Raw genomic sequence first — 106805 nt, 5'->3', positions numbered from 1 at the left:
TCCCGGGGAGTACCCCCAACGGAATCACAATCATTAAGTGGGTCGGTGCTATCCGTATTTACCTCGGTATCGTTATCAATTCCATCGCCATCACAATCAGCAGTTCCCCATGCGGCTGAAGGTGTAACACTCTGGTTCGCTAATACGAAGTCACATTGATCATCAGGGTCGGTACCATCGGTGGCTTCTTGGGCATTGGTCACCCCATCGCCATCACAGTCGGAGGTTCCCAGGGGAGTACCCCCAACGGAATCACAATCATTAAGTGGGTCTGTTCCATCGGTATTTACCTCGGTATCGTTATCAATTCCATCGCCATCACAATCTGCAGTACCCCATGCGGCGGAAGGTGTAACGCTCTGGTTCGCCAGAACGAAATCACATTGGTCATTCTCATCGGTACCATCTATAATTTCCTGGGAATCGAGTACCCCATCTCCGTCTGTATCTATATCGGAACTACAAGAACTTGGAGCTGTTGTTACATTGCTGTTGGTGAATGTACAAGATGAATCGTCAGAAAAGTTTGCGGTTAATTCTATAGCTCCACCATCGGCGGGAAGCTGCACATTCGAAAACGTATGGGAAGTGGCAGAGCCCAGTGCACCAACAGGAATCGAAGCAGCGCCATCACCTGAGAGTAGTAATAGTCCTTCACCGTCAGGGTTTACATAGTTAACTGTAATATCAGCTGTAAAGAAATCATCGCTGGTATCGGCCGAGGTACCATTATCGTTACACGCTGAGATGTTTGCAGCCGTGATTGAGGTTATGCTACATTCTTGAATTCCAAAAAGTTGATCTATAAAAACAGCTGAATCCAATGCAGAATCTCCGGTATCAGCAATGGCGATTTTGAAGCGATAGGTGCCAGTATCAGATAATCCAGTTATTGTACTAGTAAAGGCCTGGGTAATACCATTGTATTCTGTTGTTACTGAAAAAGCTCCAGAGTTAGTGTTGCAAGCTGCAGCATTTGGATCATGTCCATTATTTATATACTGTGCCCCTTGGGTCAAATCAGTTGTGGTCCCATCTTGATTACAACCTAAAAAACCTGCATTCACGGTGTTAACAGCAACTGGATTGGATGTTCCAGGAACCGTAGCAATATTTTCAGTTCCCGTAATTCCCGGTCCTGAAACAAAAAAGCCAAATATGTCATTGAACACGGATCCTACATAATCAGGATATTCTTCCGATCCAAATTGGTAGATAATACTGACGCCTGAGTAAGTAGGGTCTAAATCAACATCGAATGAGAATACAACAACATCGTTATTGGCGGTAGCATTAATTGCTACAATATCAGCATCATTATAAGTTCCTGTTGTTGCATCAGTACTTGCTTGTGTACCATTGTTGTTAGGAAAGGCATTAGTGCCGTTCGCCCCAAATGCTTGGGTAACACTACCAGTAGTTAAAACTACGCCAGTATCAATTTGAAAATTAGCTCCTGCCAACCCATTAGAGAAAATACCAACCTGTGTATTACGATCACCATTTTCTAAGGTAGGATTGCTTAGGGTCAAACCAACACTTTCCAACTCGGTTAAAAGATCAGCATTAGCTGAACCACCAGCAAAAGTAGCTTGCCCAATTGCAGTTAATGGCAGTAAAAAAAGTAGTAGTAAATACAATTGACCACAGACCGTGAAACGTATTTTTTTTGTCGTAATAATTTGTTTGAAAGTAGTTAACGGTTGGGGTAGCATTGGTTATTTGTGTTATCTATACTTTAAATTTAGCACCTTTATTGGCTCAATCACAAATATTTGTAAAAAATATACCACTCGGAATAACTATGTTGTCAACAGCTTGAATAGTGTGGTATTTCAAGGTTTTTACACGATTTAAATGCTTGAAACCATTAATCCTCCAAAAGCGATGCGACTTCTTTTAGAAATGGGGGTTGATTGAAAATTAGGAATTTTTCTGAAAGTAAGGTGTATAAAGGGTACAAAAAATCCCACAAAATATGGCAAAACGCCAATTTTCTGGGATAATATTGAAAAGGGTAGACTTTAAAAGTCTCCTAAAGAATTCCGAGGAAATCCAGAAGAATACAAACTGGGATTGCAATTAATATTGCCACTAGTGCAAAAATCATCAATCGTAAAAATCCTTCTAAAAAATTGGTTCCAGCAGATGCCATAATTGTTTGATTTTGAACTACAATGTAATTAATTTTTAGGAGTAAACTCCCTATTTCTTTCAATAAAATCGACAATTGGCCCTTATCACGGTTGAGCTGTAGAATATGACTATTCCTTTCCCCTCAATTTTTTAGCAAGTTCCTCTAATGAGACTCCTTTTGTTTCTGGCATCAGAAAAATCACAAAAAGAAGTTGTAAAACCATCATTGCGGCAAAAAATAAGAATATGGGATAAGGGTTTTCACTAAACATGGCCAAGAAAATGGGTGCAAGCAATGTGATTAAAGCAGCAAATACCCAATGCGTACCAGTGCCCCATGATTGACCGTAAGCTCTAACTTTATTTGGAAATATTTCTGATATAAATACCCATATGACCGCACCTTGCCCAATAGCATGTGATGCAATGAACAGGAGAATAAAAATTAGTAAAAGTGTAGAATTCGAATCGCTATAAAAACACCACCCGACCATAGCCAAACTAATGATGTATCCAATAGAACCTAGATACATCAATTGTTTTCTGCCCAAGCGGTCAATTAAGGCAATTCCGACAAAAGTGAAAATCAAGTTAATTACCCCGATTGAAATGGAACTAAAAAGGGATTCACTAGTTGCCAATCCAGCCTGTTCGAGAATACGGGGGGCATAATATAAAATAAAGTTGATACCTGAAAGCTGATTAAAAAAGGCCAGTAAAAATGCCAAGAGCAAAGATTTGTTGTATTTGCCAGAGAAAAGTTTCTCTTTTTCTGAACTAGCCATTTGTTTTAGTCCAGTTTTTATTTCTTCTAGCTTTTTTGAAATTTCATTTTTTGTCCATCCCAATAAACCAAAGGCCTCTGTTATGGTCTCATCATCTTTTTCTTTGAGTAGCAACCATCTTGGGCTGTTCGGTATTCTCAAAACCAGGATACTGTAAACCAAAGCTGGTATGCCTTCAACTCCCAACATATAGCGCCAAGCAACATCATCTTCAAATAATGTTCCTATCAAATAGTTCGATATAAATGCTATAAGAATCCCGAAAACGATATTGAACTGATACATAGCAGTAAGCCTTCCCCTATTCGAAGACGAAGAAATCTCAGAAATATAAACTGGGGCTGCTACAGAGGAAGCACCTACCCCAAGCCCTCCAATAAACCTAAAAAAAGAGAAAAGATAAGGGTCTGTTGCAAGGCCCGAACCTATAGCAGAAACGAAGTACAATACACCAATCCAAAAAAGTGTTTTTTTTCTCCCAAGTTTATCACATGGAATGCCTCCAAAAATAGATCCAAATACCGTACCCCAAAGGGCCATGCTCATGATGAAAAAACCATGAAAAGTTGGACTTGTATTCCATAATCGCTGAATTGGCAAATCAGCCCCACTGATTACTATGGTGTCAAAGCCAAATAAAAAACCGGCCAGGGCGGCAGTAAGAGATATTCCAAGGATTTTTTTGTCCATTATTGGTTGGTTTAGGGACTAAATCTACTCAATTTGGAAGAATGTAATTGATATGTGCAAGAATTGTTTTTGTAGCACCCCGGTTCTGTTGAACAAATTCCGAATTGATAGTCCCTTTATTAAGCCTAAGTGCATCGTTTGTTAAAAACTCGTCCAATAAAATTTTAAGGTCTTCTTTATTTCGAATAGGAAACAAACCACCCTTTTTGACTAACATCTCCGCTTCGGCAAATCCAGTGTAATTGGGCCCAATAATTACGGGTATCCCAAATACTGCTGGTTCTAAGGTATTATGCAAACCCGTTTTGAAACCTCCTCCTACATAGGCAATGTCTGCATAGCTATAAATTTTAGTCAATAAACCGATATTATCAATAATAAGCACATCAAAATTCGAAAAATCCTCATTTTTCCTATTCGAATAAAGAGCTGTCTTCTTGGTAATGGATGCCATTAATTTTGAGATATTTTCGGCTTTAATGGTATGGGGTGCAATTATGAATTTTCCGGAATCAGAACTATTTATGTATTCAAGCAATATAGCCTCATCTTCTACCCAAGAACTGCCAGCTACTATACATTTTTGATTGCCTTTAAATCGTTCTATATGTTCAAGATGGTTATCACCTTCCAAAATTTCCACCACCCTGTCAAATCTGGTATCACCTGATACTTCTGTATTTCTATATCCTATGGTCTCCAGTAACATCTTTGATTCTTCATTTTGAACGAAGATTTTCGAAAATCGTCTTAAACTATTACGGAGAAAGATTCCATAGATCTTGAAATAAATCTGATTTTGTTTAAATATCGCCGAAATAAGCAATGTTGGAATCTTTTGTTTTTCCAGTTCATTCAAAAAATTCGGCCAAATCTCATACTTAACGAAAATGGCAAGTTCTGGACATGTAATGGCCAAAAACCTTTTGGCATTTTGTACAGTATCTAACGGTAGATATGAAATAACGTCTGCCACCTTAGAATCTTTTTTTACTTCATAGCCAGATGGGGAAAAGAAGGTCAATAAAATCTTATGTGAGGGATAATACCTTTTTACTGTCTCTAAGACTGGTAGGCCTTGCTCAAATTCACCTAAAGATGCGGCATGAAGCCAGATTGTTCTATCACTATGTTGAAAATTTTCAGTTAAGAAATCGAAAACTAGTTTTCTACCAGTGACAAACAGTTTCAGTTTTGAATTTATTGGGGCCAATACTTTAAGAACCATGCCCGTAATTGAGATAAAAAACGAATAAATGGTATTCAATTATTTTCCTTTTGGCGAAAGTACGTTTCTTTGGTCAAAGGCAATAAGACAGGTCTTTTTTCTTACTTTTGCGCTCTAAATTTAGTCCATGCGAAAAATTCAAATGGTTGATCTTCAAGGCCAGTTTGAAGGGATAAAAGAGCAAGTAAATGCTTCATTTGATTCAGTTTTAGAGTCCGCGGCATTCATTAATGGTCCGGAGGTGAAGGAATTTCAAAAAGAACTTGAAAATTATCTGGGTGCAAAGCACGTTATTCCTTGCGCAAATGGTACTGATGCATTGCAAATATGTATGATGGGCCTTGGTCTAAAACCGGGAGACGAGGTTATCACGGCTGATTTCACTTTTGCAGCTACAGTTGAAGTGATAGCCTTATTAGGTCTTACTCCAGTTTTGGTGGATGTCGATGAGGAAACTTTTAATATTGATATCGCAGCCTTGGAAAAAGCAATAACTCCTAAAACCAAAGCAATAGTTCCCGTGCATTTATTTGGTCAATGTGCCAACATGGAAAGAATTTTAGATGTCGCGGAGCGAAACAACCTTTTCATTATTGAAGATAATGCCCAAGCCATCGGAGCTAATTATACCTTCAAAAACGGACAAAAGAAAAAGGCCGGTAATATTGGGCACGTAGCCGCTACTTCTTTTTTTCCATCAAAAAATTTAGGTTGCTATGGTGATGGTGGTGCTATTTTTACGAATGATGATGAACTTGCTCATGTAATTCGCGGAATGGTCAATCATGGTATGTACGAAAGGTATCATCATGATGTGGTTGGAGTTAATTCCAGATTAGATTCACTTCAGGCAGCAGTGCTTCGTGCTAAACTTCCGAAGTTAGACGAATACAATGCTAAAAGGCGCAGCTCGGCAAAAAAATATAACGAACGACTGGCCGGGCAAGAAAATATAATATTACCCAAAACAAACAACGGTTGTGAAGGAATTTGCAATAGTTGTGATTGTCATGTTTTTCACCAATATACATTGCGCATAACCAATGGAAAAAGAGATGCTTTGGTCAAGCATTTGAATGAAAACAATGTTCCTTGTGGGGTTTATTATCCTATTCCGTTGCATCGGCAAAAAGCCTACAAGGATGAAAGATATGACGAAGCTGATTTCCCAATTACCAATCAACTTGTTCAAGAGGTAATATCCCTGCCAATGCATACTGAGCTGGAAGATGAACAGATTGATTTTATAACCGAACTAGTTCTAAATTTTTTAAAATAAGTAGATGGGTAGAAAAATACTTGTTACCGGAGGCTTGGGTTTTATCGGCTCGCATACAGTTGTTGAACTGCAGAATGAGGGGTTTGAAGCTGTAATTATTGATAATCTTTCTAATGCTGATGAAAAGGTTGTCGATGGTATTGTCGCCATAACAGGTAAGCGGCCAATTTTCGAAAAATTTGATCTTCGAGAGAAACGACTGGTCCAAGAATTTTTCAAGAAATATTCAGATATCGAGGGTGTTATTCATTTTGCTGCTTCCAAAGCTGTTGGTGAAAGTGTTGAAGAGCCTTTGATGTATTATGAAAATAACTTAGGTGTTCTGACATACATTCTGCAAGAATTGAAGAATAGAGAAAAATCCAATTTTATTTTTAGTTCTTCTTGCACCGTGTATGGGCAGGCTGACAAGATGCCAATAACCGAAGATGCTCCGGTCAAACCTGCAGAATCACCCTATGGTAATTCCAAACAAATCGGTGAGGAAATAATAAGGGATACATGTAAAGTAACATCACATTTGTCGGCCATAGCATTACGGTATTTCAATCCTATTGGTGCACATCCAAGTGCTGAAATAGGAGAATTACCAATTGGCATACCACAAAATTTGGTGCCTTTTATTACTCAAACAGGAGTCGGCCTAAGAGATGAACTTTTGGTGTTCGGGGATGATTATCCCACTCCAGACGGAACCTGTATTCGAGATTATATACATGTAGTCGACCTGGCCAAAGCACATGTTGCCGCAATGAAAAGATTACTTGAAAGCAGAAATGATTCAAATTTTGAGGTTTTTAACTTAGGGACAGGGACCGGAAGTTCTGTTCTCGAAGTTATTCAGAGTTTTGAACGAGTATCGGGCGAAAAGTTAAATTATAGAATTGCCCCGCGTCGGGAAGGTGATATTGTTCAGGCCTACGCTGATACTCGAAAGGCAAACGATGTTCTGGGTTGGGTGGCAAAATCTTCTCTGGACGAGGCCATGAAATCTGCCTGGGACTGGGAAAGGAAAATAAGAAGCTATCAAGTTTCTGTTTAGCAATATTTACAAAAAGAGGGGGCGAATGCTCCTTTTTTATTTTCATTACATTTAGAAGACTGAAACCAACCTTTTTAAAAAAATGAAAGCACTCTTTACCGCTGTTTTATTCGTTAGTTCATTTACCCTTTTTGCTCAAGATATTTATTTGCATTGTGGGGCTATTCTGGATATTGAATCTGGCCGCTTGAACAATGAAAAAACAATAATTGTTTCAGGTTCGATAATTAAATCTGTACAAAATGGCTTTGTTGAACCATCAGATAACGCTACTGTCGTTGATTTAAAAGATAAAACGCTTTTACCTGGTTTTATTGATATGCATGTTCATATTGAAGGTGAATCCAGTCCAACACGTTATTTGGATAGATTTACAAAAAACCCAGCTGACGTTGCTTTGCAAGCAACAGTATATGCCAAACGAACCCTAATGGCAGGTTTTACTACAGTTAGGGATTTAGGAGGTTCAGGAGTGAACATTGCATTGCGAAACGCAATAAATAAAGGTGTTGTTGACGGTCCTAGAATTTTTACCGCAGGAAAAGCAATTGGGACCACAGGAGGCCATGCTGATCCAACTAATGGTGTCCGCAATGATTTAATGGGTGATCCTGGACCAAAAGAAGGTGTAGTGAATTCACCTGAAGATGCAAAAAAAGCTGTTCGTCAACGTTACAAAAATGGAGCAGATTGTATTAAAATAACCGCTACTGGTGGGGTTATGAGTGTCGCTAAAAATGGTCAAAATCCTCAGTTTACTGAAGAAGAGCTGAGGGGTATAGTAGCTACAGCCAAGGATTATGGCATGTTGACTGCAGCTCATGCCCACGGTGACGAAGGAATGCGGAGAGCGATTAAAGCAGGAATCAAAACCATCGAACACGGTACATTGATGGAAGAACCGACCATGGACCTAATGATACAACATGATACCTATTTAGTTCCTACTATTTCAGCAGGAAAGGCCGCTGCCGCTATGGCCGACATACCTGGGTTTCTTCCCCCTGTTGTTGCAAAAAAGGCCAAAGAGATTGGTCCTGTAAGCCAGCGAACGTTCAAAAAAGCCTACGAAAAAGGGGTTCCAATTGCATTTGGAACTGATGCTGGGGTATCAAAGCATGGAGAAAATGGTAAAGAATTTCGATTTATGAATGAGGCAGGAATGCCAATTATTGATGCTTTACGGTCAGCAACATTAACTAACGCCATGTTGTTGGGTATGGAAAACGAGTTGGGGCAATTAAAGAAAGGTTTTATTGCTGATATTGTTGCTGTTGAAACAAATCCCCTAAATAATGTAGCAACACTTGAAAATGTCGTTTTCGTTATGAAAGAGGGAAAGGTTTACAAGAATCCTTAACGACTTCTTAATTCTTTGTTGCAGTACTATAACAACTATTTTGGGTTGTTGATTTATTGTACTTTTGACTAAAGTTTCTGAAGTACTATCCATATGGATAAATTTTCTTTTTTAAATGCGGCTCATACCTCATTCTTTTCTGAGCTCTACAACAAATATTTAAGCAATCCTGATAGCGTTGAGCCCAGTTGGCGCGCTTTTTTTCAAGGTTTTGATTTTGGAATTGAAAGCCAATTGGATGAATTGGATATTCAACCAGCACAGGCTAATAGTGGTAATGCAATTACAGCTAGGGTTAATGGACAAGAGGTGGAATTGCCGAAATCTTTGCAAAAAGAATTTCAGGTTGTACGCTTGATTGATGGTTACCGATCCAGAGGTCACTTGTTTACTAAAACGAACCCCGTTCGAGAACGTAGAAAGTATGAGCCTACACTGGAAATTGAGAATTTTGGTTTAGAACCTACTGATTTAGAAACGGTTTTTGATGCCGGTAGTATTATAGGAATAGGTCCAAGTTCTCTTAAAAAAATAATTGACCACCTTCAAAGTATTTATTGTGATTCCATTGGGGTGGAGTATATGTATATACGAACACCTGAACGCATTCAGTGGATTCAGGATTGGTTGAATGTCAATGACAACCATCCTAGTTTTTCCAAAGATGAAAAGAAAAACATTCTTCGAAAATTAAATGAAGCGGTCTCTTTTGAAAGTTTTTTGCATACGAAATATGTAGGTCAAAAACGATTTTCGTTGGAAGGTGGTGAATCATTAATTCCAGCATTGGATGTTATCATAGAAAAGGCAGCTGATACAGGGGTAAAGCAGTTTGTAATGGGAATGGCCCACAGGGGCCGACTCAATGTGTTGACAAATATTTTTGGAAAAAGTCCAAAAGATATTTTTAGTGAATTTGACGGCAAGGACTATGAAGAAACCATTTTTGATGGTGATGTGAAATACCATTTAGGATGGACTTCAATGCGAGAAACGGATTCTGGCAAGATGATGAATATGAATATCGCTCCTAATCCATCGCATCTTGAAACAGTGAATTCCATTGTTGAAGGCATTGCAAGAGCAAAACAGGATAGCTCTCATCAAGAAAACACTTCTGAAGTTTTACCAATATTAGTTCATGGTGATGCTGCTTTTGCTGGCCAAGGCGTCGTTTATGAAACAATTCAAATGGCACGTTTGGATGGTTACACTACTGCCGGAACAATTCATATAGTAGTGAATAATCAAATTGGTTTTACAACCAACTATTTAGATGCACGTTCCTCAACTTACTGCTCCGATGTAGGCAAGGTGACACTTTCTCCGGTGCTCCACATAAACGCAGATGATGCTGAAGCAGTGGTCCATGCCGCTACATTTGCTTTGGAATATCGAATGCGTTTTAAGCGCGATGTCTTTTTGGATTTATTGGGTTATCGTAAATACGGTCACAATGAAGGTGATGAACCTAAATTCACCCAACCTTTGTTATACAAAGCGATATCAAAACATAAGAACCCAAGGGATATTTATGCCGAGCGTCTTTTGGCTGAGGGAGTCATCGATGAGAATTATGTTTCAGAGCTCGAAGCGAGATATAAAAAAGAACTGGAAGAAGACTTGTTGGATTCCAGAAAAGTTGAGAAAACACGGATAACTCCATTCATGCAAGACGAGTGGGAAGGTCTAAAAAGGGTGACTGAGGAAGAAATGCTCAAACCAATCGAAACCAAATATCCTATAAAGAAGTTGGATGAGTTGGCCGATAGTATTTCTAAACTGCCTGAGGGGAAGAAATTCTTAAGGAAGATAGAACGGTTGATTGGTGCGAGAAATAAGATGTATTTCGAAAACAACCAATTAGATTGGGGTATGGGTGAATTGCTGGCCTACGCCTCATTACTTGAAGAAGGATTTAATATCAGGATCACAGGCCAAGACGTTGAACGAGGAACATTTTCCCATCGACATGCAGTTATAAAAACAGAAATGCACGAGGAGGAAATCATCCTTCACAATCAATTGGGTAAAAACCAAAATGGACAATTTGATATCTACAATTCGCTTTTATCAGAATATGCAGTAATGGGTTTTGACTATGGTTATGCCATGGCCAATCCAAAGACCCTATGTATTTGGGAAGCTCAATTCGGAGATTTTAGTAATGGTGCTCAAATTGTAATTGATCAGTATTTGTCAGCGGCCGAAGACAAGTGGAAACTCCAAAATGGATTGGTGTTGTTCTTGCCACACGGTTATGAAGGACAAGGAGCCGAACACTCTTCGGCAAGAATGGAACGTTACCTGCAGCTTTGCGCCAAAGACAACATGTATGTTGCCGATGTTACCACCCCGGCTAACTTATTCCATTTGTTACGAAGACAAATGAAGGCGAATTTTAGAAAACCTCTTGTGGTGTTTACGCCAAAAAGTTTACTAAGGCACCCTAAGGTGGTTTCCACCAAAGAAGAATTAGCAGAGGGAGGCTTTCAAGAAGTCATTGACGACAATGATGCAAAAGTGGCCAAAATAAAATCCTTGGTTTTTTGTACTGGTAAATTCTATTACGACCTTTTAGCTAAAAAAGACGAACTAGGAAAGGAGGATGTTGCTCTAGTGCGCCTTGAGCAATTGTTTCCCCTTCCAACAGAACAGATGAGGTCAGTTATTAAGAAATACAAAAATGTTGACGAAATCGTTTGGGCACAAGAAGAACCAAGAAACATGGGAGCATGGGGCCATCTTTTAATGCATTTAGATGAGGCCAAGTCATTTAGGGTAGCTTCAAGACGTTTTTATGGTGCACCGGCGGCTGGTAGTTCAGTTCGATCACAACGCAGACATGCAGAAGTCATCGATTACGTATTTGATAAGGAGAAGGACAATTTTGTGAGGAGGTAATATGCATCGATTTTTACCATTGTTTTTACTGATGTACTTTATTGGGTTTTCTCAAGATGAGAATCCTTCATATGCTGGTAGGGCTCTGGATTTTTTACAAGCTTATAACAACTCGAACTATAAGTCGATTTTTGACATGTTTGATGTGAATATGAAAAGAGCTTTGCCGTATGAAGAGACAATTGATTTCTTTAGTCAAACAGTAAAAAGGCCAATGGGCGAAATTGAGGATATGCAGTTTTTAGAAATTAAAAATGGCGGCCATATTTATAGAACACGATTTAATAAAGCGGTTACTGATATATTTTTCAACCTCAATGCGGCGAATCAAATAAGCGGGCTCTATATATATCCTCCAAAACCATTCGATGTACCACGAATTGAAAGAAATAGTACATTGATGCAACTCCCTTTTAATAATGAATGGTTTGTTTTTTGGGGTGGAACAACTGAAGAAGATAATTATCATGTCGCCTATGAAAATCAAAAATTTGCTTTTGATTTGGTAAGGGTTGTAAATGGTAAAACATTTAGTGGTGATGCTGAGAGAAATGAAAATTATTTTGCTTTCGGACAGGAAATCGTAGCACCCTGTAAGGCACAAGTAGTTGAAATAATAGATGGCGTTAAAGACAATGTGCCAGGAGTAGTGAATAGTTTTGACTTGACTGGCAATACCGTGGTTTTAAGAACTGATGATGATGAGTTTTTGGTTTTGGCCCACTTAAAGGAGAACTCGATTGTTGTAGAAGAAGGACAAGAAGTTAATGCAGGTGAAGTTTTGGCCCAATGTGGTAATTCTGGAAATTCGTCAGAACCACACCTTCATTTAAGTTTGCAGAATACCCAAGATATGGCCAATGCCATTGGTGGTAAATTGTATTTTGACAGTATTTTGGTCAATGGTGAAACCCACAGGGATTATTTGCCAAAAAAAGGAGAGTATATTAGTAATTCGAATTAAACGAGTACACAAAAGTTTGATTTTATGGTTTTAGAAATGAAAGTCCCTTCACCGGGTGAATCAATAACTGAAGTAGAAATAGCGGAATGGTTAGTCGAAGATGGCGATTATGTTGAGAAAGATCAGGCCATTGCAGAAGTTGATTCAGACAAAGCTACCTTAGAACTCCCAGCTGAGGAGAGCGGAACAATTACCTTGAAAGCCGAGGTAGGCGATGCTGTAGAGGTGGGCCAAGTTGTTTGTTTGATTGATACCAGTGCAGAAAAACCATCTGGCTCTGCAAAATCAGAATCTAAACCCGAACCCAAAAAAGAAGAACCTGCCAAAAAAGAGGAGGCCAAAAAAGAGGAGAAGGTTAAAGAAACCTATGCTTCTGGAACACCTTCACCGGCAGCTAAAAAAATATTGGATGAAAAGGGGATTGCCCCTGGTTCGGTAAATGGAACGGGTAGGGATGGTAGAATAACAAAGGAGGATGCTCTTGAAGCCAAAGCTTCAATGGGTTCTCCAACAGGTGGCAGTAGGGGTGAAAGTCGTTCAAAACTATCTATGCTGCGCAGAAAGGTGGCAGAACGCTTGGTTTCAGCTAAAAATGAAACAGCCATGTTGACTACCTTCAATGAAGTTGACATGTCTCCAATATTTGAATTGCGTAAACAATACAAGGAAGAATTCAAAGAAAAACATGGTGTTGGCTTAGGTTTTATGTCGTTCTTCACCCTGGCCTGTGTGCGGGCTTTGAAAATGTATCCAGCGGTAAATTCAATGATTGATGGTAAAGAGATGATTTCCTATGACTTCTGTGATATAAGTATTGCAGTTTCTGGTCCTAAAGGTTTAATGGTTCCTGTTATAAGAAACGCTGAAAATTTGACTTTTAGGGGAGTGGAATCCGAAGTGAAGCGATTGGCAATTCGGGCAAGAGATGGTCAGATTACCGTAGATGAAATGACCGGGGGCACCTTTACTATTTCGAATGGTGGGGTATTCGGGTCGATGTTGTCGACACCCATCATTAATCCACCCCAAAGTGCAATTTTAGGAATGCACAATATAGTTGAAAGACCGATTGTTAGAGATGGGGCTATAGCGATAGCTCCGGTTATGTATGTTGCCCTTTCCTATGACCATAGAATTATCGATGGGAAGGAATCTGTAGGCTTCTTAGTAGCAGTTAAAGAAGCCTTGGAAAATCCAACAGAACTATTGATGGATAATGACATAAAAAAGGCACTGGAAATGTAATTACATTTCTTTCTGAAAGTAAAAAAGGCCCCATTTTGGGGCCTTTTTATTTGCATACCTTATTTCTAGTTACATCCCATATCAAGTAGTGACTGTTCGTCTGCATTTGGGAAACAACTGGTGCCTAAAGGCGTGAATGCTGGAACATACCTTGAGAGGTTGGGGTCATACAACGAATTTTCAATAAACATAGTTAATTGTGATATTTCTTCATCTGTAAGACCCAAGGCCTGAAATTGGTCCGAAAGTCTTTCAGTTGGTACCAGATTATTTTCTGCAATTGCATTATTCTTATATGCAATGACTTCCCGCACAGTTGAAAAGCTCCCACCATGCCCTAAAAATTGCACATCCTTTAAATTGTAAAGCGTTGGTGTTTTGAATTTGTAATCATCATTTGAATCATTTGTGAATCCACCCCTACCTTTTGCCGTTCCCGCATCAACTTGTCCAATAACATCGTTTCCTGAAAGGTCGTTCATTCCGAGGGCATGAAATTCCATGCCATTAAGACCTGGACCAGAGTGACACTTCATACATTTAGCCTTTCCGAAGAACAATTGTGCGCCCTTGAGTTCATCATCTGACATTAGACCGGTTTCGCCCTTCAGAAATTTTTGAAATGGAGCTTCATTCGATAGTACCGTTCGCTCAAAGGCTGCAATAGCAAGACCAGCATTTTCCAATGAATATCGCTGGTCTATATCTATATCTGGATATGCTGCATCAAAAAGGGCTTTGTAGGCACCGTTGTCAATATTTTCAGGACTAACATTTAACCTGTGTACTCCCATACCGGCTATGGCCTGAATTTCCAATCCTTGAAAGCCAAGATTATTTCTTGCTTTTGGGGTGCCTTCCGTCCAACTAGCTTCTGTTCCTGCATTTGTACCGGTCGCTCCAAACTGACCGTTCCATAGCATTACATCTTGATAGGCAGTATTCAAAATCGTGGGTGAACGAATAGGCTGAACATCAATGGAATCAATCGGATAAAGTGAATTTGCAATACGCAATTCTCCAAACGTGCCGAACCCCCATCCACCTTCACCAATACCTTGTTTCATTCCACTTTGAAATCCTGCTTTCGCATGATGACAGCTGGCACACGAATAGGTTTTTAACCCTTCAGTTACCTTTGCGGCCACACCTAGTTCTGTTTCATGAAAAAGGAATTTACCCAAGGCAACTTTTTCAGCAGTTATAGGATTTCTTAGATCATTGGGTATTTGGGAATAAGCATCGCTTTCAGGTAAAATTAATCTATCTAAGGAACCTAAAAGCTCAGTGAGTTCTTCTCGAACCTCGTTTTCAAGATTCGAATCTTCGACCAATTGAAAATCAAAATCTGGTTCACAGCTTAAGAAAGGGAGTAAGGCCAATATATAAAGAGCAAGCCTTTTTGCTTGTTGGAACATGGGGTGTAGGATTTTTGTTAAAACGTAAAAATCCTTTAGAGATTATTTTTGGGGCGAACCTTGCGCCTAGGAACTAATATTTTCGATGAATTACCTCTTTTTTAAAAAAACACGCTTCTTTTTGTAATCAATAATTGCCTTACCTTTTTTTAATATATCAGCACCGACAATACCATCAACAGGATTGGATTGGTGACTTATCAATGCTTGATTCACATGAACCAAATCAAATAGAACCAATTTCCGCTTTTTACTTTTCCACCCACCAATATTGATTGAGTTATTTTTTGCAATTTTTGTTTCCATTTCCGTCGCTCCCGCACCAGCAGCCTTAATTTCTGTATGTTCAGAGGTAAGTTTAAAGTATTCATGTTTGTCAATTCCAACGCAAGTGTTCGAAGCTCCAGTATCTAAAATGAAGGTGCCTTTTATGCCGTTAATTTTGGCATCAATTTCAAAGTGATTGGTTTTTGTGAGTGTTAGTGGAATTGAAATATAGTCTTTGGATAAAAGGAATTTCTTTAGGGAAGACATGAAGAAAATTTTTTAAAGATAAACCTATTTTTGCAGCATGGTTTTAACTGACACCCATACTCATTTGTACAGTGAATCCTTTGATGATGATCAGGATTCCATGATGCAACGGGCCCTTGAAATTGGGGTTGAGCGATTCTTTGTTCCAGCAATAGATTCCACCTACGCCAAACGCATGTATGATTTGGAAAAAAAATATCCAAAAAACGTTTTTCTCATGATGGGGCTTCATCCGACACATGTAAATGAAACCTATTTGGAAGAATTGGCTTTTGTAGAGGAACAATTCAGTAAGCGCAGTTTTTACGCGGTTGGTGAAATTGGTATTGATTTGTATTGGGATAAGTCCTTCTTGAAACAACAACAAGAAGCTTTTATCAGGCAGATAAGGCTAGCCAAGAAAAAGAAATTGCCAATTGTAATTCATTGTCGAGAAGCCTTTGATGAAATTTTTGAGATTTTAGAACAAGAAAAAGATGATAATCTTTTTGGAATCTTCCACTGCTTTACGGGAAATTTAACCCAGGCCAATCGTGCAATCGACTTAAATATGAGGCTGGGGATAGGTGGTGTTGTAACATTTAAGAATGGCAAAATCGATAAATTTTTAAATCAAGTGCCTATTAGTCACGTTGTATTGGAAACGGATTCACCATATTTAGCCCCAACACCATTTAGGGGTAAGCGGAATGAAAGTTTTTATTTAAAGACAATTTTGGAAAAAGTCAGTAGTCTCTACGGGCTCAATGAAAATGAAGTCGCAAGAATAACAACGGAAAATTCAATTGAGGTATTTGGTATTTGAATATGGAACGATCAACCAAGATTTTATTGATTTATACCGGGGGTACCATAGGTATGGTAAAAGATTATGAAACGGGAGCATTAACGGCTTTTAATTTTGATACCCTACTTAGTAATATTCCAGAACTGGTCCAGCTAGATTGCGAAATTGAAAGTGTTTCTTTCAATGTACCTATTGACTCTTCAAATATGAACCCGGGCTATTGGGTGAAAATTGCGGACTTTATTGGAGATAATTATGAGACACATGATGGTTTCGTTGTGTTGCATGGTAGTGATACCATGAGTTATTCTGCTTCTGCCCTTAGTTTTATGCTGGAGGGCCTTAGGAAACCTGTAATTTTCACAGGTTCGCAATTACCTATTGGAGATTTGAGAACTGATGCGAAGGAAAACTTAATTACTGCAATTCAATTGGCTGCATTAAGAGAAATGGAGGAACCAGCTATTCAAGAAGTGGGCTTGTATTTTGAATACAAATTATATCGGGGTAATAGAACCACAAAAGTAAATGCAGAACATTTTGAAGCATTCAATTCGCCCAATTATCCTGAGCTGGTAAATTCTGGTGTACACCTGAATATCAATCTTCCGTATTTGCGAAAGGTGAAAAACACAAAAAGAACCTTAAAAATCCACAAAAATTTAGATAGGAATGTTGGGATTTTGAAGATATTCCCGGGGATTGATAAGACTTTTGTAGAATCTATCTTGAAAATAGATGGATTAAAAGCCTTGGTTTTAGAAACTTTTGGGGCTGGTAATGCCACTACTGAAAATTGGTTTGTAGAGGCGCTGTCGAATGCAATTAACAAAGGGTTGCATGTTATCAATGTAACACAGTGTATCGGCGGAGGTGTAGTTATGGGTCATTATGAGACCAGTAAGGAGTTACAACGTATCGGAGTGATTAATGGAAAGGAGATTACCACTGAGGCGGCAATTACGAAAGCGATGTACTTATTGGGTCAACAAGTAGGCCATATGGCCTTTAAGACCATCTTTGAAACTTCATTGAGGGGTGAAATGTCTTAAAATTAACGCCCATTGTTTTAACAAATCCCTTTTTTTTTGTTTATTGGCAAGCCTAACTATTTTAAGTAATAGAGAGGTGGCCGAGTGGTCGAAGGCGCACGCCTGGAAAGTGTGTATACACCAAAAGTGTATCGAGGGTTCGAATCCCTTCCTCTCTGCAACTTGTAGAATTTTTAAATATTTATATCTTTAGCATTATTAACTAACTAATTTTAAGTTTGAACACAATGAGAAAAGTATCCTTAACTCTGGCCACTGCCGGAATGTTTATTTTAGGTACAGCCAACGCCGCTGCAATGTTTCAAGAAGAAGCGGAAGCCAGCAAAGGTTTCACCCAAATATTGAAAGAACAGTTCATACAAGGTGGGCCGGTTTTCATGGGTATCGTATTGTTATGTTTGATTTTGGGCTTGGCAGTTGCCATCGAAAGAATCATTTATCTGAACATGTCAACTACTAACACAGCAAAACTTAAGCAGCAAGTAGAAGACGCCTTGGCCTCTGGCGGTGTTGAAGCTGCGAAAGAGGTTTGCAGAAACACCAAAGGGCCTGTTGCTTCTATTTTCTACCAAGGTTTAGATCGTGCAGGAGAAGGTTTGGAATCTGCAGAAAAAGCTGTTGTATCTTATGGTGGCGTACAAATGGGACAGTTAGAGAAAAACGTTTCTTGGTTGTCGCTGTTTATCGCTATTGCACCGATGCTTGGTTTCATGGGTACGGTAATTGGTATGATTGCTGCATTCCAGAAAATTGCTGCGGTAGGTAACTTAAGTGCCTCGTTAATTGCAGGTGATATTCAGGTAGCACTTTTGACTACGGTATTCGGTCTTATTACAGCGATTATTCTTCAAATTTTCTATAACTACATCATTGCTAAAATCGATAGTATTGTGAACGACATGGAAGACTCTTCAATCTCTTTGATTGATATGTTGGCCGCTCACAAAAAGTAATTCTAAACGTAATCTTTAAACTATCGTATTATGCAAAAAATATTAAAAATAGTACTTGTCGTAATTGGCGTGATTGCTGCGATTATGTGCTTCTTTATGATGCCTAGTCCGGATGATCCAAACGCGGCCAACAGCACAGGAATAAACGTTATGTTTTTATTAATGTGGATTCTACTCATTTTTGCTGCTGTTACTGCATTGTTCTTTGGGCTTAAGAAAATGTTGACCACTCCAGGTGGTCTAAAGAAAGCGCTCTTTGCACTTGGAGGTTTGGTAGTTATGTTCATTATTGGATATGCCCTTTCAAGTGGTGAGGAAGCGGATGCCGTTGTAAACACTTTTGCAGGCAAAGACATTCAGCCAGAAGCTTCAACTGTAAAAACCATTGGAATGCTATTGAATGTATTCTTTATAATGGTGGTCCTTGCAGTAGTACTAATGGTATTACCTGGTGTGAAGAAAATTTTTGGACGTTAAAAACTCATAATATGCCTAGAAGAAAAGGAGCACCAGAAGTAAATGCGGGATCCATGGCAGACATTGCCTTTCTTCTCCTCATCTTCTTTTTGGTAACCACTACCATTGAGACTGATGCCGGACTGGATAGAATGTTGCCTCCAATGGAGCCGCCAGAAGAGGATGTAGTTATTAAGCAGAAAAACATCTTCACAGTTAACATTAACCGTAGTGGGCAATTGTTAGTAGAGGAGGAGTTGATGGATATCAAAAACCTGCGTGAAGCTGCTATGGGATTTTTAGACAACGGCGGAGCCGCTTCAGGAAGTCCGGACTATTGTAGTTATTGCCAAGGAAAGAGAGATGCCAATTCTTCTGACAATCCTGGCAAGGCAATTATTTCGCTAAAGAACGATCGTGAAACTAAGTACAGTACTTACATTACAGTTCAAAATGAATTGGTGGGTGCCTACAATGATCTACGAAATAGGGAAGCGCAACGTCTATACGGAAGGGATTTCACAGAAATGGAGGGATTATATTTAAATCCTGAAACGCCTTCTTCTGTCCGTGACGATTTGAAGGACAAGGTGAAGAGGATACAGGATTTATTTCCACAAAAACTATCAGAGGCTGAAACCTCAAGAAACTAAATATTAAAAAGAATGGCAAAGTTTGCAAAAAAGAAAGACGGAGATTTACCTGCTGTTTCCACCGCATCACTTCCGGATATTGTGTTCATGCTTCTGTTCTTTTTTATGACAGTTACCACAATGAAGGATAGTTCGCTATTGGTGCAGAATACATTGCCTAATGCGAGTGAAATCAAGAAGTTGGAGAAGAAGGATAGGGTTATTTACATTTATGTAGGTAAACCAACCCAAGAATATCAAAGTGTTTATGGTTCTGAGCCAAAGATTCAGTTAAACGATAAGTTTGCTGATGTTGGTGAAGTTGGATCTTATATCTTGGCTGAAAGAGCTAAAAAGCCACAAGAACTTCAGAACGTTTTGACAACTTCTCTTAAAGTTGATAAGGAGGCCAATATGGGTCTAATATCAGACATTAAGCAAGAACTTCGTAAAGTGAATGCCCTGAAGGTGAATTATACCACCTATGATGGTGATGCATTCAATAATTTGAATTAGGATACTTTTCGATATATTCGATAAAACCCTGAACATCTTGTTCAGGGTTTCTTTTTTTGGGAACATTGGTTTCCAACTATTCTTGGGTAGGTTTACTCATTGAAACCACCTGTTAACTCTTTCCTAGTTTATTCTCTCTTATTATTTAGTGTACTTGTTTCTTGTAAATCAAAGTTTATGAGAAGCAGAAGAGACTCACAAGAAGTAAATGCCGGCTCAATGGCAGACATTGCATTTTTACTTTTAATTTTCTTTTTGGTCACGGCATCTATTGAAACCGAAAAGGGTTTGAATAGACTGTTGCCAAATAAAAATCCTGTTCCACTAATTGAAATCCATCAACGAAATCTCTTTGAGATAAGTTTAAACCTAGAAGATGAACTTTTGGTTGAAGGAGAGTTGGTCTCCTTAAATGACCTTAGAAATTCAGTAAAGGATTTTATTGATAATGGAGGTATTCAACTAGGTAATATTGCGGCATGTTCTTATTGTTTGGGTGCACGTAGCACAGAATCTTCTGATAATCCAGATAAAGCTATAATTGCGATCAATACCAATAGAAAAACAAGCTACGCTGCTTATGTAGCTGTACAAAACGAAGTGGTTGGCGCCTATAATGAATTAAGGGATAGAGAGGCTTTAAAAAAGTTTGGTATACGTTACACCACAATGTTGGAATCTTATGATTCTGATAAGATGAAAGTTCAGGAAAGAAATCAATTAAAGGAGAAAATAGAACTGCTAAGGAATATGTACCCACAAAAAATAGTTGAAACTCAAATAACCAATCAAAATAAATAAGTATGGGAAATTTTAGAAATCGGAATAGGAACAATCCTGCTATTTCAACTGCTTCTCTGCCCGATATTGTCTTTATGCTATTGTTCTTTTTCATGACCGTCACAACAATAAAGAATGAAGAGTTATTGGTGGAGAATTCTTTGCCAATGGCAAATGAAACCGAAAAACTGAGCAAAAAAGATAGGGTTATTGAGATTTTTGTTGGCAAAGTAAAGAATAGTAAAGTTGATTATTTTCAGATTCAAATGGGAACGCAGATAGTTAATATTGATGAATTGAATCATGCAGCATTAATCGCTCTATCTGAAATTCCAGAAGAATTACATAAAGTGGCAATTGTATCATTGAAGGCAGATAAAAAAGTGAATATGGGCTTAATCAACGACATTAAGGAACAACTTCGCGAAATAAACCTCTTGAAAATAAATTATACCGTAGTTGATGGGAATGTTTTTTAGTATTTTGGATTGATGAAAAAGTCCGTCCTAGCTTTTTTTTGTTTTGTTTCTTTTTTCTCGTTTGCCCAGGATTTTGATGAAGACGAAACGTATATTGATACCAATTACTTAGAAGACCAGTTCTATGCTGGTTTGGCTTATAACGGCATTTTGAATAGGCCAGACGGAGTGATTCAGCGTAATCTTTCGTATAACCTGCAACTTGGCTTTATTAAGGATATTCCCGTTAATGAAAAAAGAAATTTTGGTTTTGCCCTTGGTGTAGGTTACGCTACAAATTCATATTATACCAACATTCAAGCGACCTCAAACGAAAACGGAATAACCTATGATATACCCACCGTTTCATTTGACAGAAGTAAACTGGGAACCCATGCCATTGAATTCCCAATTGAGATTCGCTGGCGAACTTCCAACGCCATTGATTATAAGTTCTGGCGAATCTACGCGGGTGGTAAAATCAATTATAATTTTGCAAGAACCTCAAAGTTTGTAAATGAAAATGGTTCCGATTCATTTACAAATGATGACATAAGGCAATGGAATTATGGTCTAATGCTAAATTTTGGATACAATACATTTAATATTCACCTATACTATGAGTTAAACCCAATTCTCAAAGATGGGGTATCTTTTAATTCACAAGAAAATAATATGAATGTATTTCGAGTTGGATTGATTTTCTACATTCTATAGCCAGAACTGTACCAATAAAAGTTGCGAAAACAAACCAATCAAAAAGCCTACAAGAAGTTCTCCTTTAGTGTGCGCCTTCATGAATAGGCGGGAAGAGGTTACCAATCCAGTGGCAAGTGTAAATAAGCTTAAAGCTATCGTTATATTGATTTCGAAATTGATACTAAGTGCAATTAAGAAGAAAAGAAGGCTACCCATACCTAAAAGATGAATACTTGCTTTCACCTTAAAATAAATTAATAACAGTGTTGCTAAGGAAGCTAGGATAAGCCCTAAAAAATAAAAATATAGCTCAGGAGCCTGATATTGTGGAATAATTTTAAAAAGCACTGTAAAGTATAAAATCAAACTTAGTAGTAATGGAAATTTTCTTTCTTGAAGCGTTGGGGCAAAAATGGTACTTATTAGTTTGAGATTTCTTAGAATAAAGTAAAAAAGAATTGGAACGATAACCGTCAATATAAAAATTGGAAGTAGATAACTGAGTTCACTCTCTTCCTGAAAATCCCTTGGAGCAGTCAGAAAATAGGCTAGGGTTCCACCAAAAGGAATAAACAATGGGTGGAAAATATAGGAGAATAGTCTGATTAAATGTTGCATCAGATTTCCTTTCTGAGCCTTGCAACAGGTATACCCAATTGTTCCCTATATTTCGCAACTGTCCTCCTTGCAATCGGATACCCTTTTTCCTTTAGCATTTTAGCCAATTTGTCGTCTGTAAGTGGCTTTTTCTTTAGCTCGTCACGAATCAGGGTCTCCAGTATTTTCTTGATCTCGCGAGTTGAAACATCTTCACCCTGTTCATTCTTCATTGACTCAGAAAAGAACTCTTTTATCAGTTTAGTCCCGTAAGGAGTGTCAACATATTTACTATTTGCAACTCTCGAAACTGTTGAAACGTCCATTTCGATTTTGTCAGCAATATCTTTAAGTATCATTGGTTTAAGCTTGCGCTCATCACCGGTTAAAAAATATTCCTGTTGATGGTTCATGATGGTACTCATTGTAACAAATAGCGTTTGTTGACGCTGTTTAATTGCATCAATGAACCATTTTGCAGCATCTAGTTTCTGCTTAATGAAGAGTACAGTATCTTTTTGTTGTTTTGACTTTTCTTTGGCCTCTTTGTATCCCTTAAGCATGTTGCTGTAGTCTTTGGATACATGTAATTCTGGGGCGTTACGTCCGTTCAGGGTCAAATCCAATTCACCATCAACGATTTTTATTGAAAAATCAGGCACAACATGTTCCACAATTCTGTTATTCCCTGAATAGGAACCTCCTGGTTTTGGATTCAATTTTTCAATTTCAGAAATGGCCTCTTTAAGCTCTTCCTCCGAAACATCGAACTTTTGAATGAGCTTTTTGTAATGCTTCTTGCTGAATTGTTCGAATGACTTTTCGAGAATTTCAATGGCCAATTCTACTTCGGGTGAAGAATTTTTACGTCTTAATTGTAGTACCAAACATTCTTCCAAAGAGCGTGCTGCAACACCCGGTGGGTCCAATTCTTGGACCGTCTTCAAGACCTTTTCTACAACACTTTCTTCGGTATAAATATTTTGAGTAAAGGCCAAGTCATCGGTAATATCACTTAATGGCCTTCTGATATAACCACTTTCGTCAACACTGCCCACCAAAAATTCGGCTATACCCCATTCTTCATCATCCAAATAAACGGTGGTTAATTGATTCAATAGGTATTGATTGAACGAAATACCCGCGGCGTAAGGAACACTCTTTTCTTCATCATCGGAAGAATAATTATTTGCATGGGTACGATAATCAGGAATCTCATCATCACTCAAATAATCATCAATATTGATATCTTCTGTACTTATCGACTCATTATCAACACTATCATCAAATGCATCGTCCCCATATTCATCGTTGAATTCATCGGATTTATCCTTTCCGCTTTCCAAGGCAGGGTTTTCTTCGAGCTCTTGTTTCAATCGCTGTTCAAATGCCTGAGTTGGCAATTGAATTAACTTCATCAACTGTATTTGCTGAGGAGATAGCTTTTGTGAAAGTTTAAACTGAAGGTGTTGCTTTAACATGGCAACTTAAAGTTAAGTAATTCGACTAAAAGGAAGCATTTTGTGGTGTTCTTGGAAATGGAATTACATCTCTAATATTTCCCATACCCGTAACAAATAAGACCAAACGTTCGAAACCAAGACCAAATCCGCTATGAACGGCAGTACCAAATTTTCGTAATTCTAGATACCACCAAAGCTCCTCTTCCTCAATACCCAGATCAGCCATTTTTTGTTGTAGTACCTCAAGTCTTTCTTCTCTTTGGGAACCACCTACAATTTCGCCAATACCAGGAAAAAGGACATCCATGGCCCTTACGGTCTTTCCATCCTCATTTAATCGCATATAAAATGCCTTTATTTTTGCTGGATAATCAAAAAGAATAACTGGGCATTTAAAGTGTTTTTCAACTAAAAACCGTTCATGTTCGCTTTGTAGATCGGCCCCCCATTCATCAATAGGATATTCAAACTTTTTCTTTTTATTGGGTTTACTGTTTCTAAGAATGTCAATGGCTTCCGTATAGGTTACCCTTTTGAAGTTATTATCCACAACAAATCTCAGTTTTTCAATAAGTGCCATTTCACTACGCTCGGCTTGGGGCTTTGTTTTCTCTTCGTCTAACAGACGTTTTTCTAAGAACTTTAAATCATCCTTACAATGCTCTAATACATAGCGTAAGACGGATTTAATGAAATCTTCGGCCAAATCCATATTCATGCTCAAATCATAGAAAGCCATCTCTGGCTCTATCATCCAAAATTCAGCTAAGTGCCTTGAGGTATTTGAATTTTCAGCCCTAAAGGTTGGTCCAAAAGTGTAAACTTTTCCCAATCCCATGGCATAGGCCTCAGCTTCTAACTGACCCGAAACGGTTAAGTTGGTTTCTTTTCCGAAGAAATCTTCTTTATAGTTTACACGACCCTCTTCTGTCAGCGGTGGATTTTTTTCATCCAAAGTGGTTACCCTGAACATTTCTCCAGCACCTTCGGCATCAGACCCAGTAATTATAGGGGCATGAAAGTAATAAAAGCCGTTTCTCTGAAAATAATCATGAACTGCAAAAGCTAGTGCGGAACGTAAGCGCATTATCGCAGAGAAGGTATTGGTGCGAACACGAAGATGTGCCTTCTCACGCAAAAATTCAAGGGAATGCTTTTTAGGCTGAATCGGATAACTTTCAGGGTCAGCTGCTCCGTGAACATAAATCTCCTCAACCACAATTTCAACGTCTTGACCCTTACCTTGACTTTCAATCAACTTGCCTTTGATATTAAGGGCAGCACCTGTGTTAATGGCCTTGATGGTTTTTTCATCAAAATTCTCAAAATCAACTACACATTGAATGTTATTGATGGTAGAACCATCATTCAAAGCAATAAATCTGTTGCTTCGAAATGTTTTAACCCATCCGTTTACTTCAACATCCTGTGATTTTGGTTCAGTAACCAAAAGCTGTTGTATTGAAATTTGCGCCATTTTTGCCGATTAATTTTTAAAGATTCAAAGATAGTTTTTTGATGTGGTAGGAAAAGCTAAAATCAACTAAAAACTAATTGTTTTCAACGGTTTCGTCCTGTACCGGAAGTACATCAATTTGTGGTTTTTTAAGTGTCTTTTTGTTGGCGATATTTCTTTCCAATGATAATAGCAACGAAGGAAGTAGGATTAAGTTGGAAAGCATTGCAAATAAAAGTGTTGCTGAAACCAATCCTCCTAAAGCTTGGGTGCCACCAAAACTTGAAATGATAAATACCGAAAATCCAAAAAATAGCACTATGGAAGTGTAGAACATACTCACACCGGTCTCACGCAAAGCATTGTAAACTGACTTTTTAATTTGCCATCGATTTGCAACAAGCTCCTGTCTATATTTCGCTAAAAAATGAATGGTATCATCTACCGATATACCAAAAGCTATACTGAAAACCAATATTGTAGATGGTTTTATTGGAACACCAAGATAACCCATTAAACCTGCGGTTATAACCAAGGGTAATAAGTTTGGTACAAGGGATATGGCAATCATTTTAAATGACCTGAAAAGGTAAGCCATGAACAATGAAATCAACCCAATTGCCAAAGCCAATGAAAGTAAAAGATTATTGACCAAATATTTAGTCCCTTTAAGAAATAGCAGAGCTTTTCCGGTCATGTAGACATTATACCTTTCGCTCGGAAAAATTTTATTTATGGATTTTAACAAATCCCTTTCCAACTCTTCCATACGAGTGGTTTTAACATCTCGCATGAAGGTACTTATCCGGGCAATTTGACCAGTTGTATCAACAAAACTCTCCAATAGATTACCATTGCCAGCAGAATTTTTAGCTACATCCATAATGAATGTATTTTCCTGTGAAGTGGGCAATTGATAGTACTTTGGAATTCCGTTGTAAAAAGCTTGCTTTGAGTATTTAACCAAATTAACTACGGAAACAGGCTTCGATAATTCTGGTGTTTCTTCAATTTCCTGCCCAAGCTGGTCCATTCGCCTTAGAGTGGCAGGTTTTAAGATTCCATTTTTGCGTTTGGTATCAACAACGATTTCAACTGGCATAATACCACCAAACTCCTTTTCGAAGAAACGGATATCTTCAAAAAACTTCGCGTTTTTCGGTAGGTCTTCAATTCGGCTGCCTGTAATTTCAATTTGATATATTCCAATAATACTTAAGACAAGAGTTGCAATTGAAACAATGTAAACCGCGATTCGATGATCTCGTACCATACGCTCCATCCAATTCACAAAAAAATCAATCCATTTTTTGTTCAAGTGTTTTAGATGCTTGTCTTTTGGCAGCGGCATAAAGCTATAGATAATAGGAATAATCATCAGAGACAGGACGAAAATACAGAGGATGTTAATGGAGGCTACTACACCAAATTCCCTTAACAAATCACTATCAAGAATCATAAACGTGGCAAAACCAGACGCAGTGGTTACGTTGGTCATCAAGGTAGCGTTTCCAATTTTTGAAATAACCCGCTGGAGGGAAAGCGCTTGATTCCCATGTTTTTTCACTTCTTGCTGGTATTTATTGATAAGGAAAATACAGTTTGGAATACCGATAACAATTATCAACGGGGGGATAAGTGCTGTTAGAATGGTAATCTCAAATTGAAATAGGCCAAGAAAACCAAAGGCCCACATGACTCCAATTATTACAACACACATTGAAATAAATGTGGCCCTAAAGCTTCTAAAAAAGAAGAAAAATATAATTGAAGTAACCAGTAAGGCAGCTAGAATGAAGTTACCAATCTCATCAATGATAATTTTTGAATTCCACGTGCGTATGTAAGGCATTCCGGAAACACGAACATCAAGATTTGTTTCTTCCTCAAAGTTTTTGACCAGACTTTCAAGGTCATTTAAGATGAACTCATTACGAACCGGTAGATTCAATAAATCACGGTCCATGTACATTACTGTGCGTAGTGCACCTGTTTTTGTATTGAAGAGCAAATTCTCATAGAAAGGCAATTCTTTGAACAAATGCCCCTTGAGTGAGTCTAATTGGGCTTGATTTTCCAATTGTTCAGGAAATAGGTCTTCAAGTACGAATTCTTGCTGTTCTTGATCCTTTACTAACTCTTGCAAGTTATCGGCAGAGACTACGAAATCAACTTCAGGAATTGCTTCCAGCTGTTTACTTAGTTTATTCCAACGGTTGAAATTTTCTGTTGAAAAAAGGGAGGAGTCTTGCACGGCCAGAACAATGGCATTGTCTTCTTGGCCAAACAATTCCACAAAGGAATCATAGTCGACTATTGAGGGATGGTCATCGGGCAATACACTCATTTCGGTATTGGAAAACCTCATGTATTTCCATTGTGTACCCATAAAAACCGTAATCCCTGCAATAAGAAGCAATATTAGGATACGATTTCTAAGTATCACTCTGGCGGTAAAAGTCCAAAATCCCTGAAGAAACTCTTTGAGCATGCCCTTTTAAATTGGCTGCAAAGGTAGAAAACGAAAATAGGTTTAACTAGTGGTTGAGGAATAGATCTATACCTTCATTATTTCTGCTTCTTTCAGCTCAAGAATAGCATCCACTTTTTTACTGTATGCGTCTGTTAGCTCTTGAACATCAACCTCAGCATTAGAGAGAAGGTCTTCAGAAATTTCAAGCTTTTTAAGTTCTTTATTAGCTTCCTGTCTTGCATTTCTGACACTTACTTTGGCATCTTCAGCCTCAGCTTTTGCTTGTTTTACCAAATCACGTCTTCGCTCTTCAGTAAGTGGCGGCACATTGATAATGACACTTTCTCCATTGTTCATGGGGTTAAACCCGAGATTGGCATTCATTATAGCTTTCTCAATTTCAGGTATCATGGTCTTTTCCCAGGGCTGAACAGAAATTGTTCTTGCATCTGGGGTATTTATATTCGCCACTTGCGAAAGTGGTGTTTGTGAGCCATAGTACTCGACCATAACCGAGGCCAACATAGCAGGACTTGCCTTACCGGCCCTAATTTTCACCAATGCCTTTTCTAAGTGCCCCATAGCACTATCCATACCTTCTTTGGTGGTATCAAGTATAAATGTAATCTCTTCGTTCATCGTTTAAACTTTTAAATAACCTAGCAAAGAGTTTGCCAATTTAAAGATTTACTACTGTTCCAATATTTTCGCCTGAGACAACTTTCAAAAGGTTGCCCTGTTTGTTCATATCAAAAACAACAATGGGCAATTCGTTTTCTTGGCTTAAGGTAAATGCTGTGGTATCCATAACTTTCAGCCCTTTACTAAGCACTTCACTGAAGGAAAGGTTATCAAACTTAGTTGCGGTTTTATCTTTTTCTGGATCAGCTGTATAAATGCCATCAACACGTGTTCCTTTAAGAATGACATCCGCGTCAATCTCAATTGCCCTTAGAACTGCCGCAGAATCCGTTGTAAAATAAGGGTTGCCGGTTCCTCCTCCAAAAATAACCACCCTTCCTTTCTCTAAATGGCGCATCGCACGCCTACGAATAAAAGGTTCGGCAACTTCATTAATTTTAATTGCGGACTGGACTCTAGTTTGCACTCCAACCCCTTCAAGTGCACTTTGTAAAGCGAGTGCATTGATTACCGTTGCCAACATACCCATATGGTCGCCCTGTACGCGATCCATACCTTGGCCAACACCTTTCATTCCTCTAAATATGTTTCCCCCACCAATCACGATGGCTACTTCAACACGCTTTTTAACAACATCTTTAATTTCTTCAGCGTATTCACTAATACGTTTGGGGTCAATGCCGTATTGCTGTTCGCCCATTAGGGCTTCTCCACTAAGTTTCAGGAGAATTCTTTTGTACTTCATTGTCGATTTTTGGAATCGGCCCTAAAATTAATCAAAATAATTGACCACTTATTTTCCCTTTCAGAAGAAAAAATTAATAATTTCTGTAACCATTCTTAAATAATACAGTATACCCTTTCAACTAAGCAATCAAAAAAGTGAATTCGTTAGCGGACAACGCATTAATGTTAAAGGTTAAATCAGGAGAGACCGATAAGCTAGGACTGCTTTATGAACGGCACAAAGGCAAACTATTTGGTTTTTTCTACAATTTAAACGGCAATAGCGAATTGAGTGAAGATTTGGTTCAAAATGTGTTCATACGCATGATGAAGTACAAGCATACCTATAGTGGAGAAGGTTCTTTTATGGCTTGGATGTTTACAACAGCTAGAAATGTTAACCATGATTACTTTAAAAAACATAAAAATGAATTAAAGGAAAATGAGCTTTCCAGTTACGAGTATCGAATTAAAAATGATGAGGATATGGAAAGGGATATTACCCGTAAAGAACAAATGAACCAACTTAAAACAGCAATGAACAAGCTTGACGCTGAAAAGAGGGAAGTTCTGGTTTTGAGCAAATTAAAAGAAATGAAGTTCAATCAAATTGGAGAAGTGTTAGGTTGCTCTGAAGGAGCCGCCAAGGTCAAGGCACATAGAGCTTTGAAAGAACTACGCACAATTTTTATGGAACTTGAAATGAGATAAGACATGAAAAGAGAAGATTTTGAAATTTGGGCCATTGATTACCTAAGGGGTGATTTATCTAAAGAGCAGGAGATCGAATTCAATGATTTTTTGAAGAAGAACGAAAGCTTTAAGGTTGAATTTGATGAATTGTTGACTTCATGGGATATGCTCAATATGGTTTCGATTCCGGAACCATCTGAAAATATGGACGCTAAATTCTACGAGCAATTGTATTTGCAGGAAAATAGTGCAACCGCAACTTCCAGTGAAAAGAATTGGTTTCAAGAAATATTCACTTGGTTTAGACCACAATACGCATTCGGATTAATATTGTTGATTTTAGGATTGGTCGGCGGTTATTTTTTGAGACCTGACACCCAACAGTCTACAGTTCAGACCGCGGTTGTCGAAGATGGAAGTGAAGTTCGTGAAAAATTGGTTTTAACACTATTGGAACAACCTTCTGCTAACAAAAGACTCCAAGGTGTACATGAGGTAACCAAAATGGATAAAACAACGGAAGCCGTAACCAAAGCACTTTTTACCACACTTAATAGAGATTCAAATGTTAATGTTAGGTTGGCTGCGGTTGAGTCTCTTTCAAAATATGTAGAAAACCCTGAAGTAAGGATGGGGCTTATACAGTCGATTAGTAATCAAGATTCTCCCATTGTACAAATTGCACTTGCAGATTTAATGGTGGCCTTGCAAGAAAAGGAATCCATAAAGTCAATGGAAGAATTATTGGATAAACCTGATATAGATACCACAGTAAGTAAAAAATTAAAGGAATCAATCAATCAAATCATTTAATAATTCATTAATCTAAAAACGAACAGTTATGAAAACTTTTAAATCTGTTTTACTGGTACTTACAATTTCTTTAGGAGCTCTGTTACAGGGACAGGAATTTAAGGAAACAATTAAAAAAGAACTTCAATTTTCTTCAAATGGAGAAAATAACATTCTTAATGTTCAAAACGTCAATGGAGGTATAGAAGTGGAAGGCTATAATGGTAACACCATACTGGTTGAGGTTAGGAAGACCATTAAGGCTAAACGCCAAGAGTATGTTGATGAAGGCAGACAGGAAATTGGTATTTCGGTGGAAAATCAGGGTGACCAAATCTATGTTTATTTGGATTCACCGTGGACCTACTTTGATTCAGAAAAAGGTAGATTTTCCCATAGAGAGCAATACAATAATAATGACCGACCTAAATATAGATATCATTTGGATTTTACTATACGGGTTCCCTTTAATACCGGATTAAGTCTAGGAACAATGAATGACGGAGATATTTTGGTAAAAGACGTTCAAGGTTCTTTAATGAACGTGAATAATTTGAATGGGGGTATTGACCTTGAGAATATTGCTGGTACGACTGATGTAAATGCCTTGAATAGGGATATTAATATTACCTATCAATCAAATCCGACAGAAGATTGTTATTACAATTCCTTGAATGGTGATATCACTGTGGTATTTAAAGATAATTTGAATGCTGATGTTTCATTTAAAAGTATGAACGGTGATTTATATACGAATTATGATACCGTGACCTTAAAGCCCGAGGTCGTTCAAAAAGAGATTAAAGGAAAAAAAGGTATTAAATATAAGATTGACTCCAAGGAATCTTTTCGGATTGGAAATGGAGGGATAAAACTTGATTTTAATTTGTTGAACGGAGATGCTCTCGTAAAAAAATAACCAATGAAAAAGATATTTCAACTTTCAATATGTTTGATTCTGGCGATAAGTTTGCCAAGCTCAATTTTCGCACAAACTGATGAGAAACTGATAATACCACTTAGTAATCCAAATGAACCGGGTTTTCTAATGATAAAATTGCTATACGGTTCAATAACAGTAAATGCACATTCTGATAAAGATGTTGTTGTAGAAACTAGAAGTAAATCAAAATCTTCAAGGAGCACAACCAAAGATGGTCTGAAAAAAATAGGGTCTTCTGGTAGTGGGTTCTCTATTGAAGAATACAATAACAAAGTTTCGATAAAGGCTGGTGCAAGCAACAAGAAAATGGACTTTATAATTTATGTACCAAAGAATTTCTCACTTAAACTGGGCGCAGTTAACAATGGTAATATCGAAGTTAATGGGGTTCATGGCGATATGGAAATCAGTAATACCAACGGGGCAATAACGCTCAACAATATTGGTGGTTCTGTGATTGCAGATGCTTTAAATAGAAATATAGTGGTGAGCTTTGACGCGGTTGACGGTAACGCTCCAATGGCCTTTACAAGTTTGAATGGAAATTTAGACGTTACTTTTCCTTCAAGTGTAAAAGCAGATATAAAGGCAAGAACAGAGAATGGTAACGTATACACCGATTTTGAGATGAGTCAAAGGTTGACGTCAAGCGTAAAGGAAAATAAAAATTCAAATGGCGTGTATAAGGTAAATGTTGATAAATGGATTTTAGGTCAAATCAATGCTGGTGGTCCTGAAATGTTGTTTAAGACATTAAATGGTAATGTTTACATCAGAAAGAAATAATTCAATCAAACCATATTTAAATAAAAAAGCCTTAGAATAGAAATCTAAGGCTTTTTATTTTGTATTAGAGGTAATTTAACCTAGGGCTACTCTTTGAAAACCAGTAACCTCTAGAGCAGCTTCAACCGATTTGACATAATCAGCCACGCTTTGTTTGCTGTCTTTAATGAAAGCCTGGTTCACCAAAGTATTGTCTTTGAAGAAACGCTTTAATTTTCCTTTTGCAATATTGTCAAGCATAGCTTCTGGTTTGCCTTCTTGACGTAATTGATCTTTTGCAATTTCAATTTCCTTATCAATGATTGATTGATCAACCCCTTCTTCATTCAATGCAACAGGATTCATTGCAGCAGCCTGCATGGCTACATCCTTAGCAGCTTCGGCAGCACCATCAACAGCAGCTGAAAGCCCAACCAAGGTTGCAATTTTATTACCTGCGTGAATGTATGAACCCACGAAAGGCGCACTCAAAGTTTCAAAACTTCCTATTTCAATCTTTTCACCAATAACACCAGTCTGTTCGGTAAGCTTTTCAGCAACAGTCATTCCATTGAAATCTGCTGTAAGAAAAGAATCCTTGCTGTCATGAACTAGTGCCAATTGGGCCAAATCATTTGCCAATTGAACAAAACTTTCATTTTTTGCAACGAAGTCGGTTTCGCAGTTCAATGAAATCACAACCCCTTGATTGCGATCGTCATTGACTTTTGCAATTGCCGCACCTTCAGAAGAATCGCGGTCAGCTCTTTTGGCAGCAACTTTTTGTCCTTTTTTACGAAGGATTTCAATTGCCTTATCGAAATCACCGTCGGCTTCAACAAGGGCCTTTTTACAGTCCATCATTCCAGCACCAGTGGTCTTTCTTAATTTATTTACGTCTGCGGCGGTAATATTTGCCATTTTGTATTTGAATTAAAATTTATGAAAAGTAAAACGCGAAGTGCGTATTCTATATTGGTTTATTCTATTCTTCTGAATCTTCTACACCACCCTTAACACTATCTTGCCACTCCTTAAGTTCATCCCATTTTCCTTCAGCGGCCATCGTAGCTTGTTTGCCCCAAGATGTTGGATCTAGATGAGCTAATCTTGGGCTTGCTTCGGTCAAAATGGTTTTTACATTTTCAGCATCTGCTTTTGCTAAATCTGCGTAGGTGCTAATGTTAGCGGCTACCAATGCTTCTGCTGCTTTAGGACCGATACCTTCAACTTTTGTTAAATCATCAGGGTTTGAAGTGGTCTTTTTTGCTTTTGGAGCTTCTTTTGTCTTAGGCGTTGGAGCTTCTTCCTCCTCCTTTTCGAGAGCATCTGCTTTCTTAGCTACTGCTTCTTTCGCTGCTTTCTTTTCTTCTTTTTTGTCTTCTTTTGCAGCTTCTTTTTCGCTTTGACCTTTTTCAGCTTTTCGCTCTGCCAAGCCTTCACCAATGGCAGCAGTTACTTGTTCCATGATAATTTCGATGGATTTACCTGCGTCATCATTTGAAGGTATGATAAAATCAATCGGTCTTGGATCAGAGTTGGTGTCAACCATCGCGAAAATTGGGATGTTCAACTTTAATGCTTCTTTTACCGCAATATGCTCTCTCATTGTATCAACAATAAAGATTGCACCAGGTAAACGAGTCATATCAGCAATGGAACCTAAGTTTTTCTCCAATTTGGCCCGTAGACGATTAACTTGAAGCTTTTCTTTCTTTGAAAGCGTGTCAAAAGTTCCATCTTTCTTCATTCTATCGATAGCGGTCATTTTCTTAACTGCTTTTCTGATAGTAACAAAGTTGGTCAACATACCACCAGGCCACCTTTCAGTAATGTATGGCATATTTACTTTTGAAACTTTATCAGCTACAATGTCCTTTGCTTGTTTCTTAGTTGCTACAAATAGAATTTTTCTGCCTGAAGCAGCAATTTTTTTCAGTGCTTCGTTGGCTTCTTCTAGCTTAGCAACGGTTTTGTAAAGGTTGATAACATGAATTCCATTACGCTCCATATAGATGTATGGGGCCATGTTCGGATTCCATTTTCGGGTTAGGTGTCCAAAGTGTACACCTGCGTCTAATAAGTCTTTGACTTCTGTTTTGTTTGCCATTTTTCGTTTTAGTTTACGTTCCGTTGAGATAGCAATGGTTTGGTGGTCATCTATTGAATTGCCCTAACCATTTAGATGCTAAACTAATTTTCAAAAAAGTCGATTGCCTTCTTTCTTGAAACAACGACAACTTTATTAATATTTGCCAAAAATCCACAAGGAATAATTGGGCTTTCAATGAACTTTTTCAGGCAATACCTGAATTGAAATATAAAAGGGAATCCTGACAATCGGTGCCAGGATTCGAAATTCTTAACGCTTAGAGAACTGGAATTTCTTCCTTGCTTTCTTCTGACCGAACTTCTTACGTTCTACCATACGAGGGTCGCGAGTTAATAAACCTTCTGGTTTCAACACTTCGCGATTTTCTTCGTTGATATGGCACATTGCGCGTGATAGAGCCAAACGAACAGCTTCTGCTTGTCCGGTTATTCCACCTCCGTAAACATTGACTTTTACATCATATGCGTCAACATTTTCAGTTAGCGCAAATGGTTGTTTTACTTTGTACTGTAATGGAGCAGTAGTAAAGTAATCTTCCAATTTTCTTTTGTTCACGGTAATTTCTCCTTTACCTGGTGAAAGATATACTCGGGCAACCGCAGTCTTTCTTCTTCCTATTTTATGAACTACTTCCATTTATTTGAAGTCGTTTAAGTTAATGGTTCTAGGCTTTTGGGCTTCTTGACCATGCTCAGAACCGGCGTATACTTTCAAATTTCTAAAAAGGTCAGCACCAAGTTTATTCTTAGGTAGCATTCCCTTTACTGATTTTTCAATTATTCGCTCTGGATGTTTTTCCAATAAGTCGAGGGCAGACGTAATACGTTGTCCACCTGGGTAACCTGTGTAACGTTGGTACTCCTTATCATTCCACTTATTACCACTCAAGTTTACCTTTTCTGCGTTTATCACTACAACATTATCACCACAATCAACATGAGGTGTAAAACTTGGTTTGTGTTTTCCACGTAAAAGTTTGGCCACTTTTGATGCCAAGCGCCCTAAAGTTTGGCCTTCAGCGTCAACCAATAACCACTCTTTGTTAGCAGTTGCCTTATTGGCTGAAATCGTTTTATAACTTAATGTATCCACGTCAAAATAATTATTGAAACTACCGTTCTCGTCAAACGGGCTGCAAATGTACACTAATTACATTGAAATGCAAATGGTTGCAAGCCATAAATTTTCACTTTTTGCAAAGCACCGTTTATGTTAACATATTTTAGTTAAAGACATGTTAAAAAACAGCTTCAAAATTACAATCCTGTAACTAATTCAAAAAACGGAAGTCTTTACGCCAGACTCATCAATCAACTATCAATCAAAAAACGAACAGTCATGCCTAAACAACTTTCCATTTTGGCTATTGCCCTACTTTCCATTTTTTCATCACGGGCGCAAGATTTAACTGAAACCAATCCAAACAAGGAAGAAAAAAAATCGGAATTAGAAGTTGTTCCAAAAAAGATTTATGTAACCAATACTATAGGTGATAACGATTACCCGGTTATCGACGGAATTTTAGACGACCCTGCCTGGAATCTAGTTGAGTGGGGTGGTGATTATATTGAAAACCAACCAGACGAAAATACACCTCCTTCCTATCAAACAAAATTTAAGATTCTGTATGATGAAAAAAATTTATACATCGGTGTACGTTGTTATGATGCAGAGCCCGATAAAATCGTTAGAAGGTTGTCTCGCCGAGATGGTTTTGATGGAGATTGGGTAGAGTTCAACATTGACAGTTATCATGATAAGCGCACTGCATTTTCATTTACGGTAACGGCCGCTGGGGTAAAAGGGGATGAATTTATATCTGAAAATGGAAATAATTGGGATGGTAGCTGGAATCCGATTTGGTATACAAAATCACATGTTGATGAAGAAGGTTGGACCGCTGAGCTGAGAATTCCCCTAAGTCAGCTGAAATTTGGAGATGCCGAAGAACAAGTTTGGGGTTTACAATCCACTCGCAGATTTTTTAGGGAAGAAGAACGATCCTTATGGCAACGTAAACCAGTTGACCAACCAGGCTGGGTCAGTGAGTTTGGTGAATTGCATGGTCTCAAGAATATCGAGCCTCAAAAACAGTTAGAGATTCAACCATACACCGTGGCCAGTGGTGAAACTTATGAAGCCGAAGATGGAAATCCTTTTCGAGATGGTAATGAAACCGATATTAATTTCGGGTTGGATGCTAAAATTGGTATAACCAATGATTTGACCCTCGATTTGACAGTCAATCCTGATTTTGGTCAGGTTGAGGCAGACCCTTCTGCCATAGCTTTAGATGGTTTTCAAATTTTCTTTCGTGAGCAACGACCATTTTTTGTTGAGAATAAAAACATTTTTGACTTTAGGGTATCGAGGTCTGAAGCGGGAAATACTTTTGGTTCTGATAATGTCTTTTATTCAAGAAGAATCGGTCGTAATCCACAGGGATTTCCATCTACTAATACAGGAGAGTTTGTAGACCAGCCAGATAATACACCGATTATCGGTGCTGCGAAGTTTAGTGGAAAAACTAAAGATGGTTGGGCAATAGGAGTTTTAGAAAGTGTTACCGCACGTAGATTTGCAGATATTACCGATGGACAGGGAAATAACAGACGAGAACAGGTTGAACCTTTGACCAATTATTTTGTAGGAAGACTTCAAAAAGATTTTAATGAAAGAAATTCCTATATCGGCGGTATGTTTACTGCAGTAAATCGAGATGCCTTGACTGATAATCTCAGTTTTTTACACCGTTCAGCCTATACCGGAGGGTTTGATTTTAAACATCAATGGAACAATCGAGATTGGTATGTTGGGGGCAATATTAACTGGAGCCATGTTGAAGGTAGTACTGATGCAATTCAAAGAACACAAGAATCGATTACACATCTTTTTCAAAGGGAAGGGGCAGATTATTTAGAGGTAGATCCTGAAAGGACCTCGTTGACCGGAACTGGTGGAAATGTTCAAATTGGGAAAGTCGGTGATGGTCATTTCAGATTCGAATCAGGCGGAACATGGCGTTCTCCTGAATTGGAATTGAACGATATCGGATTTCAGCGCCAGTCAGACGATATACGTCATTACACTTGGGTTGGCTACCGTACCTTAAAACCTGACAGCACCTTTAGACGACTAGGTATAAATTATAACCATTGGACTGCATGGGATTTTGGTGGGAATCATAATTACCTTCAATTCAACACGAACAGCTGGCAGAATTGGAAGAACAACTGGTTTACCAACTTTGGGTTCAACTATGCACCTATTCAGTATTCCAATTTTGCACTGCGAGGTGGACCACGTCTAAGAAACTCGCCTTGGATGAGTTTTTGGAATGGGATTAATACGGATAATAGAAAGAAAATACGCTTCAATGTTTTTCATAATGGGAGAAAGGCCGTTGACAATTCTTTTAGGTCATATTACATAGAAGCGGGCTTTACCTATCAACCTTTTAATGAACTTCGGGTTTCAATGTACCCTTCTTACAATACGAATAACGATAAATTACAATTTGTCAATAACCTTGAGGCGAATGGTAATCCAGTTTATCTAAATGGAGAAATTGACCAGCGAACCCTTAGCATGTCAATTCGTGTAAATTATACCATAAATCCAAACCTTACGGTACAGTATTGGGGCCAACCTTTTATATCAAGGGGTAGATATTCCAATTTTAAAAGTGTGACCGATCCATTGGCGAAAAGATTTGAAGATCGGTTTATGCAATATGAAGGTGCTCAGATTAATCTTGTTGATGGCTCCTATGCTGTCGATGAAAATACCGATGGCAATGTCGATTTTACTTTTGGTAATCCTGATTTTAACTTCGTTCAATTTCGCTCTAATTTGGTCATCCGTTGGGAGTATATTCCAGGTTCTGAAATATTTTTAGTTTGGTCTCAAGATGTATCCCAATCAGCTGATCCAACTGCTGGGCTATTAACTAGCCTAAACGACAATATCTTTGGACAGACGCCCCAAAATATTTTTCTTTTAAAGGCTACTTATCGCTTTGTCTTTTAGATGTTGAAAGATTCGCTTACTTTTTTCGTTATATATTTTGAATCAAAATTTGAAATATGAAAAAGATAGGTTGCCTAATTTGTTTGTCTTTACTGTTTTTTGCGTGCTCTACCGACGGGGATGAGAATGAAAATACGGTTTCGGGAATTGTTGGTTCTTGGACGGCAATATCATTAAATGGTGCAGTAGGATTTGATTTGAATGGTGATGGGACATCTTCAAACAACGTTCTTGAAGAACTACCATGTTTTGAATCGTCAATTAATTTTAATGAAGATGGAACTTACAGTGCAACGACTTCCGATATTGCATTTAGCGGAACTGGACTAACAGATATTATGGCAGATTGTGACGGAACTACTGATGAGAATGGAATATATTCATTTAGCGGAACTTCCTTAACGATAGACCCAGATGATGATGAACCGTCTACTGTTGACGTAGTATTGGTAGGTGATACCCTAACGATTAATGAAGTGGATGACGAGTTTGGTCCTGTTACCTTGGTATTGCAACGAAATTAGGGCATAATTTTTTTCATTGCCGTAATTAAAGCCTCGTTGGCTTCTTGATTACCAATAGTAATGCGAACTTTTCCTGGTGCTCCAAATTGAGTTACAGGTCTGACCATAACACCATGTTCCATCAAATTGTTGGTGAATTCCATCTCAGGCAAGGGAGGCTCGATAATAAAGAAATTGGCTTGACTTGGCCAAAACCTTATTCCAAGTTCGATAAACGAATCAGCTAAGTATCTTCGCCCTTCCTTGACGGTTTTGACGGTTTCTTCAATAAAATTTTCATCATTTAATGCCCCAATTGCAGCTTCCAAAGAGGGTAATGGCATTAAAAAAGGTTTATGGATCAGCCTAAGGTAATTCGCGATAGTTTTTGTAGTATAACCATAGCCTATTCTGAGTCCGGCTAAACCATAGGTTTTAGAGAAACTATTCAATCCCAAAATACTATAGCCTTGTTTGACATAGGGCAAAGCCGTTATATAATCTTCGGCATCTGCGAAATGACGATAAACTTCGTCGAAAACAATAAGTATATTTTTTGGGACCCGAGCTAAGAAAGATTCCAATTTGGCTTTTGGAATGTAAGTGCCAGTTGGGTTGTTTGGATTGGTCAAAAAAATAACTTTGGTTTTTTCATTTATGGCTTGCAAGATACCTTCAACATCTAAATCATAGTTCGGTTCCAAAAGGGGAACATCTATTTGCTTTGCACCGTACCATCTAGAAAAAACAGCGTATGGTAAAAAGCAAGGGTTGGAAAAAATAACCTCATCCCCTTCAGAAACAAATGCTCTAAGTAACATATCAATAACCTCCGAGCCGCTATTGGCGGTTATAAACTGGTCAATATCCAATTCGCTATTAAAATCCTTGACCAATGCTTCCCTTAGTCGAATATCTGTTTGATCAGGATAAATATCTATTTGTGATAAGGCGGTTTTTGCTGCTTCAACTGCTTTCGGAGAAGCCCCTATTGGATTTTCGTTTGAAGATAATTTGTAGATTTTCCTAGCCGTTGATGGAATGTTCTTTCCACCCTTGTAGACTTCCTTTGGTTCAAGATGTGCCTTGAAAATACTTTCGATACCTTTTTCCATGATTAAATCGTTTCGGCATACATGAGCAGTGCCATAGCTTCTTTTGAATTGCCGGATTCTAAAAGTTGCTTTGCTTTTTCATGCAATTTCGATTTGGAGCTAATTGGGTATTGTTTAGCAACAATTTCAATTTCCGTTGCTGTTGAAAGTTCTTCCAGATTTCCTAATCTACCTAAATTATTACCGGTTAAAATTGCGCTTTCTCGAATTCCTTGAGGTAATGCATCAACTCCGATACCTTTGCTACGAAGGGGTTTTGGTATTTCAAAAAGGGCATCGCCGTTTGCTTTTATATACCAGCTTCCACCCATTCTTCCTACTAAATCCAATTTTTCTGTATCGAGCGAGCCATTTGTTACATAGGTTTCATTCAAGTGTATCCGTTTTACCTCGACTATGATTAAATTGCCCGCACCAGGGGTTTCGGCCAATTCAATGATTTCTCTAACAGTACATTCAAATGAAACGGGGGCTTCACCAACTCTTGGGGGTTTTACCAAATCACTCGCAACCTCTGTCAGTCCTGATTTTTCGAATTCATTGACCCCTTTAGCATAGGCCGTACTCGATAGGGACATTTGCTCTACAATCTGGTGATTCACAACATTGATAACAACTTCGGGTACTTCTCTGATATTCAAGTGTGTATGTTTCAATGAGCCATCTCGACCACTTCTTGAAGGTGAAAAAATCATCACAGGAGGTGCAGAACTAAAGACATTAAAAAAACTGTATGGACTTAAATTCACGTTGCCATTAGTATCTACTGTGCTTGCAAAGCAGATAGGACGAGGAGCTACTGCAGTCAATAATATACTATGCAGCTCGGGTTGTGAAATTGAGTTTGGGTCAATGGTTTTTGTCATTTTGCAGGTAGAATTTTAGCAGCAACTTCACCAAAACCAACTCGTTTTCCATCTTTTTCGGCATAACCGCGCATGGTTACGGTATCGCCATCTAAAATGAACTTACGTTCAGTCCCGTCTTTCATTTTTAAGGGTTTGGTACCCATCCAAGCCAGTTCCAACATTGAACCGTATGATTTTTCATCTTTACCAGAGATGGTTCCTGATCCATATAAATCGCCAACCTTGATATTGCAGCCATTGACTGTATGGTGGGCCAACTGCTGAGCCATATTCCAATACATGTATTTGAAATTGGAATGGCAAACAGTTTGTTCTTCGTTTCCTTCTGGAGTAATCCCAACTTCTAAACTGATATCGTAATTTTTGTTTCCTTCATATTTTAAATAAGGAAGTACTTCAGGATTTTGCTTTGGACCAGCTACTTTAAAAGGTTCCAATGCTTCTATGGTGACAATCCATGGCGAAATGTGTGATGCAAAGTTTTTTGCCAAGAAAGGTCCTAGCGGTACATATTCCCACTTTTGAATATCACGAGCTGACCAGTCATTGAACAACACCAGTCCGAAAATGTAATCTTCGGCATCTGCTGTAGTAACCGAATCACCCAAGTTGGTGTTTTTTCCGGTGATAAAGCCCATCTCCAATTCAAAGTCTACACGTTGGGATGGACCAAAAACGGGTTGTTTTGAATCAATCGGAATGGTCTGTCCCTTCGGTCTATGAATCGGTTCTCCACTCACGACAATTGAACTTGCGCGACCATGGTAACCTACAGGAATATGCTTCCAGTTGGGGAGCAGGGCATTTTCCGGGTCACGAAACATCTTTCCTACATTGGTGGCATGCTCAATGCTTGAATAGAAATCTGTATAGTCACCTACGGAGACCGGCATATGCATTTGTGCATCAGATTGCTTGACAAATAATTCGGGTTTGTTTGCCAAAATAGAAGTATCATCCTTTAGCCAGCTTTGAATATCTGAACGGACTTTTGAGGTAACTGATTTCCCCAAAGCAATAAAAGCGTTTAAGAACTCCTGATTCAGTACTGATGAATCAAAATCGAAAACGTTAAGTTTATGCACTTCTGCCAAGTCTAATATATGCTCGCCTATGGCAACGCCCGCACGTTTACTTCGGTTTTTGGTAGAGAATATCCCGAATGGAATATTGTGTATTGAAAAATCTGAGTTTTCAGGTATGTGTATTATCATTTAATTTTTTTTGTCATTCCTGCGAAAGCAGGAATCTTTTGAATAATTGATGTGGATTCCCATTTTTATGGGAATGACAAATTGATGTTTTTGCTTTTTATTCCACCCAAGACTTATAGTATTCCCCATCGTCAATTTTCAGGGCATTTTCTGTTACTTGCAATGGTTTGAAGGTATCAATCATCACAGCAAGCTCTTCGGTTCCTTTTTTACCGATACTCGCTTCATAGGTGCCTGGGTGCGGTCCGTGTGGAATACCAGCTGGATGTAATGAAATATAACCTGGACCAATACCGGTTCTACTCATGAAATCTCCATCTACATAATACAACACCTCGTCAGAATCGATATTGGAATGATTGTATGGTGCCGGTATTGCCTTTGGATGGTAATCGTACAATCTTGGGCAGAACGAGCACACAACAAATGCGCTGGTCTCAAAAGTTTGATGAACAGGTGGTGGTTGGTGCACACGACCCGTAATGGGTTCAAAATTATGAATGGAAAAACCATAGGGGTAATTATAGCCGTCCCAACCAACTACATCAAAAGGGTGCGTAGCATACACCAAACTGTGCAGCATGCCCTGTTTTTTGATTTTCATCACAAATTCCCCCTTTTCGTCGTGCGCTTTTAAGTTTTGGGGCAGCTTATAATCCCGCTCACAATATGGCGAGTGCTCCAATAACTGTCCAAACCAGTTTCGATAACGTTTGGGCGTATAAATAGGATGAAAAGACTCTACATATAAAATTCGGTTGTCCTCAGTATCAAATTCAATTTGATAGATCATCCCTCGCGGAATAATCAAATAATCTCCATACTCAAATGGGATATCCCCTAAAAACGTTTTTAATGTTCCAGTGCCTCTATGAATGAATAGCATTTCATCTGCATCTGAATTTTTATAGAAATAACCAGTCATTGATTTTTTAGGTGCCGCCAGACCAACATGTACATCGCTATTCACCAATAACGGTTCACGGGCATCTAAAAAGTCGTCTTTGGGTTGCACATCAAAGCCAATCAATTTTCGAGAAAGAATGTTTTTCGCAACCGCAATTTTTGGGGTTAAATCCAACGGTTCCCCAATTGATTTAATTTGCGTTGGACGATGAATATGGTATAGCAAAGATGACATTCCGTCAAATCCAATTGTGCCAAATAGTTGTTCATAATAGAGCGAACCATCAGGTTTTTCGAATTGGGTGTGCCTTTTTCGTGGAATCTTTCCGAGTTTATGATATATCGGCATGATTTATTTTTTAGTGCAATGTTCCTCTAAGTTCTTGTTCGCGCTCGATGGCCTCGAATAGTGCCTTAAAGTTACCTTTTCCGAAAGACTGTGCCCCCTTTCGCTGAATGATTTCAAAAAACATTGTTGGTCGCGGTTCTACTGGGCGGGTGAAAATTTGTAATAAATATCCCTCGTCATCCCGATCAACGAGAATACCTAGTTCTTTCAAAGGAGCGATGTCTTCATCAATCTGACCTACACGGTCGGTCACGGCTTCGTAATAAGTATCAGGAACACGTAAGAACTCAACACCACGACTTCTTAAATCGCGTACCGTTTTGATAATATCATTGGTTGCTACAGCAACGTGTTGCACGCCCTCGCCTTCATAAAAATCCAAGTATTCTTCAACTTGAGATTTTTTCTTCCCTTCAGCAGGTTCATTAATCGGAAATTTGATACGACCATTTCCGTTGCTCATCACCTTGCTCATTAAGGCCGTGTATTCCGTTGAAATATCCTCATCATCAAATGACAGAATATTTTTAAAGCCCATTACATTTTCATAGAATTCTACCCAATGGTTCATTCGGTCCCAACCAACATTACCGACCATATGGTCAACATATTTTAAGCCGGTTGGAGCAGGGTTGTAATCAGGTGTTTCCCATTTTTTAAAACCAGGTAAAAAAGTACCGTTGTAATCCTTGCGTTCAACAAAAATGTGAACTGTTTCGCCGTAGGTATAGATACCGGCACGAACTACTTGACCATGCTCATCTTTTTCAACTTTAGGATCCATGTAAGATTTTGCACCTCTGGCAACGGCAGTTTCATAAGCATATCTAGCGTCTTCTACCCAAAGTGCCACAACCTTAATTCCGTCACCATGTGTGTCGATATGTTTTCCAATTTCAGTACCGCTACGTAAAGGCGATGTCAAAATCAAACGAATCTTATCTTGAATAACAACATAACTTTCACGGTCTTTTAAACCTGTTTCCAAGCCTGCATAAGCAAATGATTGAAAACCAAAGGCGGTCTTGTAGAAATGGGCAGCCTGTTTTGAATTGCCGACATACAGCTCCACATAGTCTGTACCATTTATGGGCATGAAATCTTTAACTTCTTTTTCTTGGGGTAAAGTTGATGTCACCATGGAAATATATTTTGATTATCTTAAAATTGTTGTTGATGCAACAAAAATAGTTATTTTTGGAACACGAAAACATTTTAGAAATAAAATTTTAGGTAAAAATTGCTGAATCAAATTGACGAAATACAGGGAATAGGGTTGCACCTAGATTTGGTGTTACGTAAAATTCAAGAAGCTTACCTGCGAACATTTGAAGAATTAGGTGTGGATATGACCATTGAACAATGGGTAATTCTACATCAAGTTTATGAGATGGGTGAAGATGCTTCGCAGCGAGAAATAGTTCAGTCCAATTTTAGGAATCGCGCTACAATTTCGAGGGTTATCGGGGGATTGGAGCGAAAAGGTTGGTTGCAAAAAACTCGATTCGAAGGGGATCAAAAGCGCTTTAAAATAGAACTCACTAAAGAGGGTCACCAGCTTATTGAGACTGTTTTGCCAGAAGCTAAAAGACTACGAAAAAATGCCATAAAAAACTTGGATGCCAACGAATTTGAGAACTTTTTAAGGGTATTGGAACAAATAGGGGAGAATTATTCTTGACCTGAATATTCGACTACTTCACTCCTTTCGAATCCTAATCTATGTGCAATGGCTTCAATTTCATGATTCCCAGTATCCTTTAGAGGTGCTTCATATATTTTCCAACCGTTGATTGAATCGTTTTTCATACGATATCCTATTGATGCTCCTTTAGTGTCACATGAAATTTCAAGTTGACCACTCACGATTTGAAATTTCGGTATTGCTGTTATCGGTTGTACCCCGCCCGGCCAAAATTCGGCGATAAGGTCCTGTTCGTTTAGCAGCCCTTGGTCATTTATTGCGATTACCCAATCTTCACATGCTTTCCGCATTTTAAGTAATCTTTCACTGAAAGCCTCATCTCCCGCCAGATTTTTCAGTTCGAATGGGTCAGCATTTAAATCGTAGAGTTCCTCTTTTGGTTTTGGATTTTTGAACCATAGCGCTTGTGCCGCCGTGAGTTTATTCTCTTTTTTCAAACGCAGTAATTCTTGCATTATGGGCATGTTCTTTCTATAAGCCACATCTGCATATACTGGTTTATCAAGCTCGTAATTCTTGATGTACTTAAATTGTTTATCCCGAACGGAACGAATCTTATCTGAGAATTCATCAAATCGGTCTGCAGCTCCAAATACAAATTCAGGTTCTGTTTTCCGCATATACTCACCTAAGAATGCTTTGCCCTGTATGTGACTTGGGGGATTAATTCCTGCTAATGAAAGTGTTGTGGGCGCCAAATCAATAAAACTGATAAGTCGTGAATCTCGTTCGCCAGAAAATTGTTTATCAGGAAATCGAATAATCATGGGAACCTTTACTCCGCCTTCATAAAGCAATCTCTTTTGTCGTGGTAATGGTCCGCCATGATCGGTATACCAAACAACAATGGTACTGTCTAGAAGTCCATCTTCTTTCAGTCCTGCCAAAATAGAGCCTACTTTTTCATCCATTTCAAGAATGTTCGAGTACATTCTTCTTACATCCTTTTGACCTACTTTGGTATTCGGCAAATATGGTGGAACAGGGACTTCCGCGTCATCTTCAACCCATAGGGAATCCAGGGCTTTTGCCCATATTTGGGATTCATGGGTCACCCCAATATTGAAAACGGAGAAAAAAGGTTTGTTTGGAGGTCGATTTCTCCAATGTCCGTTTCCACTACTTTCATCCCAAGCCGTCATCGTTTTTATAAACTGATAATCTTCCTTGGCATTATTGGTACAATAGTATCCTTCTTGGCGAAGATATTCTGTGAACATTCGAACATCACTTGGGGGCACTGCTTCATAAGGAATGTTTTCCTCTGGAAGGGATTTATATCCTTTTATGATGTGTTTTGGTAAATTTTCGTGCATCCATGGGCCAGTACGCATGTGACTCGCTCCAATACTATTGGCATACATTCCTGTAATAATTGAAGCCCTAGCAGGTGAGCAAACGGGGTGTGGGCTAAAGAAATTATCGTAGCAAACACCTTCTTTTGCGAGCCAATTGAGGTGAGGGGTCACTATAGTACTGTCTCCGAAAGATGGAATAGTAGGACTCATATCTTCCGCTACTATCCAAAGAATATTGGGTTTAAAACTTAGAGTTGGGTTAGGTGCAAGGGTTAAATCTTTGTCAGAAACCTCCGCTTTTTTTTCGTCGCAACCAAAAACTAATAAAAGGAATAATACCCCAAGAACTAAATGCCTCACACCTGAATTTTAACTTATACTAAAATAAGAAACAGATTGTAGTAATTTATTTTGAGCTTGCTTAAAATGGTGACCATAATTGGCTGATTAGAAATTATTTATCCAAAAGAAGTCTTAAAATCACCTTTTCGGGGTAAAATACCATAGAAATTGGATAATTCTATCGATGTTGGCATTTTAAAACCATCGGAATTTTGCATCGTATTTTAAATACGGTGTTATGAAAAAACAGACATTTTATCCCACTATTTGGTCACCAATGCCATTTAACTTCGGTTTTTTAGCTCAGGGTGACATAAACGGTAGACGTATCAAAGAAGTGATACTAAATAACCAGATGGTAGCAGAACTTGGGGTTTCTGAAATGGAATTGAATATTAACAGATTTGCCGCATTTGATATTCATGGCAATGAACATCATATTTTAGACTTTCCAGGTCAAAGTGCATTGAAAATTCAAGGCATGGCATCAGGTAATTTTCTACGATCAAGAAAAAGTGTAAACCTAAATTCTGGAACGTATACAACCTTTCGTTTTTATTTGAATAAAGAAAATAAGTTCACCTATAATGATGGTTTGGTCGAAGACGTATTCTCTTATGACCATTTGGATTTTACAATAGAAAACAACCTAATCATTGATGGGAGTCAGCCTTTAGAATTAAAGTTTTGGTTTGATTTTGCCCCATTCAAATTGAGCAGCTATTTCAAGAGTATAACCGATTTATTTAGAAAAGAGGGCAACCAAAGACCTCGATTGGCCAGAGGCTATTAATTATAGCCTCAAAAATTAAATGAAAGGAATATCTACTAAACGTATAAATATGAAGAATAATCAAAGATATTATCCGAGCATGTGGCAGACTTATCCTTTTTCAATCGATTTGTTTATACATGCCGAGAGAGAAGCATCAAAAAAAGCCGCTAAAAAGAAAACAATAAAATCAAGATTCAAATTGGCATTGGGTTTTTAATTCAAATTAAAAACGAGCGATAAGGCACCTTTTCAGGTGCCTTTTTTATTTTTTGGAAAATTAATTTAGGGATTATTAGGACGAAAAACGCAGGGTAATACCTGTTTGTATCAGTTGTCGCCCAGCTCTTTAAAATGAAATTTGGGATTTAATGCTTGCGTATGCTGTTGACCCATAATTTCTTCCATTAGTGCAATGATTTCAGGAAATTTCTCTGATACGTCAGTATGTTCCTGCTCGTCTTCTTCGAGATTATAAAGTTCTAAATTCAGATTTCCCTCAAAAATATTCTTTCGGATACCTTTCCATTTACCCTTTCTTACAGCCTGTTGGCCGTTGTAACTAGGAAACTCCCAATAGAGAAATTCATGTTCAGGTTGATTGTTCCCCAATAAAGTCGGTAGAAAACTCAAACCATCAATTTCATCAGGTGTTTCAATATTGACTACATCACATATTGTGGGTAGCACATCATAAAAAGCCGAAATGTGATTTGTTGTAGTGCCTGCTTTTATTTTGCTGGGCCAATTTGCTATCATTGGTACGCGAATACCACCTTCATAAACAAACCCCTTAGTTCTGCCATAGCCGTTTTCAAAGGGCTTGGAACTTTGAAAAAAATCAAAATCAACACCGCCGGTATACGTTGGACCATTATCGCTTGAGAAAATAATCAAGGTGTTTTCAAAAAGCCCCAAAGATTTCAACTTGGCGACCAATTCTCCCAATTGCTGGTCTAAATGGGTAATCATTGCGGCATAGGTGGCACGCGGGTATTCTGAAGGAAAATACCCCTTGTCGCCAATGTATGGCTCTTCTTCACCAAATACTATTCTATATTCATCAACCAAATCTGATGGAGCCTGTAAGGGTAAATGTGGCAGGGGTGAGGCGTAATACAAGAAAAAGGATTCTTCCTTATGATTATTTATAAATGAAAGTGCTTTTTCATGTATTAAGGTTGGTGCATAATCTTTTTGAATAAACTGCTCGAAAAATCCACTCCCCTTCGGATTGCTGAGACTGTCCCATTTTTGATGAGGGGCGATTAATTTGTTGTTAAGCACCACTTTTGTCTGGTTATGCCATAAATGACTTGGGTATAAATTATGTGCCTGGCGTTGGCAATTGTAACCATAGAATTCATCAAAACCTTGGTTGTTGGGGTCGCCTTTAGATTGTGGGGCACCCAATCCCCATTTTCCGAATATACCTGTAATGTAACCTTTGGTTTTAAGTAGTTCTGCAAGTGTAACCGTTTCCGCTGGTATTGGTCGTTGTCCCTCGAGTGACGAATCTTTGAACATAGCGGTGTAATTCCAAACATCACCTCGTTCATTCCATTCATCGTTCCCTCGAATATAAGCATGGCCCGCATGTTGACCGGTTAGTAACATGTAGCGTGCTGGGGCGCAAACAGGGGCTGCTGAATAATGCTGGGTAAATTTCATGCCCGATGCTGCCAAAGCATCGATATTTGGGGTTCTTATTTTCTCTTGCCCGTATGTACCTGTTTCTCCATATCCTAAATCGTCAGCTAAAAAATAAATGATATTCGGCCTTTTTTCCTGTGAAAAAATCGTGACATTGAAACTTAATGCAAGCAAGAAAAACAGAAAGATTTGAAAACCTTGGCTCATTTGAATTGGGCTTAATGTGCTTCTAACCAATTTTCACCAATACCAACTTCTACATCTAATGGGACCGCCATTTTGTAGGCATTTTCCATTTCGTTTTTTATAAGCTCCTTCATTTCTTCAAGTTCTGGTTTGTAGCAATCAAAAACCAATTCATCATGTACTTGAAGTAGCATTTTAGTCCTATACTCCCCTTCAGCTAGTTTTTTGTGGATATTAATCATCGCTATTTTGATGATGTCAGCGGCACTACCTTGAATTGGTGCGTTCACTGCGTTTCGCTCCGCAGCTCCTCGCACTACTTGATTACCTGCATTAATATCCTTTAAATAGCGACGACGACCCAAAACGGTCTGTACATAACCATTATCCCTAGCGAAATCAACTTGTTCACTCATATAATTTCTGAGTTTAGGATAAGTCTTGTAATAGGTGTCGATGAGTTCTTTGGCCTCTGCACGGCTAAGATCTGTTTGATTACTCAATCCAAAAGCCGAAACACCATAAATGATTCCAAAATTTACTGTTTTTGCATTACTACGCTGTTCACGTGTGACTTCGTCAATTGGTACGTCAAAAACTTTTGAAGCGGTCGATGCATGAATGTCCTCACCATTTTTAAAGGCCGAAATCATCGTGTCTTCTTCACTTAAAGCAGCAATAATTCGTAATTCTATTTGGGAATAATCTGCTGCAAGTAAAACATGGTCTTTATCCCTTGGAATAAATGCTTTTCGCACCTGCCTGCCGCGCTCAGTGCGGATAGGAATGTTTTGCAGATTAGGATTGTTACTACTCAACCTGCCTGTGGCTGCTACCGTCTGCATATAATCGGTATGAACTCGACCACTGTTTTTTTGAACTTCGTTTGGGAGTGCATCTACGTATGTGCTTTTGAGTTTTGAAAGTCCCCTGAAATCTAATACGTTCTGAATGATTTCGTGATCTTTTGCTAAATAGGACAACACGTCTTCAGCCGTGGAATACTGACCAGTTTTGGTTTTTTTTGGCTTGTCGACCAAATTCATCTTGCCAAAAAGTATTTCACCCAATTGTCTAGGCGAGGCAATGTTGAATTCTTCCCCTGCCTGCTCATAAATTTTTGATTCTAGGGATTTGATATCCTTATCCAATTCAACTGACAATTCGTTCAAAAAACCCTTATCCAAATTAATGCCTTCACGCTCCATATCGGCCAATACGCGTAGCAACGGAACTTCAATTTCATCAAACAATTTATCGGTTTTGGCTTCGGATAGTTCAGGGCGAAAGTGTTGTGCTAATTGAAAGGTTACATCAGCATCCTCAACAGCATATTCGGTCTGCTTCTCCAATGGTACGTCGCGCATGCTCAATTGATTCTTTCCCTTTTTACCAATCAATTCAGTTATGGATACTGGTGTGTAGTTTAAATAGGTTTCAGAAAGCACATCCATATTATGACGCATATCAGGATTGATGAGGTAGTGAGCCAACATCGTATCAAAGAGTTTACCTTTTACATGTACATTATAATTTTGAAGCACCTTGACATCATATTTAAGATTTTGTCCAATCTTTTCAATATGCTCTGCTTCAAAGAAAGGACGGAATTTTTCAATGCGTTCCAATGCTGCTTCCATAGATTCAGGAAATGCCACGTAAAAACCTTTGCCCGCCGACCATGAGAAAGCAATTCCTACCAATTTTGCCTCCAATGGATTAATTGAGGTGGTTTCAGTATCAAAACAAACCGAAGTTTGCCTCATTAATTTCTCTAAAAATAGGTCCATGGCAACGCCGTCTTCAACCAATTGATAGAAGTGGGGAATATCACTAATCGTTTTTCTACTGTTGACATCTTTAATTGTCGCTGCAGCCTCTGAGGGGTCACCTCCAAATAAGGTAAATTGACCACTGCCAGCTACTTTGGCTTCTTGCTTTGCGGTTGGGGTACTTGTAACTTGGGTTGTTGTTTCTACCTCACCTGAGAAAATTTTAATGAATTGCTCTTTTAATCTCCTGAACTCTAAATCTTCAAAAATCTTTTGTACAGCTGCAGCATCAGGCTCGCACATTTCGAAATCTTCGGCATTGAAAGTGACATCGCAGTCTATTTTTATTTCAGCAAGTTTTCTCGATAAACGGCCCAAATCTGCATTGGCCTCAACTTTTTCTTTCATTTTGCCCTTGAGCTGATCGGTATTTGCAAGTAAACCTTCCATAGACTCAAACTGCTCCAAGAACTTTTTTGCAGTTTTATCACCTACTCCTGGCAGACCTGGTATGTTGTCACTGGCATCACCCATCATTCCGAGATAATCAATTACCTGTTCAGGTCGTTGCACTCCAAATCGCTTTTGTACTTCGGGTATGCCCCATATTTCAATACCATTGCCCATACGAGCGGGGCGGTACATAAAAATGTTCTCAGAGACCAACTGTCCAAAATCCTTATCAGGGGTTACCATAAAGGTTTTGTAGCCTTCTTTTTCCGCTTGTTTGGCCAAAGTACCGATGAGGTCGTCGGCTTCGTAACCTTCCAATTCCACAACCGGAATTTTCATAGCCGTAAGAATCTCTTGAATGTAAGGCACTGCGATTTTTATCGCCTCAGGGGTTTCATCTCTGTTTGCCTTATAATCTTCAAAAAGCTCAGTACGTTCCACACTTCCCCCTTTGTCAAATGCAACTGCAAGATGGTCTGGTTGTTCCCTTTTAATGACATCAAAAAGCGAATTGACAAAACCCATTATCGCAGAGGTATCCATGCCTTTTGAGTTGATTCTAGGGTTTTTTATCAGTGCGTAATACCCACGAAAAATCAGAGCATAAGCATCTAAAAGGAAAAGTCTTTTTTGTTCGGACATGTTTTTAAAGTTAGGATGTGGTCTTTGATATTTTCACAGAATGACCAAAACTAAAAATAGGTAAAAAGAAATCAGAATCAAGAGTGATTTTTAAAGACTAATCAACAAAATGACCAATCATGAAATTATGTGGTCCTCCGTGTTTTTATAGAAACTATTAGAAGGAACGTTTTCATGACCTGTTGGGTCATATTTACGATAGCTAAATCCAGGATGAACACAATAGGCTCCAGTTTCGCCATTTTTATTGATGGCCAGAAAACCAATCTGAAAATCCTTCCGACCTTCATTCTTTTTCATTATACGCTTTACTCCTTCTTCACAGGCCTCTTGCGGAGTTTTGCCTTGTCGCATTAATTCTACAATCAAAAAACTGCCAACAGTCCGGATCACTTCTTCTCCGACTCCTGTTGCTGTTGCTCCCCCAACTTCGTTGTCAACATAAAGGCCTGCACCGATTATGGGTGAATCACCCACTCGACCGGCAACCTTGTATGCCATGCCAGAAGTGGTGCAAGCGCCAGCAATATCACCATTGCCATCAATAGCTAGCATGCCAATGGTGTCGTGGTTTTCGATATTAATGGTGGTTTCATATTTTGAGGTTTTCAGCCATTCTTTATATTGCGCTCTGGTGCTTTCTGTAAGTAAATCTTCTTTTTTAAAACCTTGTTCATAGGCAAATTGTTCCGCACCTTTTCCAGCTAGAATGATATGCGGTGTTTCTTCCATTACTCTGCGTGCAACCGAAATGGGGTGAGCGATATTTTGTAGGTATACCACAGAGCCACAGTTTCCATCCTTATCCATAATGCAAGCATCTAAGGTCACATTACCATCTCTATCTGGCCGACCACCTTTGCCAACCGTTTCGTTGCTAACATCCGCCTCTTCTATCCGGACTCCTTGTTCCACGGCATCTAAAGCATTGCCATCCCCATTCAATACTTCCCATGCTTTGGCTGAGGCGTTCTTGAAATCCCAAGTGCAGACCACTATCGGTTTGTTTGCTTCTTTTGTATTGTCGATACTTTTATCAGTTTCATTTTTACAAGATGTCAAAACTGTGGCAGTGGCCAAACCTGCGCTACCCAAGCTCGAATTTCTAAGGAATTTTCGTCTGTTCATATAGTTGGAATATTTGTACTCAAGATACCGATTTGAACTGAATGCTCCTATCTTTGGACTTCTGCCTCTGAAGGAGTGTAAAAATTAATAGGATGCTAGTAGAAGTCTGTTGTAACTCATTGGAATCAGCATTAAATGCCCAAAAGGCAGGCGCGGACCGAATTGAACTTTGTTCAGAACTCGGGGTTGGAGGCTTGACCCCATCTTACGGACTTTTAAAGTTAGTTAAGGAAGCACTTGAAATCCCGATACATGTTTTAATTCGCCCTAGAGGCGGACATTTTAGCTATTCTGATTCCGAATTGAAGGTTATGAAGACGAACATAGCTTTTTGCAGGGAAATTGGCGTAAATGGTATTGTGACGGGCGTATTGACCAAGGATTTTTACGTGCATCGAGACCAAACTGCAGAATTGATTGAAGCAGCCAAATCAATGAAATTCACATTTCATCGTGCATTTGATTGGGTGGTCAATCCACATGATGCCATTACTGAATTAGACGAATTGGGTGTGGATACTGTTCTAACCTCTGGTCAACAACCGAATGCAGATGTCGCGCTAAAACTGTTGTTAGAGCTTCAAGAAAAAACGTCAAAAGTCCAAGTGATGGCTGGCGGGGGAATCAACCTTTCAAATGCTTTACTTTTTAAAGAAGCTGGTCTTTCTGCAATCCATTTGTCAGGCTCAAAATTTGGCCAGGTGGTCAATGTAAGTCATAAAATACCTATGTCATCTGCAAAACATTTACAAGAGCATCAGGTTGCAGTAACAGATTCAGAAGTTGTTCGTCAAGTCATCAATGCAGTTAAATAAACTCAAAACCGTAACGGCTTCATTCATATTCAAATACTTTTGTAAAAAAACACTCCAATGACAAGATTTCTAGTCATACTATCAATTATCTATATTGCTTTATCCATTTATGGATTTCAAGCATTTCGAACCCTTTTTAAGAGCGCTTGGTGGCATTGGGCGTATGCCATTGCTTTTTTCTCTGTTTGGGCGGTTTTAATTGTCAAGTTGGTCACTGCAGACCCTAATACACCTATGCGTAGCCAAATAGCTATCGCGGGGGGCGTATTTTTTTCCTTCTTTTTATTGGCACTTTTCCTTGGTTTTTTTCTTTTACTGGAAGATGTGGTACGTCTCTCGGTATATGGGTTTAACAAAATTGCTGGAGTTACAGGGGAAGGTGGGAAGTATTTTCCTTCTAGGCGTAAGTTTGTTAGTGGAATAGGACTCGGTTTAGCAGCCATCCCGTTTGGGGCGCTGCTTTTTGGTATGTACCGGGGTAAGTATAATTATAAAGTTCTCACCTACGAATTGGAATTTGATGATTTACCTGAAGCCTTTGATGGATATCAAATTACACAGATATCTGATATTCATAGTGGAAGTTTTGATGATCGAGACAAGGTTGCCTATGGTGTTGATTTAATCAATGAGCAGCAAAGTGACGTTATCCTCTTTACGGGAGATATTGTAAATGATAAATGTGAAGAGTTACGACCTTGGGCAGCTATTTTCTCAAAATTAAGTGCCAAAGACGGTGTTTATTCTGTTCTTGGAAATCATGATTACGGTGATTATACACAATGGCCGTCACAAGAAGCAAAGGCTCAAAATTTGGAGGATTTGAAGAATTTGCAAAGAGAGATGGGTTTTGATCTACTTCTAGATGAACATCGTTTCTTGGAAAGGGATGGTCAAAAAATAGTCCTTATGGGAGTTGAAAACTGGGGTAGGGGAGGTTTTAAAAAGGCCGGTGACTTACAAAAGGCAAAATCTGGAGTTGCCAAAGATGATTTTAAGATTTTGATGAGCCATGACCCATCGCATTGGGAAGACGAGGTTATTTCTGATGATTACCATTTTCATTTGACTTTAAGTGGGCATACCCACGGAATGCAGTTTGGAGTTGAAATTCCCGGATTGATAAAATGGAGTCCGGTCAAATGGCGTTATAAATATTGGGCTGGCCTCTACAATGAAATGGGTCAATTTATAAACGTAAATCGAGGTTTTGGTTTTATTGGTTATCCCGGCAGAGTTGGAATTTGGCCTGAGATTACTGTATTGAAACTTAAAAGAAAAAAATCGGCTTAGAATTCTTCTACCTTTTAAATTTTGCCATTCACCGATAGCATTGTTCCATGTAGCTTAAATCCGGTTTCGGTAATTATCCTTGCCATAATTTAGCTTCAGAATCAAGTATTAATCTCTTGTCTTTAAAGTTAGTAGTGTTCTTTTGTTAACAAGAGTAGCGTAATAAATAATTGATTTTTTAGGTGATATGTGTTAGAAGCAGCATTTTTTAATGCTGCTTTTTTTGTTTGCAACCCTAAAATTTTACTTCGCTTTTGTTTAACTCGAATTTAACCCTGAATCAAAATACTAAAGCGATAACTTAATGTATAACTTTAACAAATTTTGTTACTTTTGGTCAGAAAATTGAATTCTGCATGTCAAAATTTGGTGAATTAATTGATTTAGACATCCCGGTCCTTCTGGACTTTTACGCTGATTGGAACGAACAATCAACCGCAATGCATCCTGTATTGAAGGATGTTGCTGCAGCACTTGGCGATAAGGGCAAGGTCATCAAAATTGATGTCGATAAAAACAAAGAGCTATCCCAAGCTTTGCGTATTAAAGGATTACCAACTTTGATGATTTACAAAAAGGGTGAAATGGTATGGCGTCAAAGTGGCGAACAAGATGCCAATACCCTTATCGGTATTCTTAACGAGTACGTTTAATCTTCACTAATTTTCTGTAACTACTGAATCTTCTGCAGGCTGAATGGTATCAAATGCTGCAGACTTCCCGATAATTTCATTCTCATCAGGAAGCATTGGTGGGTAGTCTTCCCCAGTTTCAACGTAATCTTCAAATAGCCCAATGTAGTCTTGAAGAATCAAACTTTCTTTTTCAGCTTGGGTGGTATCGCCGTTTTCTGAGAGCATGAATACAAGACGCTGGTATGCCTCTAAATCACCGATAATATCTTCAAGATTGTCATATTGTTCGTCATCTGGTATGTACGCATAATACTCCAAACGCTCTTGATATACTTTTTTAAGTTTTTCAAATAACTCACGAGCTTTTTCCGTTTCCCCAACTTTATAGTAGCCATCCAAAAATGGTTCAACGAAGGCGTAAAAGCCAAAATGCTCAAAGGGCACATTGGTCATGGCAATATCAATAACATCCTTGGCTTTATCGATTTTATCTTCTTCTATCAATTTTTCCATCAAACGTGCCATATTGCCCCGAAAAGAAAGTCCTTGGGAACGTGTTTGCGGGTCATGGTAAATTTCTGAACTTCCAGAGTTACCCCATTGCCATTTTTTGACAATGTCATAACATAACTCAGTATCAATCCTTCCCATTTCAAAAGAACTTCTATTTTTGGTTTTAATGGGAACCAATTTGTAGACCAATCCATCCATCTGCAAATAATCTTTCATCCAGATATATTCGGCATTGTCAAAACTACCTCCAGAGAAATAGATGGGCCTTTTCCAATCGTTGTTCGCAATAATATCAAGCATTAAAATGCGATTTTTAGGCAAAGCACTTTTAGGAAGATCAATGTCGATATAGTCCAATATCAATGCAGAGTCCTTTTCCTTAACCAATCCACTTTCCAATACATTTTGTTTGTTGACCGGTATTCGAATTTTATTGGTTGGGTAGAAAACTATATCTAAGTTGCTTTCCGAGTATTCACTTAAATCGGCCCCTTGGCGTTCTAATATACTTCTGAATTTAGTCTGGGGTTTATCACTGCCAATCCAGTTCATAAAGTCCTTTATGTCCCATCGATTTTCGGTCAAACCTTGAAAATATACTGCGTCTCTAGTGCCATATCGATATTTTTCATGGGTCAATTGTGATGGAATGGGGGGACTTTGATACGCTTGTCTCTTCATCTGGTCGATGTACCAGTCGGTTGCAAAAAGACTTGTGTTGACAATTCTAACATCAGTTCTATAATCTTCAATTTCTTGAACATACCAAAGCGGAAAGGTATCGTTGTCTCCAATGGTAAACAATATAGCTCCAGCATCTTCTTGACAAGAGTCCAAATAGGATTTTGCTGTTGAGTTTGCTGTGTATCTACCAGAACGGTCATGATCATCCCAATTTTGATAAGCCATCAAGAAGGGTACCGCTAAAAGGCAGATCGCAGCGGTTATCGGGGCCGCCATTTTCGGCTTAATCAGTTTTTTGGTTTCTTCAAAGAGTCCATATACCCCTAATCCAATCCATATGCAGAAGATAAAAAACGAACCGACTAAAGAATAATCTCGTTCCCTAGGCTGAAAGATGTATGGGTTAGTATAAAATTGTATGGCAAGACCAGTAAAAATAAAGAAGACGAAAAGCACCCAAAATTGTTTTGGGTTTCTTGAAATCTGGAAAAAGATACCGATTATACCTAGAATAAGGGGTAAGAAAAAATAGACGTTTCTCGCTTTATTGTTCAACACATCGGAAGGAAGGTTGTCTTGACTTCTAAATAGCGCCGAATCAATAAATTTGATGCCACTTCTCCATTCACCATTGCCATCATAACGGCCTTGAACATCATTTTGTCTACCCACAAAATTCCACATAAAATAGCGCAGGTACATATAACTCCATTGAAATTCGAACAAATACCCAATATTATCAACAAAGGAAGGGGGTTGAACATCTATATAATCTGAAAAACTTCGCAAAAAGTCTAAATATTGCTCGGTATCAATTTGCCCTGCCGAGTTCATCCGTTCGAACTGCTGCACAGCATCTCTTAAATCAGTGTTGCCTGCATACTGTGGTTTAATGCGATATTCCAATCGCCCAAAATAGCGCATGTAATTTTCGGCATGTTGATCACTCCACATGCGCGGCATGATACCAACATGTTTGTCGTTTGGCCCTTGCAAGGCATCTTTATATTTATTTACGACAATGTATTTGCCCAATTTTTCGTCCTTTTCATATTTGGGCTTATCATCGATATCTCCACCAGGTGGTGCAAACGTATCTGAATAGAAAGCACCGTAAAAGGGGCTTTCAACACCAGGATATTGTTCTCTATTGTAATAGGCTAAAAGTGCTCTGGCATCTTCCGGATTGTTCTCATTAACAACAGTTTGTGAGTTAGCACGAATAGGCAGCATTAACCAAGATGAAAATCCTAATATCAAGAACATTACACACAAAACAACCGTATTGGCAGTATGAAGTTTTTTATCTCTTGTATATTTAAGTGCGAAGTAAAAAACAGCAACGAACAAGAGACCCATTATCAAAGTTCCAGAATTAAACGGAAGGCCAACCTGGTTTACAAAGAAGACTTCGCTCCATCCGAATAATTTAAGTACGTAGGTTAAGGAGAATTTGTAAACCAATACCAATAGAATTACGACTACAGCATTAGATAAAATGAACTTTTTAATGTCCATTTTTTTGTATTTCTTAAAGAAATAAAGCAGGCCGATTGAAGGTATAGCCAAGAATCCCATGAATTGAATCCCGAAAACCAATCCAACAACAAAACAGATTAAAAGCAACCACCTATCTCCGCGTGGATCATCTAGATTGTCTGTCCATTTGAGACCAAGCCACAAAAGAAGGGCCATTATGAAACTGGCCATGGCGTAAACTTCAGTTTCAACCGCATTAAACCAAAAGCTATCTGAAAAAGTAAAGGCTAGTGCCCCAACCAGACCAGCACCCAAAACGGTAATTGCTTGGCTATTTTTTAAGTCCTTATTGTCTCGTCCAATTAATTTTTGGGTAAGATTGGTGATAATCCAAAATGTAAAAAGAACTGCAAAAGCGCTCGAAACCACTGAGACCATATTGACCATTAGTGCAATTTTGGTTGCATCACCAAAAGCGAAAAGCGAGAAAAAAGCGCCTATCATTTGTAATAAAGGTGCACCAGGTGGATGGCCAACCTGTAGTTTTGAAGAAGTGGTTATGTATTCGCCTGCATCCCAAAAACTTCCTGTAGGTTCAACAGTTACGAAATAAGTAATTAAGGCAATGGCGAAGGTTATCCACCCAAAAAGGGTGTTCCATTTTTTAAAGTTTTCTGCAAACATGTGATTAGGCTTTTGCCAATTGCGGCGAATTTACCAAAATATGAAGATTGGCACACTTATTTTAGCAAAAGCTTTAACTAATTAAAGCAGTCAAATTTATTTGCGGGGAATAAAGATTGTATTAAATTTGCACGCTCAAAAGCAAATAAGCTTTTTGGTTTAATGGCCCATGGTGTAATTGGCAACACTCCGGTTTTTGGTACCGTCATTCTAGGTTCGAGTCCTAGTGGGCCAACTAAACAAAGCAAATACCAACGTTTTGTTGTATATTTGCACCACTGAACGAATAGAAGAATATTCATGAGGGGACTTCGAGTCCCCTCTTTTATTGCTAGGTTTTATGTTTAAAGAAAAAGTTGAAGAGCTTTTAAATAAGGCTTTAGATGAAAGACCTAATTTGTTCTTGATAGATTTAAAGGTTGGTGCCGACAACGCGATTAAGGTTGTAATTGATGGAGACGAAGGTGTTAACCTTGACGATTGTATCGCAATCAGTAGGGCAGTTGAGCACAATTTAGACAGGGAGGAAGTAGATTTTTCCCTTGAAGTGACATCTGCAGGTGCAACAGCTCCATTGCTTTTGGCACGACAATACAGAAAGAATATTGGTAAAAAGTTGAAGGTTAGGACCAATGAAAGAGAAATCGAAGGTAATCTAACCGAGGCCAATGAAGAACATATAACCCTTGAATGGAAGGCCAGAGAGCCGAAACCAATTGGCAAGGGTAAGCACACAGTTCAGAAAAAGGAAGAGATTTCTTTTTCTGAAATAAGAGAAGCAAAAGTTGTTTTAAAATTTTAATTAGAATTTAGGTCATGGAGAATCTGGCGCTTATTGAATCCTTTTCAGAATTTAAGGATGATAAGTTTATCGATAGGGTAACACTAATGGCGATATTAGAAGAAGTATTTCGAAATGCGTTGAAGAAAAAATTTGGCTCAGACGAAAACTTTGACATAATTATCAACCCAGATAAAGGTGATTTGGAAATTTGGCGAAACCGTATTGTTGTTGAAGATGGCGAAGTAGAGGAGCCGAATGAAGAGATTTCGCTTACAGAAGCGCGCAAAATTGAACCTGATTTTGAAGTTGGTGAAGATGTTTCTGAAGAGGTGAAGTTGATTGATTTAGGTCGCCGTTCAATTTTGGCACTACGTCAAAATTTGATTTCTAAGATTCATGAACACGACAATACAACGATATACAAGCAGTTTAAGGACTTAGAAGGCGAGATTTACACTGCAGAGGTTCATCACATCCGTCACAAAGCGATAATTCTATTAGATGATGAAGGCAACGAAATTATCATGCCTAAAGACCGTCAAATTCCTTCAGACTTTTTTAGAAAAGGGGATAACGTTCGTGGTATAATTGAAAGTGTTGAGTTAAAGGGAAGCAAACCTTCAATAATTATGTCGAGAACTGCACCGAAGTTTTTGGAACAGTTGTTCTTTCAAGAAATACCAGAAGTTTTTGACGGTTTGATTACCATAAAAAAGGCAGTTAGGATCCCAGGTGAAAAAGCCAAAGTCGCTGTTGATTCTTATGATGATAGAATTGACCCCGTTGGTGCATGTGTGGGTATGAAAGGTTCTCGAATTCACGGTATTGTTCGCGAACTCGGAAATGAAAACATTGATGTTATCAATTGGACCAACAATCCGCAATTAATGGTTACAAGAGCATTGAGTCCTGCTCGTGTTACATCTGTGAAATTGGATGATGAGAAAATGACCGCCCAGGTATATTTGAAGCCAGAAGAGGTATCAAAGGCTATTGGTCGAGGAGGGCATAATATTAGATTAGCTGGACAATTAACCGGTTACGAGATTGATGTATTTAGAGAAGGAGTTGAAGAAGATGTGGAATTAACTGAATTCTCTGATGAAATCGACACTTGGATTATTGAAGAATTTAAAAAGATTGGACTGGATACGGCACGTAGCGTATTGGAGCTCGATGTTGCCGATTTGATTAAACGTACCGACCTTGAGGAGGAAACGGTTGAAGAGGTAGTTCGTATCCTAAAATCTGAATTTGAAGATTAAATTATATTTGCAGCAATTTTGCTGACAGAAAAGCATATATGGCAGGTAACCCAACAATACGATTAAACAAAGTCCTTAGGGAACTTAACATTTCATTGGATAGGGCTGTTGATTATCTCAGCAGCCAAGGTCACGATGTCGAAGCGCGTCCGACTACGAAAATTACTGATGAGGTGTACCAAGTCTTGTTGGATGAATTTCAGACGGATGCCAACAAGAAAGCCGCTTCTCAAGAGGTAGCAGAAGAAAAGCTTAAGGAGAAAGAGGAGATACGCCTGAAAATGGAACAAGAGCAAGAAGAAAAACGTCTTGCTCGTGAGCGTCGCCAAGCGGTGGCAGCTGAAAAGGAAAAGGTTATTAAGGGTAAGGTTGAGCTAACGGGTCCAAAGACCGTTGGTAAAATAGACCTGGATAAAAAGCCTGCCCCGCCTAAAAAGGAGGAAGCGGAAGAATCAAAGCCTGAACCTGAAAAAGTTGTTGAGGCCCCAAAACCTGAGGTTAAAAAAGAAGAACCGAAGCCAAAAGCTGCTCCTGAATCAGAACCGGAGAAAGAGGCTGAACCGGAGGTAATCGAAACTGCTTATCAAAAATTATCTGGACCGAAGATTACTGGAGATAAGATTGACTTAAGCAAATTTGATAAGCCTAAGAAAAAGAAAGAAGAGAATAAATCCGATTCCAATGATAATGCCGCCAATAGAAGAAAGCGCAGAAAGCGTATTGTTTCTGGTGGTAATAATCAACAAAATAACCGAGGTAAATCTGGAGGAAGAAAAGGTCAAAAACCGGTTCCAAAGGTAGAACCTACCGAAGAAGAAGTACAAAAGCAGGTTCGTGAAACCCTTGAAAAATTACAGGGTAAGTCCAACAAAGGTAAAGGAGCAAAATATCGTCGCGAAAAGCGTGACTTGCACCGTCAACAAACCGAGAAAGAACAAGAACTACAAGCACAAGAAAGTAAAGTTTTAAAGGTTACAGAATTTGTTACAGTTAATGAGGTAGCCACCATGATGGATGTTTCGACAACCGAAATTATCTCGGCTTGTATGTCATTGGGTATGATGGTTACCTTGAACCAGAGACTTGATGCTGAAACCCTTTCTATTGTTGCAGAAGAGTTTGGTTATGAGGTAGAATTTGTTACTGCAGAAATTGAAGAGTCTTTTGAGGTAGCAGAAGATGCGCCTGAAGATTTAGAACCACGTGCACCAATCGTTACGGTAATGGGGCACGTAGACCACGGAAAAACTTCCTTGCTTGACTACATTAGAGAAGAGAACGTAATTGCTGGAGAAAGTGGTGGAATAACCCAGCACATAGGTGCGTATGGTGTAACCTTGGAAAGTGGACAAAAAATAACTTTCCTAGATACTCCTGGTCACGAGGCGTTTACGGCAATGCGAGCTAGAGGTGCGCAGGTAACGGATATTGCTATCATTGTGATTGCAGCGGATGATGATATCATGCCACAAACCAAAGAAGCGATTAGCCATGCCCAAGCTGCTGGTGTTCCAATCGTATTTGCAATAAATAAGGTCGACAAGCAAACCGCTAATCCTGATAAAATCAAAGAAGGTTTGGCAAGTATGAACCTATTGGTTGAAGATTGGGGAGGAAAAATCCAGTCGCACGATATTTCTGCTAAAACAGGTCTCGGTGTTAACGAGTTGTTGGAGAAGGTACTGCTTGAAGCGGAATTATTGGAATTAAAGGCAAATCCTGATAGATTGGCCAATGGAACCGTTGTGGAAGCTTTTCTAGATAAAGGACGCGGATATGTCTCAACAATCCTCGTAGAAAATGGTACGCTTGAAATCGGGGATTATGTGCTTGCTGGTACCCATAGTGGAAAGGTTAAAGCCATGCAGGATGAGCGTGGTAAAAATGTTAAAAAAGTTGGTCCTGCAACACCTATATCCATTTTAGGATTGGATGGCGCCCCGCAGGCCGGTGATAAATTCAACGTGCTTGACGATGAACGAGAGGCCAAATCAATTGCTTCTAAACGATCACAATTACAACGTGAGCAGTCCGTTCGAACACAAAGACATATTACACTTGATGAAATTGGTAGGCGAATCGCTTTAGGAGATTTCCAAGAGCTGAACATTATTCTTAAGGGTGATGTAGATGGTTCTGTTGAAGCGCTAACGGATTCTTTCCAGAAATTGTCGACTGAAGAAATTCAAGTTAATATCATTCATAAGGGTGTTGGAGCCATTACGGAATCTGATGTTCTTCTAGCCAGTGCTTCAGATGCAATCATAATAGGATTTAATGTACGACCAATGGGTAACGCCCGAATGGTTGCTGATAAAGAAGAAATCGATATCCGTACCTATTCAATTATTTATGATGCGATAAATGACTTGAAAGATGCGATGGAAGGCATGCTTTCACCTGAGCTGAAAGAAGAGGTTACGGGTACAGCTGAAATCCGTGAAACCTTTAAGATTTCCAAAATCGGTACAATTGCTGGTTGTATGGTGACGAGTGGTAAAGTCTTCCGTAACTCGCAAGTACGTCTTATTCGTGATGGTGTCGTAATCTATACTGGCGAATTGGCCTCTTTGAAACGATTCAAAGATGATGTCAAAGAGGTTTCAAAGGGATACGATTGTGGTTTGCAGGTCAAAAACTATAATGATATTCAAATTGAGGATATCATTGAAGCATTCCAAGAAGTTGCCGTTAAGAAGAAACTTTAATCCTTATCATTTATAGGGCCGATTAACATCGCGTTTGGATATTTTTTCCTTACCAATTGAAAGCGACGTTCAGCTTCTAAGAGGTCATAGAATTTTCCGAGTTTAACACGAAAAGTAGGTTCTTCAAAGTCAATTTTTGAAAACCAACCTGGGTATTCTACATCAACTTTGGATTTTAAATATTCTGCCTTTTGAGCAGTTCCAAATCCCACTTGAATTTGATAATATTCCCGTTGCTTATTGACACGATTGTAGACTGAAAGCAATTGCTCCATTTTCTGATCTTGTTCAACAGAAATGGTGCCTTCTTGTGCTAAAGCAGTACAGCAAAAAAGTAAAGTAAGAAGTACTAGTATCGTGGTTCTCATGATGTTATCAATCTACGAATCTTGGTGCAAGATACAAAGGTAATTTTTGAGGGATGAATACGGGCTCAAACAAATTATTTAGAACGATTATAAATTATGAGTTATAAATACGTTAACATTTTAAAAAAGCCCATCGTGTCGTATTTTTGTCGACGATTTTGAAGCGATTTCCGATAAAATGCTCTCTCGCTTTAGAGCTAACATCGTGCCAAAATCAAGATAGCAATTATGTTATGATGAAAAAGGTTTTGAACCGCACCCAATTTTATCAATTTCTCGGTCTAAGTTTATTCTTAATTACACAGCTTTTTGTGTCTCCTTTATTCGCTCAAGATGGAGCGGAGGCTACTATGGCTGAAGAGGCTCCTGCTTCAGATTTAGGGGGTGATACAGACAAAGGGAAACAACTTTTCAATCAGAACTGCGCAGCTTGTCATGCACTTAACCGTAAGATGACAGGGCCGGCGTTGGCGAATGTTGAAACGAGACTTTATGAGGATGAAGGATTGGAAAAGGAGTGGCTTTATGCATGGATAAAAAATAGTGCAGGCGTTATTGCTTCTGGAGATGCTTACGCCAATAAAATATACAACGAGTACAATCAGGCGGCGATGACCGCTTTTCCTACTTTGTCTAATGAGGATATAGACAACATTTTAGCTTATACCGCTTACGTACCACCGGCTGTGGCTGGAGGTGGTGGTGGGGTAACTCCTCCGCCGACTGAACCACAATCATCAGGAATTTCCAATGAAATCATTTTAGGAGCCCTTGCCCTCGTTTTTGGTCTGCTGGTTCTAATGCTGTTCTTGGTAAACAAGACCTTACGCAGAATTGCAGAGGCAAACGGTGTTGAGGTAGTTAGGGCCAATGCCGAAGTGAGGAAGCCAATTTGGAAAGCATTTGCTGAGAACCAGTTTCTCGTTTTGTGTACTGTAATTTTCTTTTTGTTGGCTGCAGGTTATGGAGCTTACGCGTGGATGTCACAAGTAGGGGTTGATCAAGGTTATGCTCCTGTGCAACCTATTCATTACTCGCACAGAATTCATGCCGGTGTTAACAAGATAGAATGTAAATACTGTCATTCTTCAGCAAGGGTATCAAAACATTCAGGTATTCCTTCTTTGAACGTTTGTATGAACTGTCATAAATCTATTTATGAGTACTCAGGTAATGGAGAAGCACCTTCTGCCGAAGATTTAGCGAATGGATACACGAATGAATTCTACACAGGGGAAATCAAGAAATTGTATAAGGCTGTAGGATGGGATGAAGAAAACCAGAGATATACTGGAGAATCCCAACCGGTAGAATGGGTCAGAATTCATAACCTTCCAGACTTTGCTTATTTCAACCATTCTCAGCATGTTGAGGTTGGTAAAATCGAATGTCAGACCTGTCATGGTCCAGTAGAGGAAATGGAAATCATGTATCAATACTCTCCATTGACCATGGGCTGGTGTATCAACTGTCACAGAGAGACAGAAGTACAAATGGCCGACAATGCCTACTATGATAAAATTCACGACGAGCTATCAAAAAAATATGGAGTAGAGAAGTTGACAGCGGCTCAAATGGGTGGATTGGAATGTGGTAAGTGCCACTATTAATTAAGAAGTTATTTCGAAATACGATATGGCGTCAAACAAAAAATATTGGAAGAGTGAAGCGGAGTTGAATCCGAACGATTCCATTGTTGCTAAACTAAGGAACGACGAGTTTGTAGAACACATTCCCGTTGATGATTTCTTAGGGAATAAGGAAAATCTTGAGGAATCATCTACGACCCGTAGGGATTTTTTAAAGTATGTTGGTTTTAGTACAGCAGCTGCAACCATGGCTGCTTGTGAAGGTCCTGTTCATAAGTCTGTACCTTATGTAGTGCAGCCAGAAGAGATTGTTCCTGGGGTCGCTAATCATTATGCATCAACAATTGCAGATGGTTTTGACTTTGCCAGTATCGTTGTTAAAACTAGGGAAGGCCGACCAATCAAGATTCAGAACAATAGTTTGGCCAAAGTATCAGGCCATGCCAATGCCAGAGTTAACGCATCGGTTCTTTCCTTATATGATAGTAGAAGGGTACAGGGCCCTATGGCAAAAGGACAGCCCATTGAATGGAAGGTTCTGGATGCAACCGTAAGGGCTAAACTTGGTAGTCTTGCTAATGGAGGAAAGCAAATCGCTTTATTGACGCAGACCTACGCAAGTCCTTCAACAGATAAATTGATAAAAGAATTTTCAGAAAAATTTGGGAACGTAAGACACGTTACTTACGATGCCATTTCTGAAGATGCCGCTTTGAATGCCTTTGAGGCCATGTATGGCGAAAGGGCATTAGCTGACTATGATTTTTCCAAAGCTGAAGTAATTGTTTCTTTCGCTGCTGACTTTTTAGGAGATTGGCAAGGTGGTGGTTATGATTCAGGTTATGCCAAAGGACGAGTTCCTGAACATGGTAAAATGTCAAAACATATTCATTTGGAATCAAATATGTCTTTGACTGGGGCTAATGCTGATCATCGTATACCATTAAAACCTTCTGAAATCAAAATTGCTCTTGCCAAAGTTTATGGCAAACTGAACGGAGGAAATGTTGGTGGTGGAACTTCAGAACTAGATGCCTATGTTGAGCAAATAGTCGCTCAGCTTAGAAAGGCAGGCAGCAAAGCTGTCGTGGTTTGTGGTTTGAACGATGAAAATGCGCAAACAGTAGTATTAGGAATTAACACTATGCTACAAAGTGAGGCCTTTGATAACGAAAACCCAAAATACACACGAAGAGGAAGCACCTCAGGAGTAAGAAGTTTAGTTGCAGCGATGCAATCGGGTACTATAGGTGCATTAATTATCGATGGTGTGAATCCTGTTTATTCATTGCCAAATTCCGCTGACTTTGTTGATGGATTGTCTAAAGTCGATTTGTCAGTCTACTTTGCCCATAATAATGATGAAACTGCTCAGGCCGTAACTCATGTTGCTGCCAGCAACCATTATTTGGAGTCGTGGGGTGATGCGCAAATCAAAAAAGGACATTACAGTTTACAACAACCCGTAATACGAGAGTTGTTTGATACTAGACAATTTCAATCTAGTTTATTGAATTGGATGGGTATGGGTGAAACCACCACCTACCAAGATTACATAAAGGAAAATTGGACGGCAAATATTCTTGGAGGTTCAAGCTGGAACAAGGCATTGCAAGATGGTGTTTTCAGTGCTGACACTATGGTGGTTACGTCTGAAGGTGGTTTAAACAGTGGCGAGTCAATTGCTGTAACTGAACCAACAGCCGATGAAGAGGTCGCAATTGATAGTTCTGCAGTGAATATTAATGCAGCCATCAGGGCCTTGGCAAGTGCTACACCTGGGGACTTTGAAATGATGCTTTATTCCAAAGTCGGAATGGGAGACGGAAAGCTTGCAAATAACCCGTGGTTACAAGAATTTCCAGATCCAATTTCTCGTGTTTCGTGGGACAACTATGTAACTGTTTCCAAGAATGATGCAGCAACGCTAGGTTTTGAGAATTATAATGTTGCCAACGGAGGTTTAGATGGTAGTTATGCCAAAATCACTCTAGATGGTACTACCGTAGATAAAGTTCCTGTGATTATTCAGCCGGGACAAGCCGATGGTACGCTAGGGCTTTCATTTGGTTATGGTCGTAAGGCTGGACTTCAAGAAGAAATGCAAACTGGGGTCAACGCTTTTAGTCTCTATAAAGACTTTGATAACGTGCAGGCAGTTGCTATTGCAAAAGCCGAAGGAACGCACGAATTTGCATGTATCCAATTGCACAATACCTTAATGGGTCGTGGTGATATTATTAAGGAAGCCACACTTGAGGAATTTAATACCAAAGAAGCTTATGAGTGGAATCCAGTTCCACAGGTCTCTTTGGATCACCAAGAAGTTCCTGCGACTTCAGTAGACCTTTGGGAAAGTTTTGATCGCTCCATTGGGCATCATTTCAATATGTCTATTGATTTGAATGCTTGTACTGGATGTGGTGCTTGTGTTATCGCTTGTCATGCAGAGAACAATGTTCCTGTTGTAGGTAAGCAAGAGATTCGTCGCTCCCGTGATATGCATTGGTTACGAATTGATAGATATTACTCTTCAGAAGATTCTTTTGGAGCTGATGTAGAAGAAAAGGAAACTGCAGAGGAAGGATACAGAACAACAATGTTGGATTTGGAGAACCCATCTCAGAATCCACAGGTTGCCTTTCAGCCTGTAATGTGTCAGCACTGTAATCACGCTCCTTGTGAAACAGTTTGTCCAGTGGCAGCTACGGCTCATAGCCGTCAAGGGCAAAACCATATGGCATATAACCGTTGTGTGGGTACAAGATATTGTGCCAATAACTGTCCATATAAAGTACGTCGATTTAACTGGTTCCTATATAGTAACAATGACGAGTTCAACTATAACATGAACAATGATTTGGGTAAAATGGTATTGAACCCAGATGTTAATGTTCGTTCTCGTGGTGTAATGGAAAAATGTTCCCTATGTATTCAAATGACACAAAAAACCATTTTGGATGCGAAACGGGACGGGCGTGAAGTTAAAGATGGTGAATTCCAAACGGCTTGTTCTGCTGCCTGTGGTACGGGAGCTATCGTGTTTGGAGACATTAATAATAAAGAAAGTAAAGTTGCCGAGTTGAAGGAAGATGATAGAATGTATCACTTATTGGAGCATGTAGGAACGAAACCAAATGTATTCTACCATGTAAAAGTGAGAAATACAGACGAGGCATAACCAACTAATAAAGAAGAAACTAGAATATAGATTATGGCGTCGCATTACGAAGCACCTATACGAAGACCTCTAGTACTTGGCGACAAGGGATATCACGATGTATCTGTTGATATTGCTCGCCCTGTTGAAGGAAAAGCGAATAAGCATTGGTGGATTGTATTCTCAATTGCACTAGCAGCTTTCCTTTGGGGACTGGGTTGTATCATCTATACCATTTCAACGGGTATCGGTGTCTGGGGTTTGAATAAAACAGTAAACTGGGCTTGGGATATTACAAACTTTGTCTGGTGGGTTGGTATTGGTCACGCCGGTACGCTTATTTCTGCTGTATTGTTATTATTCCGTCAGAAATGGAGAATGGCGATTAACCGTTCTGCTGAAGCAATGACGATTTTTTCTGTTATTCAGGCGGGACTTTTCCCAATAATTCACATGGGTCGACCATGGTTGGCATATTGGGTATTACCCATTCCAAACCAGTTTGGTTCACTTTGGGTGAACTTTAATTCTCCACTTCTTTGGGATGTATTTGCAATTTCGACTTATTTGTCAGTTTCATTGGTATTCTGGTGGACGGGATTACTTCCTGATTTTGCAATGATTCGTGACCGTGCTGTAAAGCCGTTTCAAAAGAAAATTTATAGCTTATTAAGCTTCGGATGGACTGGTCGAGCAAAAGATTGGCAACGTTTTGAAGAAGTATCATTGGTATTGGCAGGTTTGGCTACACCCCTTGTACTTTCGGTGCATACGATTGTATCCTTCGACTTTGCCACTTCAGTAATACCTGGATGGCATACCACGATTTTCCCACCATACTTTGTAGCTGGTGCGATTTTCTCAGGTTTTGCGATGGTACAAACGCTTCTCATTATAATGAGAAAGGTGTGTAACCTTGAAGCTTACATCACTGTGCAACATATCGAATTGATGAACATTGTAATTATGATTACAGGGTCAATTGTTGGATGTGCATATATTACAGAGTTGTTTATCGCATGGTATTCAGGAGTTGAATACGAACAATATGCCTTCTTAAATCGCGCAACAGGACCTTATTGGTGGGCATATTGGTCAATGATGACTTGTAACGTTTTCTCACCACAAGTAATGTGGTTTAAAAAGATTCGTACCAGTATCATGGCTTCTTTTATAATATCAATCGTCGTGAATATTGGAATGTGGTTTGAACGTTTTGTAATTATTGTTACTTCGTTGCATAGAGATTACCTTCCTTCTTCTTGGACAATGTTCTCACCGACATTCGTTGATATCGGAATTTTCATCGGTACTATTGGCTTTTTCTTTGTCTTGTTCCTATTGTATTCAAGAACGTTCCCTGTTATTGCACAGGCCGAGGTTAAATCAATCCTGAAGTCATCGGGTCAGCGTTTTAAAAACTTACGTGATGAAGGGAAACCGTTGTATCAAATGCCTGAAAGAGGTGTCGAGAAAGCTGCTGTAGAAGTTGCAAATAACAAAGAAGACCAGGTTTCTGAACTCATCAATAGGTTAGGTTCTTTTAATCCTGAAACTGATGCCGCAGATAAACTTCAAGAGATTAAAGGTGTTGGTCCCCAAATGGAAAGTGTTTTGAATCAAATAGGGATTTACACATTTGCTCAAGTGAGTAAAATGACCAAAAAAGAATATGATTTGCTTGATTCCATTACCGAGAAATTCCCAGGAAGAGCACAACGTGATGATTGGGCCGGTCAGGCGAAACGTTTAAACAAGAATAAATAATTATGGCATCCAATAAAGTAATACACGCGCTTTACACCGATGACGACATATTGATGAATGCCGTTAAAAAAGTTCGCGCAGCTCACCATCATATTGAAGAGGTATATACGCCTTTTCCCGTTCATGGTTTGGACAAAGCAATGGGTCTTGAAGATACCCGTATTGCTATAACCTCATTCATGTACGGTTGTTTGGGATTGGCTGTGGCAATAACGATGATGAATTATATCATGATTGAAGATTGGCCGCAGGATATTGGAGGTAAGCCAAGCTTTAGTTATTTGGATAATATGCCGGCTTTCGTTCCCATAATGTTCGAAATGACGGTGTTTTTTGCAGCTCACTTAATGGTTATCACTTTTTATTTGAGAAGTAGAATGTGGCCATTCAAGAAAGCTGAAAATCCAGACAAGCGAACTACTGATGACCATTTTTTAATGGAAGTGGGTATTCACGATAATGAAGACGAGTTGAAACAATTGCTTTTGGACACGGGGGCAGTCGAAATAACGGTTACAGAAAAGGAAGGTTAACATGAAACGATTCTTTGCGATAGTAGCACTTTGCGGACTTTTGGTCTCGGCCAGTTCTTGTTTTGATAAGAACAGTCCTAATTATCAATACATGCCAAACATGTATGAATCTGTTGGCTATGAAACCTATGAGGGAGTTGATACCCCATTGTTTCCTGAAGGTACAGAAGCATTAACCCCTCCTGATGGTACAGTTTCACGAGAGTGGCTACCATATGAGTTTGATAATTCAATTGAAGGTAAGGAGTTGGCAAGATTGCAACCAAGTCCGCTTGATTCTACTATGATGGAACAAAATCTTGCTGAGGGAAAAGGATTGTACGATATCTATTGTGCGATTTGTCATGGTGCCAAGGGTGATGGACAAGGATGGTTAGTTAAACAAGAAAAGATATTAGGTGTTCCCAGTTATGACGATGTTGCAAGAAACATTTCAGTTGGTAGTACCTATCATACGATGTATTACGGACTGAATTCTATGGGATCTTATGCTTCCCAAATGAGTTCTGAGAAGGAACTTTGGCAGGTTGCTGAGTATGTAATGAAATTAAAAGAAGACCTATCCAAATAAAATTGGAATGAAATATACATTTTCAAATAGATTACGAATTGGTTCCTTTATAGCGATGGGACTTGGTGCAATATTCCTAATTCTAGGTTTCCTGCAAGCTCCAAGTACTGTTGAAGAGGCTAAGGCTATTGCGATGGCCGCACATGATGACGGTCACCACGGTGAAAGTCATGCAACGGATACCAGTGGCCATGAGAACCATGCCGATGAGAGTGGGCATGCCTCAAATGAGCATGCAGAAGACGCACATGGTGAAGGACATGGTGCTTCTCATGACGAACACGTATTTCATCAAATGCAAAACAGGCCTTGGGCTGCTTTGTACGTGGCAGCGTTCTTTTTCTTTATGATCGCTTTAGGTACTTTGGCTTTTTACGCCGTTAATCGAGCAGCACAAGCAGGATGGTCTCCATTATTGTTTAGAATTATGGAAGGGATTACTGCCTACATTGTACCCGGAGGAATAATTGTTTTTGTGATTTTGGTGTTGTCGATTCTACATATGAACCATATGTTCGTTTGGATGGATGCCGAAGTTGTGGAGCACGACCATTTATTACAAGGAAAAAAGGGTTACTTGAACCCAACATTTTTTATTGTTAGAGCTGCAATATTTTTAGGCGGATGGATTGCTTATCGTCAAATTTCACGAAAGCTCTCTTTGGCCCAAGATAATGCTGATGATAATTCAAACTTTAAAAAGAATTTTAAATGGTCAGCAGCTTTCCTTGTTTTCTATTTGATTTCTGAATCTATGATGTCTTGGGATTGGATTATGAGTCTTGATCCACACTGGTTTAGCACCTTATTCGGTTGGTACGTTTTTGCAAGTATGTTTGTTTCGGGCATAACTACCATTGCAATTGTTACCATTTATTTGAAGTCTAAAGGATATTTAGAACAGATTAATGATAGCCACATTCACGATTTAGCGAAGTTTATGTTCGGAATAAGTATTTTCTGGACATACCTCTGGTTCAGTCAGTTTATGTTGATATGGTATGCTAACATACCTGAAGAGGTAACTTATTTCGTGTTCAGAATCGAACATTATAAATTACCATTTTTTGGAATGCTGGCTTTGAATTTCATCTTTCCATTGTTGGTATTGATGAACAGTGATTATAAGAGAATTAATTGGTTTGTAATCATGGTAGGAATCGTGATACTATTCGGTCATTACCTTGATGTTTATAATATGGTTATGCCTGCAACTGTTGGTGAACATTATGGATTTGGACTAGCAGAAATAGGAGGTATATTATTCTTCGGAGGACTTTTTGTTTATTGGGTTTTCAATACGCTTACCAAAGAAGAACTAATGCCGAAACGCAACCCATTTATTGAAGAAAGCCGACAGTTTCATTACTAAAAGTATACGAACGAAATGACGACATTATTGATATTGATAGTTCTTGTTTTAGTTGCGATTGCCATCTGGCAAATCGGTAAAATTTTCGAATTGTCACAGATGGGCAAGGAAGATGATTCATCTGAAGTGGCCAATGATGAGGATAACAAAAACAACGGATATTTACTTTTTGCCTTTTTGGTATTCATTTATGGTATTACAATTTTCAGTTTTGCAAAGTATACCAAAGTTTTACTGCCAGTTGCAGCTTCAGAGCACGGTGATGAATATGATTTGTTGATGCTGATTTCCTTTGTGGTAATCTTTTTTGTTCAAACCATCACACAGGCATTATTACATTATTTCGGGTATAAATATCGAGGTAAGAAAGGAAACAAAGCTTTGTTCTATGCGGACAATGACCGTTTAGAATTTATATGGACCATTATCCCAGTAATCGTCTTAGCAGGCTTGATAATCTCTGGCCTATATTACTGGACCGAAATCATGGACGTCAATGATGAGGATGACCCTTTGGTTGTAGAACTATATGCCCAACAATTCAACTGGACAGCCAGATATGGAGGTGCGGATAATGTTCTAGGTGATGCTAGTGTTAGATTAATTGATATTGATAGAGCAAACGTACTAGGATTGGATGAATCTGATCCAAATGCAGCCGATGATGTTATCGTCAAAGAATTGCACTTACCTGTAGGGAGAAAAGTAAACTTTTACATGCGTTCTCAAGACGTGTTGCACTCAGCCTACATGCCACACTTTAGAGCACAAATGAACTGTGTTCCTGGAATGATTACCCAATTCTCCTTTACACCGAATATAACAACGGAAGAAATGCGATTGAACCCGGATGTGATAGAAAAGGTGAAAAGAACAAATTTAATTAGAGCAGAGAAAGCTGCTAACGGTGATCCCAATTCTGACCCTTGGGTTTTTGATTATGTTCTGCTTTGTAACAAAATTTGCGGTAAATCGCATTATAACATGCAAATGAAGATAATAGTCGAAAGTGAAGAGGACTATAATAAGTGGTTGGCTGAACAAGCTACTTTTGAAAGTATGGTAATGTCAGATGAACCAAAAGACGAAATGGTTGAAGTGGCCATGGATTCCCAGGATATGGGAAATGAAAACACAGAAGAAATAATGGAAGTCGAGTCTGAGACAGGCTCCAATTAATAATTGCTAGAAAAAGAAAAAAACAAAGATTATGTCTGCAGTAGCACACGAACATGTTGATGACCATGCACACGATGACCACGGACATCATCACAAGGAAACGTTCATAACAAAATACATCTTTAGCCAAGACCATAAGATGATAGCCAAGCAATACTTCATTACAGGAGTATTGATTATGGGATTCATCGGTATCGCGATGTCCTTGCTTTTTAGAATGCAATTGGCTTGGCCAGGTGAATCATTCTCAATATTTGAAGCGCTATTAGGTAAATGGGCTCCTGAAGGGGTAATGGATGCCGATGTTTATTTGGCATTGATAACAATGCACGGTACCATAATGGTGTTCTTTGTCTTAACAGCTGGCCTTAGTGGTACTTTTAGTAATCTACTAATACCATTGCAAATTGGTGCAAGGGATATGGCTTCAGGATTCCTGAACATGATATCGTACTGGTTGTTCTTTTTGTCAACCGTGATTATGGTAATTTCTCTTTTTGTTGAAGCAGGTCCTGCAGCAGCGGGTTGGACAATTTATCCTCCACTGAGTGCCTTACCAATGGCACAACCTGGATCGGGTATGGGTATGACCTTGTGGCTTGTTTCGATGACAATTTTTATTGCCTCATCCCTATTAGGTTCGTTAAACTACATAGTGACTGTTTTGAATCTTAGAACGAAAGGAATGTCAATGACTCGTTTACCATTAACAATATGGGCATTCTTCATTACGGCAATAATTGGTGTAATTTCTTTCCCAGTATTGCTTTCTGCTGGTCTATTGCTTTTGATGGATAGAAGTTTTGGAACTTCATTTTTCTTATCGGATATTTTTATTCAAGGAGAAGTCTTACACTACCAAGGAGGATCACCTGTACTATATGAACATTTGTTCTGGTTTCTAGGTCACCCTGAAGTGTATATTGTATTGTTACCAGCTTTAGGTATAACATCTGAGGTAATGTCAACCAATGCGAGAAAACCAATTTTTGGTTACCGTGCAATGGTTGCTTCAATTTTAGCAATTGCATTTCTGTCAACAATTGTTTGGGGCCACCATATGTTTATTTCTGGGATGAATCCTTTTCTAGGATCAGTGTTCACATTTACCACATTGTTGATTGCTATTCCATCTGCAGTAAAGGCCTTTAATTATATTACAACCTTATGGAAAGGTAACTTACAGTTAAACCCTGCGATGTTATTCTCAATAGGTTTGGTTTCCACATTTATAACTGGTGGACTAACTGGAATAATCTTGGGTGACAGTACATTGGATATCAATGTTCACGATACTTATTTTGTTGTGGCTCACTTCCATTTGGTAATGGGTATATCAGCATTATATGGTCTATTTGCCGGAGTATACCACTGGTTCCCTAAAATGTTCCAAGGGCGAATGATGAATAAGAATTTGGGATATGTACATTTTTGGGTAACTGCAGTTTGTGCGTATGGAGTATTTTTCCCAATGCATTTTGTAGGTATGGCTGGTGTACCAAGAAGGTATTATGAAAATACGGCTTTTCCTATGTTTGACGAATTGACCGATGTTCAGGTATTAATGACCACCTTTGCCTTGATTGCTGGTGCTGCACAATTGGTATTTGTGTACAATTTCGTTTATAGCATATTTTACGGAAAACGTGGTCCTAAAAACCCATGGAGTTCTACTACCCTTGAATGGACTGCACCTCAAGAGCATATACACGGTAATTGGCCTGGTGCAATACCAGAGGTACATCGATGGGCTTACGACTACAGTAAAACTTATGAAAATGGGGAGTACATTATAGCTGGTCAAGATTTCGTTCCTCAAGACGTACCGCTTCAGGAAAATGAGGAAGAACTCAATCATTAGGTGTTGATAACAGTATTGATAGCCCGTTTGTAAGAATTGACAAACGGGCTTTTTTTTGCTGTAATTTTAAGGATAAGGATTTCGAATTGAATTTTGAAGTTTAAACAGTCAAGAAAATGAAACGATTGCTACTAGTTATATTACTCTTGCCTCTTATGGTTGAGGGTCAAAAGAATCGAAATGACCTTAATAGGGAACCGGTAACTTATTCGGGTCCAAACGCTTTCCATTCTATAGTGTTAGGGAAAGGGTTGCTAGCAGACTTATACCATACTGCAATGGACCCGCACGTAATTTTTGAAGTTGACCCAAATCAATACGACAGAATAATAAAGGAAGTTAACAATGGTGTTCTGACTATAAGTGCTGATGATGATATTAAGCCTAGGAGTAATTGGAAGATTAGAATATATTTCAATCAATTGAAATCGATAAAAGTTGTTGATGGGGCTAAAATATATTTACAATCAAATATAAAATCTGAAGAAGCTGTTGGTTTGTCTGCAGATTATCAGGGAAAAATCTTCTATAAAGACGACGCTTTGATTCAAGCACCGGATGTAAATATTACCTTGGATCACCGCTCATCGATTGAGGTACATTTGGCAACTGATCGACTTCAAGTAAATGCCTCTGATGTTTCAGATTTAACAACCCAATTTAGTAGGAGCCTAGACAGGTTTTGGGTAAGTCTCGATCACGACAGTACTTTGGATGTTAAAGGAAATACCGCCCACAGTGAAGACTTGATTCTGGAGGTCTCCGATCACTGTGATATTGATATACGGCAAATAATTGCAGACAAAGTAAATTTGAATATTTACGGCAATAGTAAAATTGATGTCGCAACAGCAGAGGAAGGTACGATTGAAATGGTTGCAAAAGGAAATTCTCGAGTGAATATATGGGGTACACCCATCTATAAAAAAGTTGTCCTAACCCAAGGTTCCGAATTGATAAATCAAGATCGTTAATTCACCAATCTTTGCTTATCGGAGCAGTTAATAAATGTTCTGGAATACCAAAACCATCTATTAAGCTACCGATGTGAGGTCTTAATTCTGAACTGAGACGTTCTATTCGCTGTCGTATGGCCTTTGATTTAGCACTTCCTAAATAGCCTTGCTCTAAATACCATTCGGCATCCTTACGAATAATATTCAAGGAATGAAGACTCCCTATTTGAAAAAATAAATCTCTGTATTTATCATCAGTAATACTTCTAGTTTTTTCGTAGTACCATTTAATGGCCAAAACCTCACTGTAGGCCTTTCCCACTTCCAATAAATGAGTCTGTGTTTTTAAAAATGCTTGATAGCTAGGCATCCCCTTTTTAATATAATTTCGAATGCGCATGGCAGCGGTATAGGTCAAACGACGTAACCTGAAATCTAAGGCATGAAGATGAAATTTATGGTTATATAAATGTTCGCTATCCACTTTATTCACATACAGTGGATTGATTGTGGTTAGTTTATCATTTAGCTGATTACCCAATAATTTTAATACACTGGCAAACCCACCTGAATTAAATTCAGACTTGAAATCGGAAAGAACGCCTTTGGCAGCTAATTGCAATAAAACCGTATTGTCACCCTCGAAAGTTGTAAATATGTCGGAATCATTCTTTAAATCTGCAATCCTATTTTCTCGCAGATACCCTTTACCTCCACATGCTTCTCTTGATTCTTGTACTGCTTGAGATGAAAACCAAGTTATTATTGATTTTAATCCCGCAACTTGGGTTTCTATTCTTCTTTTGTCACCATCTTTATTTGAAGCATATTCATACATTGCCCTTTCAAGTGCAAAATGATAAACCAAACAACTGGCCACTTTCGGAATCAAACGGAGTTGGTGAGTTGGGTAATCTATCAATAAATCTTCTTGAATTTTTATAGAGTCATTGAACTGTCGTCGTCTCAACCCGTGTTTTACAGATATGGTCAAGCTCATTTTTGCAGCTGCAAGTGCTCCTTTAGCCACACAGATTCGTCCACCAACTAAAGTTCCCAGCATTGTAAAAAACCGTTTGTTTGGATTTTTTATGGGAGATTTATAATTACCATTTTCATCAATTCCGCCATATTTGTCCAAAAGATTTTCAATAGGGACTTTTACTTGGCTAAACCATATTTTGCCATTGTCAACACCATTGAGACCAAGTTTGTAGCCGTTATCCTCAATGGTTACTCCATCTAGTACTTGATGCTTTGTATCTCTCAGCGGCACTAATATGGCATGTACTCCCTCATTTTGGCCATTTACTATTAGTTGGGCAAAAACTGTAGCCATTTTAGAGTGCAGGGCATTTCCAATGTACTCCTTGTTATCATATTTGCCGGGCGTATCAATGACCAGTGACCTTTCCTCATGCAAATAGGTTGCGGTAGTGTTTATTCCCCTCACATTACTCCCGTGCCCAGTTTCGGTCATCGCAAAGCATCCTAACAACGAGGTATCTCCAGTATTTGAAAGGTATTTATCTCGTTGTACCGAATTTCCGAGATTTTGAATGCTCCCTCCGAATAATCCAAACTGTACACCAAACTTTACTGCTAAGCTACCATCCACAAACATTAGGTGTTCAAAAATTGCTGCGTAAGTCTCAAGATTATCCTTTCCACCATATTCTTCAGGATAGGCATAAGCACCCCAACCACCTGAGGCTAAATTCTTCAATTGCTTAAGCACCACCTCCCTTGCACCTTCTTTAGTTGGATGTATTGTCCATTTAAAATCTTGATGCTTGAGAAAATCCCTGAAACGTCTAACTTCAGAAAGCTTGTCACCGTAAAGAATTTCATCCAAGAATTTAGGCTCAAACCTTAGAGAGTCGATTTGTCTGTCAACTTCAACATTGAATAAATGGTTGTAATGATTGGGTTGAATACCTAATGTTTTTTCAACATATTGTAGCTGATTGTTTTCGGTTACATCAATTTTATGACCTTTTGCAACCTTTTGGCTGAAGGTCTCTAAAGGATATATCTCAGATTCCACCAGTTTAGCCTTGCTTTGGGTTATAAATTGTTGCCACTTCTTTACCTCGGTATTTTTTGGAGGGTTGCCCTTATCTAACCAATTGGCCAAAATTTTACGTTCTTCATTTGATAATGAATCATCTTCCTTAATAGCCTTTTTGACCACTTGTATTTCAGAAGCAGATAACAAATCATCAGACCAAATGACATAAAAGAAGGGTATATAAGGAGCTATACCTTTGGAGTATTGAACTTTCTGCATAGGTTGAATTTACGATAAAATGCTGCTATTTCACTTACAATAAACTTTGAATATCCTCTTGGTTAATTGCCCTATCTTTGTTTGTATGAACGAAAACCTTGACCCAACTTCAGAAAACTTTTCTCCTGAAGAATTGGATATCGAAAGAGCATTACGACCGATTGCCTTCGATGATTTTACTGGGCAGGAACAAGTACTTGAAAACCTTAAGGTTTTTGTTGAGGCTGCGAATCAGCGAGGAGAGGCTCTTGACCACACCTTATTTCATGGACCTCCGGGATTGGGAAAGACCACCTTGGCCCATATTTTGGCAAACGAGTTGGGTGTAGGTATAAAGGTTACTTCAGGTCCTGTATTGGACAAACCTGGTGATTTAGCAGGTCTTCTGACAAATCTAGATGAACGCGATGTATTGTTTATTGATGAAATACATAGATTAAGCCCAATAGTTGAAGAATATCTTTATTCCGCAATGGAAGATTATAAAATTGATATTATGATCGAGACGGGGCCTAATGCCCGATCGGTACAAATCAATTTAGCGCCTTTTACTTTAGTTGGTGCTACAACGCGTTCTGGCCTATTGACTGCACCAATGCGGGCCCGCTTTGGGATTAGTAGTAGACTGGAATATTATGATACTGAACTTTTATCAACAATTGTTCAGCGTAGTGCTGATATTTTAAGAGTGCCGATATCAAACGAAGCGGCCATAGAAATTGCAGGTAGGAGCAGGGGTACACCAAGAATCTGTAATGCTCTTTTAAGGCGCGTGCGAGATTTTGCTCAGATTAAGGGAGATGGAAATATTGATTTGGAGATATCAAAATTTGGATTGAAGGCATTGAATGTAGATGCCAATGGACTGGATGAAATGGATAATAAGATTTTGTCTACTATAATTGATAAATTCAAAGGAGGTCCTGTTGGCATAACTACATTGGCCACTGCGGTTTCAGAAAGTGCAGAGACCCTCGAAGAGGTTTACGAGCCTTTTCTCATTCAACAAGGTTTTATTATGCGAACTCCTCGTGGTCGTGAAGCTACTGAATTGGCATACAAACATTTAGGTAGGGTCAAGGGAGGTTCACAACCTGGGCTATTTTGATATATGGCAAAAGAGAAAAAAATTCCTGAAGTTTCTTTTTCTAAGTTTCTTGGCCGTGCGCTTGAAATAGTCAAAAATCCACTTCCGTTTCACCATGACAACTTCGAAGAAAAAGGAGATACTTTCATTCTCAATATCGGATTCCAGAAAAAAATAATTTTTTCGCGTAATGCCGGCTTCTTAAAATACGCACTTCAAAAAAATCAACGGAATTACACAAAATCAGAAGTTCAAACCAAAGAGGTTGCCAAATACTTAGGTAAAGGCTTATTGACTGCAGAAGGTGAGCACTGGAAAACACAACGAAAACTTATTCAACCTGCATTTCATAAAAAACATTTATCCAATCTTTTGGAGATAATGCAAGAGACCATCAACGAAGAACTAGCTCAAATTCCATTTGATAAAGAAATTGATATAGAGCCCTATTTTGGAAGGCTGGCATTTCAAGTGGTTGCAAAATCACTATTTAGTGGTGAAGTTGAGGAATCTACAATTGCCCGTCTACAAGAAATTGTTGAAGCATCACAAAAAATCTTGGTTCGAGAATTGAGACAACCATATTTGGCCTGGTGGTTCAAAGGAAGTGGATTATTGCGTCGGCACTTTAATATGGTTAAAGAAGCACGTGGCCTTATCGAACAACTGATAGAACAGCGCAAAAAGAGTTCACGTCGTAAAGATGATCTGTTGGATTTATTATTAGACGCCAGATATGAAGACGGGGGTTCCATGGAAAAGGAGCAAATGATTGATGAAATCATGATTTTATTTACAGCGGGCCATGAGACCACAAGCAATGCGCTGACTTTTACATGTCAGCTACTGGCTCAAAATCCTGAGTACCAAGGTAAAATTGGTAATGATGTTGCCTTAGGTGGAGAATTAGACTTGATGTCAACCTTAATGTCTCAGCAAATGACCAGACAAGTTTTGGAAGAAGCTATGCGACTATATCCACCAGCTTATTTTATTGATCGAATGAATTTGGAAGATGATAATTATGATGGAATGAAAATTAAGAAGGGAACACCTTTACTTTTTTCCGCGATTGAAATACATCGCCACAAAGATTATTGGGAGAACCCTATGAAATTCAAACCTGAACGATTCGCTGGACCCAATAATCAGCATTCTGATTATTATTTTCCTTTTGGTGCAGGTCCCAGAATGTGCATTGGCAACAATTTTGCCATGTTTGAGATGCAAATGGTCATTTCAGAACTTATTGCAAACCGAACAATAATATCAACTACTTCAGAAATTGAGATTCTTCCTTTAATTACGTTAAGGCCTAAAAATGCTTATCTGCGGTTTGAGCAACGAACTTGATTTTCTTCATATAAAATAAATAAAATGAAGAACGAATTTTGGGTTGAAATTGATACTCCAAACCATATAATTAAAGAGTGCTTTATTATTTAACTACCTGTTATACAGTTTTTTAGTCCAATCATAAAGATTTAAGACTGAGACCTTATTCAAAATAATATTTTGCGGCTATAGGATTATACAACCTAAAACCAGTGAAATATGAAAACAACATTAATTACAATTTTCGGATTACTTTTTCTTATCTCATGTAATGAAATGCCAAAAGAAAAAGATGTCCCAGTCCTAGCTAAAGTAGAAGAAATTGAGAAAGAGGAACATGGCGAGTATCTCGTGAACATTTTAGGATGCGCAGATTGCCATACTCCTAAAAAAATGACGGCATTGGGCCCTGTACCAGATATGGACAAACATCTTATGGGATACAATAGTTCAAGGCCACTACCTCCAGTTCCTGATAATGTGCCACTCGGGCCTTGGGTTTTATTTGGAGCAGAATTGACCGTAGCAGTAGGACCCTGGGGCACTTCTTTCGCTGGTAATTTAACGCCACATGAAACTGGATTGGGCAATTGGAATCTCGAACAGTTTAAAAGAGCAATGAAACAGGGTAAATACAAAGGTCTTGAGAATAGCCGACCTATTATGCCTCCAATGCCGGTAGAAGCTTATAAAAATTTGACTGATGAAGACGTAGAGGCAATTTTTCTATATCTCAAGACAATAAAACCTTTGGAAAATATTGTGCCAGCTTATAAACCACCAACTTCTTAAAAGATATAGTGTTCGCTGAAAAAATTAAAATGTAACTTCGGTTTATGAACCGAAGAGATTACAGTAATATGATAAAAACCGAAGCCAAGCGCCTCGGTTTTTTGTCATGTGGAATCTCAAAAGCTGAGTTTTTAGAAGCAGAGGCGCCAAGACTTGAGAAGTGGCTCAATAAAAATATGCAGGGAGAAATGGGCTATATGGCAAACCATTTTGATAAGCGATTGGACCCGACCAAATTGGTTGATGGAGCTAAATCTGTTGTATCGCTTATTTTGAATTATTATCCTTCGAAAATTCAGAATCCAGACTCATTCAAAATTTCGAAATACGCTTATGGTACCGATTATCACTTTGTGATAAAAGATAAGTTGAAACAGCTGTTAGCGTACATTGAAAATGAAATAGGAGAAGTCAATGGCAGGGCTTTTGTCGATTCTGCTCCTGTTTTAGACAAGGCATGGGCAGCTCGAAGTGGTTTGGGGTGGATGGGCAAGCACAGTAATTTATTAACAAAGGAGGTAGGTTCCTTTTATTTTATAGCTGAACTCATTATTGATATGGATTTGGAATATGATACACCTACCACTGATCACTGTGGAACTTGTACGGCCTGTATAGATGCTTGTCCTACCCAAGCAATAGTTGAACCCTACGTTGTTGATGGTAGTAAATGTATCTCCTATTTTACCATTGAATTGAAAAATGAAATACCAACAGAATTTAAAGGTCAATTGGATGAATGGATGTTTGGTTGTGATGTTTGTCAAGATGTTTGTCCATGGAATAGATTTTCTAAGCCTCATTCCGAACCTTTATTTGAAGCAAATTCAGAGCTCTTGAAAATGTCATATAAAGATTGGGAAGAGTTGACCGAGGAGGTTTTCAAAAAAGTTTTTAAAAATTCAGCAGTCAAAAGAACCAAATACTCAGGACTGCAACGAAACATCAGTTTTCTTAAAAAATAATAGTTGGCCAGTCTATTTGAAATCCAGGTTTGATAGAAATATAAAATTTCAAACGTTTTCGAAGAAAATTTTACGAAATCCTCAGTAAAATGCTCATAATTTTCAGGATTAAGACGTATTATTGGTTCCCTATAAAAATATCCCTCACCACTTTTTGAAAATTTTGACAAGTGAAAAATCAAATTCAGCTAATTACCTACGTTGATCGTATCGGTTGTAAAAACATCACTGATTTAAAGGAATTGCTAACGAACGAATTGAAAGGTTTGTTCGGTGGGGTCCATATCTTGCCTTTCTTCTACCCTATTGATGGTGAGGACGCTGGATTTGACCCAATAGACCATAAAAAGGTTGATCCTAGACTTGGTGATTGGAACGATATAAAAGACTTAAGCTCATCGGTCGATGTAATGGCAGACTTAATTGTAAACCATATGTCGGCAGACTCCATTGAGTTCAAAGATTTTCTGGAAAAGGGTTCTGAATCGGCATATGATTCACTCTTTTTGACCTATGATAAAGTCTTTCCTGAAGGGGCAACGGAAACAGATTTATTGAATATATACCGTCCTAGACCTGGTTTTCCATTCACAAAATTCAAATTAGCTAACGGATCGGAAAAATTGGTTTGGACCACCTTTACCCAGAAACAGATAGATATTGATGTGCATTCAGAGGGCGGAAAAAAGTACCTGGACACCATTTTGGAATTGTACCAGAGTGCTGGAATTTCAATGATTCGATTGGATGCCGCTGGTTACGCTATTAAAAAAACGGGGACTTCTTGTTTTATGATTCCTGAAACCTTCCAATTCATTGACAAACTCACCAAAAAGGCACACGAACACGGTATTGAAGTATTGGTTGAAATTCATTCGTTTTACAAGACCCAAATTGAAATTGCGAAAAAAGTTGATTTTGTCTATGATTTTGCTTTACCAGTACTTGTTCTTGACACCTTGTTCAACCACAATGCAAACAATCTAAAAAATTGGCTGCGCACAGCACCTAAAAATGTTATTACTGTTTTGGATACACATGATGGTATTGGTATTGTCGATGTGGCTTCTGAAGGAGGTGAGAAAGGGCTCATTCCAGATTCAGTTCTGGACAATATTGTAAACAAGATGCATGCCAATAGCGAGGGCAGAAGTTTAAAGGCAACTGGCAGCGCAGCCTCGAACCTTGATCTATATCAGGTTAACTGTACCTATTTTGAAGCACTTGGTAAAGATGAAAGTGCTTATTTAATAGCTAGGGCAATTCAATTTTTCGTACCGGGAATACCCCAAGTATATTATGTGGGATTATTTGGCGACGATAATGATATGGATTTATTGGCCAAAACAAACGTTGGTCGAGACATTAACAGGCATTATTATACCAAGGAAGAAATTTTAAAGAAGACAGCCAATCCAATGTTTGAACAATTGGCTGAACTTATGAGATTTCGAAACACGCGTAAAGCATTCGATGGTGATTTTAAATTGTTGGAAACACCAAATGAAATCCTTCAAATTAAATGGTCAAAGGGTTCAAACTGGGTAAAATTGGAGGTTAATCTAGAATTGAAGAAACTTTTAATCACAGAGTCAGTGGGTACGGAGGAGCAAGTCTACTTAAGCGTATAGAATTCAAATTAGGAGTTTTGCAATTTTTTACTACAAACTTTAAAAACCTTATATTCGAAAGAGCATTTTTTTAAAGAATTCCGACCAACTAATAACTTTAAACAACAATGGTAAAGCTTAAAAAACCCCAACTTAATTTTTGGCAGATTTGGAATATGAACGTTGGATTTTTAGGTATCCAATACAGCTTTGGTTTACAACAAAGTGCTATCAATCCAATATTTCTTTTTCTGGGGGCCAAAGAGGAAACTTTACCAATTCTAAATATTGCAGGGCCAGTAACTGGTTTGATCATTCAACCGATCATTGGGGCCATTTCTGACAAGACATGGTCGCCAAAATGGGGCAGGAGAAAACCTTTTTTCCTTATTGGAGCAATTATGGGAAGTATATGTCTTTTTGCTTTTCCCTTAAGTCCGGCCCTTTGGTTTGCCGTTGGCCTATTATGGATTTTAGATGTGGGTAACAATATGGCAATGGAACCCTATCGGGCATTTGTAGGTGACAAGCTACCCGACAACCAATTAAGTCTCGGTTATCAAATGCAAAGCCTTTTTGTAGGAGCTGGTATTTTGCTTGCAAATGCATCAATATTTTTATTCCAAGATTGGTTTGGAGGCGGAGAGGAAGTTTCCGGTCAAATACCCAAATGGCTATATTATTCTTTCTTTATAGGTTCTTTTCTTTCGATAACCACCATACTTTGGTCGGTTTTGAAAACACCAGAAATTCCTCCCCCAGATGAAGAACTAAAGGAAATAGAAAGAAATCGCAGTTTACCTTTTTTAGAGAAGGTAAAAAAGCCTTTTGCTGAAATTTCAGAAGCGGTAAAAGACATGCCAAAGTTCATGTGGAAGCTTTCGGCAGTATACCTATTTCAATGGTATGCCCTTTTTGTTTACTGGCAATTTATAACGCCGCTCTTTAGAAGTACTCTAGGTTATGATACTTCTGAAGCTGCAGCCCAGGCAGCAAAAATGAGCACTACATATAATATCGTTACTGCGGTGGTAGCCTTAATCTTGGTTCCGCTAACAATGCGTTTTGGAGGCAAGAAAATATACGCAATAAGTTTATTAGGTACTGGTTTAGCACTATTGGCAATTCCGAATATCACAGACCCCGTCTATGTACTTTTCCCGATGGTACTTTTCGGAATCGGTTGGGCCGCAATGATGGGTATTCCATATAGTATGGTCTCTAAAATTGTTCCACAGGAACGAAGAGGTGTATATATGGGAATATTGAATATGATGATTGTAATTCCGATGGGTATACAAACACTTACCTTCGGTCCAATCTTTAAAAATCTGTTAGGCGGCAATGCAGTTAATGCGATGTATTTTGCAGGGATATTTTTTGTTATCGCCTGTATTTTGGCACTCCGATTAAATGTTCAAAAAGAAGAATCAGTTTCTGATCTATAACGGTAAGCAATCAGTCTATTTTTTAAAACAGAAGTATTAACAAGAAACATTTTGTAAGCCGTATTTTTGCCCGCACATCGAGAATCTATGAGCAAAGAAAAACAGCGCAGGCAGGCATTGGTATATCATGCAAAACCACAGCCAGGTAAGATAAAAGTAGTTCCTACCAAGCCTTATGCAACACAACGTGATTTAGCCTTGGCCTATTCCCCAGGTGTTGCTGAACCATGTTTGGAAATTGAAAAGAATAAAGATGAGGTTTATAGGTATACTGCTAAGGGAAACACGGTCGCAGTAATTTCAAATGGGACAGCCGTTTTAGGTTTGGGAAATATTGGTCCAGAAGCTTCAAAGCCCGTAATGGAGGGCAAGAGTCTCCTTTTCAAAATTTTTGCGGACATCGATGGCATCGACGTTGAATTGGATACGGAAGATGTAGACAAATTCGTGGAAACTGTAAAGATTATTGCCCCAACTTTTGGAGGTATAAATCTTGAAGATATTAAGGCACCTGAGGCTTTTGAAATTGAACGGCGTCTCAAGGAAGAACTGGATATTCCAGTTATGCACGACGACCAGCATGGGACGGCCATTATCTCAGCCGCTGCACTCCTAAATGCCTTAGAGCTTTCAAATAAAAAAATAGATCAGGTCAAAATTGTAATCAGTGGTGCAGGAGCAGCGGCAATATCCTGTTCAAGACTCTATCGAGCTTTTGGTGCCAAGGCTGAAAATATGGTAATGCTCGACAGCAAAGGTGTTATTCGAAAAGACAGGGATAATCTTACAACACAAAAAGCAGAATTTGCCACTGATAGAAAAATAGACACTTTAGAAGAAGCGATGAAAGGTGCCGACGTATTCATTGGATTGTCCATCGCTGATATAGTGAGTCCTGAAATGTTGACTTCAATGGCCGACAATCCAATTGTTTTTGCCATGGCCAATCCAGACCCAGAAATTGGTTATGATTTGGCTTGTCGCACACGGGAAGATATTATAATGGCAACGGGTCGCTCCGATCATCCTAATCAAGTTAACAATGTATTGGGTTTCCCTTTCATTTTTAGAGGAGCTTTAGATGTTAGGGCGACTAAAATTAATGAAGAAATGAAGATGGCTGCTGTTCGTGCGCTGGCAGAAATGACCAAGGAGCCCGTTCCTGAACAAGTCAATATTACTTACGATATGACCCGACTTACCTTCGGAAAGGATTATATCATACCAAAGCCATTTGACCCTCGTCTTATTTCTAGAATACCCCCTGCAGTTGCTAAAGCCGCCATGGAAAGTGGTGTTGCAAAGGCTCCAATTCAAGATTGGGCAAAATATGAAGAGGAGTTATTGTCTCGTTCTGGAAATGACGAAAAGTTCATGCGTTCCTTGCATAACAGGGCCAAAGCAAACCCGAAGCGTATTGTTTTTGCTGAAGCGGAGCTCTTGGATGTTCTAAAAGCAGCTCAAATCGTTTATGAGGAAGGGATTGCCATTCCAATATTATTAGGGGACAAAGAAAAAATCAACCGTCTTAAAGCCGAATTGGAGTTTGATGCGAAGGTCGATATTATTGATCCTCGTAATGAAGAATCTTCTGAGATACGAACGAAATACGCCGAGAAACTATGGGCACTTCGTAAGCGTAAAGGTGATACCCAGTACAGTGCTAGGGTAAATATGGGCAAACGAAACTACTTTGGTTCAATGATGGTCGTTGAAGGTGCTGCAGATGGTATGATTTCAGGTTATTCGCGATCTTACCCCAAAGTGCTTAGGCCAGTTTTTGAAGTTGTTGGTCGGGCAACCGGAGTAAAAAATGCCGCTACCGTCAATGTTATGATAACGGAAAGAGGACCACTCTTTCTTGCAGATACTTCCGTTAATATTAATCCAAACGCAGAAGATTTAGCAGAGATTGCAAAAATGACTGCGAATGTGGCATCCACTTTTGGTTTTGAACCGGTAGTTGCAATGTTATCCTATGCTAATTACGGTTCTTCAGCACATCCTCAAGCGCAAAAAGTTAGAGAAGCGGTAAAAATGCTTCATGAAAGTAATCCGGAGCTTATTGTTGATGGAGAAATTCAGACAGATTTTGCGTTCAATCAGGAATTATGCACAACCAATTTTCCATTTTCAAAATTGGCCGGTAGAAAAGTAAATACGCTTATTTTTCCAAATCTTGACGCGGCCAATATTACCTACAAGCTCTTAAAAGGGTTAAATAAGGCACATTCAATCGGACCTGTTATGGTAGGGCTTCGAAAATCGGTTCATATACTTCAACTAGGTGCAAGTGTAGATGAGATGGTCAATATGGCTGCTGTTGCTGTAATTGATGCCCAAGAGCGAGAGAAACGCAAGAATGCCAAAATAAAAAAATCGTAGTGCCATGATTGCACACCTTAATGGAAAATTAGTTGAAAAAAGTCCGACCCACGTAATTATTGAATGCGGTGGGGTTGGTTATTTTTTAAATGTATCCTTAAATACTTTTTCTCAAATTCCAGATGAGGAAAATTTACGGTTGTTCACCCATTTGTTGGTTCGCGAAGATTCACACACGTTGTACGGTTTTATTAACAAGGTCGAACGTGAAATTTTTGTTTTGTTGCTTTCCGTTTCTGGCATTGGAGCGAGCACAGCCCGAACAATGCTTTCTTCAATGACCCCTGATCAAGTTAAAACGGCAATTGCCAGTGGTGATGTCGCTGCAATTCAATCTATAAAAGGTATTGGTGCAAAAACCGCCCAACGCGTAATCGTAGACTTGAAAGACAAGATTTTAAAGGTTTACGATATTGACGAAGTTTCAGCAACTACAAACAATACGAGTAAGGAAGAAGCGTTATCTGCTTTAGAGGTTCTTGGTTTTGCCAGAAGACAGGCTGAGAAAGTAGTAGATAAGATAGTGGCACAAGAGTCCTCCCTAAGCGTTGAGAACATAATCAAAAAAGCGCTAAAAAACTTATAGCAGACTTTGGAAAGAGGGGCAACCACACCAATTCTTAAATACAAGTTATTTAAGGCCATATTTCTTGTTTTCGCCATTTGGGGCTCGGTGAATAGCCTTCAGGCTCAAGATACCGAGGGGCAGGCCGTTGATTCCGTAAAAACGGGAGCATCGCTTGGTAAGCTCGAAATGGGCAATCCTGATAGCATTGTTTCGAAGTACACTTATGACCCTAAACTTGATAGGTATGTCTACACAGAAAGTGTTGGGGATTTCAACGTCAATTATCCTTTATTTTTAACTCCTGACCAATTTTATGAACTGGTTCGAAAAGAAAGCATGAAATCTTATTTCAAGGAAAAGATTGATGCTTTTAGTGGAAAAAAGGAAGGAAGTGAAGAAGCCCGTAAAAATCTGTTACCAAACTTTTACATCAACAATAATTTCTTCGAATCAATATTTGGGGGTAATACCATTGAGATTATTCCACAAGGTTCCGTTGCGATGGATTTGGGGGTTATTTGGCAAAAGAATGATAATCCGTCACTATCACCTAGAAACCGAACAAACTTATCCTTTGACTTTGATCAGCGCATCAGTTTAAGTATGCTGGGCAAGGTTGGTGAACGCTTACAGGTAACAGCCAATTATGATACCGAGGCTACATTTGATTTTCAGAACCTCATTAAGTTGGATTATACCCCAACCGAAGACGATATCCTTCGCTCAATTGAGGTAGGTAATGTAAATATGCCATTGAACAGTTCCTTGATTCAAGGAGCCCAAAGCTTATTTGGTGTCAAGACCCAATTGCAATTTGGTCGAACAACGGTTACCGCAGTTTTTTCAGAACAACGCTCGCAAAACAATACGGTAACCGCACAAGGTGGTGGTACCATTAACGAATTTGCACTGACTGCATTAGATTATGATGAGGACAAGCATTTCTTCTTGGCCCAATATTTTAGGGATAATTATGATGATGCTTTAGAGCGATACCCCTTTATTCAAAGCCAAGTACAAATTACCCGTTTAGAGGTTTGGGTAACGAATCGAGGCCAATTAACTACTAACGTTCGTAATGTTGTCGCTATTCAAGATTTAGGGGAAGCCATTCCAGACCAGACCAGGATAAACAATCAAGGCGGAGCGCCAGTCAACTTTTTCAAGGCTTCGGCCGCTGCAGGATTCCCCGATAATGGTGTAAACTCTTTTGACCCTGAATTAATTGATAGTCCTGAAGGGGTTTTGACCGACGGAATAAGGGAAATAGCAACCGTTGAAGCAGGCTTTAATTTTTCAAATGGTTACCAAGCCAACCAAGGTTTTGACTATGCCATTCTGGAAAATGCAAGAAAATTGGAAGTTGGTCGTGATTACCAGTTTAATTCCCAATTGGGCTACATTTCATTGAACCAACGTCTGAGTAACGATGAAGTTTTGGGTGTAGCTTTTCAATATACCGTTAACGGTCAGGTTTTTCAGGTTGGTGAGTTTGCCAACGGTGGTCTTGACGCGACTACGGTCACAGGTGGCATAAATGGGGCCAATCCCATTATCGAAAACAACACCTTGATATTGAAATTGTTGAAAAGCAATATTACCAATGTTGAGGATCCTATTTGGGACTTAATGATGAAGAACATCTATGCAACTGGTGCTTTTCAACTTTTGCAGGAAGATTTTCGAATGAATATTCTTTATACCGACCCGACACCTCGTAATTACATTACACCAGCTGGCGGAGAGGATTTTCCGATTTCAGCTTCCAATGCAGGTAAGCCCTTGCAAGAACGTATACTCTTGAATGTGTTCAACTTTGATAGATTGAACATTTACAATGATGTGCAATCGGGCGGTGATGGATTCTTTGATTATGTTCAGGGAATAACAGTCGATTCTCAAACGGGTCGTATCATTTTTACTAAAGTCGAACCTTTTGGGGAGTATCTTTTTGAATTGTTGGGTGGTGGAACCTATGATGTAGAAAACGATCAGGGCTACAACGCAAACCAACAGAAATACGTATTCCGAAATCTTTACGCCAAAACCAAGGCAGCATCTTTACAAGATGCACAAAAGAATCGGTTTCAATTAAAAGGCCGATATAAGTCACAAGGTAACAATGGTATCCCTATAGGTGCCTTCAATGTGCCTCGAGGTTCAGTCCGAGTCACTGCAGGCGGACGTCAATTACAAGAAGGTATTGATTATACCGTGAATTATCAGGCAGGTACCGTACAGTTGTTGGACCCAAGCTTGGAAGCTTCAAACGTACCAATCAATATTTCTGTAGAGAACAACGCGGTATTTGGCCAACAAACACGTCGATTTACTGGTGTAAATGTTGAGCACAAGTTTAGTGAGAACTTTGTTCTTGGTGGAACGCTTTTGAATTTGAACGAACGCCCTTTGACCCAAAAGTCGAATTTTGGTATCGAACCCGTAAACAATACCATTTTTGGTCTTAACGGTAATTTTAGTACGGAAATTCCTTTTCTGACAAGGTTAGCCAATAAGTTGCCCAACATAGACACCGATGCCCCCTCCAACCTGTCTTTACGGGCCGAAGCAGCTTTTTTAAGTCCGAATTCACCTAAAAATGCTGATTTTGAAGGTGAGACAACTACCTATTTAGATGATTTTGAGGGTGCCCAAGCTTTAATCGATATCCGCTCCTTCTTGGGATGGTCATTGGCAAGTACACCTCTAGAATTTACACAGAACGGACAATTATCAGGAAGCTCTCCAGAAGACCCTGCTAATTTGCAAAACGGATTTGGTCGAGCAAAAACTGCTTGGTACACCATTGATCCTATTTTCTATACCAACCAAAGGCCTGCCGCAATTTCGGATAACGATATTTCATTGAATGAAACCCGCAGAATTTTTATCGATGAGGTATTTTCTTCCCAAGTTGATATTGCGCAGGGACAAACTACAGTTCAGGGAACCCTGGATTTGGCATATTATCCAAACCTAAGGGGACCTTATAATGCATCACCCACAGACAATTCTGCTCAAAGCTTTGAGCAAAGAGCACCGGAAAATAAATGGGGTGGAATTATGCGTTCACTTAGTAGTACAAACTTTGAGCAATCCAATGTGGAGTTTGTTCAATTTTGGGTACTGGACCCTTATGTTGATGGGGATGCTACTACTCCTGGAGAATTGGTTTTGAATTTGGGTAATATTTCTGAGGATATCCTAAAAGATGGAAAAAAGCAATACGAAAATGGGCTTCCGGGATTAAACAGTAATGATTTTAATGCTCCTAGTTCATGGGGAGAAGTTCCTTCGACTCAATCATTGGTTTATGCTTTTGATGCTGATGAGACAAATAGAGGATTGCAAGATATTGGTTATGATGGTTTGGATGATGCTGCAGAAGCTGCAATTTACCCTAATGCCGGTGGTGATCCAGCCCTTGATAATTATACCTATTACTTGAATCGTGAAGGTGGAATTTTAGAACGTTATCTGGATTTCAACAATCCAGACGGGAACTCTCCAGTACAGGTAACCAATACCAATAGGGGCTCCACTACTTTACCTGATGTAGAGGATGTTGATCGCGATTTGACCATGAATACGGTAAATAGTTACTATGAATACCGTATCGAAATCAAACCAAACACAACAGTCAATGACCCTTATGTTACCGACATTATTGAAGGAACGGCAAGCGGAAATCGTGTTCCTAATGGCGGTCAATTAAATTACCGTTGGATTCAATATAAAATTCCTTTAACGGACTTTACAGAAGCAGTTGGGGGTATTACTGACTTTAGATCAGTCAGTTTTATGCGAATGTATTTGACCGGATTTTCAGATGACGTAGTTCTACGTTTTGCCACCTTGGATTTAGTTCGTGGTGATTGGCGGGCCTATACCAATTCGTTGCAACCAGATGTTGATAACAATCCGGCCGATGATGGTACCATCACTGATGTAAATACAGTCAACATTGAGGAAAATAGCCAACGAACCCCAATACCCTATGTTTTGCCTCCGGGTGTTGTTCGTGAACAATTAAACAATAACAACACTATTATTCGCCAGAATGAGCAATCGCTATCCTTTAATGTTTCCAACCTTGAACCTGAAGATTCAAGAGGTGTATTCAAGAATTTAAATATCGACGTAAGGCAGTATGAGCGAATAAAGATGTTCATGCATGCCGAGAAAATAATTGATTCCGATTACTCAAATGATGACACGCCTTTAGTTGGATTTCTGAGAATTGGTACGGATTTCACGGATAACTTCTATCAGGTGGAATTGCCATTACAATTCACTCCCTTTGGTTCAGCGAGTCCAGAAGTTATTTGGCCCGAAGTAAATGAAATTGATATTGCGCTAAGTGATTTGAACAAGGTCAAGTCTTTACGTATAACCCAATCACAAAGCGCTACACAAACAGTGCCTTTGAACGAGCTTCGATTCTTTGAAGTTGTTGATGGCAATGTTGTTGAAGTTGACGAATTTGCTCCCCGAACTTTGGGCAGGTTACGAATTGGAATAAAAGGTAATCCGTCTTTTGGTAGTATTCGAAGCATGATGGTGGGTGTAAAGAATATTGACGATGTAGCGGCAAGAGGTGAGGTTTGGTTCAATGAATTGCGTTTGGCTGGGTTGGATAACAATGGAGGATATGCAGCTATTGCTGCACTTGATGCAAACATGGCCGATTTTGCCAACGTCACCGCAACGGCCAATACCAGTACTTCCGGTTTTGGAACCATAGACCAATTGCCAAATGAACGGGCACGTGAAGATGTGGTTTCTTACGATGTTGTAACCAATGTAAATATCGGACAGCTTTTTCCACAAAAATGGGGACTGCAGATACCCTTTAATTTTGGGGTGTCAGAGACATTAATTACACCAGAGTTTGACCCTGTTTATGATGATTTAAAATTGGAAGACCGTATTGCAGCTGCTGAAGAGACTCCTGATATTGACCCCGATGATATTCGGGAACAAGCTGAAGATTATACCAAACGACGAAGTGTCAACTTTATAGGAGTTAGAAAAAATAGGGGTGATGAGGCTGAAGCCAATTTTTATGATATTGAAAACTTTACGTTCAATTATTCCTACAACAAAACCAATCACCGTGATTTTGAGATTGCCGATTTAGTTGATGAAAATGTAAACGCAGGCTTTGTTTACAATCACAATTTCAAACCGGTTCCATTGGCTCCATTTGCGAAAAAAGACTCTCTTTTTACAGGTAGGTATTGGCAATGGTTAAAAGAATTGAATATAAACTTGTTGCCTACGAGTATTTCGGTTAATGGTAATATCAATAGGGCGTTTAACCGCCAGCGGTTTCGGGATGTTATCGACCCAGGGGTTGAGGCTTTGAATTTACCGGTATTGCAACAGCGAAACTATTTGTTGAATTGGCAGTACGCTTTGAACTACAGTTTGACAAAATCAATGCGTTTGCAGTTCACAGGCTCAAACAATAACATCGTTCGAAATTATTTTACTGGTGAGCAGGATAGTGACGGTCGCGATATTATCGACCAGTCATTGGATTTGTGGGATGGCTTTTTCGATACCGGTGAACCAAATCGGCATTCTCAGCAAATGCAGTTGAACTATGAACTGCCGTTCGATAAAATTCCATTCCTAAGCTTTATAAACGCACAATATTCCTATACCAGCAATTTTGATTGGCAACGAGGCGGTGATGCCTTACTCGAAGTAGCGGGTGAAAACATTAACACCGTACAAAATGCGAGCACGCATAACCTGACTGCCAACATGAGCATGCAGGGATTCTATGATTTCATAGGATTAAAAAAACGCGATGGTAAGACAAAAGCCAATCAACAACCAGCTCGTAGAGACAAGGCAGGAAACACCAAAGATGGTGAAGAGAAAAAACCGAAGAGCCGCAAGACCAGTAAGGCCTTTAATACCATTGTTGATGTAGTTACCATGGTAAAGCGCTTAAACGTTAACTATAGTGAAAACAGAGGTAAGGTTCTTCCGGGGTATACCCAGTCAACTGGATTTATTGGAACACTAAGGCCTTCTGTAGGTTTTGTATTTGGTAGTCAGTCAGATGTTCGTTTTGAGGCTGCTCGCAGAGGTTGGTTGACCAGATTCCCTGATTTTAACAGCCAATTTTTACAGAATTTATCACGTCAACTGAACATTACGGCAACTGCGCAACCAACGCAAGACTTAACGATTGATTTAACAGCTGATAGACAATTTACTTCAAGTTTACAGGAGAATTTTCGTGTAAACACCTTGGTAGATGGCACTTTTGAATACGAAAACCTTTTGACCAACAATTTTGGAAACTTTAGTATCTCCACTATGATGTTGGGCACAATATTTAGAAAGAGTGATGAATTCGATTCAGAAAGTTTTGAGCAATTCAAACAAAATCGAATTACCATTGCCAATCGTTTGGAAGCTGACCGAGGTAATCCTTCAAGTGGTAATATCGACCAGGATGGATTTCCGGAACGTTATGGAAAGACCCAACAAGAAGTTTTGCTTCCGGCCTTTTTTGCTGCCTATTCAGGTCAAGATGTTGATCGGGTAAATTTGGATGCCTTTAGGCAAATTCCTATCCCAAACTGGAATATCAAGTACACAGGTCTAATGAAAAACCGATGGTTTAAAAAGAAATTTAAGCGTTTCTCAGTTTCGCATGGGTACCGCGCGGCCTACAGTATTAATAATTTTCAAACCAACTTAGAGCGAGAAAATGGGGTATTAGACCCTGAGACCCTTGATTTCAGACCAAGAGACATTATTAGTAATGTGGTAATGACCGATGAATTCAATCCGCTGATTCGCGTTGATTTTGAAATGAAAAATTCGCTTAGCGTTTTAGCCGAAGCACGTACGGATAGAACCTTATCCCTCAGCTTTGATAATAATTTGTTGACAGAAATCAACGGTAAGGAGTATACCTTAGGTTTGGGATACCGTTTTAAAGACGTAAAATTTGTAACCAACATTGGTGGTGAAAAGACCCGACTGAAAGGTGACCTAAATCTAAAAGCTGATTTATCACTTCGAGATAATGTTACTATCATTCGAAATCTTGATATTGATAACAATCAGATTACTGCTGGACAAGATTTGTGGTCAATTAAGTTCACTGCAGATTATGCCCTGAGTAAAAACTTAAATGCATTATTTTTCTACGACCACTCCTTCTCAGAATTCAAGGTATCTACTGCATTCCCGCAAACAACGATAAATACGGGCTTTACACTACGTTATAATTTTGGTAACTAAAACCAATAATTCTTAAGCTACTAAGCTTGCAATAGTTTCATATTACCTTAAATTTGTTAATTCATAAAAATCACTTTTAGCATGAAAATTCCCGCCGAATTAAAATATACCAAAGACCATGAATGGGTTAAAGTTGATGGAGATACCGCACTTGTAGGGATTACTGATTTTGCACAAGGAGAATTAGGTGATATTGTATATGTGGAAGTTGAAACACTTGATGAGACCCTTGATAAGGATGAGGTTTTCGGTACCGTGGAAGCAGTAAAAACGGTTTCTGATTTATTCTTGCCTTTGTCAGGTGAAATCATAGAGTTTAATACAGCGCTTGAAGATGAACCTGAGAAGGTCAATTCAGACCCCTACGGTGATGGCTGGATGATTAAAATAAAAATTTCTGATGCCTCAGAGATTGAAGAACTTTTGGATGAAAGTGCATACAAAGAACTTATAGGTGCTTAATAAGCGAAAGTTCCTTTTACTATTCTCTTTATGGATGTTACTCATAACCTATTTGAGCCTGTATCGAATACCTGAAGAGCAAGAATCTAATTTTTGGTTTGATAATCTTGATAAACTCGTTCACTTAGGTATTTATTTGGTTACGACGGTTATCGGGTATTTTGCCTTTCAAGAAAGCTTTAAAAATAAATTCAGCAAAGCAAAAGCAATAAGAGTGGTCTTTGTTTTAGCGGTGGCTTACGGACTTTTGATTGAACTCTTGCAACATCTAATGCCCTATAATAGAATGGCCGAATTAATGGATGTGATTGCCAATACAGTGGGTGCCTTGTTGGGCTGTTGGCTCATTCAAAAGTACAGTTCACTCATTCCTTCCACAAATTAAGACTCAAATTTGCCCATAATTAGAATTATTGGTTAAATTAGACCCAGACTAAAATCAAAAATAGATATGGAACTTAAAAAGAATCCTAAAGCGGATGTAGGAAGAAACAGCGGACTATACTTTGTCATCGGGCTTGCCTTGGTAATGTTCTTGGTTTGGCAAGGATTGGAGTGGAAGAAATATGATGAGTCAAACGACTATGATATAGCGTTGAACGTAGAGGACCAATTGGATGAAGAAGTTCCAATGACAGAACAAATAAAGACACCACCTCCACCACCTCCACCAGCAGCTCCAGAAGTTATTGAGGTTGTTGAAGATGAAGAAGAAGTAGAGGAAACCGTAATCGAGTCTACAGAGACCAGTCAGGAAGAAGAGGTTATGGAAGTTGAAGACGTTGAGGTTGAAGATATCGATGAAGATTTGACGGTACCTTTTGCAGTTATTGAAGATGTTCCGGTATTTCCTGGATGCGAGGGTGCTAGCAATAAAAAGCAGTGCTTTCAAGAAATGATGCAAAAGCACATTCGTAAGAATTTCCGTTACCCAGAGATTGCTCAAGAAATGGGTGTTCAAGGTCGTGTTAGTGTAATGTTTACCATTCAGAAAGACGGTAGTATCGGAAACATCAGAATGCGTGGGCCAGATAAAAATTTAGAAGCTGAAGCAATGCGAATCATTCAAAAGCTTCCTAAAATGACGCCAGGTAAACAAAGAGGTAGAGCGGTTAAAGTTCCATTTAGTATCCCAATCACCTTTAAGTTGCAATAAAAATCTAGTCTTAGAAAAGATATGAAGCCCTAGTTGAAAAGCTAGGGCTTTTCTTTTATCCAACTGTATTGCAAGAAAGGCGATTCAAGTTTATCTTTGCAGCCCAATTAAAGCACGTTGATGCCGACTGCAGTAAGCACAAATTCATTTCAATTGCCCATAACATTCACAGACTTTAAAGAACTGACAAAAGTACGGTTGGCAGTTAGTGTCGTGTTTTCCTCTATTGCCGGCTATTTTCTTGGAGCTGAACAAGTTCAAGCTTCTTCATTACTTTTCTTGGCCTTTGGTGGTTATTGCATGGTTGGAGCTTCAAATATTTACAATCAAATCATTGAGCGGGATTTGGATGTGTTGATGAAGCGTACCAAAAACCGACCGATTCCTGCCGGCCGTGTTTCGCCATTAGTAGCTTTGATTTTGGCTATAGTATTGACCATTGGTGGTGTCGCATCTTTATATGCTTTGAATCCGAAAACTGCATTTTTTGCTGCCCTATCCATTTTTTTATACGCTTGTGTTTATACCCCTCTAAAAACGAAAACACCACTAGCTGTATTTGTTGGGGCAATACCAGGTGCCATTCCATTTATGTTGGGATGGGTTGCGGCAACGAATGAGTTCGGAATAGAACCTGGAACTTTATTTATGATACAGTTTTTTTGGCAGTTTCCTCATTTCTGGGCATTGGGATGGATGTTGGATGAGGACTACAAAAAAGGTGGATTTAAAATGTTGCCGACAGGTAAAAAAGATACGGGTACAGCATTTCAAATCATATTGTACACCATTTGGATGCTGGTTATTTCCATAATGCCGGTATTCGGATTTACAGGAAATTTAATACTCTCCATACCAGCAGCAATTCTGGTATTTGTTATGGGAATGGTAATGTTGATTTTTGCCTTTAAATTATATGAAAAGCGTACGAATAAGGCGGCAAGAAATTTAATGTTGGCTAGTGTCAGCTACATTACTTTGGTACAATTGGTATATGTTTTTGATAAAATGATTGTAGGATGGATTTAACCCAAGGAACAGACGAACAAAAAAGAAGAAGGTCTAAGAAAATGATGCTTTGGTTTGGCATCGTTAGTTTAATTATGGCTTTTGCAGGCTGGACCAGTGCTTACATTGTAAGTAGTAAAAGAGAAGATTGGCTTTCTGATATTCAGTTGCCTCAGGCATTTTTTATAAGTACTGCAATAATTGTAGTAAGCAGTATAACTTACCTCTTGGCACGTAAGGCACTACAGAAAGATGAACAAAAGAATACAACCTTCTTTTTAATTGCCACCTTGGTATTAGGGGTTGGTTTTATAGTGTTGCAGTTTTACGGATTCTCGCAAATGTTATCAAGTGGATATTACTTTACGGGCCCGACTAGCAATATTAAAATGTCGTACGTTTTCTTGATTGCCTTTGTGCACATTTTACATGTGGTTGCTGGACTTATTTCACTATTGGTGGTATTGTTCAATCAGGTTCGAGGAAAATACAGCCCGGAAAATATGTTGGGTTTTGAATTAGGGGAGACGTTCTGGCATTTTCTCGACTTTTTATGGATTTACCTTATTCTATTTATGTATTTCGTAAAATAATTTGAAATCAAAAAAGTTTTCATAGCGGAATGGCTTTAGGAATAAGACACAATGCCTTAAATTTGCTAAAATTTTACTAAAACGCTTATAATCTATGGATACAACGGTAACTGCCGGTTCAGAAGAAAACGTTTGGGACGGGGGTAACAGACCCTTAGGAGCGAGCTACGGGAAACTAATGATGTGGTTTTTCTTGGTTTCAGATGCCCTTTCTTTTTCAGGGTTTCTATGTGCATATGGTTTTTCAAGATTCAAGTTTATTGAAACTTGGCCAATTGCTGATGAAGTTTTTACCCACGTTCCGTTCTTCCATGGTAATTATCCAATGATATATGTGGCGTTTATGACCTTCATACTGATTATGTCTTCTGTAACGATGGTATTAGCCGTTGATGCAGGTCATAAAATGAAGCAAAATGCAGTTATCTGGTATTTATTTGCAACTATTATAGGAGGTGCCATATTCGTTGGTTCACAAGCTTGGGAATGGGCGACTTTTATCAAAGGCGATTATGGAGCCCTAGAAACAAAAGGTGGTAGAATACTTCAATTTGTAAATGCCGAGACAGGTGAACGAGCTGCATTGGCAGATTTTACAACGGCATTGCCAGAAGAACGTGTAAAACACCTTGCTTCTGAAGGTGTGTGGTATGAGTCTGAAGGATATAAAACCTCTTTTTCCCTAAACGAAGTATTGGAAGGTTTCAAGGCAAATCCAAACATTTTGATTCGCACAGAAACCATTAATGAAGATGGTGAAAAAACATTATTAAATCGTGAACAGTCACTTGGTCGTTTGAGTGACGCTGTTCGCGTCGTTGAAGGAGCAAACTTGATACGAAACGAATACGGTAGTCGATTGTTCGCTGACTTTTTCTTCTTTATTACCGGATTCCATGGATTTCACGTATTCTCTGGTGTTGTAATAAACGTCATAATTTTCTTCAATGTAATATTAGGTACCTACGAGAAGCGCGGGCACTATGAAATGGTTGAAAAAGTTGGTTTGTATTGGCACTTTGTAGATTTGGTTTGGGTATTTGTATTCACATTTTTCTATCTCGTCTAAATACTATTTTCTAAAATCTTTTAAAAAGAATAAATGGCACACGAACATAAATTAGAGATTTTTAGGGGCTTATGGAAGTTCAAAAGTAACGTCCAAAAAATTTGGGGCGTATTGGCTTTTTTAACTTTTGTAACAGCTATTGAAGTAGGATTGGGTATTGTAAAACCGGAATTTTTGACCAAAACCTACTTTTTGGATATGAAATTGCTCAACTGGATTTTCATAATTCTGACCTTGGTTAAAGCCTATTACATATCTTGGGATTTTATGCACCTTCGCGACGAAAAATCCTCATTAAGGAGGGCCATTGTTTGGACTCCTATATTCCTGGTTGTTTATTTGATAACCATACTGCTTTTTGAAGCTACGTACATCTACGATGTTTTTAAGAATGGCTTCTTAGCATGGAATTTCTAAGAAAGCATTAACAACTTTAAAAGACGGTTTTCGAACCGTCTTTTTTATTTTTGTAAAGTTTCTTTTCCTATGAAAAAGGTCTTCGTTTTGGTAGTACTTTTTGTACTTCCACTTGTAGCTTATTTATTCTTTGCATCTGGTGTAAATAATTTTGGACGACTCCCAATTTTAACTGAATCAACCAACGAAATACAAGTTTTAGGTTCTGAAGTTCAGCTGCAAGATAAAATAACGATTCTCGGTTTTTTGGGGCAAAATGTTGATTTAAGACAAACAAATGCGCTAAATCTCAATCAGAAAATATACAAACGTTTTTACGAGTTCAAAGATTTTCAAACCGTTATGCTTGTTCCTAAAGGAACAGAAAAGGCTGTGGAAAATTTGACTAAAGAACTTAGTGAATTGGTCGATATCTCTAAATGGAAATTTGTATTTGCAGAAGTCGACCAAATCGAAAAATTATTCGATGGTTTGGGCACTAATATCACTTTAGAAGAAGACTACGGCACACCATACGTGTTCATCATTGATAAAAATCGAAATCTTCGAGGTAGGAACAATGATGACGATGAAGGAATCAAATATGGTTTTAATACCAACTCAGTTGCTGAACTCAACAATAAAATGGAAGATGATGTGAAAATCATATTGGCCGAATATAGACTCGCATTAAAAAAGAACAATGCCACAAGGAGCAAATAAGGGAAAGAAATATGCCTATATATGGATTTCATTGATCATTTTGATTTTTGGTGTTATCGTTGTGCCAAGAATTGTTGAGCGAATCAAGGGTAATACCATTGTTGAAAATGATAGAGTCTCGGGAGTGGTTTTGAAAGACCTTGATTTTTTAGTCAATAATGGTAAAAAAAGACGGGTCCCAGATTTTGAGTTTTTGAATCAAGACAGCATTCTGGTTTCAAATAAGGACTTATTGGGAAAAGTTTATGTAGTAGATTTTTTCTTCACATCGTGTCCTACCATTTGCCCAATAATGACCAAAAACCTCAAAGCGGTTCAGCAGAGTATCCAAGATGAGGATTTTTTCATCACTTCCTTTACCATAGACCCTAAAAGGGACACGGTATCAAAGCTAAAAGCATACGCCGAAGGTTATAATATCAATACGACAAATTGGAATTTTCTAACTGGTAAAAAGGAGGATTTATATAAGCTTTCCAATGAAGGATTTTATATGTACACACAGGAAGATTCGACTGTGGCCGGTGGATTTGAACATTCAGGATTATTCGCTTTGGTAGATAAAAAAGGTTTCCTACGCTCACGCACAGATAAATTTGGTAATCCACTCATTTATTATAAAGGAACTATAACAGAATCACAAGGTGTAAATGATGAAGGTGAAGCTCAACAGATAACCATTTTAAAAGAAGACATTAAAAAACTATTAGCTGAGTAGTTATGGAAGCAACAATTAAAGATGAAAAAAAGATTAAGAGATTTATAACTGTCCTTTCGATAGCAATCCCGGCTGTTGTTGCCCTATTGTTCGGATATAAAATTCCAGACGCTGAACCACTTTCATTTTTACCTCCGATTTATGCAACTACAAACGCCTTGACCGCAATTCTTTTGATTTCTGCTTTAATTGCGATTAAGGGTGGTAAACAAAAATTGCATGCAAGGCTAATGACCTCTTGTATTGTACTATCGGTTCTATTTTTGGTTATGTATGTTGCGTACCACATGACCTCAGACCCGACACCTTTTGGTGGGGAAGGCAGCATTAGATATGTATACTACTTCATTCTATTTTCCCATATAACGTTGTCCATCGCAGTTATTCCTTTAGTATTAATCACATACAGTAAATCATATTTAAAGGACTTTATTGCACACAAGAGGTGGGCCAAATACACATTTCCAATTTGGCTTTATGTTGCTATTACCGGGGTTGTGGTGTATGTAATGATTTCCCCTTATTATGCATAAAAAGGTACTCCTCATTCTATTGATTGTCTTGTTGGTCTTTCCAAGCATTGCAGAGGCACAATGTGCCATGTGCAGGGCTGCGCTAGAAAGTGAAGCTGACAATAGTCAAGCCGAAGGTGTAAATAATGGTATTGTATACCTCATGGCTATACCATACCTCTTGGTTGGAGCTGTATTTTACTTTGTTTACAAGCGCATGAAATCGTAAGGGTCGATTTTTTTTGCCGAAATGTGTAACAAATGAAATTTTTTATAGTCTAATGAATAAGAATCTATTCATCAATCATCAAACCGACCCTCAATGTTCGACATCGAAAGATGGCAAGAAATTTTCGATACTATTCGAAAAAATAAGCTAAGAACCTTCCTCACCGGACTATCTGTTGCCTCTGGTATTTTTATTCTCGTTATTCTTTTGGGCTTCGGCCAAGGAATGCAAAATGGTATTGAAAAAGAATTTAAAGGTGATGCAGCAACTTCTATGTGGGTATGGCCAGGAAGAACGACAATAGCGTACAATGGTCTTAATCCTGGGAGGCGAGTCCAACTTCGTAACGAAAACCTCAATTACATAAATAATTCACTTGGTGTGGAATTTGAAAAAGCTTCCACATTTTATTTCCCAAGCGATATACAAGTTTTATACAAAAACGATTTAATCGTCTATCGTGTTATTGGTACTACTGATGATATGCAATTAATCGAGAACCAATACATTGTCGAGGGCAGGTTCATCAATAAAAATGATTTACAAGAAAATGCCAAAGTTGCTGTCATAAGCGATAAAATACAACGTGAGGTTTTTAGCGAATTGGATACACCGATAGGGGAATATTTAAATATTTCAGGAGCGGGGTTTAAAATAGTTGGTGTATACAGCGAAGTTAGTGGAGATGATGAAGGAGAGGAGGAACGTATTTGGATTCCATTAACCACTGCTCAATTGGCATTTAATGGTGGGGACAGAATCAGCAACTTGACCTTTATGTTACCAGAGAAGGAAACGCTAAATGAAACGGTTGCTTCCTCATTGGCATTTGAAGACGAAATACGCACCTATCTGCAGAGTGTTCACGGAGTCTCACCAGAAGATACAAGGGCAATTCATATCTGGAATCCGATTGAAGAGGCTAAGCGATACTATGCTTTAACTGGAAACATAAAATTCTTCTTTTGGTTCGTTGGGGTTTGTACCATAATTGCTGGCGTTGTTGGTGTAAGTAACATTATGCTCATTGTTGTAAAAGAGCGAACACGTGAAATAGGAATTCGAAAGGCATTAGGGGCCAAACCATGGTTCATTGTTGGGATGATTCTTCAGGAAGCGATTTTTGTGACTGCTTTATCAGGTTTTGCCGGACTAATTTTTAGTATGGGCCTTTTGGAAATAGTTGGTCCGAATGTCGAAATAGATTATGTAGTTAACCCTTCTGTTAATTTCAATGTTGCATTTACAACTGTCCTTGTCTTAGTAGGTGCAGGAACATTAGCCGGATTTGTACCCGCGTGGCGAGCAGCAAATATTCAAGTAATTAATGCCTTAAGAGACGAATAATATGTTTAATAGAGATCGTTGGAAAGAAATTCTTGAGGTGCTGACGAAAAATTGGTTCAGAACCTTTTTGACCGCTTTCGGTGTTATTTGGGGCATATTTATACTCATTTTGTTATTGGCTGCTGGCAAAGGATTGGAAAATGGAATTAAAGCTGATTTTAGTGGTGTTGCCACCAATACTATGTTCATGTGGACGCAGACCACAACAATGTCTTATGACGGGTTACCTGAAGGAAGGCGTTATAATTTCAAGTTAAAAGACGTTCAGTTAATCCGGGATAATGTTCCTGGTCTAAAAATTATATCTCCAAGAAATGCGGCACGTGGCCAAGGTGATAATGTATTCTATAAAACAGAAAGTGGGTCATATCGAATTTTTGGTGATTACCCAGAAATTCTACAACAGAATTCAATCTACGTTCATCAAGGAAGGTTTATTAACCACAGTGATATTGACAAAAAACGAAAGATTGCCGTAATAGGTGACGGTGTTAGACAAGACCTATTTGAAGACGATGAAGATTTTCTTGGAGCGTACATTAGAATTGAAGGGGTCAATTTCATGGTCGTAGGTACCTATAAGGAGAAATCCAACAATGGAGACGGACAAAATGCCGAACGACAGATATTCGTTCCATTCACAGCATTTTCACAGGCATTCAATAGAGCTGATAACGTTGGTTGGATGGCAATTACTGCTCATGATGGGCAATCCATTTCCGATAAGGTTGAAGGTATTGTAAATACAGTAAAGCAAAGCAGAAGAATTCATCCTGATGATGAACGTGCAGTTGGCTATTTTGATTTATTTGAACAATACAATCGGGTTGAAAGCCTTTTTACAGCAATGAGATGGATTGCTATAATAGTAGGTACTTTGGTCTTGATTTCTGGAATAATCGGGGTAAGTAATATTATGCTGATTGTGGTTAAGGAGAGAACAAAAGAAATAGGAATTCGTAGGGCTTTGGGAGAATCGCCATGGTCCATTAAAATGCAAGTTTTAATGGAGTCGATTACCTTAACGCTTATAGCTGGAATGGTCGGAATCGTATTTGGGTCTCTGGTAATCTATGCCATTAACGCCATATTGGATAGTACCGGTCC

At 38.7% G+C, this 106805-nt stretch carries 88 protein-coding genes and 2 tRNA genes (1 of these 90 only partly in view); 63 read left to right on the top strand and 27 right to left on the bottom strand.

The window, feature by feature from the left end; translation table 11 throughout:
- From HCU67_RS02000 to HCU67_RS01990, 3 genes are all read right to left on the bottom strand, one after another.
- The coding region (locus HCU67_RS02000; RefSeq protein ID WP_210423599.1) for a choice-of-anchor L domain-containing protein at positions 1-1640 on the bottom strand (1640 nt) is incomplete at its 3' end.
- 624 nt (positions 1641-2264) lie between these two features.
- Positions 2265-3611 (bottom strand): sugar porter family MFS transporter, encoded by a 1347-nt coding sequence (locus HCU67_RS01995; protein ID WP_168550937.1) that lies wholly within the window; start codon positions 3609-3611, stop codon positions 2265-2267.
- A gap of 28 nt (positions 3612-3639) precedes the next feature.
- Entirely contained in the window at positions 3640-4878 is a 1239-nt protein-coding gene (locus HCU67_RS01990) for a 3-deoxy-D-manno-octulosonic acid transferase (protein WP_168550936.1), read from the bottom strand.
- A gap of 88 nt (positions 4879-4966) precedes the next feature.
- Here HCU67_RS01990 and HCU67_RS01985 point away from each other — a divergent pair, with 88 nt between their 5' ends.
- The 6 genes from HCU67_RS01985 (at position 4967) to odhB (ending at position 13633) form a co-directional block, all read left to right on the top strand.
- The gene (locus HCU67_RS01985; RefSeq protein ID WP_168550935.1) at positions 4967-6118 is read left to right on the top strand and encodes a DegT/DnrJ/EryC1/StrS family aminotransferase; all 1152 of its coding nucleotides are present in this window, start codon (positions 4967-4969) and stop codon (positions 6116-6118) included.
- A gap of 4 nt (positions 6119-6122) precedes the next feature.
- Complete coding sequence (galE, locus tag HCU67_RS01980) at positions 6123-7160, top strand: UDP-glucose 4-epimerase GalE (RefSeq protein WP_168550934.1); 1038 nt, start codon at positions 6123-6125, stop codon at positions 7158-7160.
- Positions 7161-7242: 82 nt separating this feature from the next.
- Complete coding sequence (locus HCU67_RS01975) at positions 7243-8520, top strand: metal-dependent hydrolase family protein (protein ID WP_168550933.1); 1278 nt, start codon at positions 7243-7245, stop codon at positions 8518-8520.
- A gap of 93 nt (positions 8521-8613) precedes the next feature.
- Positions 8614-11424 carry a 2-oxoglutarate dehydrogenase E1 component gene (locus HCU67_RS01970; protein ID WP_168550932.1) on the top strand — a complete coding sequence of 937 codons (2811 nt, stop codon included), beginning with the start codon at positions 8614-8616 and terminating at the stop codon, positions 11422-11424.
- Between the two features lies 1 nt (position 11425).
- Positions 11426-12388, top strand: coding sequence for a M23 family metallopeptidase (locus HCU67_RS01965; RefSeq protein ID WP_168550931.1), 963 nt, complete (start codon positions 11426-11428; stop codon positions 12386-12388).
- A 24-nt stretch (positions 12389-12412) separates the two neighbouring features.
- Entirely contained in the window at positions 12413-13633 is a 1221-nt protein-coding gene (gene odhB / locus HCU67_RS01960) for a 2-oxoglutarate dehydrogenase complex dihydrolipoyllysine-residue succinyltransferase (protein ID WP_168550930.1), read from the top strand.
- 65 nt (positions 13634-13698) lie between these two features.
- Here odhB and HCU67_RS01955 read toward each other — a convergent pair whose 3' ends face one another.
- Positions 13699-15051, bottom strand: coding sequence for a cytochrome-c peroxidase (locus HCU67_RS01955; protein ID WP_168550929.1), 1353 nt, complete (start codon positions 15049-15051; stop codon positions 13699-13701).
- Between the two features lie 90 nt (positions 15052-15141).
- Entirely contained in the window at positions 15142-15585 is a 444-nt protein-coding gene (locus HCU67_RS01950; RefSeq protein WP_168550928.1) for a retropepsin-like aspartic protease family protein, read from the bottom strand.
- A 37-nt stretch (positions 15586-15622) separates the two neighbouring features.
- On the opposite strand from HCU67_RS01950, the gene HCU67_RS01945 reads away from it, so the two are divergent.
- The 10 genes from HCU67_RS01945 to HCU67_RS01900 all read left to right on the top strand — a co-directional run bounded on the left by HCU67_RS01945 (position 15623) and on the right by HCU67_RS01900 (position 21936).
- Positions 15623-16390, top strand: coding sequence for a TatD family hydrolase (locus HCU67_RS01945; protein ID WP_168550927.1), 768 nt, complete (start codon positions 15623-15625; stop codon positions 16388-16390).
- Between the two features lie 2 nt (positions 16391-16392).
- Positions 16393-17424: an asparaginase gene (locus HCU67_RS01940; protein WP_168550926.1), complete on the top strand. Its 1032-nt coding sequence runs from the start codon at positions 16393-16395 to the stop codon at positions 17422-17424.
- 70 nt (positions 17425-17494) lie between these two features.
- A tRNA-Ser gene (locus tag HCU67_RS01935) sits at positions 17495-17582 on the top strand.
- A gap of 69 nt (positions 17583-17651) precedes the next feature.
- On the top strand, positions 17652-18377 hold the full coding sequence (locus HCU67_RS01930; protein ID WP_168550925.1) for a MotA/TolQ/ExbB proton channel family protein: 726 nt from the start codon (positions 17652-17654) through the stop codon (positions 18375-18377).
- A gap of 30 nt (positions 18378-18407) precedes the next feature.
- Positions 18408-18854, top strand: coding sequence for a hypothetical protein (locus HCU67_RS01925; protein ID WP_168550924.1), 447 nt, complete (start codon positions 18408-18410; stop codon positions 18852-18854).
- A gap of 11 nt (positions 18855-18865) precedes the next feature.
- On the top strand, positions 18866-19486 hold the full coding sequence (locus tag HCU67_RS01920; protein WP_168550923.1) for an ExbD/TolR family protein: 621 nt from the start codon (positions 18866-18868) through the stop codon (positions 19484-19486).
- A gap of 12 nt (positions 19487-19498) precedes the next feature.
- A complete protein-coding gene (locus HCU67_RS01915; protein ID WP_168550922.1) occupies positions 19499-19981 on the top strand; it encodes an ExbD/TolR family protein in 483 nt (160 codons plus the stop codon).
- Between the two features lie 177 nt (positions 19982-20158).
- Complete coding sequence (locus tag HCU67_RS01910; protein ID WP_168550921.1) at positions 20159-20782, top strand: ExbD/TolR family protein; 624 nt, start codon at positions 20159-20161, stop codon at positions 20780-20782.
- A 2-nt stretch (positions 20783-20784) separates the two neighbouring features.
- The gene (locus HCU67_RS01905) at positions 20785-21240 is read left to right on the top strand and encodes an ExbD/TolR family protein (protein ID WP_168550920.1); all 456 of its coding nucleotides are present in this window, start codon (positions 20785-20787) and stop codon (positions 21238-21240) included.
- Positions 21241-21252: 12 nt separating this feature from the next.
- On the top strand, positions 21253-21936 hold the full coding sequence (locus HCU67_RS01900) for a porin family protein (protein ID WP_168550919.1): 684 nt from the start codon (positions 21253-21255) through the stop codon (positions 21934-21936).
- On the opposite strand, the gene HCU67_RS01895 is transcribed toward HCU67_RS01900, so the two are convergent.
- The 6 genes from HCU67_RS01895 to pyrH form a co-directional block, all read right to left on the bottom strand.
- Positions 21931-22536, bottom strand: a complete 606-nt coding sequence (locus tag HCU67_RS01895) for a hypothetical protein (protein ID WP_168550918.1) — start codon at positions 22534-22536, stop codon at positions 21931-21933. The two genes, HCU67_RS01900 and HCU67_RS01895, sit on opposite strands and share 6 nt — an antisense overlap.
- A complete protein-coding gene (gene rpoN, locus HCU67_RS01890) occupies positions 22536-23996 on the bottom strand; it encodes an RNA polymerase factor sigma-54 (RefSeq protein ID WP_168550917.1) in 1461 nt (486 codons plus the stop codon). Before rpoN ends, HCU67_RS01895 begins: the two co-directional genes overlap by 1 nt.
- Before the next feature lie 25 nt (positions 23997-24021).
- A complete protein-coding gene (asnS, locus tag HCU67_RS01885; protein WP_168550916.1) occupies positions 24022-25455 on the bottom strand; it encodes an asparagine--tRNA ligase in 1434 nt (477 codons plus the stop codon).
- Positions 25456-25528: 73 nt separating this feature from the next.
- Complete coding sequence (locus HCU67_RS01880; RefSeq protein ID WP_168550915.1) at positions 25529-27925, bottom strand: efflux RND transporter permease subunit; 2397 nt, start codon at positions 27923-27925, stop codon at positions 25529-25531.
- A gap of 66 nt (positions 27926-27991) precedes the next feature.
- A complete protein-coding gene (frr, locus tag HCU67_RS01875) occupies positions 27992-28546 on the bottom strand; it encodes a ribosome recycling factor (protein ID WP_168550914.1) in 555 nt (184 codons plus the stop codon).
- Between the two features lie 40 nt (positions 28547-28586).
- The gene (gene pyrH, locus HCU67_RS01870) at positions 28587-29294 is read right to left on the bottom strand and encodes a UMP kinase (RefSeq protein WP_168550913.1); all 708 of its coding nucleotides are present in this window, start codon (positions 29292-29294) and stop codon (positions 28587-28589) included.
- Positions 29295-29431: 137 nt separating this feature from the next.
- Here pyrH and HCU67_RS01865 point away from each other — a divergent pair, with 137 nt between their 5' ends.
- Genes HCU67_RS01865 through HCU67_RS01850 form a run of 4 tightly spaced genes read left to right on the top strand, consistent with a single transcriptional unit; the run spans position 29432 to position 32489 of the window.
- The gene (locus tag HCU67_RS01865; RefSeq protein ID WP_168550912.1) at positions 29432-29986 is read left to right on the top strand and encodes a sigma-70 family RNA polymerase sigma factor; all 555 of its coding nucleotides are present in this window, start codon (positions 29432-29434) and stop codon (positions 29984-29986) included.
- Positions 29987-29989: 3 nt separating this feature from the next.
- Positions 29990-30781 (top strand): HEAT repeat domain-containing protein, encoded by a 792-nt coding sequence (locus HCU67_RS01860; protein WP_168550911.1) that lies wholly within the window; start codon positions 29990-29992, stop codon positions 30779-30781.
- Positions 30782-30809: 28 nt separating this feature from the next.
- Entirely contained in the window at positions 30810-31679 is an 870-nt protein-coding gene (locus HCU67_RS01855; RefSeq protein WP_168550910.1) for a DUF4097 family beta strand repeat-containing protein, read from the top strand.
- 3 nt (positions 31680-31682) lie between these two features.
- A complete protein-coding gene (locus tag HCU67_RS01850; protein ID WP_168550909.1) occupies positions 31683-32489 on the top strand; it encodes a DUF4097 domain-containing protein in 807 nt (268 codons plus the stop codon).
- A 75-nt stretch (positions 32490-32564) separates the two neighbouring features.
- Here HCU67_RS01850 and tsf read toward each other — a convergent pair whose 3' ends face one another.
- The 4 genes from tsf to rplM all read right to left on the bottom strand — a co-directional run bounded on the left by tsf (position 32565) and on the right by rplM (position 35673).
- The gene (gene tsf / locus HCU67_RS01845) at positions 32565-33389 is read right to left on the bottom strand and encodes a translation elongation factor Ts (protein ID WP_168550908.1); all 825 of its coding nucleotides are present in this window, start codon (positions 33387-33389) and stop codon (positions 32565-32567) included.
- 64 nt (positions 33390-33453) lie between these two features.
- Entirely contained in the window at positions 33454-34578 is a 1125-nt protein-coding gene (gene rpsB / locus HCU67_RS01840; RefSeq protein WP_168550907.1) for a 30S ribosomal protein S2, read from the bottom strand.
- 252 nt (positions 34579-34830) lie between these two features.
- A complete protein-coding gene (rpsI, locus tag HCU67_RS01835) occupies positions 34831-35217 on the bottom strand; it encodes a 30S ribosomal protein S9 (protein WP_168550906.1) in 387 nt (128 codons plus the stop codon).
- Positions 35218-35673, bottom strand: a complete 456-nt coding sequence (gene rplM / locus HCU67_RS01830; protein WP_168550905.1) for a 50S ribosomal protein L13 — start codon at positions 35671-35673, stop codon at positions 35218-35220.
- Positions 35674-35919: 246 nt separating this feature from the next.
- Between rplM and HCU67_RS01825 the strand changes: the two genes are divergently transcribed.
- Together HCU67_RS01825 and HCU67_RS01820 are read left to right on the top strand one after the other, a co-directional pair.
- Positions 35920-38610, top strand: a complete 2691-nt coding sequence (locus tag HCU67_RS01825; RefSeq protein ID WP_168550904.1) for a DUF5916 domain-containing protein — start codon at positions 35920-35922, stop codon at positions 38608-38610.
- Between the two features lie 56 nt (positions 38611-38666).
- Complete coding sequence (locus HCU67_RS01820) at positions 38667-39134, top strand: lipocalin family protein (protein ID WP_168550903.1); 468 nt, start codon at positions 38667-38669, stop codon at positions 39132-39134.
- Here the strand turns inward: HCU67_RS01820 and hisC are convergent.
- From hisC to hppD, 5 genes are all read right to left on the bottom strand, one after another.
- Entirely contained in the window at positions 39131-40228 is a 1098-nt protein-coding gene (gene hisC, locus HCU67_RS01815) for a histidinol-phosphate transaminase (protein ID WP_168550902.1), read from the bottom strand. The two genes, HCU67_RS01820 and hisC, sit on opposite strands and share 4 nt — an antisense overlap.
- A 2-nt stretch (positions 40229-40230) precedes the next feature.
- Complete coding sequence (locus tag HCU67_RS01810) at positions 40231-41094, bottom strand: flavin reductase family protein (protein WP_168550901.1); 864 nt, start codon at positions 41092-41094, stop codon at positions 40231-40233.
- Complete coding sequence (gene fahA, locus HCU67_RS01805) at positions 41091-42311, bottom strand: fumarylacetoacetase (RefSeq protein ID WP_168550900.1); 1221 nt, start codon at positions 42309-42311, stop codon at positions 41091-41093. Before fahA ends, HCU67_RS01810 begins: the two co-directional genes overlap by 4 nt.
- Positions 42312-42408: 97 nt before the next feature.
- Positions 42409-43566, bottom strand: a complete 1158-nt coding sequence (locus tag HCU67_RS01800) for a homogentisate 1,2-dioxygenase (RefSeq protein ID WP_168550899.1) — start codon at positions 43564-43566, stop codon at positions 42409-42411.
- A gap of 10 nt (positions 43567-43576) precedes the next feature.
- On the bottom strand, positions 43577-44707 hold the full coding sequence (gene hppD / locus HCU67_RS01795; protein ID WP_168550898.1) for a 4-hydroxyphenylpyruvate dioxygenase: 1131 nt from the start codon (positions 44705-44707) through the stop codon (positions 43577-43579).
- A 99-nt stretch (positions 44708-44806) separates the two neighbouring features.
- Here hppD and HCU67_RS01790 point away from each other — a divergent pair, with 99 nt between their 5' ends.
- Positions 44807-45247, top strand: a complete 441-nt coding sequence (locus HCU67_RS01790) for a MarR family winged helix-turn-helix transcriptional regulator (RefSeq protein WP_168550897.1) — start codon at positions 44807-44809, stop codon at positions 45245-45247.
- Here HCU67_RS01790 and HCU67_RS01785 read toward each other — a convergent pair.
- Complete coding sequence (locus HCU67_RS01785) at positions 45238-46929, bottom strand: sulfatase-like hydrolase/transferase (protein ID WP_168550896.1); 1692 nt, start codon at positions 46927-46929, stop codon at positions 45238-45240. The two genes, HCU67_RS01790 and HCU67_RS01785, sit on opposite strands and share 10 nt — an antisense overlap.
- A gap of 220 nt (positions 46930-47149) precedes the next feature.
- Here HCU67_RS01785 and HCU67_RS01780 point away from each other — a divergent pair, with 220 nt between their 5' ends.
- Complete coding sequence (locus tag HCU67_RS01780; RefSeq protein WP_168550895.1) at positions 47150-47704, top strand: hypothetical protein; 555 nt, start codon at positions 47150-47152, stop codon at positions 47702-47704.
- A 49-nt stretch (positions 47705-47753) separates the two neighbouring features.
- The gene (locus tag HCU67_RS01775) at positions 47754-47903 is read left to right on the top strand and encodes a hypothetical protein (RefSeq protein ID WP_168550894.1); all 150 of its coding nucleotides are present in this window, start codon (positions 47754-47756) and stop codon (positions 47901-47903) included.
- Positions 47904-48013: 110 nt separating this feature from the next.
- Here HCU67_RS01775 and HCU67_RS01770 read toward each other — a convergent pair whose 3' ends face one another.
- The 3 genes from HCU67_RS01770 to HCU67_RS01760 all read right to left on the bottom strand — a co-directional run bounded on the left by HCU67_RS01770 (position 48014) and on the right by HCU67_RS01760 (position 53517).
- Positions 48014-49543, bottom strand: coding sequence for an arylsulfatase (locus tag HCU67_RS01770; RefSeq protein WP_168550893.1), 1530 nt, complete (start codon positions 49541-49543; stop codon positions 48014-48016).
- Positions 49544-49554: 11 nt separating this feature from the next.
- A complete protein-coding gene (polA, locus tag HCU67_RS01765; RefSeq protein WP_168550892.1) occupies positions 49555-52389 on the bottom strand; it encodes a DNA polymerase I in 2835 nt (944 codons plus the stop codon).
- 117 nt (positions 52390-52506) lie between these two features.
- Positions 52507-53517: an isoaspartyl peptidase/L-asparaginase family protein gene (locus tag HCU67_RS01760; protein ID WP_168550891.1), complete on the bottom strand. Its 1011-nt coding sequence runs from the start codon at positions 53515-53517 to the stop codon at positions 52507-52509.
- 92 nt (positions 53518-53609) lie between these two features.
- On the opposite strand from HCU67_RS01760, the gene HCU67_RS01755 reads away from it, so the two are divergent.
- The 3 genes from HCU67_RS01755 (at position 53610) to HCU67_RS01745 (ending at position 56278) form a co-directional block, all read left to right on the top strand.
- A complete protein-coding gene (locus tag HCU67_RS01755) occupies positions 53610-54332 on the top strand; it encodes a copper homeostasis protein CutC (protein WP_168550890.1) in 723 nt (240 codons plus the stop codon).
- 57 nt (positions 54333-54389) lie between these two features.
- Entirely contained in the window at positions 54390-55625 is a 1236-nt protein-coding gene (locus tag HCU67_RS01750) for a metallophosphoesterase (protein WP_168550889.1), read from the top strand.
- 356 nt (positions 55626-55981) lie between these two features.
- The gene (locus tag HCU67_RS01745) at positions 55982-56278 is read left to right on the top strand and encodes a thioredoxin family protein (RefSeq protein ID WP_168550888.1); all 297 of its coding nucleotides are present in this window, start codon (positions 55982-55984) and stop codon (positions 56276-56278) included.
- Between the two features lie 6 nt (positions 56279-56284).
- Here the strand turns inward: HCU67_RS01745 and HCU67_RS01740 are convergent, their stop codons facing one another.
- Positions 56285-59620 carry a glycosyltransferase family 117 protein gene (locus HCU67_RS01740; RefSeq protein ID WP_168550887.1) on the bottom strand — a complete coding sequence of 1112 codons (3336 nt, stop codon included), beginning with the start codon at positions 59618-59620 and terminating at the stop codon, positions 56285-56287.
- A 163-nt stretch (positions 59621-59783) separates the two neighbouring features.
- Between HCU67_RS01740 and HCU67_RS01735 the strand changes: the two genes are divergently transcribed.
- The 4 genes from HCU67_RS01735 (at position 59784) to infB (ending at position 64377) form a co-directional block, all read left to right on the top strand.
- A tRNA-Gln gene (locus tag HCU67_RS01735) sits at positions 59784-59855 on the top strand.
- Between the two features lie 105 nt (positions 59856-59960).
- Entirely contained in the window at positions 59961-60422 is a 462-nt protein-coding gene (gene rimP / locus HCU67_RS01730) for a ribosome assembly cofactor RimP (protein ID WP_168550886.1), read from the top strand.
- Between the two features lie 14 nt (positions 60423-60436).
- Positions 60437-61669, top strand: a complete 1233-nt coding sequence (gene nusA / locus HCU67_RS01725; RefSeq protein ID WP_168550885.1) for a transcription termination factor NusA — start codon at positions 60437-60439, stop codon at positions 61667-61669.
- A gap of 38 nt (positions 61670-61707) precedes the next feature.
- Positions 61708-64377, top strand: a complete 2670-nt coding sequence (infB, locus tag HCU67_RS01720; RefSeq protein WP_168550884.1) for a translation initiation factor IF-2 — start codon at positions 61708-61710, stop codon at positions 64375-64377.
- Here the strand turns inward: infB and HCU67_RS01715 are convergent.
- Positions 64374-64745 (bottom strand): SPOR domain-containing protein, encoded by a 372-nt coding sequence (locus HCU67_RS01715; RefSeq protein WP_168550883.1) that lies wholly within the window; start codon positions 64743-64745, stop codon positions 64374-64376. The two genes, infB and HCU67_RS01715, sit on opposite strands and share 4 nt — an antisense overlap.
- 236 nt (positions 64746-64981) lie before the next feature.
- Here HCU67_RS01715 and HCU67_RS01710 point away from each other — a divergent pair, with 236 nt between their 5' ends.
- The 9 genes from HCU67_RS01710 (at position 64982) to HCU67_RS01670 (ending at position 77751) form a co-directional block, all read left to right on the top strand.
- Positions 64982-66355: a cytochrome c3 family protein gene (locus tag HCU67_RS01710; RefSeq protein ID WP_168550882.1), complete on the top strand. Its 1374-nt coding sequence runs from the start codon at positions 64982-64984 to the stop codon at positions 66353-66355.
- Between the two features lie 25 nt (positions 66356-66380).
- The gene (locus HCU67_RS01705) at positions 66381-69515 is read left to right on the top strand and encodes a TAT-variant-translocated molybdopterin oxidoreductase (protein WP_168550881.1); all 3135 of its coding nucleotides are present in this window, start codon (positions 66381-66383) and stop codon (positions 69513-69515) included.
- Positions 69516-69548: 33 nt separating this feature from the next.
- Positions 69549-71261: an NrfD/PsrC family molybdoenzyme membrane anchor subunit gene (gene nrfD, locus HCU67_RS01700; RefSeq protein WP_168550880.1), complete on the top strand. Its 1713-nt coding sequence runs from the start codon at positions 69549-69551 to the stop codon at positions 71259-71261.
- A gap of 2 nt (positions 71262-71263) precedes the next feature.
- The gene (locus HCU67_RS01695) at positions 71264-71794 is read left to right on the top strand and encodes a DUF3341 domain-containing protein (protein WP_168550879.1); all 531 of its coding nucleotides are present in this window, start codon (positions 71264-71266) and stop codon (positions 71792-71794) included.
- Position 71795: 1 nt separating this feature from the next.
- Complete coding sequence (locus HCU67_RS01690; protein WP_168550878.1) at positions 71796-72365, top strand: c-type cytochrome; 570 nt, start codon at positions 71796-71798, stop codon at positions 72363-72365.
- 7 nt (positions 72366-72372) lie between these two features.
- Complete coding sequence (locus HCU67_RS01685; RefSeq protein ID WP_168550877.1) at positions 72373-73737, top strand: quinol:cytochrome C oxidoreductase; 1365 nt, start codon at positions 72373-72375, stop codon at positions 73735-73737.
- A gap of 15 nt (positions 73738-73752) precedes the next feature.
- Positions 73753-74916: a cytochrome c oxidase subunit II gene (locus HCU67_RS01680; RefSeq protein ID WP_168550876.1), complete on the top strand. Its 1164-nt coding sequence runs from the start codon at positions 73753-73755 to the stop codon at positions 74914-74916.
- 31 nt (positions 74917-74947) lie between these two features.
- On the top strand, positions 74948-76777 hold the full coding sequence (locus HCU67_RS01675; RefSeq protein ID WP_168550875.1) for a cytochrome c oxidase subunit I: 1830 nt from the start codon (positions 74948-74950) through the stop codon (positions 76775-76777).
- Positions 76778-76893: 116 nt separating this feature from the next.
- Positions 76894-77751, top strand: a complete 858-nt coding sequence (locus HCU67_RS01670; RefSeq protein WP_168550874.1) for a GIN domain-containing protein — start codon at positions 76894-76896, stop codon at positions 77749-77751.
- A gap of 1 nt (position 77752) precedes the next feature.
- Here HCU67_RS01670 and HCU67_RS01665 read toward each other — a convergent pair whose 3' ends face one another.
- Entirely contained in the window at positions 77753-80023 is a 2271-nt protein-coding gene (locus HCU67_RS01665) for an acyl-CoA dehydrogenase family protein (RefSeq protein ID WP_168550873.1), read from the bottom strand.
- Positions 80024-80108: 85 nt separating this feature from the next.
- On the opposite strand from HCU67_RS01665, the gene ruvB reads away from it, so the two are divergent.
- From ruvB to HCU67_RS01555, 22 genes are all read left to right on the top strand, one after another.
- Positions 80109-81131, top strand: coding sequence for a Holliday junction branch migration DNA helicase RuvB (gene ruvB, locus HCU67_RS01660; RefSeq protein WP_168550872.1), 1023 nt, complete (start codon positions 80109-80111; stop codon positions 81129-81131).
- A 3-nt stretch (positions 81132-81134) separates the two neighbouring features.
- On the top strand, positions 81135-82463 hold the full coding sequence (locus HCU67_RS01655) for a cytochrome P450 (protein WP_168550871.1): 1329 nt from the start codon (positions 81135-81137) through the stop codon (positions 82461-82463).
- Positions 82464-82664: 201 nt separating this feature from the next.
- Positions 82665-83237: a cytochrome c gene (locus tag HCU67_RS01650; RefSeq protein WP_168550870.1), complete on the top strand. Its 573-nt coding sequence runs from the start codon at positions 82665-82667 to the stop codon at positions 83235-83237.
- A 44-nt stretch (positions 83238-83281) separates the two neighbouring features.
- A complete protein-coding gene (queG, locus tag HCU67_RS01645) occupies positions 83282-84202 on the top strand; it encodes a tRNA epoxyqueuosine(34) reductase QueG (protein WP_168550869.1) in 921 nt (306 codons plus the stop codon).
- A gap of 170 nt (positions 84203-84372) precedes the next feature.
- On the top strand, positions 84373-85833 hold the full coding sequence (gene gtfA / locus HCU67_RS01640; protein ID WP_168550868.1) for a sucrose phosphorylase: 1461 nt from the start codon (positions 84373-84375) through the stop codon (positions 85831-85833).
- Positions 85834-85940: 107 nt separating this feature from the next.
- Positions 85941-87260 (top strand): MFS transporter, encoded by a 1320-nt coding sequence (locus HCU67_RS01635; RefSeq protein ID WP_168550867.1) that lies wholly within the window; start codon positions 85941-85943, stop codon positions 87258-87260.
- A gap of 87 nt (positions 87261-87347) precedes the next feature.
- Positions 87348-89645: an NADP-dependent malic enzyme gene (locus tag HCU67_RS01630; protein WP_168550866.1), complete on the top strand. Its 2298-nt coding sequence runs from the start codon at positions 87348-87350 to the stop codon at positions 89643-89645.
- 4 nt (positions 89646-89649) lie between these two features.
- Positions 89650-90231, top strand: coding sequence for a Holliday junction branch migration protein RuvA (gene ruvA, locus HCU67_RS01625; protein WP_168550865.1), 582 nt, complete (start codon positions 89650-89652; stop codon positions 90229-90231).
- 6 nt (positions 90232-90237) lie between these two features.
- Positions 90238-97485, top strand: a complete 7248-nt coding sequence (gene sov / locus HCU67_RS01620; RefSeq protein WP_168550864.1) for a T9SS outer membrane translocon Sov/SprA — start codon at positions 90238-90240, stop codon at positions 97483-97485.
- A gap of 81 nt (positions 97486-97566) precedes the next feature.
- Complete coding sequence (gene gcvH, locus HCU67_RS01615; protein ID WP_168550863.1) at positions 97567-97947, top strand: glycine cleavage system protein GcvH; 381 nt, start codon at positions 97567-97569, stop codon at positions 97945-97947.
- A gap of 34 nt (positions 97948-97981) precedes the next feature.
- Entirely contained in the window at positions 97982-98332 is a 351-nt protein-coding gene (locus HCU67_RS01610) for a VanZ family protein (RefSeq protein ID WP_210423598.1), read from the top strand.
- A gap of 66 nt (positions 98333-98398) precedes the next feature.
- On the top strand, positions 98399-99103 hold the full coding sequence (locus tag HCU67_RS01605; protein ID WP_168550861.1) for an energy transducer TonB: 705 nt from the start codon (positions 98399-98401) through the stop codon (positions 99101-99103).
- A 120-nt stretch (positions 99104-99223) separates the two neighbouring features.
- Complete coding sequence (gene cyoE, locus HCU67_RS01600; protein WP_168550860.1) at positions 99224-100132, top strand: heme o synthase; 909 nt, start codon at positions 99224-99226, stop codon at positions 100130-100132.
- Positions 100123-100704: a cytochrome c oxidase subunit 3 gene (locus HCU67_RS01595; RefSeq protein ID WP_168550859.1), complete on the top strand. Its 582-nt coding sequence runs from the start codon at positions 100123-100125 to the stop codon at positions 100702-100704. Before cyoE ends, HCU67_RS01595 begins: the two co-directional genes overlap by 10 nt.
- A 94-nt stretch (positions 100705-100798) precedes the next feature.
- Positions 100799-101773 carry a cytochrome c oxidase subunit 3 gene (locus tag HCU67_RS01590; RefSeq protein ID WP_168550858.1) on the top strand — a complete coding sequence of 325 codons (975 nt, stop codon included), beginning with the start codon at positions 100799-100801 and terminating at the stop codon, positions 101771-101773.
- Positions 101774-101806: 33 nt separating this feature from the next.
- On the top strand, positions 101807-102190 hold the full coding sequence (locus HCU67_RS01585; protein ID WP_168550857.1) for a cytochrome C oxidase subunit IV family protein: 384 nt from the start codon (positions 101807-101809) through the stop codon (positions 102188-102190).
- 69 nt (positions 102191-102259) lie between these two features.
- Positions 102260-102892, top strand: coding sequence for a hypothetical protein (locus HCU67_RS01580; RefSeq protein WP_168550856.1), 633 nt, complete (start codon positions 102260-102262; stop codon positions 102890-102892).
- Entirely contained in the window at positions 102873-103610 is a 738-nt protein-coding gene (locus tag HCU67_RS01575; protein ID WP_168550855.1) for an SCO family protein, read from the top strand. Before HCU67_RS01580 ends, HCU67_RS01575 begins: the two co-directional genes overlap by 20 nt.
- Before the next feature lie 2 nt (positions 103611-103612).
- Positions 103613-104143, top strand: a complete 531-nt coding sequence (locus tag HCU67_RS01570; RefSeq protein ID WP_168550854.1) for a DUF420 domain-containing protein — start codon at positions 103613-103615, stop codon at positions 104141-104143.
- Positions 104136-104351 carry a hypothetical protein gene (locus tag HCU67_RS01565; RefSeq protein ID WP_168550853.1) on the top strand — a complete coding sequence of 72 codons (216 nt, stop codon included), beginning with the start codon at positions 104136-104138 and terminating at the stop codon, positions 104349-104351. The genes HCU67_RS01570 and HCU67_RS01565 overlap by 8 nt, the downstream gene beginning before the upstream one ends.
- 93 nt (positions 104352-104444) lie before the next feature.
- The gene (locus HCU67_RS01560) at positions 104445-105698 is read left to right on the top strand and encodes an ABC transporter permease (RefSeq protein WP_168550852.1); all 1254 of its coding nucleotides are present in this window, start codon (positions 104445-104447) and stop codon (positions 105696-105698) included.
- Between the two features lies 1 nt (position 105699).
- Positions 105700-106805, top strand: partial view of an ABC transporter permease gene (locus HCU67_RS01555; protein WP_168550851.1) — the 5' portion only. Its footprint extends 148 nt past the window's final position; 1106 of the gene's 1254 nt are visible here — the first part of the coding sequence; its start codon is at positions 105700-105702; the stop codon falls past the right edge of the window.

Source organism: Croceivirga thetidis (assembly GCF_012272815.1).
GTDB classification, from domain to species: Bacteria; Bacteroidota; Bacteroidia; order Flavobacteriales; family Flavobacteriaceae; genus Croceivirga; species Croceivirga thetidis.
Note: the sequence above shows the minus strand (reverse complement) of the source record. Positions and strands in the feature narration are given on the sequence as shown.

Coding starts and splice junctions, on each gene's coding strand:
- HCU67_RS01995 (WP_168550937.1), bottom strand. CDS start 3,611: ATGGACAAAAAAATCCTTGGAATATCTCTTACTGCCGCCCTGGCCGGT.
- HCU67_RS01985 (WP_168550935.1), top strand. CDS start 4,967: ATGCGAAAAATTCAAATGGTTGATCTTCAAGGCCAGTTTGAAGGGATA.
- galE (WP_168550934.1), top strand. CDS start 6,123: ATGGGTAGAAAAATACTTGTTACCGGAGGCTTGGGTTTTATCGGCTCG.
- HCU67_RS01975 (WP_168550933.1), top strand. CDS start 7,243: ATGAAAGCACTCTTTACCGCTGTTTTATTCGTTAGTTCATTTACCCTT.
- HCU67_RS01970 (WP_168550932.1), top strand. CDS start 8,614: ATGGATAAATTTTCTTTTTTAAATGCGGCTCATACCTCATTCTTTTCT.
- HCU67_RS01965 (WP_168550931.1), top strand. CDS start 11,426: ATGCATCGATTTTTACCATTGTTTTTACTGATGTACTTTATTGGGTTT.
- odhB (WP_168550930.1), top strand. CDS start 12,413: ATGGTTTTAGAAATGAAAGTCCCTTCACCGGGTGAATCAATAACTGAA.
- HCU67_RS01955 (WP_168550929.1), bottom strand. CDS start 15,051: ATGTTCCAACAAGCAAAAAGGCTTGCTCTTTATATATTGGCCTTACTC.
- HCU67_RS01950 (WP_168550928.1), bottom strand. CDS start 15,585: ATGTCTTCCCTAAAGAAATTCCTTTTATCCAAAGACTATATTTCAATT.
- HCU67_RS01945 (WP_168550927.1), top strand. CDS start 15,623: ATGGTTTTAACTGACACCCATACTCATTTGTACAGTGAATCCTTTGAT.
- HCU67_RS01940 (WP_168550926.1), top strand. CDS start 16,393: ATGGAACGATCAACCAAGATTTTATTGATTTATACCGGGGGTACCATA.
- HCU67_RS01930 (WP_168550925.1), top strand. CDS start 17,652: ATGAGAAAAGTATCCTTAACTCTGGCCACTGCCGGAATGTTTATTTTA.
- HCU67_RS01925 (WP_168550924.1), top strand. CDS start 18,408: ATGCAAAAAATATTAAAAATAGTACTTGTCGTAATTGGCGTGATTGCT.
- HCU67_RS01920 (WP_168550923.1), top strand. CDS start 18,866: ATGCCTAGAAGAAAAGGAGCACCAGAAGTAAATGCGGGATCCATGGCA.
- HCU67_RS01915 (WP_168550922.1), top strand. CDS start 19,499: ATGGCAAAGTTTGCAAAAAAGAAAGACGGAGATTTACCTGCTGTTTCC.
- HCU67_RS01910 (WP_168550921.1), top strand. CDS start 20,159: ATGAGAAGCAGAAGAGACTCACAAGAAGTAAATGCCGGCTCAATGGCA.
- HCU67_RS01905 (WP_168550920.1), top strand. CDS start 20,785: ATGGGAAATTTTAGAAATCGGAATAGGAACAATCCTGCTATTTCAACT.
- HCU67_RS01900 (WP_168550919.1), top strand. CDS start 21,253: ATGAAAAAGTCCGTCCTAGCTTTTTTTTGTTTTGTTTCTTTTTTCTCG.
- HCU67_RS01895 (WP_168550918.1), bottom strand. CDS start 22,536: ATGCAACATTTAATCAGACTATTCTCCTATATTTTCCACCCATTGTTT.
- rpoN (WP_168550917.1), bottom strand. CDS start 23,996: ATGTTAAAGCAACACCTTCAGTTTAAACTTTCACAAAAGCTATCTCCT.
- asnS (WP_168550916.1), bottom strand. CDS start 25,455: ATGGCGCAAATTTCAATACAACAGCTTTTGGTTACTGAACCAAAATCA.
- HCU67_RS01880 (WP_168550915.1), bottom strand. CDS start 27,925: ATGCTCAAAGAGTTTCTTCAGGGATTTTGGACTTTTACCGCCAGAGTG.
- frr (WP_168550914.1), bottom strand. CDS start 28,546: ATGAACGAAGAGATTACATTTATACTTGATACCACCAAAGAAGGTATG.
- pyrH (WP_168550913.1), bottom strand. CDS start 29,294: ATGAAGTACAAAAGAATTCTCCTGAAACTTAGTGGAGAAGCCCTAATG.
- HCU67_RS01860 (WP_168550911.1), top strand. CDS start 29,990: ATGAAAAGAGAAGATTTTGAAATTTGGGCCATTGATTACCTAAGGGGT.
- HCU67_RS01855 (WP_168550910.1), top strand. CDS start 30,810: ATGAAAACTTTTAAATCTGTTTTACTGGTACTTACAATTTCTTTAGGA.
- HCU67_RS01850 (WP_168550909.1), top strand. CDS start 31,683: ATGAAAAAGATATTTCAACTTTCAATATGTTTGATTCTGGCGATAAGT.
- tsf (WP_168550908.1), bottom strand. CDS start 33,389: ATGGCAAATATTACCGCCGCAGACGTAAATAAATTAAGAAAGACCACT.
- rpsB (WP_168550907.1), bottom strand. CDS start 34,578: ATGGCAAACAAAACAGAAGTCAAAGACTTATTAGACGCAGGTGTACAC.
- rpsI (WP_168550906.1), bottom strand. CDS start 35,217: ATGGAAGTAGTTCATAAAATAGGAAGAAGAAAGACTGCGGTTGCCCGA.
- HCU67_RS01825 (WP_168550904.1), top strand. CDS start 35,920: ATGCCTAAACAACTTTCCATTTTGGCTATTGCCCTACTTTCCATTTTT.
- HCU67_RS01820 (WP_168550903.1), top strand. CDS start 38,667: ATGAAAAAGATAGGTTGCCTAATTTGTTTGTCTTTACTGTTTTTTGCG.
- hisC (WP_168550902.1), bottom strand. CDS start 40,228: ATGGAAAAAGGTATCGAAAGTATTTTCAAGGCACATCTTGAACCAAAG.
- HCU67_RS01810 (WP_168550901.1), bottom strand. CDS start 41,094: ATGACAAAAACCATTGACCCAAACTCAATTTCACAACCCGAGCTGCAT.
- fahA (WP_168550900.1), bottom strand. CDS start 42,311: ATGATAATACACATACCTGAAAACTCAGATTTTTCAATACACAATATT.
- HCU67_RS01800 (WP_168550899.1), bottom strand. CDS start 43,566: ATGCCGATATATCATAAACTCGGAAAGATTCCACGAAAAAGGCACACC.
- hppD (WP_168550898.1), bottom strand. CDS start 44,707: ATGGTGACATCAACTTTACCCCAAGAAAAAGAAGTTAAAGATTTCATG.
- HCU67_RS01780 (WP_168550895.1), top strand. CDS start 47,150: ATGAAAAAACAGACATTTTATCCCACTATTTGGTCACCAATGCCATTT.
- HCU67_RS01775 (WP_168550894.1), top strand. CDS start 47,754: ATGAAGAATAATCAAAGATATTATCCGAGCATGTGGCAGACTTATCCT.
- HCU67_RS01770 (WP_168550893.1), bottom strand. CDS start 49,543: ATGAGCCAAGGTTTTCAAATCTTTCTGTTTTTCTTGCTTGCATTAAGT.
- polA (WP_168550892.1), bottom strand. CDS start 52,389: ATGTCCGAACAAAAAAGACTTTTCCTTTTAGATGCTTATGCTCTGATT.
- HCU67_RS01760 (WP_168550891.1), bottom strand. CDS start 53,517: ATGAACAGACGAAAATTCCTTAGAAATTCGAGCTTGGGTAGCGCAGGT.
- HCU67_RS01755 (WP_168550890.1), top strand. CDS start 53,610: ATGCTAGTAGAAGTCTGTTGTAACTCATTGGAATCAGCATTAAATGCC.
- HCU67_RS01750 (WP_168550889.1), top strand. CDS start 54,390: ATGACAAGATTTCTAGTCATACTATCAATTATCTATATTGCTTTATCC.
- HCU67_RS01745 (WP_168550888.1), top strand. CDS start 55,982: ATGTCAAAATTTGGTGAATTAATTGATTTAGACATCCCGGTCCTTCTG.
- HCU67_RS01740 (WP_168550887.1), bottom strand. CDS start 59,620: ATGTTTGCAGAAAACTTTAAAAAATGGAACACCCTTTTTGGGTGGATA.
- rimP (WP_168550886.1), top strand. CDS start 59,961: ATGTTTAAAGAAAAAGTTGAAGAGCTTTTAAATAAGGCTTTAGATGAA.
- nusA (WP_168550885.1), top strand. CDS start 60,437: ATGGAGAATCTGGCGCTTATTGAATCCTTTTCAGAATTTAAGGATGAT.
- infB (WP_168550884.1), top strand. CDS start 61,708: ATGGCAGGTAACCCAACAATACGATTAAACAAAGTCCTTAGGGAACTT.
- HCU67_RS01715 (WP_168550883.1), bottom strand. CDS start 64,745: ATGAGAACCACGATACTAGTACTTCTTACTTTACTTTTTTGCTGTACT.
- HCU67_RS01710 (WP_168550882.1), top strand. CDS start 64,982: ATGAAAAAGGTTTTGAACCGCACCCAATTTTATCAATTTCTCGGTCTA.
- HCU67_RS01705 (WP_168550881.1), top strand. CDS start 66,381: ATGGCGTCAAACAAAAAATATTGGAAGAGTGAAGCGGAGTTGAATCCG.
- nrfD (WP_168550880.1), top strand. CDS start 69,549: ATGGCGTCGCATTACGAAGCACCTATACGAAGACCTCTAGTACTTGGC.
- HCU67_RS01695 (WP_168550879.1), top strand. CDS start 71,264: ATGGCATCCAATAAAGTAATACACGCGCTTTACACCGATGACGACATA.
- HCU67_RS01690 (WP_168550878.1), top strand. CDS start 71,796: ATGAAACGATTCTTTGCGATAGTAGCACTTTGCGGACTTTTGGTCTCG.
- HCU67_RS01685 (WP_168550877.1), top strand. CDS start 72,373: ATGAAATATACATTTTCAAATAGATTACGAATTGGTTCCTTTATAGCG.
- HCU67_RS01680 (WP_168550876.1), top strand. CDS start 73,753: ATGACGACATTATTGATATTGATAGTTCTTGTTTTAGTTGCGATTGCC.
- HCU67_RS01675 (WP_168550875.1), top strand. CDS start 74,948: ATGTCTGCAGTAGCACACGAACATGTTGATGACCATGCACACGATGAC.
- HCU67_RS01670 (WP_168550874.1), top strand. CDS start 76,894: ATGAAACGATTGCTACTAGTTATATTACTCTTGCCTCTTATGGTTGAG.
- HCU67_RS01665 (WP_168550873.1), bottom strand. CDS start 80,023: ATGCAGAAAGTTCAATACTCCAAAGGTATAGCTCCTTATATACCCTTC.
- ruvB (WP_168550872.1), top strand. CDS start 80,109: ATGAACGAAAACCTTGACCCAACTTCAGAAAACTTTTCTCCTGAAGAA.
- HCU67_RS01655 (WP_168550871.1), top strand. CDS start 81,135: ATGGCAAAAGAGAAAAAAATTCCTGAAGTTTCTTTTTCTAAGTTTCTT.
- HCU67_RS01650 (WP_168550870.1), top strand. CDS start 82,665: ATGAAAACAACATTAATTACAATTTTCGGATTACTTTTTCTTATCTCA.
- queG (WP_168550869.1), top strand. CDS start 83,282: ATGAACCGAAGAGATTACAGTAATATGATAAAAACCGAAGCCAAGCGC.
- HCU67_RS01635 (WP_168550867.1), top strand. CDS start 85,941: ATGGTAAAGCTTAAAAAACCCCAACTTAATTTTTGGCAGATTTGGAAT.
- HCU67_RS01630 (WP_168550866.1), top strand. CDS start 87,348: ATGAGCAAAGAAAAACAGCGCAGGCAGGCATTGGTATATCATGCAAAA.
- ruvA (WP_168550865.1), top strand. CDS start 89,650: ATGATTGCACACCTTAATGGAAAATTAGTTGAAAAAAGTCCGACCCAC.
- gcvH (WP_168550863.1), top strand. CDS start 97,567: ATGAAAATTCCCGCCGAATTAAAATATACCAAAGACCATGAATGGGTT.
- HCU67_RS01610 (WP_210423598.1), top strand. CDS start 97,982: ATGTTACTCATAACCTATTTGAGCCTGTATCGAATACCTGAAGAGCAA.
- HCU67_RS01605 (WP_168550861.1), top strand. CDS start 98,399: ATGGAACTTAAAAAGAATCCTAAAGCGGATGTAGGAAGAAACAGCGGA.
- cyoE (WP_168550860.1), top strand. CDS start 99,224: ATGCCGACTGCAGTAAGCACAAATTCATTTCAATTGCCCATAACATTC.
- HCU67_RS01595 (WP_168550859.1), top strand. CDS start 100,123: ATGGATTTAACCCAAGGAACAGACGAACAAAAAAGAAGAAGGTCTAAG.
- HCU67_RS01590 (WP_168550858.1), top strand. CDS start 100,799: ATGGATACAACGGTAACTGCCGGTTCAGAAGAAAACGTTTGGGACGGG.
- HCU67_RS01585 (WP_168550857.1), top strand. CDS start 101,807: ATGGCACACGAACATAAATTAGAGATTTTTAGGGGCTTATGGAAGTTC.
- HCU67_RS01580 (WP_168550856.1), top strand. CDS start 102,260: ATGAAAAAGGTCTTCGTTTTGGTAGTACTTTTTGTACTTCCACTTGTA.
- HCU67_RS01575 (WP_168550855.1), top strand. CDS start 102,873: ATGCCACAAGGAGCAAATAAGGGAAAGAAATATGCCTATATATGGATT.
- HCU67_RS01570 (WP_168550854.1), top strand. CDS start 103,613: ATGGAAGCAACAATTAAAGATGAAAAAAAGATTAAGAGATTTATAACT.
- HCU67_RS01565 (WP_168550853.1), top strand. CDS start 104,136: ATGCATAAAAAGGTACTCCTCATTCTATTGATTGTCTTGTTGGTCTTT.
- HCU67_RS01560 (WP_168550852.1), top strand. CDS start 104,445: ATGTTCGACATCGAAAGATGGCAAGAAATTTTCGATACTATTCGAAAA.